At 40.5% G+C, this 115,343-nt stretch carries 115 protein-coding genes (2 of these 115 only partly in view); all 115 read left to right on the top strand.

Annotated elements, in window-relative coordinates:
- Positions 1-596: the 3' portion of a class I SAM-dependent methyltransferase gene (locus MUF05_03310; GenBank protein ID MCU0666105.1), read on the top strand. 364 nt of this gene lie to the left of the window's left edge; the window shows 596 of its 960 coding nt (coding positions 365-960); its start codon lies beyond the left edge, outside the window; it ends in the stop codon at positions 594-596.
- Between the two features lie 20 nt (positions 597-616).
- Complete coding sequence (locus MUF05_03305) at positions 617-1,273, top strand: methyltransferase domain-containing protein (protein MCU0666104.1); 657 nt, start codon at positions 617-619, stop codon at positions 1,271-1,273.
- Positions 1,274-1,454: 181 nt separating this feature from the next.
- A complete protein-coding gene (locus tag MUF05_03300) occupies positions 1,455-3,116 on the top strand; it encodes a hypothetical protein (protein MCU0666103.1) in 1,662 nt (553 codons plus the stop codon).
- A gap of 86 nt (positions 3,117-3,202) precedes the next feature.
- Positions 3,203-3,838 (top strand): polyprenol monophosphomannose synthase, encoded by a 636-nt coding sequence (locus tag MUF05_03295; GenBank protein MCU0666102.1) that lies wholly within the window; start codon positions 3,203-3,205, stop codon positions 3,836-3,838.
- 73 nt (positions 3,839-3,911) lie between these two features.
- Positions 3,912-6,110: a hypothetical protein gene (locus MUF05_03290; protein MCU0666101.1), complete on the top strand. Its 2,199-nt coding sequence runs from the start codon at positions 3,912-3,914 to the stop codon at positions 6,108-6,110.
- A gap of 40 nt (positions 6,111-6,150) precedes the next feature.
- On the top strand, positions 6,151-6,543 hold the full coding sequence (locus MUF05_03285) for a four helix bundle protein (protein ID MCU0666100.1): 393 nt from the start codon (positions 6,151-6,153) through the stop codon (positions 6,541-6,543).
- Positions 6,533-7,339: a hypothetical protein gene (locus MUF05_03280; GenBank protein ID MCU0666099.1), complete on the top strand. Its 807-nt coding sequence runs from the start codon at positions 6,533-6,535 to the stop codon at positions 7,337-7,339. The genes MUF05_03285 and MUF05_03280 overlap by 11 nt, the downstream gene beginning before the upstream one ends.
- A gap of 8 nt (positions 7,340-7,347) precedes the next feature.
- The gene (locus MUF05_03275) at positions 7,348-13,521 is read left to right on the top strand and encodes an FG-GAP-like repeat-containing protein (GenBank protein MCU0666098.1); all 6,174 of its coding nucleotides are present in this window, start codon (positions 7,348-7,350) and stop codon (positions 13,519-13,521) included.
- A gap of 56 nt (positions 13,522-13,577) precedes the next feature.
- Positions 13,578-13,913: a hypothetical protein gene (locus tag MUF05_03270; GenBank protein ID MCU0666097.1), complete on the top strand. Its 336-nt coding sequence runs from the start codon at positions 13,578-13,580 to the stop codon at positions 13,911-13,913.
- Between the two features lie 243 nt (positions 13,914-14,156).
- Positions 14,157-14,438 (top strand): type II toxin-antitoxin system Phd/YefM family antitoxin, encoded by a 282-nt coding sequence (locus MUF05_03265; protein MCU0666096.1) that lies wholly within the window; start codon positions 14,157-14,159, stop codon positions 14,436-14,438.
- On the top strand, positions 14,431-14,691 hold the full coding sequence (locus MUF05_03260) for a type II toxin-antitoxin system RelE/ParE family toxin (protein ID MCU0666095.1): 261 nt from the start codon (positions 14,431-14,433) through the stop codon (positions 14,689-14,691). Before MUF05_03265 ends, MUF05_03260 begins: the two co-directional genes overlap by 8 nt.
- Before the next feature lie 93 nt (positions 14,692-14,784).
- Positions 14,785-15,018, top strand: a complete 234-nt coding sequence (locus MUF05_03255) for a CopG family transcriptional regulator (protein MCU0666094.1) — start codon at positions 14,785-14,787, stop codon at positions 15,016-15,018.
- Positions 15,005-15,217 carry a type II toxin-antitoxin system RelE/ParE family toxin gene (locus MUF05_03250; GenBank protein ID MCU0666093.1) on the top strand — a complete coding sequence of 71 codons (213 nt, stop codon included), beginning with the start codon at positions 15,005-15,007 and terminating at the stop codon, positions 15,215-15,217. The genes MUF05_03255 and MUF05_03250 overlap by 14 nt, the downstream gene beginning before the upstream one ends.
- A gap of 33 nt (positions 15,218-15,250) precedes the next feature.
- Positions 15,251-15,406 carry a hypothetical protein gene (locus MUF05_03245; protein ID MCU0666092.1) on the top strand — a complete coding sequence of 52 codons (156 nt, stop codon included), beginning with the start codon at positions 15,251-15,253 and terminating at the stop codon, positions 15,404-15,406.
- Complete coding sequence (locus MUF05_03240) at positions 15,391-16,350, top strand: permease (protein MCU0666091.1); 960 nt, start codon at positions 15,391-15,393, stop codon at positions 16,348-16,350. The genes MUF05_03245 and MUF05_03240 overlap by 16 nt, the downstream gene beginning before the upstream one ends.
- Positions 16,351-16,485: 135 nt before the next feature.
- Entirely contained in the window at positions 16,486-17,196 is a 711-nt protein-coding gene (locus tag MUF05_03235; GenBank protein ID MCU0666090.1) for a nucleotidyl transferase AbiEii/AbiGii toxin family protein, read from the top strand.
- Positions 17,193-17,693: a helix-turn-helix domain-containing protein gene (locus MUF05_03230; GenBank protein ID MCU0666089.1), complete on the top strand. Its 501-nt coding sequence runs from the start codon at positions 17,193-17,195 to the stop codon at positions 17,691-17,693. Before MUF05_03235 ends, MUF05_03230 begins: the two co-directional genes overlap by 4 nt.
- Positions 17,693-19,510 (top strand): carbamoyltransferase, encoded by a 1,818-nt coding sequence (locus tag MUF05_03225; protein MCU0666088.1) that lies wholly within the window; start codon positions 17,693-17,695, stop codon positions 19,508-19,510. Before MUF05_03230 ends, MUF05_03225 begins: the two co-directional genes overlap by 1 nt.
- A gap of 4 nt (positions 19,511-19,514) precedes the next feature.
- Positions 19,515-19,913: an SxtJ family membrane protein gene (locus tag MUF05_03220; GenBank protein MCU0666087.1), complete on the top strand. Its 399-nt coding sequence runs from the start codon at positions 19,515-19,517 to the stop codon at positions 19,911-19,913.
- Between the two features lie 125 nt (positions 19,914-20,038).
- Positions 20,039-20,197, top strand: a complete 159-nt coding sequence (locus tag MUF05_03215) for a DUF5989 family protein (protein MCU0666086.1) — start codon at positions 20,039-20,041, stop codon at positions 20,195-20,197.
- An 18-nt stretch (positions 20,198-20,215) separates the two neighbouring features.
- Positions 20,216-20,977 (top strand): DUF3108 domain-containing protein, encoded by a 762-nt coding sequence (locus MUF05_03210; GenBank protein ID MCU0666085.1) that lies wholly within the window; start codon positions 20,216-20,218, stop codon positions 20,975-20,977.
- A complete protein-coding gene (locus MUF05_03205; protein MCU0666084.1) occupies positions 20,974-22,980 on the top strand; it encodes a DUF2079 domain-containing protein in 2,007 nt (668 codons plus the stop codon). Before MUF05_03210 ends, MUF05_03205 begins: the two co-directional genes overlap by 4 nt.
- On the top strand, positions 22,977-23,675 hold the full coding sequence (locus MUF05_03200; GenBank protein MCU0666083.1) for a glycosyltransferase: 699 nt from the start codon (positions 22,977-22,979) through the stop codon (positions 23,673-23,675). Before MUF05_03205 ends, MUF05_03200 begins: the two co-directional genes overlap by 4 nt.
- A gap of 3 nt (positions 23,676-23,678) precedes the next feature.
- The gene (locus MUF05_03195) at positions 23,679-24,356 is read left to right on the top strand and encodes a glycosyltransferase family 2 protein (GenBank protein MCU0666082.1); all 678 of its coding nucleotides are present in this window, start codon (positions 23,679-23,681) and stop codon (positions 24,354-24,356) included.
- The gene (locus MUF05_03190) at positions 24,314-25,588 is read left to right on the top strand and encodes an O-antigen ligase family protein (GenBank protein MCU0666081.1); all 1,275 of its coding nucleotides are present in this window, start codon (positions 24,314-24,316) and stop codon (positions 25,586-25,588) included. The genes MUF05_03195 and MUF05_03190 overlap by 43 nt, the downstream gene beginning before the upstream one ends.
- On the top strand, positions 25,581-26,519 hold the full coding sequence (locus MUF05_03185) for a glycosyltransferase family 9 protein (GenBank protein ID MCU0666080.1): 939 nt from the start codon (positions 25,581-25,583) through the stop codon (positions 26,517-26,519). The genes MUF05_03190 and MUF05_03185 overlap by 8 nt, the downstream gene beginning before the upstream one ends.
- On the top strand, positions 26,516-27,910 hold the full coding sequence (locus MUF05_03180) for a mannose-1-phosphate guanylyltransferase/mannose-6-phosphate isomerase (GenBank protein ID MCU0666079.1): 1,395 nt from the start codon (positions 26,516-26,518) through the stop codon (positions 27,908-27,910). The genes MUF05_03185 and MUF05_03180 overlap by 4 nt, the downstream gene beginning before the upstream one ends.
- The gene (gene waaF, locus MUF05_03175) at positions 27,907-28,965 is read left to right on the top strand and encodes a lipopolysaccharide heptosyltransferase II (protein MCU0666078.1); all 1,059 of its coding nucleotides are present in this window, start codon (positions 27,907-27,909) and stop codon (positions 28,963-28,965) included. The genes MUF05_03180 and waaF overlap by 4 nt, the downstream gene beginning before the upstream one ends.
- On the top strand, positions 28,962-30,077 hold the full coding sequence (locus tag MUF05_03170; protein MCU0666077.1) for a DegT/DnrJ/EryC1/StrS family aminotransferase: 1,116 nt from the start codon (positions 28,962-28,964) through the stop codon (positions 30,075-30,077). Before waaF ends, MUF05_03170 begins: the two co-directional genes overlap by 4 nt.
- A 3-nt stretch (positions 30,078-30,080) precedes the next feature.
- Positions 30,081-30,653: an HAD family hydrolase gene (locus MUF05_03165; protein ID MCU0666076.1), complete on the top strand. Its 573-nt coding sequence runs from the start codon at positions 30,081-30,083 to the stop codon at positions 30,651-30,653.
- Positions 30,650-31,744 (top strand): hypothetical protein, encoded by a 1,095-nt coding sequence (locus MUF05_03160; GenBank protein MCU0666075.1) that lies wholly within the window; start codon positions 30,650-30,652, stop codon positions 31,742-31,744. Before MUF05_03165 ends, MUF05_03160 begins: the two co-directional genes overlap by 4 nt.
- The gene (priA, locus tag MUF05_03155; GenBank protein MCU0666074.1) at positions 31,741-33,591 is read left to right on the top strand and encodes a primosomal protein N'; all 1,851 of its coding nucleotides are present in this window, start codon (positions 31,741-31,743) and stop codon (positions 33,589-33,591) included. Before MUF05_03160 ends, priA begins: the two co-directional genes overlap by 4 nt.
- Positions 33,592-33,715: 124 nt before the next feature.
- Entirely contained in the window at positions 33,716-34,660 is a 945-nt protein-coding gene (fmt, locus tag MUF05_03150; protein MCU0666073.1) for a methionyl-tRNA formyltransferase, read from the top strand.
- A 45-nt stretch (positions 34,661-34,705) separates the two neighbouring features.
- Positions 34,706-35,731, top strand: a complete 1,026-nt coding sequence (locus MUF05_03145; protein ID MCU0666072.1) for a DUF4931 domain-containing protein — start codon at positions 34,706-34,708, stop codon at positions 35,729-35,731.
- Positions 35,731-36,726, top strand: a complete 996-nt coding sequence (gene galT / locus MUF05_03140; protein ID MCU0666071.1) for a galactose-1-phosphate uridylyltransferase — start codon at positions 35,731-35,733, stop codon at positions 36,724-36,726. Before MUF05_03145 ends, galT begins: the two co-directional genes overlap by 1 nt.
- Positions 36,727-36,765: 39 nt before the next feature.
- The gene (gene gap / locus MUF05_03135) at positions 36,766-37,815 is read left to right on the top strand and encodes a type I glyceraldehyde-3-phosphate dehydrogenase (GenBank protein ID MCU0666070.1); all 1,050 of its coding nucleotides are present in this window, start codon (positions 36,766-36,768) and stop codon (positions 37,813-37,815) included.
- A gap of 188 nt (positions 37,816-38,003) precedes the next feature.
- Entirely contained in the window at positions 38,004-38,825 is an 822-nt protein-coding gene (locus tag MUF05_03130; GenBank protein ID MCU0666069.1) for a sugar nucleotide-binding protein, read from the top strand.
- Positions 38,815-39,858 carry an undecaprenyl/decaprenyl-phosphate alpha-N-acetylglucosaminyl 1-phosphate transferase gene (locus MUF05_03125; protein MCU0666068.1) on the top strand — a complete coding sequence of 348 codons (1,044 nt, stop codon included), beginning with the start codon at positions 38,815-38,817 and terminating at the stop codon, positions 39,856-39,858. Before MUF05_03130 ends, MUF05_03125 begins: the two co-directional genes overlap by 11 nt.
- A 132-nt stretch (positions 39,859-39,990) precedes the next feature.
- The gene (locus MUF05_03120; protein MCU0666067.1) at positions 39,991-41,172 is read left to right on the top strand and encodes an ATP-binding protein; all 1,182 of its coding nucleotides are present in this window, start codon (positions 39,991-39,993) and stop codon (positions 41,170-41,172) included.
- A 54-nt stretch (positions 41,173-41,226) separates the two neighbouring features.
- Positions 41,227-42,018, top strand: a complete 792-nt coding sequence (locus MUF05_03115) for a C1 family peptidase (protein MCU0666066.1) — start codon at positions 41,227-41,229, stop codon at positions 42,016-42,018.
- 130 nt (positions 42,019-42,148) lie between these two features.
- Positions 42,149-43,294 (top strand): AAA family ATPase, encoded by a 1,146-nt coding sequence (locus MUF05_03110; protein MCU0666065.1) that lies wholly within the window; start codon positions 42,149-42,151, stop codon positions 43,292-43,294.
- A 78-nt stretch (positions 43,295-43,372) separates the two neighbouring features.
- Positions 43,373-43,699: a MarR family EPS-associated transcriptional regulator gene (locus MUF05_03105; protein MCU0666064.1), complete on the top strand. Its 327-nt coding sequence runs from the start codon at positions 43,373-43,375 to the stop codon at positions 43,697-43,699.
- A 101-nt stretch (positions 43,700-43,800) separates the two neighbouring features.
- Positions 43,801-44,811, top strand: coding sequence for a GDP-mannose 4,6-dehydratase (locus MUF05_03100; protein MCU0666063.1), 1,011 nt, complete (start codon positions 43,801-43,803; stop codon positions 44,809-44,811).
- Positions 44,812-44,832: 21 nt separating this feature from the next.
- The gene (locus tag MUF05_03095; GenBank protein MCU0666062.1) at positions 44,833-45,801 is read left to right on the top strand and encodes a thiamine pyrophosphate-dependent dehydrogenase E1 component subunit alpha; all 969 of its coding nucleotides are present in this window, start codon (positions 44,833-44,835) and stop codon (positions 45,799-45,801) included.
- Positions 45,788-46,828 carry a pyruvate dehydrogenase complex E1 component subunit beta gene (locus MUF05_03090; GenBank protein ID MCU0666061.1) on the top strand — a complete coding sequence of 347 codons (1,041 nt, stop codon included), beginning with the start codon at positions 45,788-45,790 and terminating at the stop codon, positions 46,826-46,828. The genes MUF05_03095 and MUF05_03090 overlap by 14 nt, the downstream gene beginning before the upstream one ends.
- 69 nt (positions 46,829-46,897) lie before the next feature.
- Positions 46,898-48,022 (top strand): pyridoxal phosphate-dependent aminotransferase, encoded by a 1,125-nt coding sequence (locus MUF05_03085; protein MCU0666060.1) that lies wholly within the window; start codon positions 46,898-46,900, stop codon positions 48,020-48,022.
- A gap of 46 nt (positions 48,023-48,068) precedes the next feature.
- A complete protein-coding gene (locus MUF05_03080) occupies positions 48,069-49,793 on the top strand; it encodes a thiamine pyrophosphate-binding protein (GenBank protein MCU0666059.1) in 1,725 nt (574 codons plus the stop codon).
- Positions 49,783-50,604, top strand: coding sequence for a transketolase (locus MUF05_03075; protein ID MCU0666058.1), 822 nt, complete (start codon positions 49,783-49,785; stop codon positions 50,602-50,604). The genes MUF05_03080 and MUF05_03075 overlap by 11 nt, the downstream gene beginning before the upstream one ends.
- A gap of 2 nt (positions 50,605-50,606) precedes the next feature.
- Positions 50,607-51,554, top strand: coding sequence for a 1-deoxy-D-xylulose-5-phosphate synthase (locus tag MUF05_03070; GenBank protein ID MCU0666057.1), 948 nt, complete (start codon positions 50,607-50,609; stop codon positions 51,552-51,554).
- Entirely contained in the window at positions 51,542-52,471 is a 930-nt protein-coding gene (locus MUF05_03065) for a class I SAM-dependent methyltransferase (protein ID MCU0666056.1), read from the top strand. Before MUF05_03070 ends, MUF05_03065 begins: the two co-directional genes overlap by 13 nt.
- Positions 52,471-53,253, top strand: coding sequence for an SDR family oxidoreductase (locus MUF05_03060; protein ID MCU0666055.1), 783 nt, complete (start codon positions 52,471-52,473; stop codon positions 53,251-53,253). The genes MUF05_03065 and MUF05_03060 overlap by 1 nt, the downstream gene beginning before the upstream one ends.
- A 3-nt stretch (positions 53,254-53,256) precedes the next feature.
- On the top strand, positions 53,257-54,243 hold the full coding sequence (locus MUF05_03055; protein MCU0666054.1) for an NAD-dependent epimerase/dehydratase family protein: 987 nt from the start codon (positions 53,257-53,259) through the stop codon (positions 54,241-54,243).
- A gap of 3 nt (positions 54,244-54,246) precedes the next feature.
- Positions 54,247-54,768, top strand: a complete 522-nt coding sequence (locus MUF05_03050) for a dTDP-4-dehydrorhamnose 3,5-epimerase family protein (GenBank protein ID MCU0666053.1) — start codon at positions 54,247-54,249, stop codon at positions 54,766-54,768.
- Positions 54,755-55,714 (top strand): NAD-dependent epimerase/dehydratase family protein, encoded by a 960-nt coding sequence (locus MUF05_03045; GenBank protein ID MCU0666052.1) that lies wholly within the window; start codon positions 54,755-54,757, stop codon positions 55,712-55,714. Before MUF05_03050 ends, MUF05_03045 begins: the two co-directional genes overlap by 14 nt.
- Positions 55,711-56,709 carry a kinase gene (locus tag MUF05_03040; protein ID MCU0666051.1) on the top strand — a complete coding sequence of 333 codons (999 nt, stop codon included), beginning with the start codon at positions 55,711-55,713 and terminating at the stop codon, positions 56,707-56,709. Before MUF05_03045 ends, MUF05_03040 begins: the two co-directional genes overlap by 4 nt.
- A 6-nt stretch (positions 56,710-56,715) precedes the next feature.
- Complete coding sequence (locus tag MUF05_03035; protein MCU0666050.1) at positions 56,716-57,417, top strand: sugar phosphate nucleotidyltransferase; 702 nt, start codon at positions 56,716-56,718, stop codon at positions 57,415-57,417.
- On the top strand, positions 57,410-58,237 hold the full coding sequence (locus MUF05_03030) for an ABC transporter permease (protein MCU0666049.1): 828 nt from the start codon (positions 57,410-57,412) through the stop codon (positions 58,235-58,237). The genes MUF05_03035 and MUF05_03030 overlap by 8 nt, the downstream gene beginning before the upstream one ends.
- 22 nt (positions 58,238-58,259) lie before the next feature.
- Complete coding sequence (locus MUF05_03025) at positions 58,260-59,579, top strand: ABC transporter ATP-binding protein (protein MCU0666048.1); 1,320 nt, start codon at positions 58,260-58,262, stop codon at positions 59,577-59,579.
- A gap of 25 nt (positions 59,580-59,604) precedes the next feature.
- On the top strand, positions 59,605-60,468 hold the full coding sequence (locus tag MUF05_03020; protein MCU0666047.1) for a hypothetical protein: 864 nt from the start codon (positions 59,605-59,607) through the stop codon (positions 60,466-60,468).
- A 3-nt stretch (positions 60,469-60,471) separates the two neighbouring features.
- Positions 60,472-61,365, top strand: coding sequence for a hypothetical protein (locus MUF05_03015; GenBank protein ID MCU0666046.1), 894 nt, complete (start codon positions 60,472-60,474; stop codon positions 61,363-61,365).
- A gap of 94 nt (positions 61,366-61,459) precedes the next feature.
- Entirely contained in the window at positions 61,460-62,542 is a 1,083-nt protein-coding gene (locus MUF05_03010) for an FkbM family methyltransferase (GenBank protein MCU0666045.1), read from the top strand.
- Positions 62,543-62,567: 25 nt separating this feature from the next.
- On the top strand, positions 62,568-63,464 hold the full coding sequence (locus MUF05_03005; protein MCU0666044.1) for a glycosyltransferase: 897 nt from the start codon (positions 62,568-62,570) through the stop codon (positions 63,462-63,464).
- Between the two features lie 2 nt (positions 63,465-63,466).
- Complete coding sequence (gmd, locus tag MUF05_03000) at positions 63,467-64,555, top strand: GDP-mannose 4,6-dehydratase (GenBank protein ID MCU0666043.1); 1,089 nt, start codon at positions 63,467-63,469, stop codon at positions 64,553-64,555.
- 2 nt (positions 64,556-64,557) lie between these two features.
- Positions 64,558-65,268: a class I SAM-dependent methyltransferase gene (locus MUF05_02995; GenBank protein MCU0666042.1), complete on the top strand. Its 711-nt coding sequence runs from the start codon at positions 64,558-64,560 to the stop codon at positions 65,266-65,268.
- 6 nt (positions 65,269-65,274) lie between these two features.
- The gene (locus MUF05_02990) at positions 65,275-66,363 is read left to right on the top strand and encodes a glycosyltransferase family 4 protein (protein ID MCU0666041.1); all 1,089 of its coding nucleotides are present in this window, start codon (positions 65,275-65,277) and stop codon (positions 66,361-66,363) included.
- Positions 66,364-66,369: 6 nt separating this feature from the next.
- Positions 66,370-67,329: a GDP-mannose 4,6-dehydratase gene (locus MUF05_02985; GenBank protein MCU0666040.1), complete on the top strand. Its 960-nt coding sequence runs from the start codon at positions 66,370-66,372 to the stop codon at positions 67,327-67,329.
- Positions 67,322-68,563, top strand: coding sequence for a class I SAM-dependent methyltransferase (locus MUF05_02980; GenBank protein MCU0666039.1), 1,242 nt, complete (start codon positions 67,322-67,324; stop codon positions 68,561-68,563). Before MUF05_02985 ends, MUF05_02980 begins: the two co-directional genes overlap by 8 nt.
- 15 nt (positions 68,564-68,578) lie before the next feature.
- Positions 68,579-69,541, top strand: coding sequence for a hypothetical protein (locus MUF05_02975; GenBank protein ID MCU0666038.1), 963 nt, complete (start codon positions 68,579-68,581; stop codon positions 69,539-69,541).
- Between the two features lie 2 nt (positions 69,542-69,543).
- The gene (locus MUF05_02970; protein ID MCU0666037.1) at positions 69,544-70,587 is read left to right on the top strand and encodes a glycosyltransferase family 2 protein; all 1,044 of its coding nucleotides are present in this window, start codon (positions 69,544-69,546) and stop codon (positions 70,585-70,587) included.
- Between the two features lie 545 nt (positions 70,588-71,132).
- A complete protein-coding gene (locus MUF05_02965) occupies positions 71,133-71,861 on the top strand; it encodes a hypothetical protein (protein MCU0666036.1) in 729 nt (242 codons plus the stop codon).
- A gap of 8 nt (positions 71,862-71,869) precedes the next feature.
- On the top strand, positions 71,870-72,985 hold the full coding sequence (locus MUF05_02960) for a glycosyltransferase (protein MCU0666035.1): 1,116 nt from the start codon (positions 71,870-71,872) through the stop codon (positions 72,983-72,985).
- An 18-nt stretch (positions 72,986-73,003) separates the two neighbouring features.
- Positions 73,004-74,047 (top strand): acyltransferase, encoded by a 1,044-nt coding sequence (locus tag MUF05_02955; protein ID MCU0666034.1) that lies wholly within the window; start codon positions 73,004-73,006, stop codon positions 74,045-74,047.
- Between the two features lie 57 nt (positions 74,048-74,104).
- Positions 74,105-75,412 carry a hypothetical protein gene (locus MUF05_02950; protein MCU0666033.1) on the top strand — a complete coding sequence of 436 codons (1,308 nt, stop codon included), beginning with the start codon at positions 74,105-74,107 and terminating at the stop codon, positions 75,410-75,412.
- Positions 75,409-76,713 (top strand): polysaccharide pyruvyl transferase family protein, encoded by a 1,305-nt coding sequence (locus MUF05_02945; GenBank protein ID MCU0666032.1) that lies wholly within the window; start codon positions 75,409-75,411, stop codon positions 76,711-76,713. The genes MUF05_02950 and MUF05_02945 overlap by 4 nt, the downstream gene beginning before the upstream one ends.
- A complete protein-coding gene (locus tag MUF05_02940) occupies positions 76,710-77,942 on the top strand; it encodes a Coenzyme F420 hydrogenase/dehydrogenase, beta subunit C-terminal domain (protein MCU0666031.1) in 1,233 nt (410 codons plus the stop codon). The genes MUF05_02945 and MUF05_02940 overlap by 4 nt, the downstream gene beginning before the upstream one ends.
- 4 nt (positions 77,943-77,946) lie before the next feature.
- Positions 77,947-78,627: a hypothetical protein gene (locus MUF05_02935; GenBank protein MCU0666030.1), complete on the top strand. Its 681-nt coding sequence runs from the start codon at positions 77,947-77,949 to the stop codon at positions 78,625-78,627.
- Between the two features lie 14 nt (positions 78,628-78,641).
- The gene (locus tag MUF05_02930; protein MCU0666029.1) at positions 78,642-79,460 is read left to right on the top strand and encodes a glycosyltransferase family 2 protein; all 819 of its coding nucleotides are present in this window, start codon (positions 78,642-78,644) and stop codon (positions 79,458-79,460) included.
- A gap of 46 nt (positions 79,461-79,506) precedes the next feature.
- Positions 79,507-80,451, top strand: a complete 945-nt coding sequence (locus tag MUF05_02925; protein ID MCU0666028.1) for an undecaprenyl/decaprenyl-phosphate alpha-N-acetylglucosaminyl 1-phosphate transferase — start codon at positions 79,507-79,509, stop codon at positions 80,449-80,451.
- Entirely contained in the window at positions 80,451-81,650 is a 1,200-nt protein-coding gene (locus MUF05_02920) for an O-antigen ligase family protein (protein ID MCU0666027.1), read from the top strand. Before MUF05_02925 ends, MUF05_02920 begins: the two co-directional genes overlap by 1 nt.
- A 106-nt stretch (positions 81,651-81,756) precedes the next feature.
- Entirely contained in the window at positions 81,757-82,374 is a 618-nt protein-coding gene (locus MUF05_02915; GenBank protein ID MCU0666026.1) for a hypothetical protein, read from the top strand.
- Positions 82,367-83,137, top strand: coding sequence for a nucleotidyl transferase AbiEii/AbiGii toxin family protein (locus MUF05_02910; protein ID MCU0666025.1), 771 nt, complete (start codon positions 82,367-82,369; stop codon positions 83,135-83,137). Before MUF05_02915 ends, MUF05_02910 begins: the two co-directional genes overlap by 8 nt.
- Positions 83,138-83,208: 71 nt before the next feature.
- A complete protein-coding gene (locus tag MUF05_02905; GenBank protein MCU0666024.1) occupies positions 83,209-84,393 on the top strand; it encodes a phosphoglycerate kinase in 1,185 nt (394 codons plus the stop codon).
- 1 nt (position 84,394) lies between these two features.
- Positions 84,395-85,168 (top strand): triose-phosphate isomerase, encoded by a 774-nt coding sequence (gene tpiA, locus MUF05_02900; GenBank protein ID MCU0666023.1) that lies wholly within the window; start codon positions 84,395-84,397, stop codon positions 85,166-85,168.
- 21 nt (positions 85,169-85,189) lie between these two features.
- Positions 85,190-85,552 carry a preprotein translocase subunit SecG gene (gene secG, locus MUF05_02895; protein MCU0666022.1) on the top strand — a complete coding sequence of 121 codons (363 nt, stop codon included), beginning with the start codon at positions 85,190-85,192 and terminating at the stop codon, positions 85,550-85,552.
- Positions 85,553-85,614: 62 nt separating this feature from the next.
- Complete coding sequence (locus MUF05_02890; GenBank protein MCU0666021.1) at positions 85,615-86,757, top strand: MFS transporter; 1,143 nt, start codon at positions 85,615-85,617, stop codon at positions 86,755-86,757.
- 49 nt (positions 86,758-86,806) lie between these two features.
- Positions 86,807-88,504: a hypothetical protein gene (locus MUF05_02885; protein ID MCU0666020.1), complete on the top strand. Its 1,698-nt coding sequence runs from the start codon at positions 86,807-86,809 to the stop codon at positions 88,502-88,504.
- A gap of 56 nt (positions 88,505-88,560) precedes the next feature.
- Positions 88,561-89,154 carry a MarC family protein gene (locus MUF05_02880; protein MCU0666019.1) on the top strand — a complete coding sequence of 198 codons (594 nt, stop codon included), beginning with the start codon at positions 88,561-88,563 and terminating at the stop codon, positions 89,152-89,154.
- A complete protein-coding gene (gene glgC, locus MUF05_02875) occupies positions 89,154-90,377 on the top strand; it encodes a glucose-1-phosphate adenylyltransferase (protein ID MCU0666018.1) in 1,224 nt (407 codons plus the stop codon). Before MUF05_02880 ends, glgC begins: the two co-directional genes overlap by 1 nt.
- 8 nt (positions 90,378-90,385) lie before the next feature.
- On the top strand, positions 90,386-90,841 hold the full coding sequence (locus MUF05_02870; protein ID MCU0666017.1) for an N-acetyltransferase: 456 nt from the start codon (positions 90,386-90,388) through the stop codon (positions 90,839-90,841).
- Positions 90,842-90,919: 78 nt separating this feature from the next.
- Positions 90,920-92,071, top strand: a complete 1,152-nt coding sequence (locus MUF05_02865) for an acyl-CoA dehydrogenase family protein (protein ID MCU0666016.1) — start codon at positions 90,920-90,922, stop codon at positions 92,069-92,071.
- On the top strand, positions 92,068-92,850 hold the full coding sequence (locus tag MUF05_02860) for an electron transfer flavoprotein subunit beta/FixA family protein (protein MCU0666015.1): 783 nt from the start codon (positions 92,068-92,070) through the stop codon (positions 92,848-92,850). The genes MUF05_02865 and MUF05_02860 overlap by 4 nt, the downstream gene beginning before the upstream one ends.
- 2 nt (positions 92,851-92,852) lie before the next feature.
- Complete coding sequence (locus tag MUF05_02855; GenBank protein MCU0666014.1) at positions 92,853-94,055, top strand: electron transfer flavoprotein subunit alpha; 1,203 nt, start codon at positions 92,853-92,855, stop codon at positions 94,053-94,055.
- Between the two features lie 143 nt (positions 94,056-94,198).
- Positions 94,199-94,561 (top strand): response regulator, encoded by a 363-nt coding sequence (locus MUF05_02850; protein MCU0666013.1) that lies wholly within the window; start codon positions 94,199-94,201, stop codon positions 94,559-94,561.
- A 2-nt stretch (positions 94,562-94,563) separates the two neighbouring features.
- Entirely contained in the window at positions 94,564-95,727 is a 1,164-nt protein-coding gene (locus tag MUF05_02845) for an HD domain-containing protein (protein ID MCU0666012.1), read from the top strand.
- A 19-nt stretch (positions 95,728-95,746) separates the two neighbouring features.
- A complete protein-coding gene (locus MUF05_02840; protein MCU0666011.1) occupies positions 95,747-96,862 on the top strand; it encodes a hypothetical protein in 1,116 nt (371 codons plus the stop codon).
- Positions 96,862-97,719 (top strand): lysophospholipid acyltransferase family protein, encoded by an 858-nt coding sequence (locus MUF05_02835; GenBank protein MCU0666010.1) that lies wholly within the window; start codon positions 96,862-96,864, stop codon positions 97,717-97,719. The genes MUF05_02840 and MUF05_02835 overlap by 1 nt, the downstream gene beginning before the upstream one ends.
- Positions 97,716-98,390, top strand: coding sequence for a glycosyltransferase family 2 protein (locus MUF05_02830; GenBank protein ID MCU0666009.1), 675 nt, complete (start codon positions 97,716-97,718; stop codon positions 98,388-98,390). The genes MUF05_02835 and MUF05_02830 overlap by 4 nt, the downstream gene beginning before the upstream one ends.
- A gap of 1 nt (position 98,391) precedes the next feature.
- Entirely contained in the window at positions 98,392-99,027 is a 636-nt protein-coding gene (locus MUF05_02825; protein MCU0666008.1) for a protein-L-isoaspartate(D-aspartate) O-methyltransferase, read from the top strand.
- A 66-nt stretch (positions 99,028-99,093) separates the two neighbouring features.
- Entirely contained in the window at positions 99,094-100,806 is a 1,713-nt protein-coding gene (gene tadA / locus MUF05_02820; GenBank protein MCU0666007.1) for a Flp pilus assembly complex ATPase component TadA, read from the top strand.
- A 1-nt stretch (position 100,807) separates the two neighbouring features.
- Entirely contained in the window at positions 100,808-102,016 is a 1,209-nt protein-coding gene (locus MUF05_02815) for a type II secretion system F family protein (protein MCU0666006.1), read from the top strand.
- Positions 102,017-102,039: 23 nt separating this feature from the next.
- Positions 102,040-102,432, top strand: coding sequence for a type II secretion system major pseudopilin GspG (gene gspG / locus MUF05_02810; protein MCU0666005.1), 393 nt, complete (start codon positions 102,040-102,042; stop codon positions 102,430-102,432).
- Entirely contained in the window at positions 102,413-102,889 is a 477-nt protein-coding gene (locus MUF05_02805; GenBank protein MCU0666004.1) for a hypothetical protein, read from the top strand. Before gspG ends, MUF05_02805 begins: the two co-directional genes overlap by 20 nt.
- Positions 102,867-103,235: a prepilin-type N-terminal cleavage/methylation domain-containing protein gene (locus tag MUF05_02800; protein ID MCU0666003.1), complete on the top strand. Its 369-nt coding sequence runs from the start codon at positions 102,867-102,869 to the stop codon at positions 103,233-103,235. The genes MUF05_02805 and MUF05_02800 overlap by 23 nt, the downstream gene beginning before the upstream one ends.
- Positions 103,225-103,851, top strand: coding sequence for a prepilin-type N-terminal cleavage/methylation domain-containing protein (locus MUF05_02795; protein MCU0666002.1), 627 nt, complete (start codon positions 103,225-103,227; stop codon positions 103,849-103,851). The genes MUF05_02800 and MUF05_02795 overlap by 11 nt, the downstream gene beginning before the upstream one ends.
- Positions 103,841-104,854 (top strand): type II secretion system protein GspK, encoded by a 1,014-nt coding sequence (locus MUF05_02790; protein MCU0666001.1) that lies wholly within the window; start codon positions 103,841-103,843, stop codon positions 104,852-104,854. Before MUF05_02795 ends, MUF05_02790 begins: the two co-directional genes overlap by 11 nt.
- Positions 104,844-106,298 (top strand): hypothetical protein, encoded by a 1,455-nt coding sequence (locus tag MUF05_02785; protein ID MCU0666000.1) that lies wholly within the window; start codon positions 104,844-104,846, stop codon positions 106,296-106,298. Before MUF05_02790 ends, MUF05_02785 begins: the two co-directional genes overlap by 11 nt.
- 3 nt (positions 106,299-106,301) lie before the next feature.
- Complete coding sequence (locus tag MUF05_02780) at positions 106,302-106,829, top strand: hypothetical protein (GenBank protein ID MCU0665999.1); 528 nt, start codon at positions 106,302-106,304, stop codon at positions 106,827-106,829.
- A 57-nt stretch (positions 106,830-106,886) separates the two neighbouring features.
- Positions 106,887-107,459 (top strand): hypothetical protein, encoded by a 573-nt coding sequence (locus MUF05_02775; GenBank protein MCU0665998.1) that lies wholly within the window; start codon positions 106,887-106,889, stop codon positions 107,457-107,459.
- 29 nt (positions 107,460-107,488) lie between these two features.
- On the top strand, positions 107,489-109,525 hold the full coding sequence (locus MUF05_02770) for a hypothetical protein (GenBank protein MCU0665997.1): 2,037 nt from the start codon (positions 107,489-107,491) through the stop codon (positions 109,523-109,525).
- Positions 109,526-109,545: 20 nt separating this feature from the next.
- Positions 109,546-110,046, top strand: coding sequence for a cob(I)yrinic acid a,c-diamide adenosyltransferase (locus tag MUF05_02765; protein MCU0665996.1), 501 nt, complete (start codon positions 109,546-109,548; stop codon positions 110,044-110,046).
- A gap of 8 nt (positions 110,047-110,054) precedes the next feature.
- Positions 110,055-110,732, top strand: coding sequence for a TonB family protein (locus MUF05_02760; GenBank protein MCU0665995.1), 678 nt, complete (start codon positions 110,055-110,057; stop codon positions 110,730-110,732).
- Positions 110,733-110,821: 89 nt separating this feature from the next.
- The gene (locus MUF05_02755) at positions 110,822-111,400 is read left to right on the top strand and encodes a CvpA family protein (GenBank protein MCU0665994.1); all 579 of its coding nucleotides are present in this window, start codon (positions 110,822-110,824) and stop codon (positions 111,398-111,400) included.
- Positions 111,397-112,284, top strand: a complete 888-nt coding sequence (locus MUF05_02750; protein MCU0665993.1) for an NGG1p interacting factor NIF3 — start codon at positions 111,397-111,399, stop codon at positions 112,282-112,284. Before MUF05_02755 ends, MUF05_02750 begins: the two co-directional genes overlap by 4 nt.
- Entirely contained in the window at positions 112,268-114,037 is a 1,770-nt protein-coding gene (gene dnaG / locus MUF05_02745; GenBank protein MCU0665992.1) for a DNA primase, read from the top strand. The genes MUF05_02750 and dnaG overlap by 17 nt, the downstream gene beginning before the upstream one ends.
- A 2-nt stretch (positions 114,038-114,039) precedes the next feature.
- On the top strand, positions 114,040-115,343 hold the 5' portion of the coding sequence (gene rpoD / locus MUF05_02740; protein MCU0665991.1) for an RNA polymerase sigma factor RpoD. The gene runs 238 nt beyond the window's last position; only the first 1,304 of its 1,542 coding nucleotides appear in the window; the start codon lies at positions 114,040-114,042; its stop codon lies beyond the right edge, outside the window.

The raw sequence follows: 115,343 nt of genomic DNA, 5'->3' as shown, positions 1-115,343 counted from the left end.
CGCAGTTTTCGGATCCGGCGATTAAGTATGCAAGGGAAAAATTAGGGTTAGAAGTACGAAAGGGGGATTTGCGAGAATTTTTTAAAGAAATTCCTAATAATCTAGACATGATTTCTTTCTGGCATGTTCTTGAGCATATTGATGATGTAGAAGCGTATATTTGTATTAGCTATGAACTGTTGAGGAAAGGTGGCAGGTTATTAATTGAAGTTCCCAACAGTGAGAGTTTCTCCCAAAGGTTAACAGGTAAGTCCTGGATTGGCTGGGATTTGCCAAATCACCTGACTCATTTTACTAATCAGTCTCTGACTAAGTTGTTGACGGAACATGGTTTTACGATAACAAAAAAAAGATATTTTTCATCTGAATACAGCATTTTTATGACTATGCAAAGCTTTTTGAATAAAATCTCTGGTCAGCAGAATTTATTTTATAACTTTCTTTGTGTCGGAGGTGTCGGCCGCAGATCGTTTTCTGAATTTATCGCACATGCTTTATTGGCAATCGTGTTATTGCCTCTTGCTTTTGTTGCAAATGTTATTCTTGGCAATACCAGGCATGGTGAAGTTATTCATTTTATCGCACACAAACCATAAATACAAATTTTGTTTCATATATGCAAATAAACTTCAATAATTTTTTTATCGGTAATCCACATAAAGATGGTAGATATTATCTTTATGATTGGGAGCATTTGAAAGAAAAATATGTTTCCATTGTGAATAAGGAAATGATTGTTGTTGAGATCGGATGTACATATCCTCAAAAAACTTATGATTTAGCTCGGCATTGCAAGATGCTACTAGGGATAGAGATTGATAAAAGCCGGCTGGTGAAGCCGGAAAAGAACATAAAAATAATTAATGCTGACTGGCAGAATTTAGGTAGCGTGCTTAAGGAGAACAGCGTAGATATTGTTGTAAGCTCGCATGTGCTTGAGCACGTTCCTGATGATTTAAAAGTTTTAAATGAAACATATAAGGTTTTAAGAAAAGGCGGCGTTTTATTGCTTATAACTCCCAGTCGGACGCGGTTGACGCGCAGCATTGCTAAACTTGTCTTTATGGAAAGTAAGTTTATCTATCCAGAACATTTAAGGGAATATTCGTATGAAGAGCTTCTGAAGTTAGTTTCAAGATCGGCATTCTCGGAATACCGTATTAACAAGACTGTACTCGGCTTGCATAGCGGTAAATTCATGTGCTATCTTAAGAAAAGTCCCGCAATATTAGACAGATTTACTAATTTCTTCGAAGCAATATTAATAAAATAGTTTCTTAAATCATTTCTACTGTGAAAACATGACGCCATTCACTAAAAAAATAAGTCTATTTTTTGTGTTCTTGGTAGTAATTTTCTTGGTCACCTTCCCATGGCTAATAAATATACTTAATTTTATTCCTGGTTTTCAATCCACTGACGAATCTTTTGCTGTTTTGCAAGGATTTTGGTGGTTGAAGCATTCATTTCTAATCGGCAAACCGCTGACGCTTGAGATTGTTACTGCCTATCCTTTTGGGCTTCAGCACGACGCATTTTCTATTTATCCTCTTTGGCTTCATTTAGCAAAGTGTCTTTCGATAATCGGCAATGAAGTGTTAGCATTTAATTTGGTGTTGTTTCTTAATCTGCTATTATCATTGATCGCGATGTTTTCGCTTTCTTATTATCTGACAAAAGATTATTTTTCCAGTTTTATTTCGGCTATTATATATGCGCTGTGTCCATATCAATTCGCGCGCATCTGGCAGCATTTTGCACTGACTTTTACAGCAGGGATGCCTTTCTATATTCTCTGTATGATAAAGTTATATTCCTCTGGCAAAGTAAAAGATATGTTTCTTTGCGTGCTCTCATTTTTCCTGGTTATTGTTTTTGAGCTTCATTATGCAGTGTTTATGTTTGTAACGACCGCAGCATTTATTACTTATATGCTTATATTTAGGAGGGGTCCGCTAAAACTTAATAAACTTAAAGTTTATTTGAATGCGTTTTTCTTGACAAGCGTACTTTCTATAGTCGCTATATTACCTTTTTTAATAAAGATTTTCTGGACGGTAAAGACTGCTAAGCCTTCCGCGTTTAGTATTGTTCGTCCATTTGAAGATTTGTTTGCTCAATCCGTCCACCCTTTAAGCTATTTTCTGCCATCTGCGGTACATCCTATGTTTGGAAAATTTACCCAGCAATTTGTCGGGACAAGTTTATACGGGGTAAGTTTTACTGAGCATACGCTTTATTTGGGTTGGGTGCCAATTATTTTGGCCTTTGTTGCGTTCAAAAGATACAGGAGTAAACAGCTGTCAGCTGTCAGCTGTCAGCTGTCAGCTGAAGAAAAAAAATATATTGGATTTTTTGTTTGCTTGGCTGTTGTGGCGTGGTTTTTTTCTCAACCTCCATGGTGGAATATATTTGGCCTTAAGTTGTATATGCCGTCTTTTTTTATGTATAAAATCTTACCTATGTTTCGCGCCTATTGCAGGTTTGGGATTGTGGTGATGTTGGCGGTTAGTGTTTTGGCAGGTTTCGGGCTTAAATTTATCCTGGAACGATTTAGATCTAATAAGACAAAAATTGCTGTAGCTATTTTAGCTTGTGGTTTAGTTTTATTTGAATTCTGGAATTGGCCGCCTTACAAGGTAATAGATGTTTCAACTTTTCCTTCAGTTTATGCTTGGCTTAAAGCTCAAACCGATGATATTGTTATAGCCGAATATCCTTTGGATGCCAGTTCTCCTAATGAGCTGTATAAGTTGTATCAGACTAAACATGAGAAGAAAATTATCAATGGGACTATCCCCGGCACTTATGCTAATAAAGTTGCTCAAAAGCTTGTGAAACTCTCAAGCCCAGATACAGTTTCGATGTTGAAATGGATGGGGGTAAAGTATGTTTTGGTGCACCATAAAGGCTATTTAAAAACCGGTTTAGCTGAAGATAGAGATGAATTGTTTTTAATCCCAAGAAATCCGGGGTTAAAGCATATTGGAACATTTCCTCTTGAAAACTGCCCCAATGAAAAGATTATGTGCATTAAAGATCCAGGTCAAATTGATGTATATGAGGCGGTAACAGATAAAGCCATTGATCCGCGTCCGTTGGTAGACGGTAGCTAGAAAACTAAAGGTAAAAAGTGCAGAATGTAAAGTTAGCAGAAAACTCCTTTTCAATTATTATCCCTACCTATAACGAGTCGGAAAACATGCAAGATATTTTGTCCCGCATTAAATCCGCCCTTCCCCAAGACCAATATGACTTTGAAATTCTTATGGTTGACGATAATTCTTCGGATAAAACCGCGGATATCGCTGAAAACGCGCTTGGTAATTGCGGCAGGGTGATTAGAAGGAAAGCTGTCCGCAGCCTTTCCTTATCAGTTCTTGATGGGATAAACCAAAGTAGCAATGATCTTGTCGTTGTAATGGATGCTGATGGCAGTCATCCCCCCGAACTTATTCCTGAAATGATAAAGGCCATAAATCAAGGGCACGATTTGATAGTGGCAAGTAGATATGTAGCGCACGCAGGTTCAAGTGGTTTCCCATTAAGTCGCAAGCTTGTATCGCGTTTTGCCTGTTTTATTGGAAATCTAGTTTGCCCTATACGAGATAATACTTCCGGGTTTTTCTGTATCAAGAAAGAATCCTTGAATGGCGTTATTCTTACTCCCAGAGGGTTTAAAATAGGCTTAGAGGTGTTTGCTAAAGCTAAATATCAAAGCTATAAAGAAATTCCCTATATTTTTGTTAATCGTATCAAGGGGAAAAGTAAACTTGGCATAGGCGCTATTTTTGACTATTTGGTTCAAGTGTTGAGATTGTTAGGTGATAGAAAATAATTAAAAACTTGGATTTCGTGCTTTGTATATGCTATACTCCCTTATCTGCCACGGAGTACAAGAAGGGAAGGGCATGGTAGAAGCTATAAAAAAGTTTTTTGTTCTATACTTAATAGCATTCTTTCTTAGCTTTCCACATTGTTACGCTTTAATAATTTCATCCCCCATAGTAGTTAGCCCTTCTACAATATTATCTATTCCCCCTAACACCGACCGCAATATTTCCTATAACTATACCGCCCCAACCGGAACATACGCAAGCATACAAGAAGCAGGACTTTTTATCGGTAGCAGTTCTACCATAAGAAATAATTCAGTTTATGTTTATTATCATCAAAGCACAAACAAGCTTTACCTGCGCAACGATTCCGACACCCAATGGTTAGGCGGCTTTACGCCAGGCTCAAATAATATAATTGAAAATTCACAAGTCCGCCTTAACTGCGCCTTAACCCGCGTGATCAAAGCTAGCAGCACTCTTAGTGTCAGCTGGTGCCTGAATTTCAAGCTTTCCTTCTCAGGAAAACGATACCTAGCCATGATATCCAAGAAATTAACCTCAAGTCCAACTGTATCATGGGCCCCATGCCCGAATATCCAGATAAATTCCCAGCCCCTAACAGGCCTTATAGCTGCGGCATCCGGAATGAACAAAATCAATGTTCCTGTAACATACCTAACAATATATTCTGATCCCGACGGCTGGCAGAATTTAAACAACGCATGCCTTTTAATCTTAGACGCCACAACTAATGCCTATATCGGCTATTTTTATTACAACCAAAACACCAACCGTATTTACCTGCGCAATGATACAAATTCCGCATGGTTGGGCGGTGTTATCCCAGGGGCAGAAGCAATAATCCAGAACTCTTTTGTTAGCCTGAATTGCGCAAAAACTACCGTAACCGGCTCCGGAACAAGTATCTTTATCCGCTGGCAAATAACCTATAAAGACCAGGCTGTGGGTAATAAAAAACTCTATGTATCATCTACTGATGATCTTTCTGCATCAAGCGCGTTACTGCAAAGAGGATGGTGGAAAGTTACTGACTCCGGAGAAACTATCGGACAAGCCGGAGGAGAAGTAACATCCTCTGACGGGAAAATAAAATTAATCATCCCCTCTGGCGCGTTAACTTATAGCGCTTTCATCTCATTAGAGAATCAAAAAACAACTCTTTCCGGCTCTGCCCCAGAAGGAACCGGGCTCTTAAGCGCGGCAGAATGCTTGCCTTATGGCTTGGTATTCAGTAAGCCTGTGCAATTAATCTACACCTTACCCAAAGCAGAAGTCCCGGGCACTGAAACCGAGCTTGGGCTTTATGACGCAAACCAATTAAAAATTATCCCCACCGGGCAAATCTCCCAAGTTAATGCTGACGGGTACACAGTTAAATTCCTGCTGCAACACTTCTCAACTTATGCCGCGTTAAAAAGTTTAGCTCCCCAAAATACTCCTATTGGTTCAGCAGTGAGAATTCCTTTGCCGGATCTGTTTACCGGAGCTTTTGGACACGCCATTCCCATAACTGTACCCTCGGGAAGAAAAGGGATCCAACCTGCGTTAGGATTAAGTTACCGCTCTTCAAACCCCAATTCCTGGACTGGAGTTGGATTTAGCCTTAATCCCGGCTACATCACCCGCTCAACGCGGCTTGGGCCGCCATCCTACATTGATACCCAAGATACCTTTTATTTTATAACTGATGCCGGAACAACAGAATTGGTGCATTTAATTGACAACCTCTATCAGGCAAAGATAGAATCCGGCTTTAACAAATTCTTTAAAGAATCTGATGACTCTTGGCGCATCTTAGGCAAAGACGGAAGCGTAATTTACTTAGGCCAAAGTTCTGAATCCAAAGAAGGCTCTAGTAAGGGAACATTTAGCTGGTATATTACCAAGGCCATGGATATAAACGGAAATTACCTTACCTATTCCTATACCAAAGACCAGGGTAAGTCTTATCTTAGCCTTATAAATTACACCGGACACACATCAGGGATTTCTCCCACAAACACTGTAGAATTTACATTAGAAGATAGGACTGACATTCCTTCAAGTTATATCTCAAGCGCTAAGATTGCCACAGCTAAGCGCTTAAAAGAAATACTAGTTAAAATTAAAGGAGACTTAGTCTGGCGCTACGAATTGGAATACGCCTACAGCCCAGATACCAACCGCTCGCTGTTAAAGTCAATCAAGCAGGTTGCTGCGGATGGGAAAGCGTTGCCGGAGCAGAAGTTTGGGTATCAGGCGGGGAAGTAGACAGAAGTCAGAAGACGGAAGACAGAAATAAAAAGAAGACATGGATAATCAAGGGATTAAAAAGGCACTGGATTTAAAGGTTTACCAAATGTCTTACAAATTGGCCATGGAAATATTTGAATTAACCAAGAAATTTCGTAAGGAAGAAACTTATTCATTGACTGATCAGATACGAAGATCTTCTCGATCGGTGGCTATAAATATTAGAGAAGGATTTGCCAAAAGAAGGTACGAACAATTGTTTATTAGGCACCTCAATGACGCACTTGGATCAAGCGAAGAAACGCGAGGCTGGTTAGATTTTTCTTTAGATTGCCAGTATATTTCAAAAGAAGATCACGATAATTTGAATATTCAGTATGACCAGCTCAACGCTATGTTGTATAAATTAATGACTAATTGGAAAACTAAGGAGGTCTTAAATGAAAATTAGAACTCGATGCTTTGTTTTTTCTGTCTTCTGTCTTCTGTCTTCTGTCATCTGTCCTTTAACCTACGCAGCTGTTCCTCATCTCTTAAATTACCAAGGCCGGCTCACCGACCCAAGCGGCGCGCCGTTAAACGGCTCCTACGCGATTACCTTTCGTATTTACGACGCGGAAACTGCCGGAAATCTACTCTGGGAGGAAACCCAAGCCGGAGTATTAGTTCAGAAAGGAATCTTTAATATTCTTCTTGGATCAGTGACTAACCTTGGACTTGCTTTTGACAAGCCATATTTCTTAGAAATTAAAGTGGGAAATGAAGTAATGAATCCAAGACAGAGAATTGCTAGTGCTGGGTATGCAATAAGAGCGGAAAAGGCAGAAGACGCAAATACAGTGGGGAATGTAGGCGTAAGTACAGCGCCAGTCGCAAATAAAATATTACCTCTGGATAACAATGGAAAAATTCCTCAATCGGTAATAGGTTTAAAAACTTACGATAGCGGTTGGTTTGCTGTTACTACTGGAACAAAATATGATAGAACTCATAACTTAGGGACAACCAAAGTTATCATCCAGATATATATAGCCCAAAATTCTGACGGTAGTGGATGGTGCACAACAGAAAGGCAGTTGTTTGGTTTTGATCTGCAAAGAGGAATTGTAATGTGCGGGCTAACTAATACTACTATATCCATTAGAACCGGGATACATGGAATAATGGTTAACGTATTAAACGCAGCCGGTAATGAAATCACTGGGAATAATTGTTACGCAAGAATAATAATGTTAGCCCTTGAATAACAATAATTATGCTTAAAAGAATCCTCTCGCTAACTCTAATTTTTCTTCACCTAGCCACCTTTGGCCCGGGAAGAGAGGCGCTGGCATTTATCTCGCAAAGCGCAAGCTACAAACTTACCTCTGGCATTGCTCAAGGAGGGCAAGCGCAATCTTCAATATCTACCAAGCTTCCCTTGGCAACTATCGGCGAGCCAATCTTAGGCAAATCAACAAGCGCCAACTTCACTCTAACAAGCGGTTTTGTGGCTACCTTGCAATCCAATCCGCCTGTCTTAACCCAAAAAATCCCATTTCAAACCTGGCAGAAAAACACCAAAAAAGAATCTGCATTTGATCTAGACAATTATTTCTCCAGTCCTGACGGCAGCAGCTTAACCTATACCGTCTCTGGAAACTCTAATATAAAAATCTCCATAGACCCTGCAACCCACATAGTAAGTTTTGAACAGCCCGAAGGCTACATCGGTTTTGAGAAAGTCTATTTCACTGCCACTGACAGCGAATACAATTCTACCAAAAGCAACAAGGTTGCTCTTCGCGTAGAAGACCCAATTGGCCCAGACAAACCTGCCATCATTGATATGGCAGTTACTCCCTCAATAATCAAAGAAGGCGGCACCATTACGCTTTTTGTTACTGCCCAAGACCCTGACGCAGGGAATTTGGTTTTTACCTACAACAACTTCTTCACCGAAACCCGCCGCTGGCAGGAAAACGGGTTTTGGTATTCTGAAGCCACCTGGCAAACAGGAGCTAATTCCAATGGCCACTATTTAGTAAAGGTAACCGTAACTGATCCCACGGGCCTATCTGACACAGATGAAATAACCATCAACATCGGAAACTCCAATAATCCGCCGGTAATTTCACCAATAGCTGATATTACCGTAAACGAAGGCCAAACCGCGGTAATTAACCCGCAAGCCACAGATGCTGACAGCGACCCAATAGTCTTTTATTTTTCCTCGCCCTTTAACACTCAAGGTTATTGGTTAACAGATTATAAAAGTTCTGGCACATACAATATCATCGTCACTGCTTCAGACGGAATTGACACTACAAGCACCACTTGCAAAGTAACCATCAACAACATAAACGGCCCGCCAGAAGTAAAATTAGAATTGTCCAAATACACAGTAAGCCCTAATGAGCAGTTTGACATAAATATTACCGCCTCTGACCCGGACAATGACACGCTTACCTATATAATCAAAAAAGATACTACAGAACTTGAATCCGGAAATATCACCAATACCCATACTGCCAATACCTCATTTACCAATATCGGCGACCACAAAATAACTGTTATTGTCACTGACATAAACGGCCTATCTACAACCAAAGAGCAAGGTGTAGATGTTGTTGATCCTAATGCCGACAGAAACGCGATTAACCCGATCATGGGAGATTTTAACGGCGATGCCTTAACTGATTTGGGCCTTCATAATTCCGACAGCGGCACTTGGGAAATCTGCCTGTCCGATAAAGGAATTTTTAGAAACGCGGTGGATTGGACAACTGGTTTTGGTAATTCCCGCGACTGGTGGCCCATAGGCGGGGATTTTAATGCTGATGGCAAATCAGATATCGGTGTTTACAATAATGCTACCGGTGAATTAAAAATCGCCTATTCCACAGGCTCAAGCTTTACAACCGGCACAACAGTATTAACTGTGCCTTTCGCTAGCTACTCCTGGCAGCCGGTAACCTCAAACTTTAATGCTGACAAATACACTGATTTTGCCCTCTATAACAAAGACACAGGCGAAATAAAAGTTGCCTTAGGAAGCGCAACTGGCTTTGGAGAATTTGCTACTTGGGCTACTCTTGGCACTGGTTACACTGCCACATCCGGTGACTTCAATGGCGACGGCCTAAGTGATATCTTATTACTCAAGAAACAAGGCGGGGAAGTCCGGGTTGCCTTTTCTAATACCAGCGCCTTTGTAGATGAAACTAACTGGGCGTCTGGTTTTGCCTCAGAGCAAGATATCATTCCAGCTGATTTTAATAATGACGGCCTAACTGATCTTGGCTATTGGGACAAATCCGGTAACTGGTATTACGCTCTCTCAACTGGCAACAAATTCATCCCTCAGGCTGATAAATGGCTGGAATCTTTCGGCTCTTCCAATGATGAATCCGCCACCGTTGGGGATTTTAACGGCGATGGAGTAACTGACGCCGCCTGCTTTGACCGAGATGATCAAGGTATTAACCGCTGGAACACTAAACTATCTACCAACAAGCCAGCAGATCTTTTAACCGACATTGATAACGGTATTGGCGGAAAGACCAAAATCGTGTATACCTACGCCGCAACCGGGGACAATCCGGTTCTGCCATTTCCGGTCTATGTGGCAAATTCCGTATCTTCCATAAATACTATTGGCCTGTCACCTGCAACCTATACTCAAAACTTCATCTTTTCCGGAGGTTATTACGACGCCTTAGAGCGCGAATTCCGCGGCTTTGCCAAAGTTACAGTTAAAGACCCCATAACTAAGAATTATAGCGAAACTTACTTTTATCAAGGAAAAACCCCAGAGCAGGACGGTGCTTTAAAGGGCCAGATAGAAAAAATCATCTCTTATGATGGAAACAATTGCAAAATAAGCGAAAGCATCAATACCTATGAAGTAAAAAAATCCGGCTCATCCACTAATCTCTTAGGCTTTCCCTATGTTAAAGAACAAAATACTACTGTCTGGGAAGAAAATACTACCAGCCTCTCTACAAAGCAAACCTTTGATTATGACAATATTGGAAATGTTATTACGACTCAAGAATACGGCGACTTAGATAAAACTGGCGATGAAAAATCTATTCTTACAAATTACGCCCAAGCCTACACAGTTGGCACTAACGGACAGGGTTTTAACCGACCTACAGAAACTATTCTCAAAGATAAAGATTTAATTACTGTTTCCCGGAAAACTTTTGAATATGACATTAAGGGAAATCTATTTAAAGAAATATTATACATCACTAATCCTATCACAAGCACGCAAACTACAGCTTCCACAACATATTTCTATGATATGTTCGGTAATCTTACTACTACAACCAACGCCAAAGGAAATAGTGTTATTACCGAGTATGAAACCGAATTCTACACTTACCCCAGCAAAGTTAGCAATGCTTTGGATCAAAGTATTGAATATACCTACGACACGCGTTTTGGCGCGGTAAAGACTGTCAAAGACACAAATGGCGTTGTTACCCGGACTTCTTATGATTCCTTGGGAAGAGTAGAATACGTTAAAAACGCTAAAGATGAAATAACTACTAGTTACAGTTATCCAGATTTCAATACCAAGATAACTACCAAGCCCGGCGGATTCTACAGCAAGGAATATATTGACGGTTTAGGCAGAAAATACAAGACTGTTTCACAAGGTGAGGATGGAACAGGCCCAAGAGAAGTAACTAGCGAAGTATATTTTAACAATAGAGGCCTAAACGAAAAGGAATCCTTAGCCCATTACATAGATGAATCCGAAGATAATATTTCTTACATTGTCTATGAATACGATATCCGCGGCAGAGTTAAGAAAACCATATCTGACTTCCCGGGTACCCTAAAGGACGCCGAAGCTAGTGTTAGTTATATTACACCTGTTTACACCGAAACTACTGACCCGCGCGGCAAACGAAAAGGAACCCTCAAAGATATTAACGGTAATCCCATTGAAATTACAGAATTTACTTCCGATGGAATATTTAAAACCAAATACGACTACGATATCCAGAATAACCTTATCAAGACTACTGACCACTACGGAAATATTACCCAGATATTCTATGACTCTTCCGGAAAAAAACTAAAGATGATTGACCCGGATATGGGAACATGGAGTTATGAATATGATGAACTAGGTAACCTTGTCAAACAAACTGATGCCAAAAACCAAGTAATAACTTTTGAATATGATGTTCTTAATAGATTAGTAAACAAGCAGATGTCAGATGTCGGAGGACAGAAGTCAGAAGTTAGCTATATATATGATGATACCTCAAAACCAAATTGCATAGGAAGACTCTCCAAAGTAAATGATGGATACTCTAAAACTGAATTTTTCTATGACATCTTAGGAAGAGAAACCAAATCCACTAAGACCATCAATGACACCGACAGCTTCTCTTATACAGTAGAGCGCGAATACGACATCTTAGACCGCTTAACCAAGCTTACCTATCCTGATGGTGAGGTGGTTAACTATGCCTATGATACAAATTCAGGGCTTTTGGAAAAAGTTTATAATAATACCAACACTTATGTCAAAGATATAACCTACAATGCCAAAGGACAAATTAAAAATATTTCTTACGGAAATAATACCAAAACCGAATATACCTACGGGCAAGATTTACGGCTATCCAGAATCCAGACGACAGAAGTCAGAGGACAGACAAATCTACAAGACCTAAACTACGACTTTGATTCAAACGGTAACATTACTACCTTAACTGATAACCTTACCTCAAATATAAGGCAATATGATTATGATGATTTGGACAGATTAATCCAAGCCCGCAATACCCCAAGCCCACAAGGCGGATACACTGATTTTTATTTCCGCTATGATGCAATCGGAAATATGACCTATAAGTCAGACATAGGTGAAATGCGCTATGAAAGCTCACGGCCGCACGCAGTTACTTCTGCCAACGGCTATTCCTATGATTACGATGCCAATGGCAACATGATCTCTCATAAAGGAAGAAGATTAATCTACGATCTGGAAAATCGCCTCACCCATGTAGTAAATGGCCCCTGGACCGAAGATTACATGTATGACGGCGATGGAGGAAGAGTTCGTAAGTCAACTTATGACAATACCGGAAAAGCAGACCTCACAACTTATATCGGCTCATTGTATGAAGTGCGCTCCACAACCGATAGTCCAAAAGCAATAGTTAAGCATATCTTTGCTGGAGCTAATCGTGTATGCACGGTTACGAAGAATGAGGGAGGAGGGACGAAAGACGTATCCTTCTATCATTCTGACCATTTAGGAAGCTCTAATGTAATTACTGATGCAAATGGGAATTTGGCTGAACATTATGAATACATGCCCTATGGACAAGTTGCTTCGTCCATCGTCTCTCGTCCTTCATCTCTGGTAACCCATAAGTTCACCGGCAAGGAACTGGACGCAAGCGGACTCTACTTCTACGGCGCACGGTATTATGATCCAGAGATCGGCCGCTTCATCACCACCGACACCATCGTCCAAGCTCCCTACGACCCCCAATCGTTGAACAGATACAGCTATTGCAGGAATAATCCGCTGAATTATGTGGATCCTACCGGACATAGCTGGTTTAGTAAGTTCTGGAAGGCAATATTTCAGCCAGTAATTAGTTTTATAGCTGCAGTGGTTACTGTCTTCTTCATGCCGTCTTTTGCTCCATTAATCGCGCAATATGGCTTTATGAACGTAGCAGGCACTGTTGGAGCTTCGGCAGCCGGGGCTTCAGGGATATTAGGCACCGGAGAGGGTAGGAAATTTACTAAATGGCTTGGGAAAGAAGTCTTTGATGATATTTTGGGAATGCCGCCGGGAGTTGCGAACTTCTTTTCGTCATTAGTGTCACATACCGTTCTTGCTTCTGGTATTTTTATGGGATTGTCTTCCATAACGATGCCTGCTAATACTAGCGGCCCCAATTATACTAAGCCAGAAAATCAAGGCGGTGAATTTGCTGACCTTGGAAAAGATATTAAATTAGGAAGAGGAGGTTCTTCTGCGAATTATCTTAAATCGACTGTTGAAGATGGCTCAAGTTTAACGGCAAAATTTGATTACACACAACAAGGTCTCGTTGCTTCTGATATAGCTTTTAAAGGCACGCCAGGCGTAGAACAAGTAATGTCAGCATTGAATATAAGACACACCGCAGCTTTAGTAAATTTTAATGGTAAGCTATGGGATTCAGCAGTTAATACTTCGTTAATATCACCGTTAAAGGGAGCAATTTATGCTATGCCTTGGACTGCAACTTGTCATCAGGCTACATTCAATAGCTTGATGGCAGGGGGCATGAGCGCAGCAGGCGCATTTGGTGCGACTTTATCCCAAGGAACCTCTTCTTATGTTATTTCAACTTCTATATACGGTATTAATGGTGGATTTGGAATGTCTGGAATCGCCAATGCAGAGGTAGATAAAAAATGAGGGAATTATTATTTGTAATTATTTTTTTAACTATTAACCTGGTCCCTTGTTATTCAATGGAAAAGATCGATAAAACATTAACAGATAGGGCAAAAAGGCAGGTAGATGAATCAGTGAAAGAAGCGAATAAGCGAGAACAATTTTGGCGAAACAATATTGAAACAAAAATTTATGTAGGCATGACCATCGATGATTTTAAGAATTTATTCCGCGATTATATTACGAAAGAGGAGGGAAACGTTATATATTTTACTGAGCCAGAAACCGGGGAAAAATCTCGCGTAACTTTTACTGATGGTTTACTTTCGAAATATGAACGTTTCGGAAGATGGTATGGGATTTATGGCACAGGTAGTTATGGAGATATTACCTCTGTATTAAGAGAAAAATAAAAAGATACATACGGTTTCCGTTTTGTTCGGGATACCGTCTCTGAGTCGTTCCTGAAAATGAAAATGCTGAAAAGAGCATTAATTTTTTTTGTGCTTAGGCTTGATTGGATGTGCTACCAGCGGATTTGCAAGAATAAAGGGGACGGTTGTACTAGCTCAATAATTCGGTAACCTTTTGGAGTTTATCAAAAGGTTTTGACAAAGTATACATAATAGTGTATACTTTGTCTGGAGGTGAAAAGTATGGTAAATACGATCAGTTTAAAGAAGCTGCGGCCGGAGTTACCGGCGGTTATCAAGAATATTGACTCCAGACTAGACCGCTATGTTGTGATTAAAAGAGGAAGGCCAGTCGCGGTAATGATAAACCCGGATGATTTCGAAGGTTTACTTGAAACAATTGAAATCCTTTCTGATAAAGATGCGGTAAAACGGATCCGAAAAGCAAAAAAGGAAATAGCCGCGGGTAAAACTATATCAATGGAGCAGTTGCGCCGCAAATTAGAGAAGAAGGCAAATGTATAAAATCGAATTTTCTCATAGCGCATCCAAACAGCTTGAGAAGATTTATACAATTGATAAAAAACTCTATTCCCGCTTGATAACCGCAATAGAAGGCCTCAAAATAAATCCCTTGCAGGGGAAAAGCTTAAAAGGAAGGCTTTTTGGCGCATATTCACTTCGCATAGGAGATTATAGGGTTATTTATATGATTCAGAAAAACAAGCCGGTAATCTACATTATTGACTTGGGCCATAGAAAGGAAATTTATAGATAGCTTGAAGTGTGCCTGCCGGCAGACATGAAACATCTTGACATTATGACATTATGACATTATGATGCTATTCTTTCCTCGTAAGATAAAGGAGGAATGAATATGTTAACAAAACGTTCTACCATATATTTTGACCCGGCAATCCACAGAGTGCTTAAGTTTATGGCCATTGAAACCGACCAGTCTATTTCCGATATTGTTAATGCGGCTATCCGCCATGAACTAGCAGAAGACCAGGAAGATTTGGCTGTATTTGCCAAAAGGGCCAAAGAACCAACCATATCTTACGAAGCACTCTTGAAGAAACTAAAAGCCGATGGGAAGATATAAGGTAGAGATTAAAAAATCCGCGGCTATTGAGTCTCTTTCCGAAAACCCTCGCCCGTACGATTGCAAGAAATTATCCGCTGGGGAAAAATATCGTGTCCGCTGTGGGAATTACCGCATTCTCTATTCTATTGAGGATAAAATCTTGATTGTTTATATCGTTAAGGTGTGGCATCGCAGAGATGTCTATAGGGCTAACTAAGAATAAGGTGCGCATATCTAGAGGAGGAATATGATGGAAAACAAGAATAATGCGGCAAATGTTAAAAAAGGGTTCTGGGCCAGATTAATGCAGAGCTTGGATAAAAAAATGCAGGAGCAGGCCAAGAAACAACCGTGTTGTTGTGCGGGCAAGAAAGAAGAAAAGGATGATTCGTGCTGCAATCCTTAATAGACAGGCTGACCTATTCAGTTTTACGCCTGCCTCCTGAAGCTCTATGGGCGCAAGCAGTAAATTTCTTTCTCTATGATTCGCTGAAGATAATATTTCTTCTTTTTGCCATGATCAGCGTAATCGGAGTCTTGCGCACTTACATCGCGCAAAATACGATTAAACAATGGCTGGCTAAAAGAGGGCTTTTCGGGTATTTCTTTTCCGCTTTATTCGGGGCGGTTACTCCATTTTGCTCTTGTTCGTCAATCCCCATATTTATAAGCTTTATTAAGGCAGGCATTCCGTTGGGGATCACTTTTTCCTTTCTTGTTACTTCGCCCATAATCAATGAATACCTTGTAGTTTTAATGCTTGGATTCTTTGGTTGGAAGATCGCCTTAGCTTATGTTTTAAGCGGCTTGGTTATTGGAATTGTATCTGGTTATGTTCTGGGAAAGATGAAACTGGAGCGCCATTTAGAAAAAGATTTTTCAAGCCAGGAGGATATTAAGCAGGATAAGATTTCTTATTCTAGTTTTAAAAGCCGTCTGGATTTTGGCCTAAGTGAAGCGTTTTCCATTACCAGGAAAATCTGGTTTTGGGTATTGATCGGGGTAGGCATTGGCGCTTTGATACACAATTATATTCCCAAAGAAAATATAGAGCATGTTATCGGGAAGACCGGCTTATTTTCGGTTCCGATAGCTACCTTGATCGGGGTGCCTCTTTATGGCAGCTGCGCCGCGATTGTGCCTGTGGCAGTGGCTTTATTTGAGAAAGGGTTTCCTCTGGGTACCGTGCTTTCTTTTATGATGGCAGTATCCGCGTTAAGCTTTCCTGAAGCTGTAATGTTAAGGCGCGCCATGCGTTTAGAGCTTATCGCTATATTTTTTGCCGTTACCGCCTTGGCAATTATTCTTACCGGATATTTATTCAATTTTCTGCAGAATTTCCTATTATAATCTTTTTATTTCTGTTATAATTAAGTTTCTAAAATTGAGCTTTTTTATGGGGCAGGACAATAGGGGAATTAAAACTTGACAATATGCCTGCTATAGTATATACTCTATATTGAATATAACTTATAAACTATAGAGATGGATAGTCAAATACGGGATTTTCAGAAAAGCATATTAAAAGCATTCTCAACCTGCGCGGGCTGTTTTGCTCTTGCCGGTGGGACGGCATTGGAATTATTTTATCTTAAGCACCGTTTTTCTTTTGACCTTGATTTATTCTCCGTAAAATTTAGCGAAAAGGAAATCCGGGACATAATTTCTGTTTTTAAGAAGCAAACAGGGGTAAAGGTCAAGTTAGTTTCGGAAATGGTTTTACCGTTTAGTGCCAGAGTTAAGTTTTTTTCTCTTTCTGGCGGCGCTGGCAAAAAAGCGTTAAAGATTGATTTTGTTGAAGAGGTTCTCTTAAAGAAACCAAAAATATTGCATTTTGACGGGATACCTGTTTATTCGGCAGAAGATATATATTATCAGAAGATCGCTTCTATCGCGGGAACAGGTTTTGTCCAAGATCAATTAGGCAGAGAAATTTCTACCGGCAGGAATCAGGCTCGGGATGCTTTTGACGTATATTATCTGTCAAACGAAGTTACGCCGCTTCATGTATTCTTAAAGAAAATGCCTGCTAATTTTCAACGGGGCATGGTTAGCTGGTATCAGTCGTTTTCCCGGGGAGACCTTAAAATATCTCTTTTGGATTTAGACATCTATGATAAGAAATTTGACAGCCGTGACATGATATCGCATCTGGACAGTGAAATTAAGAAATTTATCAAAGAGGCCATGGAATGAACATTTCAAAATATTTCTGGAATTTAAACCAGGAAACCTTAAAGCAAGCAGCTGGCGCGTTGAAAGACAAAAATAACCCGAAATTCATACCGCGCGCAGTTGATCTTCTTTCGCGCTGTCAAAAGCCGAAAGAAGTCTTTGCTATTATACATAAACAAGACTTTGTTGATACTTGGCCTAAGATAAATACTTATTGGAGAAAATACGGGCAGAATAGCGACTTTAGGAATTGGTGGCAGGCTGTTTATGAGCAGATTGTGGGGCAAGATGATTCTAAGCGGATGCCAAAAGGGTCTGTACCCTTTTTCTATCTAAAGATAGGCAATCTGATTAGAGAGGCAAGAATATCTGCTGGTTGGAGCCAAAAAATATTGGCCCTTAAAACAGGGATGCGTCAGCCGGATATTTCCAAGATTGAAGAAGGCAGGAAGAATATTACATTATGGACGCTTGCCCGGCTGTGTGCCGTGCTTGGCATTAAAAAAATCGAACTTTAATGAATATATTAGGCATCTCATGTTTTTACCACGATAGCGCCTGCTGTCTTGTGCAGGACGGAAAAATCATTGCCGCCGCGCAGGAAGAGCGTTTTACGCGTAAAAAGCATGATTTTAGTTTCCCTGCCCATGCTTTAGCCTTTTGTTTAAAATACGCCGGTATCTCTATTAAAGACGTGGATTTAATCGTTTTTTATGAGAAGCCCTTCATAAAATTTGAGAGGATTCTTGAAGCTTCGCTTTCTTACGCGCCATTAGGAATAAGTCAATTTGTGCAGGCAATGCCTTTATGGTTAAAACAGAAGCTTTGGATCCCGGAAATTATTCGCCAGAAGCTTGAATATACGGGTAAAATTGCTTTTTGCGGCCATCACGAGGCGCATGCCGCCAGCGCGTTTTATCCCTCGCCCTACCAGAACGCGGCATTTTTGACTATGGACGGGGTTGGGGAGTGGGAGACCGCCAGTTTTGGCACAGGCAAGGGGAATTCTTTAGAGATAAATTCTTATCTTCGTTTTCCGCATTCTTTGGGTTTGTTGTATTCGGCGTTTACTTATTTCTGCGGGTTTAAAGTTAATTCCGGCGAATACAAATTAATGGGGCTGGCCCCATATGGAGAACCCAGGTTTGCCTGTTTAATTAGAGATAAGCTTTTAGATTTAAAAGATGACGGCTCTTTTAAACTGAATATGAAATATTTCGGCTTTGGCTACGGCTTAAGAATGACCAACAGCGCCTTTGATAAGTTATTTGGCATGTTACCGCGAAAGCCCGAAACAAAAATTACCCAAGATTATATGGATATTGCCGCGTCAATCCAGCAGGTTACCGAAGAGATTATGCTTAAAATGGCGCGTCATGTGCGCCAAGTTACCGGGCAAGAGAATCTTTGTTTGGCAGGAGGCGTATCTTTAAATTGTGTCGGTAACGGTAAGATATTACGCGCGGGAATTTTCAAGAATATCTGGATCCAGCCGGCAAGCGGAGACGCTGGGGGCGCATTGGGAGCAGCCTTGGTGGGGTGGCATAATTATTCAGGAAAAACACGTAATCCAGAAAGTGTAAGCGATAGTCAAAAATCGTCTTTATTAGGGACAGAATATGCCCAAGAGGAAGTAGAAAATTTCCTGAAAACTCAAAGTGTGCCTTATCATAAGCTAGATCTTGCGCAAATCCCGGAAAAAACAGCGGATTTAATCATTAACGGCAATATTATTGGCTGGTTTCAGGGCAGGATGGAATATGGGCCAAGGGCCCTTGGCGCAAGAAGCATTATCGGTGATGCCAGAAACACCCAAATGCAGTCTAAAATGAACCTTAAGATTAAATATCGTGAATCTTTTCGTCCATTTGCTCCCACAGTATTAAGTGAAGAGGCGGGAAAGTGGTTTGAAATGGATTGCGAAAGCCCGTATATGCTGCTTGTCGCAGATTTAAAAAAAGAAAAGCGCTCTGGCAATCCGCTGGAATTAGAAAAGGCAAATGGCTTTGATAAATTAAGGATAGAGCGCTCTATTGTTCAGGCGGTAACCCACGTAGATTATTCCGCGCGTGTTCAGACGGTGAAAAGAAGCGATAATCCGCTTTACTATGACACCATAAACGCGTTCTTCAAGAAAACCGGATGCCCGGTAATCATCAATACTTCTTTTAATGTGCGCGGTGAGCCGTTAGTGGAGAGCCCGCAGGATGCCTTCAGGTGTTTTATGCGCACAGAAATGGATTATTTGATCATCGGGCAGTATCTTTTGGATAAAAAAGAGCAAAAACAAATGCCTAAGGATACATCCTGGCAGAAGGAATTTGAACTGGATTAAGCTTATGGATATTGTATTTGATAAGAAGACATTAAAAAATTTCGGCTTAACTATGGCAGTTGCCTTAGCAGTTATTTTTGCCTTGGTTTTTTTCTTTCACAAGCATATCAATTATTGGCTATTAGCGATATCCCTAATTTTTCTTGTTTTAGCGGTAGTTTGCCCTTTTGTTTTAAAGCCGGTTTATATTTTATGGATGAAGCTGGCAAAGATCTTAAGCTGGATAAATACCCGTATCTTGTTGATCATTATGTTTTACCTTATTTTTACACCCATTGGAATAATGATAAGATTGTTGGGCAAGGATTTATTGGAAAGAAAGATTGATAAGAATAGTAAGACTTACTGGAAGAAAAAAGAGAAGGGGGAATTTACCCCTGAAAGTTATTTGCACCAATTTTAATGGTACCTTTGCCTATCGTAACCTTGGCAATAAGGATTGCCAAGTACGCCCCGCGGGGCGGAAGGCAAAGTACGCCCTTACTGGGCGGAGGATCAAGTGTTTAGTTTTCTACTGGAGGAGGGGGTATGGGGAAGTTTACAATATTAAAAGAATTTTGGATGTTTTTAAGAGTACGCAAGAAATGGTGGCTGACCCCGATAGTGGTGATGCTTCTTCTCTTGGGGCTTTTAATCTTTTTCTCGCAATCGTCCGTTGTAGCGCCTTTTATTTATACTTTATTTTAGAAGCGGGGGCAAGTTCCTATGAAGAAAATTATTCTATTAATTTTAGCCTTCGGGTTTGTCATCGCGGTTTTTAATTATCGTGCCAACAGCGATATTCCAGGCATTATTGATAAGCTTAATGCGCCGATTAATAAAGCGCAAAGCAGTGATTTGGCCTATAAAGTGTACTTATTTAATTTAATTCCCATCGCCGAGGCTGTAGTTAAAAGCCCAAAGGCAGAAACATATTCCGGGAAGAAAGCGCTGCATCTTGCGATGGAGGCGGCGACAACGCAAAATATCGCGTTTCTTTTTAAAGGCAATGTGAAACTTGATTCTTATCTTGATCCCAAAACCGGAAATCCGGTTTATTTCCGTCAGGAGTTATTTACCAGCAATCATGGGCAAAAGATCAAAGAGGTTTATTATGACCAGGCCGCAGGGGTTATGGCCTTAAACGGGGTCAGGCGCGTGATTTTTCCTGATACGCAGGATTTTCTTTCGCTTGTTTATGGGATGGGGAAGTTTGATTTTACCAAGAATCCGCGGTGTAAGTTTTATATTAATACCAACCAGAAAAACTACGTTTTTTTGGGTGCCGCAGCGTTAAAGCCTGTCCGGAAGGGAAGAAAAACTTATGATCTGCTAAACCTGCAGGCGCAGATAAGAAGAGAAGACAAAAATAATCCATACCATAGGACAAACCTCGGTGTTTATATGTTTGAAGGCGTGCCAGTTTATATAAGGGTTGTTGCCTCCGGGATATTAATAACCGCAAGACTATATGATATAAGGCAATGATCGCGTTTTTGTTTTCCAATATTGTTGTTTTAACCTGCGCGGTTGTCTTAAGCAAAAACATTTTAAGAATAACCAATGCGCTGGAATGCGGTATCGCGTCTTTTATATTATATAGCGCGCAAATTGTCTTTACTGAAATTCTATTAGGGGTATTTGAGAGGCTTACCTTTTCTAATCTTATCCTTGTCCACAGCGGCATTTTGGTTTTGGTATTAGCTTGCGCGCGCCAAAAAAATAAGCGCATAAGCCGGATAGATTTTCCGCTTAATAAATTAGAGCGCTTCATTTGCGCCTCAATAATAAGTTTCCTTTTAGTGAAAATGGCTGTTGTTCTGTTAAATCCCCCAATGGGCTGGGATGCGATCAATTATCATTTGACTTTTCCGGTGCAGTGGCTGAAAAACGCCAATCTTAATATCCCGGTTGTTGTGGGTGACGACCCCAGCCCCACATATTATCCGATTAACGCAAGTTTGTATTATTTCTGGTTGATCCTTCCTTTTAAAAGCGTTTTTTTGGCAGATGCCGGGCAGTTTCCATTTTGGCTGTTATCTGTGTTGTTGGTATATAAAATTATCCGTTTCTTCAAGGCGGACAGGGAAGTTTCATTTTATGGGGCGTGTTTGTTCGCGGTTATCCCGAATCTTTTCCGTCAAATAAGTATTGCCTATGTTGATTTGATGGTCGCGGGTTTGTTTTTATCCGGGTTGTATTACCTGTTTGTTTTATCCAAGGAATTTAGCTTTAAGAATACAATCTTATTTGCCATAAGTGCCGGGCTTATGATCGGAGTAAAGACAATAGCGCTTCCTTATGCTTTTCTTTTGGCGCTTCCCTACGGCTATATATGCCTGAGAAACCTTAAGAAAATATATTTGCCCGTGATAGCAATTGGCCTGATATTTATTTTTGGCGCTTTTAGTTATCTGCGCAATTTTATAGAAACCGGTAATCCTTTTTATCCATTGAATTTCTCTTTATTTGGTAAAGCTGTTTTTCCCGGGGTAATGGATATGGCGGTTTACCGCGCGCATTTTACTTCCAGTGCCTATAGTTTAAAGAAAATACTTTTCGGCGAGGGGTTAGGCCTTCAGACCGTTATTTTTATTTTGCCGGTGGTATTTCTTGCTCCGGTATTTTTATTATTCAAAGAGAAGAATAAAAATTTTATCCTGGGGTTTTTCTCGGTAATGCCGTTATTATTCTGGTTTGTTTACCGCTATTATATCCCGTTAGCTAACTTAAGATACCTGTATGCATTCTTTGGGATTAGCATGGCCTGGGCATTTTATATTATATGGCAATTGAAGGTGCCTATAAAAATTATACGTTGGGCGGTTTTTGTTTGTTTTTTATGTTCGTTCCCGGAGATGGCAAAGAAAATCGAACTTGTCATTTCGCTTGTTCTTGCCGCGGTTTTATTTTTCGCAAGCTTCAGGCTAAGGCTTAAGAAATCGCATTATCCGCTTATTTTGGTTTTTATATTGTTGAGCCTTGTTTTTGCTCAAAAATATCACCAGAAAAATGAGTTTGCGCGCTACAGAAAGATGGTGAAATCTTCCGGTTTTTGGCCGGATGCCACAGAGGCGTGGGAATGGTTAAACCAGAATACAAAAACTGATAATATTGCTTATACCGGCAGGCCTGTGCCTTTCCCCTTATACGGGGCTAATTTCAAGAATAATGTTTTTTATGTTTCCGTTAATAAGATTGACCCGGTAAAACTGCATTATTTTCCAGAGAGCAGTTATAAATGGGGGATTGACTTTATGGATATGCATTTAAGTTTTCAACAGCCAAACAATTATCGCGGTATGGCAAGTTATGCTGATTGGCTGGGTAACCTTAAGCGAAGAGGCGCCGGTTATCTTTTTGTCTATTCTTTGCATCAGACAAAACAGCTTGTTTTTCCCATAGAGGACCAATGGGCAAAAGCGCACCCGGAAAATTTTACGCTTGTTTTTGACAATAGAGAAACCCGTATTTATAAATTAAATATATGAAGTTATCCATAATTGTCCCAGTTTACAACGAGGAAGAAAATATTTGCGAGGTTATTGCCAAGATTGAAGAAACCGTGAAAATACCGCACGAGCTGTTGATAGTTAACGACCACTCAAGCGATAAAACCGGTGAATTGGCTTTAAGTTTGCTTAAAGATTATCAAAACCTCTCGGTAGTGGATAATATCACGGATAAAGGTTTTGCTAATGCTTTAAGGTTTGGTTTTAAAAGCGCTAAGGGGGATGTGTTTTTGCCGGTGATGGGAGATCTGTGCGATGATTTAAATGATATTGCGCAGTTATATGAAAAAATAAAACAGGGTTTTGATATCGCCTGCGGCTCAAGGTATATCCATTCAGGCGCGCGCAAAGGGGGCTCGGCGTTTAAGGCGTTTTTATCTTCCTTTGCCGGGGTATCCACGCGTTTTCTTATCGGAATTCCCACTTCTGATATAACTAACGCCTTTAAGATGTATAGAAAAGAAGTAATAGACAGCATTACTACTTATTCCCGGGGTTTTGAGATATCCATGGAAATTCCGCTCAAGGCGTATTTTATGGGCTACAAAATCACGCAGATCCCTACAGCCTGGAATGAAAGGACCAAAGGAAAATCAAATTTTAAAGTCTTTAAACTAATGCCTGCGTATTTAAAGCTTTATTTCTGGGCGATCACAAGGAGAATAAAAGGATAAAATATGCCATACCTGTCAGTTATAGTCCCGGTGTATAATGAGTCAGCCACTGTTAGGCAAATCCTGGATAAAATCAATCAACTGCCTATGGATAAGGAAATCATCGCGGTTGATGACGGCTCAACAGACAATACGCACAAGGTGTTAAACGAAATAAAATATCCTGAACTGCAGGTTATTCATCACGCGAATAACCGCGGCAAGGGGCAAGCCGTTTTGACTGGTTTGTCTCACGCGCAGGGAGAATTCGTGATTATCCAGGACGCGGATCTGGAATATGACCCGGCGGATTATTTTAAGCTTATTCAGCAGATAAAACAGACTAACGCTGATATTGTCTTGGGGGCAAGATTTACGCAAGGCCATTCAGGGTTGCATGTGCATCGCCTGGGGAACCGGTTCTTGACCGGACTGCTGAATTTTCTTTTTGGAAGCAATCTTAATGACTATGCCACCTGTTACAAAATCGCCAGAAAAGAAGTATTCAGTTCTTTAAGCTTAAAGGCCACGGGTTTTGATTTTGATGTGGAAATGATCTGCAAGGCGCTTAAGAAGAAACTGAAGATATCGGAAGTGGCGGTACAGTATTTTCCCAGGACATATAAAGAGGGCAAGAAGATACGCTGGCATGATGGATTGTGGGCGATATTTTATTTAATAAAATACAGAATAACGGGGTGAAGCTTATGGACTTGGCAAAGAAAACAGCTTTTTTTATGGTGTATTATTCAATTATCGCTATTCCGTTTTTTATGGCGATAAACCAGGCTCCCACGAATGTGTTTATGGGCATTTTATTATCGGGTTTTTTGCTGAAAAAACTTCTTGATCGGGAAAGTTTTTTCCCGAGGCTTTCGATAAACTTGCCGCTTGCGATTTTCTTCCTGCTAACCTGTGTATCCATATTGCATTCAGTAAGCATTAAAGATACTTTAAGAGGCGGCATCCTGCGGCTTTTAGAATATATTTTAGTTTTATACGCCGTTTATTATTCCGTCCAGGATAAGAAACACTTAAGCCGCATAATTTTATCGTTTTGCGCCGGGATAATTTTGACATGCGCTAATGAGTTTTGGCAGGTTTATTCGGGAAAAGATTTTATTAGGGGCACTGATGTTATACTTAATATCGGGCTTTTGCGCGCGACTTCATCTTTTGGCGACGCGAATACGCTGGGGATTTATCTGAGCGCGCTTGTCCCGGCTGTTTTAGGCGGGGCATTCTTCTATCATAAAGGCCTAAAGAGGGTTTCTTTGGTTATAGTTTCGATTCTAGGCGTCTTAGGCATTGCTTTAACATACTCAAGGCCGACGCTGTTAGCCATATATGTTGTTTTATGGTTTTTTGCTATCGCGAGAAAAAATAAAAAACTTATTATTTTCTTAGCTGTATTTACCGTATTGGCGCCGTTAATGTTACCGCTTTCAGTTAAGAAGTGGGCCAAAGAAGTTGATTACAATCCCTTAAGATTCATGTGCAATGATGATAGGGTCACTATATATAAGCGCTCTATAGAAATGATAAAAGACCATCCGGTTATTGGTTTTGGCGCCAATACATATATGAAAGATTATAAGGGCTATAAATATACTGTACCGGCATACAGAGGGGTTGAGACCATAGATTATATTTACGCGCATAACAATTTTCTGCATATGGCTGTTGAGGTGGGGTTGGCGGGGTTGGCGGTTTTTCTCTGGTTTATATTCGCTGTTTTTAAAGAGGCAAAATCAACTTTTTCTTGCCTCAAAGATGATTACCTGAAAGTTATTTGTTTGTCATTGACCGCATGCGTCATCGCGTTTCTTGTGAATGGCTTGACTGAAAGCAGCCTTTATTATGCCCGTGTAGCGCTTATCTTTTGGTATTTGTGCGGGCTTCTTTTAAGTTTAAGAAGGATTTCTTGTGCCTAATATTATTTGTTTGCGCAATGATCGTTTTGGCGAGTTTCTATTAAGCATCCCGGCGTTTAGGGCGCTAAAACAATTGTTCCCGGGATTTAAGCTTATTTTAGCAGTCGATACTGTTGTTGCGGATATAGCAAGATTTATTCCCGGTGTAGATGAGGTTTTAATCTGGGAGAACAGAAAACATTCTCTGGCCGAAGTTTTGTCTTTCTCAAGAGAATTGCGCCGCAAAAGAATAGGAGTTTTTGCGGTGTTTAATCCTTCAAAGCAGGCGCATCTTATTTCTTTTTTATCCGCAGCAAAGGTTCGTTTGGGTTGGAAGCGTAAGTGGGATTTTTTCTTAACCCATAAGGCTTCTGATCAAAAACACGCTGGCAATAAGCATGAGATTGATTCTAACCTTGAGCTGGTTTCGGTCTTGGGGATAAAAGATTTTGATAAGCGCTTGTCCCTTAATATTGACACAAAACAGGCAGATGGGTTTTTATCCGGAATAGTAGTGCATCCCTGGACAAGCGATCAGGTTAAGCAATGGCCGCTTGAAAATTTTCGTGGACTTATTGAACGGTTGCTTAAGTGTTGTAATTTGCCTATAATTATAGTTGGCGGCAAAGAACAGCTTCAAGAGGCAGAAAGAGTATTTTTTGGGCTTGATAAGCAAAAGGTTTTTGATTACACAGGAAAAACTACCCTGCCGCAGTTAGCCGGGATATTAAAGAAAAGCAGCCTTCTTATATCAGGGGATAGCGGGCCGGTGCATCTTGCTTCCTGTGTGGATACTCCCACAATAGCTATTTTTCGCAATGATATTCCCGGGAAATGCCCGCTTCGTTGGGGCCCCAGAGCAAGCCGCAGCGCTGTGTTGGAGGCGAAATCATTGCAAGATATAAGCGTGGAAGATGTTTTAAACAAGGCAAAGGAGTTTCTAAAAATATGAATTACGCCGTGATACTTGCTGGAGGGGTAGGAAGCCGTTTTTGGCCGTTTAGCCGGCAGCTTGAGCCTAAACAATTTATGCAGATTATAGGCGACAAAAGCCTTATTCAGGCTACGGTTTTACGCCTGAATGGTATTGTTCCGGCGGAAAATATATATATTGTCACTAATAAGGCTTATGGTTATGAGGTTAGACGCCAGCTTGAGAAATTTAAGATGCTCCCGCAGAACATTATTCTTGAGCCGCAAGGAAAGAATACCGCTTCCGCAATAGGATTATGCGCCAAGCTTATTTTGGCAAAGGATAAAAACGCTAATTTGATTGTTTTACCGGCAGATCATTATATATCCGGGATGAATGGATTTAAATTTACCATTAAACAGGCTTTAGAAGCGGCAAGAAAAGACTTTTTGGTTACTATCGGCATTAAGCCTAAATATCCGGCGGCCGGATACGGGTACATAAAGGTCAGCTATCAGCTATCAGCTATCAGCCGTCAGCTTTATAAGGTGGAGAAATTTCTGGAGAAGCCGCCTTTAGATAAAGCGAAAATATATTTTAAGGATAAACGATTCTTTTGGAATAGCGGGATTTTTGTTTGGAAGGCGCAAGTTTTTTATGAACAAATCAAGAGATATTTGCCTGGTTTGCACAAAACACTTGAGAAAATAAATTCTCAAGAAGATATTGCAGTTTATTGGGGAGAAATTCATCCGGTTTCTGTGGATTATGGGATCATGGAGCATGCCAAAAATATCGCTTTAGTTAAGGCTGAATTTTCCTGGACGGATTTAGGCAGTTGGGACGCATTGCAGCAGGTCTTTCAGAAAAATAAAAAAGGCAATATCTATCAGGCTGATTGTATGGATTTTGACAGCCGCGGTATTTGTGTTTTTAGCCGCAGCAACCGCCTGATCTCTACCATAGGCCTGGAGAATTTAATTATCGCCGATACCCCAGATGCGCTTCTTATCTGCGACAGAAATAAGGCTGAAGATGTAAAGAAAGTCGTTGATAGCCTGCAAAAGAAAGGGCGCAACGAGCATATCGCTCATCTGACCGATAAGAGGCCATGGGGAGAGTATACTGTTTTGCATGGCGCCGCCGGTTTTAAGATTAAGCTTATTGAGATCTCTGCTAAAAAACGTTTGAGTTTGCAAAGCCATAAGCACAGGGCAGAGCATTGGGTGGTTGTTTCAGGAGTTGCCAAAGTTACAAGCGATAGCGCCGTGCGCATCGTAAGAAGCAATCAAAGTATTTATATCCCCAAAGGCGTTAAACATCGTTTGGAAAATCCGCAGAACTGCCCGCTTAAAATCGTGGAAGTGCAGACCGGGGCATATCTTGAAGAAGATGATATCAAGCGTTTCCAGGATGATTTTAAAAGATGAAGAATATCTTGATAGTTAACCCTTTCGGGATAGGCGATGTTTTGTTTACCACTGGATTGGCGCGTAATTTACGCTCTGGTTTTCCCGATAGCCGTATTACATATTGGTGCAACCAAAGAGTAAAAGAAATCTTAGAGCTTAATCCCAATATTGATGATATCATTGCTTGCTCCCGGGGAGATTTAAAAAAGATCTTCCACGCTTCTTTTTTGAATGGCATAAAAAGCCTATTTTCTTTATGCCGGCTGATCAGAAAGAAGCATTTTGAATGCGTTTTTGATTTTTCATTGGACTATCGTTACAGCCTGTTGCTTAAAATGTTGGGAGTGCCTAAACGAATCGGGTTTGATTATAAGAATAGAGGCAGGTTTTTAACTGATAAGATTAAAATCCAAGGTTATGATGCTTTGCATGCGGCAGAGTGGTACGCGCAATTATTAAAGTTTGTGGGCGTTAAGCCCGATGACAATCATTTGGATCTATTTGTAAATGACGAAGATACTAAGGTTGCCAAGAAGCTTATTTCTAACGCCGCAAAAGCCCCTCTTGCGGCAATTGCCGTTTCCTCAGGGGCAAGTTGGGGCAAGAGAGCCTATTTAAAGCAATGGCCTGAAGAAAATTTCGCTGAATTAATAGACAGGTTGGTAAGTGGTTTAAAAGCAGAAGTGGTTTTAATCGGTGATGTTTCAGAAGAAAAGGTTGCTGAAAGAATAGAAAAACTTTTATCAAATCCCGTAGTTAATCTTTGCGGCAAGACAACTTTGCGGCAGTTAGCTGCGGTAATCAATCTATCGCGCGCGGTTATCGCGACAGACGGAGGGATCTTGCATATGGCAAGGGCATTAAATATTCCCGCGGTATCAATATTTGGGCCAGTTGACGAGCGTGTTTATGGGCCGTATCCGGCTTCGGAGAAATACCGCGTGGTAAAAGCTCAAGTTCCCTGCCGTCCCTGTTACCGTGATTTTCGCATAGAAGATTGTCAGCACAACTTAAAATGCTTAACGAATATTAAACCAGATGAGGTTTTTGAAAACTTGAGGAGGATTTGGTGAAGATTGCGCTTGTTGATTTAGGCCTGCAGCATAAGAAGCTTAAGAAAGATATCTTAAGATCAGTAGAAAAAGTTATCGCCAGAGGAGATTTTATCTTAGGCGAAGATGTGAAGCTTTTTGAGCAGGAGTTTGCAAAGTTTTGTGGCTCTGATTATTGTGTGGGGGTTAGTTCCGGCACGGCAGCTTTATTTTTGGCGTTAAGCGCTTTGGGCATAAAAGACGGCGATGAGGTGATCGTGCCTGCTTTTACTTATATTGCTACCGCTTTAGCGGTTTCTTACACCGGCGCAAGGCCTGTTTTTGTTGATGTTGACGAAAAAACTTATAATTTAAATCCATCGCTTTTGGAAAAAGCGATTACTCCAAAGACTAAAGCCGTAATCCCGGTGCATTTATACGGCCAACCGGCTTGTATGCCGCAGATTATGCGTATCGCCGGTAAATATAACTTAAAAGTTATTGAGGATACAGCACAAGCGCATGGCGCAAATATGCTTATGCCTGACGGTAAAAAACATCTCTGCGGCAGTATTGGCGATATCGGGTGTTTTAGTTTTTATCCCTCTAAGAATTTAGGGGCCTTAGGAGATGGCGGAGCGATTACTACTAATAGCAAGCAGATTTACGATAAATTGAACATGCTGCGCGATTATGGGCGAGCGTCTAAATATGAGCATGTAATGGTAGGTTACAATTCCCGCTTGGATACTTTGCAGGCCGGAATATTGCGTTACAAGCTAAGAAAGCTGCAAGAGTGGAATAATTGGCGCATCAAAGCGGCAGGCTGGTATAATAAATTGCTTTCCGGCATTGACGGCATAACTACTCCTTTTGCGCAGGAAAACAGCAGGCATGTTTATCATGTTTACGCGGTGCAATCTCATTCCAGAGATAAGCTGAGTAAGTATTTATCCGAAAAGGGGATCGGGGTTATTGTGCATTATCCTATTCCAGTGCATCTTCAGAAAGCATATGAGGGTTTAGGATATAAAAAGGGTGATTTTCCGGTTTCCGAGAAACTATCAGAGAGGGTTTTGTCTTTGCCGCTTTATCCTTACATCACACAAAGCCAAGTTAAAAAAGTTGTAGGCACCATAAAAGAGGTGATTTGATAGATGAAGATAAAGGCGGTATTTCTGGATCGCGACGGAGTGATCAATCAGTATCCGGGAGATTTTAAATATGTTACCTCTCCCGAAGAATTCCATCTTTTACCCGGGGCAGGCCAGGCAATAAACAAATTAAATGCCGCGGGGTTCAAGGTGTTTGTAGTTTCTAATCAGGCCGGAGTAGGAAAAGGGATCTATTCCCAAGGTACATTAGATGCGATCACCTGCGGGATGGAAGAACTTTTGAAAAAAGATGGCGCGGTTATTGATCAGGTTTACTATTGCACGCATACCAATGAAGCCAATTGCAACTGCCGCAAGCCCAAAAACGGGCTTGTGCATATGGCAGTAGCGCGCATGGCTAATTATGGCAAGCAGCTTGATCTATCCAAAAGCTATTTTGTCGGCGATACCATCCGGGATATAGAAACCGGGAAATCCTCCGGGGTAAAAACTATTCTGGTTTTTTCCGGAAAAGAAAAACAAGATAATAAGCCCAACTGGCATATCCAGCCTGATTTTACTGCTTTAGATCTGCCCAAGGCAGTAGAAATTATCCTGAAAGAAGGCGCAAAGTGAAGATCCTGGTATTGCATTCTTCTGCCGGAGGCGGGCATAGGAAAGCCGCGGAAGCCATCTTTAATTATTTGCGCAATAACCATAAAGACGCCCAAGTTAAAATCGTTGATTCTTTGGAATACTGTTCATGGTTATTTAGGTTTTCCTATCATACCGGTTACACTTTTCTAGTTAATCACGCCACAGCTATCTGGGGGTTTCTTTTTGGGGCGACTTCTTCGGCAGTTTCGCGCAAGATCTTGCGCAAGCCGGCGGTGATATTAAATCATATTAATACGGTTAAATTCAGGGAATTTTTGATTAGAGAAAATCCGGATTTGATTATTTCCACGCATTTCTTGTCGTCGGAAGTATCCGGAATCTTAAAATCCAACGGTTTGATCAATTCTAAAGTTGTTACCGTGATTACGGATTTTGGCGTGCATTCGTTTTGGCTGGCCAACGGCATAGATTATTATTGGGTTGCTTCAGAAAAAACAAAGGATATTTTGATTGAAGAGGGCATCCCCGATAAATCGATTTTAGTTTACGGCATTCCGGTTGACGTAAAGTTTGAAGCAAGTTTCAACAAACAGCTTCTGCGCCAGAAAATCGGGCTTGATAAGAATAAATTCACCGTTTTATTGGCAACCGGTTCGTTTGGCATCGGCCCCTTAGAAGAGATAACAACAGCTTTAAAAGATCACGCGCAAATTATTCTTGTCTGCGCCCGAAATAAGAAGCTTTATAAAAGAATGCTTAGGCTTAATTATCCTCAAGTAAAAGTTTACGCTTTTGTGGATAACATGGAAGAATTGATGGCCTCTTCCGATATTATCATAACCAAGCCCGGCGGCTTAAGCGTCTCCGAATTATTGGCGATGGACCTGGCGCCTATTTTTATTTGCGCTATTCCCGGCCAGGAAGAAGCTAACGCCCGCATACTTATGGAGCAGGGAATAGGTTTTTTTGCTAAAACCCCCCAAGAGGCAAAGGAAAAAACTCTTGAGTATATCCAAAACCCGCAAAAATTAGAACAGGTAAGAAGTAATATCCGTTTTTTCAAAAAAACCAACCCCTTGCAAAACATTAACAACCTGATCAATAAGTGAAAAATAATTCTTACGCGAAAATAGTTTTCCCTTTGGCTATTGAAGGCCCGTTTGATTATCTGGTGCCTGAAGATTTGCGCGCGCAAATAAGCATTGGTTCAAGGGTCTGGGTAGAGTTGCGCGGCAAGAAGGCTTTAGGTTATGTTGTGGGCTTGTCTTCAGTTTCCAGCATACCGAATATAAAGCCGATAAAATGCCTACTTGACAAAAAGCCCATTCTAGATCAGGGCGGCCTTCTTTTAGCCCGCAAGATCGCTGATTATTATTGCTGTTCTTGGGGAGAGGCCATTGATACAAGCCTGCCGCAGGAGATAAGAAAAGGAAGAAGCGTTGATTTTGTTGATATTCTGCGTAAACCGCAAAATCCTGATCAGTTTCAGGCAGAACTTTTATTGGATATGACAGGGCAAAAGCGCTGGGAGGTTTATTTCGCAGAGATGAGAAATAAATTACAAGAAGCAAGAGGGGTAATCTTTCTTGTGCCGGATATGCAGGCGTTAGAGCTTGCCGCAAAGCTAATAAAAGCCAATATAAACGATGAATTTGTGGTTTCCTGCCGTAACAAACCCGGCCAGCTTAAGGATTGGATCAGGGTCAAAGAGGGCAAGGTCAAGCTTGTCGTCGGGGTAAGATCCGCGTGTTTTGCCCCGGTTGATAATTTAGGGCTTATTATCGTTGATGAAGAGCAGGATTTTTCCTATAAGCAGGATCAGGTTCCGCATTACCATGCTGTCGGGGTAAGCCTGATGCGCGCGAAGATCCAGGGCGCGAAGGTTATTTTATCAAGCCGGGTGGTTTCTTTAGAAAGTTATTTCTTGTGCCAACAGGGGCAAATAAAATACCGTGTTTTATCAGATCTTTCTTCGGTTAAAACCCAGGTTAAGATATTTGATACGCGCAATCTTTCAGATTACAGCCGTATTAAGCATCCTATTTTTGCCCGTTATATTTTAGATCTTATAGCTAACCATCTTGACAGAAAAGAAAAGGTGCTTATTTTTCTGGATCGCAAAGGTTTTGCTACCTTTGCCTTTTGCCCGAATTGCGGCAGGGTAATCAAGTGCCCTCGTTGCCAGACGAACTTAGTGCTGCATTTTAAAGAAAATATCCTGAAGTGCCATCATTGTGTTTACAAGATCGCTGTTCCGGGAGTCTGTGAAGCCTGCAAATCCAGCTATATCCGATATCGGGGATTTGGCCTTGAAAAGATCGAAAGTGAGCTATCCAGGATATTCCCCAAAGCCAAGATCAGATTATGTGAAAGATTGGATCCCGATGAAAATTTATCCGAAGATATTGTACTTTCTACCGAAGTTATTACGCGCCATTCTGCGGGCAGGTTCGCCTTTACGGTAGCTTTGCAGATGGACAGCATACTTAACCAACTGGATTTTCGTTCTAAAGAAAAGGCCTTTAGGATTTTAGCAGGGCTTCTAACCATGACTGACAAGGATTTAATAGTCCCGACTTCATTGCCGGGAAATTTTTGTTATAAAGCCATCCAGAATAAAGATTTTGGGATGTTCATGGAGCATGAGTTGGCAGAAAGAAAGGATATGGATTTTCCTCCTTACCGGCATTTTGCAGCGGTTAAATTAAGAGGTAAGCTTCAGGATAAGGTTAAACAAGCAGGAGAGGATTTATCTGGCATGCTAAAACAGGCAGGCGAAACAATAGAAGTTGTTTCTTCGACTAATGTGCCCAATATAAAATTGCGGGGCAATTACCATTGGCAGGTATTGTTTAAGGCCGACGACCCTTATAAGGCGACCGCGCTGTTGAAGAAAAATCTTAAAAGTTTCAAGCATTCAGGTATAATAGTAACAGTAGATATGGATATAGCGTAAAGTGTAAAGCGAAAAATGTAAAGCTATAGCTTAAAACTTAAAGCTTTGAATTTTGCACTGTAGTTTTACACTTTACACTTTTATTTTTACGCTAGCAGTACAACATTTAACAGTTAACTTGTATATGCGTATTATTTTTCTAGGAAGCGCTGGATTTGCCGTCCCATCTTTAGAAATGCTTATTGACTCTAAGCATGAAATTTCCTGCGTGGTCACCCAGCCGGACAGAAAAAAAGGCAGAGGACAGAAAATTTCGCCTGTGGCAGTTAAGCAGGCGGCGATAGAGCGCGCAATAGAGGTTTTTTCTCCCGAAGACATCAATGCCGCGGAATCCGTAAGTTTGCTTAAGTCTAAAAAAGCCGATCTTTTTATTGTTATTGCCTACGGCCAAATATTAAGCCAGGAAATACTGGATATCCCTAAGGTAATGCCGATTAATTTACACGCTTCTCTTCTTCCCGCATATCGCGGAGCTGCGCCAATTAACTGGGCGATCATTAACCAGGAGAGAACAACAGGGGTTACAGTGATGAAAATCACCCTTAAAATGGATTCCGGCCCCGTGATCCTTAAGCAAGAAATCAAGATCTTAGATTCAGATAACGCCATGAGTTTAAGTGAAAAGCTTTCCCTGGAAGGCTCAAGGCTTTTGTCGCGCGCGTTAGATTTGATTTCTTCGGGTAAATACGATCTTCTGCCGCAGGATGATAAAAAAGCCAGCTATGCCCCGAAATTAAAAAAAAGCCATGGGCAGATAAATTGGGAGAAATCTGCTGAAGAAATAAGCCATCTGATCCGCGGTTGCCTTCCCTGGCCAACAGCTTTTACTTATCTTAAGGGCCATTTATTGAAAATTGAGCAAGCCCAAGCCGTTCATTGCGTATCTAAAAGAGCGGATTTAGCTTTTGGGGCAGTAGAAGCTATAACCAAAGACGGGATTTTGGTAAAATGCGGCATGGGATGCCTTTTGATCAAGAAGCTTAAGCCAGAAGGCAAGAGGCTTATGAGTTCTGCAGAATTTACAGCTGGGCACAAGCTTATTGTTGGGGATATTTTTAGCGTAACATAAATATTTCGTTGCATTTAGCGATAGCTATGCTATAATAAAAAAACTATGCCAGAACTAAGAAAAGATCCTGTATTAGGAAGATGGGTGATTATTGCCACCGAACGCTCAAGGCGTCCGGATCAGTTTACAAGCACTGTTTCCGATTCTCATCCGGAAGAGCCTTGTCCTTTTTGCGAAGGCCAGGAATCTCACACCCCTGCGGAAATATGCTCTATTCGTTATAAAAACTCAAACCCTAACACCCCGGGATGGGATGTGCGCGTTGTTCCCAGCATCACGCCTTTCTTGCGCATTGAGGGAGATTTAGACCGCCGCGGTAAAGGCATGTATGATTTAATGAATGCCACCGGGGCCCACGAAGTAGTCATAGAAACCAATCAGCATATTGCCAATATCGCTGACCTGCCCGAGGATCAGATTGCTAAAGTTATCCAAACTTATATAAACCGGGTCAATGATCTTGAAAAAGACACCCGCTTGAAATATGTTTTGGTTTTTAAGAATTACGGATGGGTAGCCGGCGCCGGAAGGATAAAACATTCGCGTTCGCAGTTGATCGCTACTCCGGTTAACCCGAAAAGGGTAAAAGAAGAATTGGTCGGGGCAAGGAAGTATTATGATTATCACGAGCGCTGTGTTTTCTGTGATTTAATAAAGCAAGAGCTGGAGGCGAAAGACCGGCTGATCCTTGATTTTGACGGTTTTATCGCGGTTGCGCCTTTTGCCGCGAGGTTTCCTTTTGAGATTTGGATTTTGCCTAAAAAGCATTCCTGTGATTTTGTTAATTTGGATATGCATGAGCGCATTAATTTGGCCAGGATTTTAAAAATAGTCTTATCCAAACTTAAAAAAGGCTTGAACGACCCGCCGTATAACTATGTTATCCATACGGCTCCATTCCGCAGGCAGAAAACCGGGTATTGGAAAAGCATTGATAACGACTATCACTGGCATATTGAAATTATGCCGCGCTTAACGCGTATGGCGGGTTTTGAATGGGGGACAGGTTTTTATATCTGTCCGCTTCCTCCTGAAAACGCTGCCCAATTCTTAAGAGAGGTGCAAGTATAATGCCGCAATTAAGAAGAGATCCGATTGTGGGAAGATGGGTTATTGTGGAGACGGATAAACCGCATAAGCCCGAAGATTACGCCCATGAACAGTATATTCAGAAACCCGGAAATTGCCCGTTTTGCTACGGCAACGAAAATCAGACCCCTGCGGAAATAGAGGCATTTCGTTATCCGGACAGCCAGCCGAATTCTTCAGGTTGGCAGGTAAGGGTTATCCCGAATAAATTCCCGGCGCTGCAGATAGAAGGGGATTTGGATAGAAGAGGAAATGGTATTTATGATCTTTCTAATGGCATTGGGGCGCATGAGGTTTTGATAGAAACACCCTATCACGCTAAGGACCTTTGTGATCTTTCCCAAGAGGAAATAGAGCGGATTATTGCCATGTATTGCCACAGGATTAATGATTTGACTCATGACCACCGCTTCAAGTATATCATGCTTTTTAGAAACTATGGCCCGGCGGCAGGGGCCTCATTAGAGCATCCCCATACGCAGCTCGTAGCTCTTCCTATGGTGCCTAAAAACGTTATGGAGGAGTTGTCAGGGGCGAAGGCATATTATGATTACAGAGAGCGTTGTGTTTTCTGCGATGTTATCCGTCAAGAGCTTGAGGATAAGCAAAGGATTATCCTGGAAAATAAGCATTTTGCTTGCTTTTGCCCGTTTGTTTCACGGTTCCCTTTTGAAATATGGATAACGCCAAAGCACCATAAGGGGCATTTTTGCCAGATGACCCAGGAGGAGTTGCCAGAATTCTGCGCGATATTAAAGGATACAATTACAAAGATTAAGAAAATATTTCCCAATTTATCGTATAACTTTATTGTTCATAGTTCTCCTATTAATGGTGATTCTGAAGTGGAAAGTTATCACTGGCACTTGGAATTTATGCCTAAGTTAACGCGGGTAGCTGGTTTTGAATGGGGCACAGGTTTTTACTACGTAGCAACCTCGCCGGAGACAGCCGCGCAATATTTAAAATCGGTTTAATTTTAAACAATAAATACAACTAATAAGGAGGAAAGCAAAATGGCAGTGAAAGTCGGTATTAATGGTTTCGGAAGGATAGGCCGTTTGGTGGCCCGGGCGATCTTGGAAAAAAAGAATACCAGCCTTGAACTTGTCGCGGTCAATGATTTGACTGATGCCAAATCCAACGCGTATCTTTTTAAATATGATTCAGTCCACGGCCGTTTTAACGGTGATGTCAAAGCGGGCGAGGATTCAATTATAGTGGACGGAAAGGTAATAAAAGTTTTGGCGAAAAAAGACCCGGTAGAGCTTCCTTGGAAGGACTTAGGGGTTGATATCGTAATTGAATCAACCGGACTTTTTACAATTAAAAAAGACGGGGTAAATAAAAAAGGCAAGGAAGTAAGGGGCGCGGAGAGCCATATTACCAAAGGCGGGGCCAAAAAAGTTATAATTTCCGCTCCAGCCGAAGGCGAAGATATTACTATTGTTATGGGGGTTAATGAAGATAAATACGACCCTAAGAATCACAATGTAGTTTCTAATGCTTCCTGCACCACGAATTGCCTTGGGCCTATTGCTAAGGTAATGAATGACAGATGGGGGATTGAAAAGGGTTTGATGACTACGATTCACTCCTATACTAATGACCAAAAGATTCAGGATATGGCGCATTCAGACTTGCGCCGTGCCCGAGCTGCCGCAGTATCCATGATTCCTACTTCAACCGGGGCTGCTAAAGCCATCGGCCTTGTTATTCCGGAATTAAAAGGAAAACTGGACGGATTTGCCATGCGTGTTCCCACGCCTAATGTATCAGTTGTGGATTTAACCTGCTCCATGCTTAAAAAAGTAAGCGCGGAAGAGTTAAATGCCGCGTTTAAAGAGGCTAGTGATGGCGCAATGAAGGGGATTTTAGGCATTACTATGGACCCGGTGGTTTCTGTTGATTTTAACCACTGCTTGCTTTCTTCTATTGTGGACGGCTTAAGCACTAAAGTAATACAGGATAATTTTGTTAAGGTGCTTTCCTGGTATGATAACGAATGGGGTTATTCCAACCGGGTAGTGGACTTAGCAGAATTTATGGTTAAAAAAGGCCTATAAGGCTAAAGGTTTTTAGTATTAAAAAGGGCTGGTTTCTGTAATTAGAAGCCGGCCCTTTTTGCGTTTAGGAAAATAACGCTTAAGATTATGTCCTACAATAGATTAAGTGCGATAAATATAGCTAAAAAAAGCTTGCTTCATGGAGGTTTTAATGCTAACATAAAAATCTATTTATCAAGCCTGAAAATATGAGAAAAAAAGCGCTTATTATCGGTAACGGTTATATCGGAAAAAGGCTTCAAGATGCCCTGGATTGCCCTATTTCAGATAAAAGAATATCTTGTTATCAGGATATTGCGCAAGAGTTGGCCCGCTATAAGCCGGATGTCCTTATTAATTGCATTGGCAAGGTTGGCAGGAATGTTGACCAGTGCGAATTGGATATAGATCAGACGCTTTCAGCAAATACTTTTGTTCCTTTGATTCTAGCGGAGGCTGCAGTAAGACATAAAGTAAAACTGGTGCATATAAGTAGCGGCTGTATTTTTCATTATGATTATAAGAAGAATATTCCTATAACTGAAAATCGTCCTCCTGATTTCCTGGATCTGTTTTACAGCCGCAGTAAGATTTATTCTGAAAACGCGCTTTTTGCGTTAATGAAACAGTTCCCGTTTTTAGTATTAAGAATTAGGGTTCCCTTAGATAATATACCTGATCCGCGTAATCTTTTAACTAAGCTAATAGGTTATCGCAAGGCAATAGACCTGCCCAATTCCGTCACCTATATCCCGGATTTTCTTCAAGCGGTGAAGCATCTAATCATGCGTAAGTGTAATGGCGTTTATAATGTAGTAAATCGGGGCGCGCTTTGTTATCCGGATTTGCTTGATGAATACCGGAAATATTTTCCAGAATTCCAATACGAAAAAGTTAAATTCAAAAGTTTAGGCCTTGTGCGTACAAATCTTGTTTTGTCCTGCCGGAAGCTGGAATCAACGGGCTTTAAAATGCGCCAAATCAAAGCGGTATTGCCGGAATGCGTTAGAGAGTATGTCCATGGCGCTTAGTTTATTACCATATATATTGGTTCCGTTTTTTATCGTTTTGGCTGCTACTGCGCTGGTCCTAAGATTTTCCTTTAGGCTTGGCATTGTGGCTGTGCCCAGGGATGACCGCTGGAATAAAAAGCCTACATCTTTGTTGGGAGGAGCAGGGATTTTCTTAGGTTTCGCAGCTTCCTATTTTATTTTATGCCGGCCGGACTTGTATGATGGTATGCCATTTTTGCTGGGGGCAACAGGTATGTTTTTGACCGGCATATTGGATGATAAATTTTCCCTTAGCGTGCTATTTAAAATTACCCTGCAGTTTATTTCCGTGCTGGCATTTTTTTTCTTTTCCGGGTATTTTAATCTGTCAGGGGCGCATTTTTTTGGGGTAATCTTTTTGGCCCTGCTGTTGTGGGTGGCAGGAGTAACCAATGCCTTGAATTTGCTTGATAATATGGATGGGCTTGCTTGCGGGATTGCGGCTATAGCAGGCATATTCTTTGCGCTTATATTGTGGCAGGCCGCGTATTCCTTTGCGGCGGGTGTTCTTTTTGGGTGGCTTCCGGGCGCGCAAGTTTATATAGCGCTTATCATCTGCGGGTGCGCTTTGGGTTTTCTTTTTTATAATTTTAATCCGGCAAAAATATTCATGGGTAATTCCGGAAGCATGTTTTTAGGGTATTCTTTGGCGGTTCTTGCTTTATCTGCAGCCTTTAGCGCTAAAGATATATTCCAAGTTGTAGCTATCCCTGTGATGGTGTTAATCGTGCCTTTGTTTGATACTTTTTTTGTGGCGATTACCCGCGCGTTAGAGCGCCGCCCGATATATAAAGGCGGGATAGACCATCTTTCGCACCGTTTGGCAAGATTAGGTTTGTCTGATAAAAAAGTAACATTGATTTTTTACGCGATAGCCGTGTTTTTTGGGGCGCTGGCGTTTGGCTATTCTGTCCGCCCAAGTTTTATTATTGTTGCGGTTTCTGGCGCAGGTGTTTTGGCAATGGGATTATCAGGAGTTTTTATTTTTAAAGCAACATCAAGGCTAAGTTAAATGCTCTATTCACTTGGTTGTAAAAAAGACCCCAAAGACGACCGCGATATTCCCATGGGGCTGGAGTAGAAAATTCTTGATAACATTTTCTACTTTGGTATAATTTGTAAGAGAGTATAAAAGGAGACTTTCGTGCTTAAAAGATACTTGGAAGACTGTATTTTTGAGGATTTGAAGGATAAGATGGTTTTTATCTCCGGCCCGCGGCAGGTAGGTAAAGCCACGCTCGCCAAGCAGGTTGGTGATGGTTTTTTTAAAGGTAAGTATGAATATTTAAATTGGGATAACAGGGATGATAAAAAGACTATTCTCCGTGGTGCATATCCTGCGGGGATGCGGCTTTTTATCTTTGATGAAATCCATAAATACAGAAACTGGAAAAATTATTTAAAAGGTGAACACGATAAATATAAAGAAAAGTTCCATATTCTTGTAACCGGCAGCGCCAGGCTTGATATCTATAAGAAAGGCGGGGATTCGTTGCTTGGCCGGTATCATTCTTATAGATTGCATCCATTATCCCTTGGGGAATTATCCGGCGGGGATAAGAAGTATATTCCTTTTAAGGAGATTGATTTTCAGCGGTATAACGACAGCCATGCGGAAATATTTAAGAAATTGCTTAAATTCGGCGGTTTCCCAGAGGTATTCATTAAACAGGATGAGAGGCAACTACGCCGGTGGCATAATGAGAGGATAGATAGACTAGTCAAGGAAGACATCCGCGATGTGGAAAGTATCAGGGACATCTCCGCAATGGACATTCTAACGGAAATTCTGCCCGGGAAGGCAGGTTCTTTGTTTTCCTTAAATTCACTGCGCGAGGACTTAAACGTTACCCACAAGACTATAGCCTCTTGGGTTGATATCCTTGAAAAGTTCTATTATCATTTCAGGGTATATCCTTTCCGCAGTGCCGTGATAAGATCTCTTAGGAAAGAGCCTAAACTGTATCTTTGGGATTGGTCCCAGATTGAAGATGAAGGCGTCAGATTTGAAAATATGGCTGCTTTACACCTGTTAAAGTTTTGCCATTTTCTTTTTGACGTTGAAGGCTATAAAGCCCAGCTTTATTATTTGCGCGATAAAGAACAGCGGGAAGTGGATTTTCTGGTGAGCGTTGAAGGAAAGCCGTGGTTTTGCGTTGAAGTAAAATCTTCGTTTAAGGGCAATATTTCAACTCCGTTGGCATACTTTAGCAAAAAACTCAAAATCCCGTTTAGCTATCAGGTCGTAAAGCAAGAAGGAATTGACCTTATAAAAGACGGCATTCGAGTGATCAGCGCGGATAAATTTCTTGCTTCGTTGGTTTAAGCCGTTATTTCCGAAAAATATAACAAAAAGGTGTCAAATACGCAGATAAATTAAATGACCTATTCACTTGGTTGTAAAAAAGACCCTAAAGACGCCCGTGATATTCCCATGGGAATGATTTTGCCGGATATCAAGGTTTCTTTGCGCGTGGATTATACTTCGGCAATGACTCCGGTGCGCGACCAAAAGGATGAAGGCACCTGCGTGGCGTTTGCTTCGGTTGTGGGAGTTAAGGAATATGAAGATAAAAAGGAATACCGCAAGTTAATTGAATTGTCCCCGCGGTATATTTATTCGCTTTGCAAGAAATTTGACGGCGCGCCTGATGAAGAGGGGACATACCCAAGGGTGGCGATGAAGATGCTCTTAAAATACGGCGTCTGCCCGGAAATTTTTTGGCCGTATTTCCCGCATCAGTCTGATAAGCCCAAGAAAGGGGCTTCTTTATCCGCCAAGAAATACCGCATTAAGGCCTACGCGCGAATAAAGGATACCATTGAAATGAAGCAGAGTTTAATGGTTAACGGCCCATTTTTGGCAGGAGTAGAAGTGTATAAGGGGTGGTTTAACAGGAAAGCAGAAGAAACCGGTTTAATTCCACTGCCTAAGCACGATGAAAAGGCGGTTGGGGGACACGCGATTTGTATTGTTGGTTACGATGAAGCTAAAAAGCTTTTTAAATTCAAGAATTCCTGGAGCGCTAAATGGGCGGATAAAGGCTATGGGTATCTGCCTTACGCGTATTTGGAGAAATATTGTGCAGACGCCTGGAGCGCCACGGATTTAATAGAAAATCCGAAAGAGTTGGTTAAGATCAGAGAAGCCCTGTTGCGGCGATTTACTTGATAAAGTCTAAATACATAATTGACTTGACAAATCATATTTGTATTATATGTTTGTAGAAGCATTACGTAAAACAATTTGACAATATGTTATTTATGCGTGATAAATAACATAAATATGTTATTCTTATATTATGAGTTATCAAAGACTGCTCAATTTAGATAAGATCTCAGGATCCCTGTTTTTGTTTGGGCCTCGTATGACAGGCAAGACTTTCTTATTGCGTCGGCTGCACCCAGCCTTGTTTATTGACTTATTGGATCCTGAGACAGAGCTTTCATTTTCACGAACTCCTGTTATATTCTGGGAAAAGCTGCAGGCTTTATATAAGAACGGCTTGGTAATTATAGATGAAGTCCAACGGGTTCCGGTGTTATTAGATTATGTGCAGAAAGGGATTGAGGAGATTGGCTTAAGATTTATCCTTTCTGGTTCTAGCGCGCGCAAGTTGCGGCGCGGTAGCGCTAACCTTCTAGGTGGAAGGGCGCTTGATTTAAGACTTTATCCTTTGACCAATGTTGAGGTCGGCAAGGGCTTTGATATTAATATGGCGTTGTCTTATGGAACATTGCCTCGCGTGGTAACAACATTCCTTGAGGGCAAGGAAGATGACGTGCGGCGGCAATTAAAGGCATATGGCACGATTTACATCAAAGAAGAGGTTCAGGCTGAAGCATTGACTCGTAATGTGAGCGCGTTTCAGAGATTTTTAAGCGTGGCGGCTCAAATGAACGCGGAGACAATTGAATTTGCTTCTGTGGCGCGCGATTCCTCGGTTCCCATGAGCACAGTAAAAGAATATTTTTCGATACTAGAGGATACGCTTTTGGGTGATTTTCTGTGGCCTTGGGACAGGAGCGAGCGTAAGAAGGCGCGGCCAAAGTTTTATTTCTTTGATTGCGGCGTCGTCCGGGCATTACAGAATCGCTTGGTTGATCCCCCTACTCCACAGGAGAGAGTTTTTTTATTCGAAACCTTTTTCTATAATGAATTAAAGCGTATGCGGGATTACCATGAAAAACCTTATGAGCTTTCGTTTTGGCGAGAGGGAAAAAATGAGGTTGATATACTCGTCAAGGGTTCTCGCGGGCCGATTATGGCTTTTGAGTGTAAAACATCAACGGACACAATGTCAGACGCTACGCGAATAGCTTTTCGTAGACGTTTTCCTAAGTTGCCATTGTTCGTTGTGTCTTTAAAAGATACTCATTCACGCAAGCTTGACAATGGTGTTGTTGTCCTTCCTTGGCGTCAAGCTTTGGATACCCTCCTTGAGTAAAAAACACATCATATTTCCTGACTTTCCTTGACTTTTTTCCCTTGACATTTTCTCTTTAGAGATTATAATAAACGTTCAATGACTGAACAATTATTAAAGGAAGATAACCTTTATATTATCAGAGAGATAGAAACAAATCCCTCTGCCACGCAACGCGCGATTTCCCGCAAATTAGGCATATCTTTAGGCAAGACCAATTACCTCTTTAAGGAGCTTATCAAAAAGGGGTTGATTAAAGCCAAAAACTTCACAAATAACCCCGGAAAACTCAAAAAAATCAATTATCTTCTTACAGAAAAAGGGATAGAAGAAAAACTGCGCCTGCTGCAACATTTCCTGAAAAGAAGAGAAGAAGAATACAACCTGCTAAAGAAGGAGCTTGAAACGGTTAGTCAATCTTCTTAAGAGAAGAGCGCAAAAGGAGGGTAATAATGGAGCAGGGTAATCAGAATTATGGAGAACAGGGAAAAGAGTCTTTAAATTTAAGGCAATATGAAAGGTAACCAATGAAAAAAGCATTAATTACCGGTATTACCGGAATGGTTGGTTCCCATTTGGCTGATTTCTTATTAGAGAATACAGATTGGGATATTTACGGTATGTGCCGTTGGCGCAGTTCTTTGGAAAACGTTGAGCATCTTATTCATCGGGCTAATAAGCAAGACCGCCTGTATTTTATATATGGTGATTTGTGCGATTATATTTCGTTGCAAAATGCTGTTGATGAGAGTCGGCCGGATTATGTATTTCATCTGGCCGCGCAAAGCTATCCAACTACAAGTTTTAGTTCTCCCATTCAAACTTTGGATACAAATATATTGGGGACTGAAAGATTGCTTGAGGTGTTGAGAAAATGTTCTGGTATTAACCCAATTATTCATATATGCTCTTCATCTGAGGTTTTTGGAAGAGTATCCAAAGAAAAATTACCAATAAATGAAGAATGTCCTTTTCATCCCGCGTCACCTTACGCTATTTCAAAAACTGGCACGGATTTGGTGGGCCGGTTTCATGCCGAGGCATATGGCCAAAAAATTATTGTTACCCGGATGTTTACCCATACAGGGCCCCGCCGGGGAGATGTTTTTGCTGAATCTACCTTTGCAAAACAAATCGCTATGATTGAAAAGAAGATGATCCCCCCGATATTAAAAACCGGCAATTTAGATTCTCTGCGCACATGGGCAGATGTCCGGGATGCCGTGAGGGCATATTTTATGTTAGTAACGATAAACCCGATACCGGGAGAATATTACAATATCGGTGGCACATATACTTGCACGATAAGAGAAATGCTTAACTATTTACTTTCTATCTCTATTGTTAAGAATATCAAGGTTCAGACAGAAATATCCAGGCTGAGGCCTTTAGATGCAGATTTGCAGGTTCCTGATACCAAGAAATTTAAAGCTCACACAGGTTGGGAATCTCAGATACCTTTTGAAAAAACTATGCAGGATTTGCTTGATTATTGGAGAGATAGGGTAAAATCAGGAAGGCAGTTTTTAACGCGTTAATAAGTTTAGGGGAAAATTCGAATGCGTAAAGATTTAAATATTCAGTTGTATAAAAAAATGTACTTAATCCGCGTTGCCGAAGAGCAGATTAGAGAATATTATCCTGAAGATGAGATGAAAACCCCTATGCATATGTCGATGGGCGCAGAGGCGATTGCTGCCGGGGTTTGTCACGCCCTAAATAATGCAGACCAGATTTTTACTACTTATAGGTCTCACGCAGGTTTTCTTGCCAAAACCGCAGATGTGGGAGAATTTTTCTCTGAAATGTATGCCAAGGATACATCTTCTGTAAAAGGTAAAGGCGGGTCTATGCATTTATGCCTGCCAAATAAAGGTTTTATGGGCACATCGGCGATTGTTTCGGCTCATATTCCTGTGGCTGTGGGGTGTGCTTGGGCAAATAAGATAAATAAGAATAAAAGAATTGTAGTTGTATTTTTTGGAGATGGGGCCACAGACGAAGGTGGTTTTTGGGAAAGTATCAACCTCGCTAGTTTAATGCGGATACCGGTAATTTTTGTGTGCGAAGACAATGAGCTTGCCGTGCATACCTTTGCAAAAAAGCGCAGAGGATATGATTCAATAACTCAGATTATTGAAAAGTTTCATTGTGGGGTTATTGAAAGTGATACAACAGATGTAGAAGAAATTTATAATCTTGTTTCCAATGCCATTACTTTAGTACGAAAGAAACCCCGGCCGTATTTCATGAATTTTAAATATTATCGTTATCTGGAGCACGTGGGGATTAACTATGATTTTGATGCTGGATATAGAAGCAAGAAGCAGTTTCAGAAATGGTTTAAAAAAGATCCGGTGTTTATGCAACGGTTGAAACTTTTGAGAAATGGTATTGATGAATGCAGCATTCGTAAAATAGAAAGCGAAATGTCAAAAAATATTGTATCAGCAATTGAGAATGCGAAAAAAGCGGCAGTGAGCGGCAGTGATCAGCTGCATAAAGGGGTTTTTAATGAGGATAATTAGCTATTGCGATGCTTTGCGTGAAGCAATGATTCAGGAGATGCAGAGAGATGATAAGGTTTTTGTCTATGGCATCGGAGTTCCTGATCATAAGGCTATTTTTGGGTCTACCGCAGGGCTTGTAGAGCGCTTTGGAGAGAAACGTTGTTTTGATACACCTCTATCCGAAGATGCTATGACTGGTTTTGGTTTGGGATCCGCACTTAACGGTATGCGTCCCGTACATATACATATTAGAATTGATTTTATGCTTTTAGCGTTTAATCAGATTGCGAACATGCTTTCTAGCCACAACTATTCATCCTGTGGATTACTGAAAGTGCCGATGGTAATCCGGGGAATAATTGGGCGCGGATGGGGGCAAGGTTTTCAACATAGTAAGAGCATGTATTCAACCTTTGCGCATATTCCTGGGCTAAAAGTTGTTCTTCCAACTACTGCTTCTGATGCTAAGGGGCTGCTTATCTCTGCTATTCGGGATGATAATCCTGTGATCTTTATTGAGCATCGCTGGCTTTATTGGCAGGAAGAAAACGTGCCTGAGCAATCTTACACTATACCTTTTGGGAAAGGAAATATTCTACGCAAAGGCTCTGATGTTACAATCGTTGCAACTTCATGGATGAACGTAGAAGCCATTTTTGCGGCAGAAATATTAGCAAAATCCGGAGCAAGTGTTGAGATAATTGATCCCCGGACAATCGTTCCATTGGATGAAGATTTAATTATGGCTTCGGTTGAAAAAACCGGCAGATGTATTGTTGTTGATAATGATTGGGAGTTTTGCGGTTTTAGTGCTGAAGTGGCGGCGTTGGTGTCCTCTAAGTGCTTTAATAATCTTAAAGCTCCGGTAAAAAGAATTGGTTTCGCGCGTACTCCTTGCCCTACGGCCAGGCATCTAGAAAACGAATTCTATCCCAATGCTAAAAGTATTATTAGGGAAGTCGAAGATATGCTGGGCCTAAAACCTGTAAGCTTGGAGGGTATAGAATTTTATAGCCATGAGAAAAGATTTAAGGGTCCGTTTTAATTATCATAGACTAATAAAAACATTATGAGGAAATTATCTAAGATAGCAAATAAACTTATTGGACAGCCAATGTTCGCGTTGCTTGCCAAGGCCAGAGAAATGGAAAGGTCCGGGAGCAGAATTGTTCATTTAGAGATTGGTGATCCGGATTTCAGCTCACCGGATAATGTTATTAATGCGGCTAAGAAGGCGCTGGACGGTGGCTTGACTCATTATGTCAACTCTATGGGGATGATGGAATTCAGGCAGGCAATTGTAGAATACATAACAACCAACTACGGATTTACACCAGATGTTAACCAAGTATTGGTTTGTCCGGCAAATGCTATAATTGATTTTACCGTGCGCTGCGTAGCCAATCCTGGGGATGAGATTATTTATCCCGATCCTGGTTTTCCAACTTACCATTCAGTAATTGTTTATAATGGAATGAAGCCAGTAGGTATACAACTTAAGGAAGAAAATCTTTTTCAGATGGACCCTGCCGCGGTGCGGAAGAATATTACGGATAAAACAAGGTTAATTATTATTAATTCACCCCAAAATCCTACCGGTTCGGTTATGTCGCAAGATGAAATTCTGGCAATCGCTAAGATCGCAGCAGAAGAAGATATCTATCTTTTAACCGATGAGGTTTATTCACGATTAATTTATAATGCCCAACATTATTCTCCTTCTGTTGTAGATTGTTGCCGTGAAAGGACAGTTATATTGAATAGCCTGTCAAAAGTCTATTCAATGTCAGGGTGGCGCCTGGGATATGCTGTGGGTCCGGAAAAACTTATAGGGAAAATGGGGTTGCTTTTACAGACTATAATTTCATGCCTGCCTGGGTTTACTCAAAGTGCAGGCATAACCGCATTATCAATAGACCGGGGATTTGTAGAGCAGAGGGTTAAGGTGTTAAAACAACGTCGTGATTTGCTGATTTCAGGATTAAACTCTCTGCCGGGTGTCTCATGTTTGTCTCCAGAGGGGGCATTTTATGCCTTTGCAAATATTAAAAATACCGGAATGACTTCTGAAGAGTATTCAGATAAATTGCTTGCTTGTGCAGGGGTATGTGTTTTGCCTGGTAATTGTTTTGGTAGGTTTGGCGAAGGGTTCATCCGTCTATGTTATGCAAGTTTATCTTTTTCTGCAATCGAAGAAGCGTTGGATAAAATGAAAAGATTCCATGCGGGAATTAGTTAACAAAAATGATTGTCTTGGGAGTAATGATCTTTAAGAGGGCATTCCTATGATTAGAGTAGCAGATTATATAGCAAAGTTCATATACAAACATAAAGTTTCGCATGTATTTATGCTTTCTGGCGGGGGATCAATCTTTCTTGATGATGGGGTGGCCTGTCATAAGAAACTCAAAGCCATTTGCGTTAGAAATGAAGCAAGTGCTCCGATGATGGCAGAGGCTTATGCTAAAATTACCGGCAATATAGGCGTTGTATATGTTACTACCGGCCCCGGAGGAGCCAACGCGGTATCCGGATTAACAGAGGCATGGGTTGATTCTGCCCCTGTTTTGGTTATTTCTGGACAGGTCCAAAGCAACCATGCAACATATAACATCGGTATTGATAATTTAAGGACGTTTGGCACTCAAGAACTAAATATTATCAAAGTGGTTGAGTCAATAACCAAATACGCGGTAATGGTCAATCATCCTGAAGAGATAAGATACCATTTAGAAAAAGCGTTTTATTTGGCAAAAGATGGACGTCCTGGGCCAGTCTGGCTTGATATTCCATTAGATGTGCAGTCAGCACAGGTGGATGAAAATAAACTTGCTGGGTATAAACCACCTAATCTTAAGCAGTGCATTATTGTAGATAATAAAATTGGCCTTTTAGCTGATAAGGTAATCGAGCTTTTACGTTCAGCAAAAAGGCCGCTCATTGTTGCAGGTCAAGGTGTGCGTATTGCCAATGCTGTTAAACATCTGCGAGAATTGCTAGAAACATTAGATGTTCCGATTATTTTCTCTCGTATGGGGCAAGACATTCTTGAGTATTCGCATAAAAATAATTTTGGCCATGGCGGCATAAAGGGATTAAGGTATACGGGTTTTATTATGAAGGAAAGTGATTTTATTTTAAGTTTGGGATGTCGTTTAAGCGTGCAGTTTGTTGGAATCAACTTTGACGCGTTTTCGCCTGAATCTAAAATCGCCGTTGTTGACATAGATGAAGCGGAATTAAGTAAACCCGGAGTACCAATCGATTTGCCTATACTGTCTGATGCAGGCACATTTATTAAAGAGTTGCTCGCTAGAATTAAAGGCAAGAAACTCCCCTTATATAAGGATTGGATGGATAAATGTCAGGGATACAAAGATAGCTATCCTTTGATTAGAGCTGAACATAAGAAAAATCCCATAGATTTATATTATTTTGTTGATCTGCTGGACAAACTGTCCGGAAAGGATGACATATTTGTTAGTGACGCTGGCTCTTCATATTATGTTGCAGGCCAGGCCCTGACTTTCAAAGACGGCCAACGTGAAATTACATCCGGGGCATTTGCTTCTATGGGTTTAGCTATTCCTTTAGCTATAGGATGCAGTGTCGCTGACAATAATAAACAGATTTTGGCAATAACCGGAGATGGCTCCTTAGAATTAAATATACAGGAATTAAAAACAGTTTCTTACTATGGGCTTAACATTAAGTTATTCGTAATTAATAACGGTGGCTATGTTTCTATTCGTAATACCCAGGATAATGTTTGTTCTTCAAGGTATATTGGCTCAGATTCTGCCAGTGGAGTGGAAACTTTGAACCTGAGAAAAGTTGCTGATGCTTTTGGCCTGGCATATTCCCGTATCGATAGGCATCAGGATATTCGCCGGAAATTAAAGTCTATAATGTTAAGGCCTGGACCGATTTTCGTTGAGGTGGTCTGTGATCGAAATCAGAAAATTATTGAATCTATTAAAGACGATATAAGGATGCTTAATGCAAAATAAAATTAATTTTCTTAAAATGAAGGCGAATTGGGTGCGTAAGCAGGTGTTAGAATCGATTATGCTGGCCGGTAAGGGGCATTTGGGCGGCACCTTTTCCTGTATAGATATCTTGGTGGGCCTATATTACGCAGGAATACTACGTGTTGACCCTCAACATCCAAGATGGGAAGACCGGGATAGATTTGTGGTTGGTAAAGGACATGCCTGTTTAGCTTTTTATCATATATGGATTGATTTGGGTTTCCTGGACGCATCTGAATTAGAAAATTTTGCTAAGAATAAAAGTAAATTAGGCGGCCAACTTAACATTAGCACTCCCGGGGTAGAATATAATAGCGGTTCATTGGGGCATGCTGTAGGTATAGCAGCGGGCATGGCATTAGCGGCAAAGATGAACGCAAAAAAGTATAAAACCATTTTTCTTATTGGTGACGGTGAATCTGCTGAAGGCTCCATTTGGGAATCCGCAATGTTTGCCAGTAAGCACAAACTAAATAACCTTATCGGAATTATTGATCGTAACAGATTATCAGTCACTGATGTTATAGAAGAAGATGACGGTTCAGGAAGATTAGACTGCAAATTTGAAGCCTGCGGCTGGAAGGCTATTAATATAGATGGGCATTGCTTCCCCCAGATATTATCCGCTTTTGATCATTTAGAACAACTCCAGCAGCCGTTGATTATTATTGCTGATACGGTTAAGGGTAAGGGAGTTTCTTTTATGGAGAACGGGATTAAATGGCATCATAGCATACCCAGTAGAGAAGAATTTGAACTGGCCAAAAGAGAATTAGAGCGGGAGATTTAGTTATGTCATTAGCTGATATGGACATTAGAGACGCTTTTTTTCAAGAAATATACAACATTGCAATGAAAGATAAGGATGTGATCTTTATCACTGCGGATGCCGATTCCTTTGTTTTAAGGGACTACAAGAAAGATTTTCCTGATCAGTTTATTAATGCCAGCGTAGCTGAGCAGAACATGATTGCTGTTGCCGCGGGGTTAGCATTAAGCGGTAAAAAGGTTTTTATTTTAGCGCTTATTCCCTTTGTCACTTTGCGCTGTCTTGAACATATTAAAGTTAATATCTGTAGTATGAATTTGCCGGTTACTATTATTGGCTTAGGAGCGGGATTTGGTTCTGGTATTGACGGCCCCACACACCATGCTGTTGATGATATTGCGATTATGCGGATATTGCCCGAGATAACAATTTTAAATCCCAGCGATAGTACGTTATCTGCCAGTTGCGCGCAGATTGCATATCAGTCCAATAGTCCAGTCTATGTAAGGCTGGATAAAGGTAAATTCCCGAATTTATATGAGAAGGATTATGATTATTCTACGGGCTTTAAAATAATCAAGCCTCTTAAAGAGGTCAATATTATTAGTACCGGGTTTATTACTAAAGAAGCGGTAAAATTAGCGGAAACGCTGGAGAAAAATAATCTAAGTGTTGGATTAATAGATTTATATAAGTTAAAACCTTTAAACAGAGAAGCGCTGTTGAAATGCTTTGAGGGGGCAAAGTATCTAATTACTATTGAAGAGAATTCTATTGTAGGAGGAATCGGCACTATTATAAGCGAACTTATATCCGATAATCGCAAGGCTATTACTCTGAAACGGATTGCCTTAGAAGATAAGCAGTGTTTTGATTATGGGACAAGAGAGTGGTTAGATCAGCTGTATGGCTTAGATCAAGAAACTGTAAGTAAAATAGTCCTTAAGGAGTTAAGAAAATGCCAAAAGTAGGTTTTGATGATTTTGCTGATTCACTAGGCACTACCTCGGAAGATATCTCGAGAAAATGTGGCCATATAATCAATGGTGTTGATTTTGATTATGAGATCATTGATGGAGACAGTAGGGATCATGTTATATTAGAAGTTTTAATGAAGATCGAGGCCGACAGGCAAACTATTGGTGCTAAAGAACGTCAAGAGACTTGGAATAACGGTTGGGGCGAAAATCTAAAGGATTTTATTGATAGCGGTTATGATTTGAAAATGTTGGTTCCGAGATTTATCAAGCCGAACAAGATAATGCGTTATAAGCAGAATTATATTCGTTCGGTTAACAAAGACTTTGAATTTAATTATTATAATGTTTTTAGGGAATGGATTTTTATGACTTACTTTAAAGATTTCAGGAATATATATGAATTTGGATGCGGAACCGGCTTTAATTTAGTTGCCCTTTCGAAGCTATACCCAGACAAGAATCTATACGGCACGGATTTTGTGCAATCGTCAGTAGATTTAGTTAATAAAATAGGTCAGGCCCATAACCTAAGATTGAAGGGTAATATTTTTGATATGATTAATCCCACAGAAAGTTTTAAGATTCAAGAAAATAGCCTAATTTTCACAATTGGTTCTATTGAGCAATTAGCGGGAAAATTTGAGGATTTTCTACAGTATCTTTTACGAAACCGCCCCGGACTATGCGTACATAGTGAGCCGATTATTGAATTATATGATAACGATAATCTATTAGATTACCTTGCTGTTAAGTTTCATCAAAAACGAGGGTATACCCAGGGTTTTTTATCAAGATTGCAAGAGCTAGAAAAAGAAGGAAGAATTGAAATTATCAAAGTTAAACGTTTATTCTTCGGGAATTTATTTATGGATGGGTATAATCTGCTCGTATGGAGGATATTAAAATAATGAATCTAGGTATAAAGAATAAATATGCTTTAGTTACAGGCGGAACCCATGGGATTGGTGAAGCAATAGCTCTGGGATTAGCTGATGAAGGGTGTAATGTTGCAGTGTGTTCGCGCACAGCCTCGCGTGTACGCGGGATGCGGGAAAAATTAAAATCTAAGGGAGTGGATTATCTGGCTATTGAAGCAGATGTTACAATTAAAAAAGATGTCAATCGGGTGTTTAATAAGATTATAAAGAAATGGGGTACGTTGCATATTTTGGTTAATAATGTTGGTGGAGGAGGCAGATGGGGGCAGGAAGACGCCATTGCTACGGATGAGAAAGTCTGGCAGGAAGTTTATGATAAGAATGTTTTAAGTTCTATCCGCTTTATCAAGCTGGCGGTTCCTTATATGCGAAGGCAGAAATGGGGAAGGGTGATTAATATCACTTCTCTCTATGGTAGGGAAGCTGGCGGCAGGCCATGGTTTAATATTGCCAAGACTTCTCAGACAACATTGATAAAGAATCTTTCGCTAAAAAAGGAGATTGTTAGGGATGGGGTAACTTTTAATAGCGTTGCCCCTGGATGCATAATGATCCCTGATACAGGCTGGGAAGCCCAAAAAAAGAATGATCCTGCTGGATTTAAGATCATGCTGGATGATAAATTTCCTTTAGGCAGGCTGGGAAAACCTGAAGAGGTGGCGGATGTAGTGGTTTTTATTTGTTCAGCGAAATCCAGTTTAGTTAACGGGGCATCTATTGCAGTAGATGGTTCGGAAGGGAGAAGTTTTTAGCTGATGATTAAAGCGGATACTTTAAAAATTTTCAATAAAAAGAATGTCTTGGTCACCGGTGGCACAGGGCTTATCGGCAGGCAGGTAGTTAAGATTTTATGTGACAATGGTTCCAGGGTTAAGATTGTTTCTTTGGATAAGCTAAGAGTTGACGATAGGGCTGAACATGTTTTAGGCGATTTGACAGACTTTAATCTATGTAAAGAGCTTACCAAGGACATGGATTTTGTTTTTCATCTGGCAGGTATAAAAGGGTCAATTGATGTTACTAAGAAGAAGCCGGCTAGCTTTTTTGTTCCGCTTTTGATGTTTAACACTAATGTTTTGGAGGCAGCAAGGCTTAATAAAGTGAAGAAAGTTGTTTATACAAGTTCAATCGGGGCTTACGCTTCAGCAGAAGTTTTTAAGGAAACTGAAAATTTAGATGGTCCGCCCATGGACATGTTCCCGGGATGGGCGAAAAGAATGGCGGAATTACAGGTCCAGGCATATAAGATCCAGTATGGGCTGGATAATTTTTCCGTAGTCAGGCCTTGCAATGTCTATGGTCCGGGAGATAACTTTGACCCTGATAATGCGATGGTAATTCCTTCTTTAATGTATAGAATTTCTAAAAAAGAGGATCCGGTAATTGTCTGGGGGGATGGCTCTGCGATACGTGATTTTGCTTATAGTCTGGATGTGGCAGAGGGAGTAATTTTGGCGCTTCTTTACGGAACTGGCTCTGGTTTTGTAAATCTGGGTAGCGGCAAAGGAGTGTCTATTAAGGAGTTGGTAGAGACGCTGCATACATTTCTTGATTTTAATTATCGTTTTGACATTACGAAATCTTCTGGTTTTCCGATGAGGGTAATGGATATTTCATTGGCGCGGAAATTATTTAATTACTCTCCTGATACATCGTTAAGGGAAGGCCTAAAACAAACTTGGGATTGGTTTATTGATAACCAAGGTGAGTATTTAGCAAAGAAAAACTATTTTAAGGAGTAGACGATGAAGGTTGAGAAAACCAAGATGGATGGTGTTTTGTTAGTGACTCCCCCAACCATATTTGAGGATTTCAGGGGAAGATATATTGAAATCTATAATGATCAACTTTACCGGAAATCCGGAATTGATATTGATTTTATTCAAGATGATATTTCGGTTTCATCAAAGCATGTTTTAAGAGGCATACACGGAGATAATAAAACTTGGAAACTGATTTCTTGTCTTTCGGGAAAGTTCTATCTGGCGGTGGTAAATTGGGATAAGGCGTCTGCTCAATACGGACAGTGGGACGCATTTGTTTTGTCGGAGGATAATCGCTTGCAGGTACTAGTGCCTCCGAAATTTGGCAATGGGCATCTTGTCTTATCCGAGCAGGCGATTTTTCATTATAAACAGTCTACTAATTATGATCGCGCCAGTCAGTTTACCATCAGCTGGAATGATCCCAGGTTGAATATCCCGTGGCCGGTAGAAAAACCAATTTTATCTAAAAGAGATTCGGGAGAGGGCGATGTTTTACAATAAGAAAGTTTTAATAACCGGTGGCGCAGGTTTTGTAGGGGCAAATCTGATCAAAAGGATGATCTCTTTAGGTGCCAAGATAAGGGCAACTATCCACAGAAAAGATCCTGTCGTTTCTGATGATCGGATTGAGTATATCAGATGCGATTTAATGCATATGGAAGATTGCCGGAAAGTTGTTGCGGACATGGAGTACGTCTTTATGTGCGCCGCAAACACCTCTGGGGCTGCAGTCATTGCTTCAACCCCATTGGTGCACGTAACCCCTAACATTATCATGAACTCTCAGGTACTGGAAGCTGCTTATTTCGCGCAGGTAAAAAAGTTTATTTTCTTAAGCAGTAATGCTGCGTATCCTCCCAGCGGCGATAATCCGGTAACCGAGAAAGAAATGTTTGATGCCGATCCGTATGATATTTATTTCGGCGTGGGATGGATGAAGAGGTTTATCGAAATCCTTTGCCGTTTGTATTCGCAGAAACTTAAAAATCCTATGCCTTGCGTAGTGGTGCGGCCGTCTAATATCTATGGGCCATATGATGATTTTGATTTTGCTACTTCTCATATGATGGCAGCTACATTAAGGAAAGTAATCGAACGGCATGACCCGATTAAAATTTGGGGCACAGGACAAGACATCAGGGACCTGATTTATATTGATGATTTTATAGACGGCTTGATTCTGGCTGCGGAAAAAATCTCTACTTTTGACGCGGTGAATATCGCGCAAGGCAAAGCTTATAATTTAAAAGAAATTCTACGCATGGCCCTTGAGATTGAAGGATATCAGAATGCCCGAATAACCTATGATTCAACCAAACCTTCAATGATTCCTGTGCGTTTAATTGATATTAAAAAAGCCCAAGATTCTCTGGGGTTTATTCCTAAAACCGATATTTATAATGGCATAGCTAAAACAATTTCCTGGTATAAGAAGGTTAACACATGATTATTACGCGTACTCCTTTAAGGATTTCTTTCTTTGGAGGAGGCACAGATTATCCTCTATGGTATAAGGAAAATGGTGGGGCTGTCTTAAGCACCACGATTAATAAATATTGTTATATTAATTGCCGGTATCTGCCTCCTTTCTTTAATCATAAGTATCGTATTCGTTACGTGGAGCGCGAGGAAACGCAAGATATCCCTGAGATCCAACATCCATCTGTGCGGGAATGCTTAAAATTCATGAATATTGATCATGGGATCGAGATGGTGCATACTAGCGACATTCCGGCAAGATCCGGAGTTGGCTCAAGTTCAGCTTTTACCGTAGGATTTTTACATGCCTTAAACGCGCTTAAGGGCAAGATGATTACTAAGCGGCAATTAGCGCGTGACGCAATTAATGTGGAGCACAATTTGATTAAGGAAAACGTTGGCGCCCAAGATCAGGTTGCCGTTGCTTTTGGAGGTTTAAATAAAATTGAGTTTGGCGGTGAAAATGAATTTTATGTTAATCCTATAACTATCCCTAAAGAAAAAATTGAGTTATTGCAGAGTCACCTGATGTTATTTTTTACCGGGTTCTCCCGCAATGCTTCGGATATTGCGCAAGAGCAGATTAAGAAGACGCCCGCATTAAAGAATCAGTTGCAAGGAATGCAGGGGATGGTGGATAAGGCAGTAGGTATCCTGAATAGCGGTTCCTGCGATATCCAAGATTTTGGCAAATTACTGCATGAATCCTGGCAAATCAAGCGCAGCCTTACCAGGATGATTTCTACTAGCGAAATCGATGCTATTTATGAAACGGCTCTTAGCGCCGGTGCGCTTGGTGGAAAGCTGTTGGGCGCCGGAGGCGGTGGGTTTATCCTGGTATTCGCCCAGCCGCAGGTCCAGCTTAAGATAAAGGAAAGGTTAAGCAAAATTCTTTATGTGCCTTTTTCTTTTGAAAAACTGGGAAGTCAAGTGATTATGTATTCAACCCAGGATTTTTATTAGAGATACATGAAAAATATAGATGTGGTGATTTTATGCGGCGGCTTAGGCAGGAGGTTGAGGCCGGCGGTAAGTGACCGTCCGAAGCCTATGGCCCAGGTTAATAACAAGCCATTTCTTGATATCCTTATCCAATATTTAGCTGGTTTTGGCTTAAAACGGTTCATTCTCTGTTCAGGATATATGGGCGATGCTATTAGAAAGCATTATAAGCGAATTCCGAAATCGTTAGAAATAGTGCTTTCGCAGGAAAAAAAGCCATTAGGTACAGGCGGAGCGATAAAAAATGCGCAATCATTGATACTATCCAGCTCTTTTTTGGTTTTAAATGGAGATTCATTTTGCAGAGTTAACTTTTCTGATTTCTATAAATTCCATCTTAAGAAGAAAGCATTGCTTTCTATTGTTTTGTCTAGGCCAAAGGATGATCAAAATTCCGGAGTAGTAATTTTGGATCATAGGGAAAGAATTGTGAAGTTTAATGAAAAAGTAAAACCTTTGAAGGGCAGTTTTTGTAGTGTAGGGATATATCTTATGGGGAAGGAAATTTTTCAATTTATGGGTGAGAATAAGATTTTCTCTTTAGAGTATGACCTGTTTCCTGCATTAGCAGGTAAAAATTGTTATGGTTATTACTGTAAAAAAGATTTTGTTGATATCGGAACCCCGCAGAATCTGATGAAAGCCTCAAACTTTCTAAAACATGAATGAAGAAATTATAATTCTTGAGCCCGGCAGAGCCGCGATAAACTACTGGAATGACCTGTGGCGGTATCGCGAACTTTTTATAATTTTAGCTTGGCGAGATGTTTCAGTGCGCTATAAACAAACGATTATCGGAGTGCTTTGGGCGGTCTTGAGGCCATTTTTAACCATGTTAGTGTTAGTGGTAATATTTGGGCATCTGGCAAAATTACCCAGCGATGGAAATGCGCCTTATGCGCTACTTGTTTTTGCGGCAATGCTTCCCTGGTCACTGTTTTCTGTGTCTTTAAGCGAAGCTTCTAATAGTCTTATTGGCAATGAAAAACTGATTAGTAAAGTATATTTCCCCAGGATGATTATTCCTGTATCCACGGTGGTGGCTACGTTTATCGATTTTCTTATAAGCTTTATTATTCTTTTAGGGATGATGGCTTACTATAGGTTTTTGCCGGGCTGGAATTTGGCTTTGCTGCCTATATTTATTATTTTGGCTCTTTTTGCCAGTCTAGGTCCCGGCCTCTGGATTACAGCGCTTAATGTAAAATACAGGGATTTTCGCTATATAATTCCTTTTGTTGTGCAATTCGGACTTTATATTTCTCCGGTTGGATTTAGTAGTAGTATAATTCCGGAAAAATGGCGGCTTCTTTATAGTCTTAATCCTATGGTTGGGGTCATTGATGGTTTTCGGTGGAGCATATTAGGAGGGAAAAGCCAAATTTATTGGCCGGGTTTTGTTTTAAGCATCGGCGTGATTATGTTTTTTCTTTGGTTGGGTATTTGGAGTTTTCGTAAAATGGAAAACTCTTTTGCGGATTTAATTTAATACTAAAAGCAAATCAAGGGAAATGTCTGATATTGTCCTTAAGAGTGAAAACTTATCTAAGAAATATGTTATCGGCCATCAAGTCGAAAGAGGCCGCTATATAGCCTTGCGCGATGTGTTAATGCAGAATGCCAAGGTTTTTCTGGATAAAGCCATGGATTTAACAAAAGGTAAGGCTATTATTCAGGGAAACAGCTTAGAGGAAGTTTGGGCGCTTAAAGATATAAATTTTGAGATTAATCGTGGTGAGGTAGTCGGGATCATTGGCCGCAATGGAGCAGGAAAGAGCACGTTATTAAAAATTCTTTCCCGGATCACCGAACCTTCGGCTGGTCAGGTAACGATTAAAGGCAGGGTAGCTAGCTTATTGGAAGTTGGTACGGGGTTTCATCCGGAGCTTTCCGGCAGGGAGAATATTTATTTAAACGGCGCGATACTCGGGATGAGTCGGGTGGAAATTAAACGTAAATTTGACGCCATTGTTGCTTTTTCCGAAGTAGAGCAGTATTTAGATACTCCGGTTAAGCGTTATTCTTCCGGGATGTATGTGCGCTTGGCTTTTGCGGTTGCAGCGCACCTGGAGCCGGAAATCTTAGTAGTTGATGAGGTATTAGCTGTGGGCGATACGCAGTTTCAGAAAAAATGCCTGGGGAAGATGGATGATGTAGCTCATCAAGGCAGAACTGTTCTTTTTGTAAGTCATAACATGAATGCCATTCAGAGGCTTTGTAAAAGGTGTATTGTGTTACGCTACGGGGCAATGATTTTTGATGGAGAAAGTAGCAGCGCGATTGCAAATTACCTGAAGACCAACGATCTGAATCAACAGGTTAGTTGGCCTCAGAGTTCCTTGGCGCCAGGCAATGATATTATTAGGCTGCGTTCTGTACGTATTGTGGGAGATGACGGGCATGTTCATTCGCAATTCGATGTAAGGGATCCGATAAAGTTGGAAATTGAATTTCAAGTTTTTAAGGATACTCAGGCTGCTATTATTGTCCAGTTTGTGGGAGCTTTAGGTACATATATTATGGCTTCGATGGATAATTATATTAATGGTCCATGGGGAAAACAGTCCCCATACACAGCGGGTATATATAAAACATCTTGTTGCATCCCCGGTGATTTTCTAAATGAAGGTCAGCTTAGTATTAATCTATGGATTTATTCGCCTCCGCTTGCTCCGAGCCAATCCCCTCATGTAAGATTATTTAATGTGGTAAGCGCAGATATTGGTGACCGGCATGATCCGGGTGGCGCGCGAGGACAGTTCCCTTATGAATGGGGCATGGAACCGGCGGTTCGTCCTAAACTTCAATGGTTAACTGAAAAAAATCCGTAGGATAATAGTTTAAAAAGGGCTTAGCATGAATCCTAAAATAAGCATTATTTCTTCTGCGCATCGGCCGCAGAATTGGATGAACCTGCATAAAAGCATTGGTGATAACCAAATTGATTTTGAGCTGGTCTTTGTAGGGCCTAATCCGCCTAGCTTCAACTTGCCAAGAAATTTTCGTTTTATAAAATCTTTAGTAAAACCAACGCAATGTCTGGAGATAGCTTTTAGAAGCACCATGTCGGATTTAGTGATGTGCATGGCTGATGATTGTATATTTAAAACACCCAAGCCTTTAGATGTGCTCTATGAAAAATATCAAAGCTATCATAGTGATAAAATAATAGTATCATGCAGATATATGATGGACGGAGAAGAGCAGCCATCCAGTTGTTCCCATTTTTTTGCTAACGATATAAACTCTCCTATTGTGCCGCTTTCCGGGTTAATGTCTAGGAAGCTTTGGATTAAAGTAGGCGGCATTGACAGGAATTTTATTGGAATAATGTGGGATTTAGATATTGCGATGAGGGTTCATGCGTTGGGTGGAAGTGTCATTCTTAGCGATGTATTTCTTGATGAAGACAAGGGCAAGAGGACTGCTGGGAGCGCTCTTTGTGAGGAATTTTGGAGGCATGATAGAGGATTACTTGAGGATCTTTGGGTTAAAAATGGCAAGGTTAATTTTAACCGGGCAAACCCAGTAGTAGAATCTTTCCATGATCTGAATATACTTACTGAATCCCAAGGGCCTCGTGGTCGCTGGCGCGGGAAAGGTCCAGTTGTTCTTGAAAAAATAGAAGATAACCTGCCGAGATTGGTTCGAGGCATTAAAAAACCAAAAATGTATTTTAATTATGCAAAGCGGATATTTCTTGCGATTAAAGGGAAATAAGCTATGAAGCCTAAAATTGGCATTGTTGCTACGGCTCACCGTCCGAAGAATTGGATGACTTTATATAAAAGCATAGGCGATAACGATATAGACTTTGAATTAGTCTTTGTAGGGCCTAATCCACCGGATTATGAATTGCCAAATAATTTTCGCTTTATCCATTCGCTAGTAAAACCAGCCCAATGCGCAGAAATAGCCTTTAGGAATATTAACACTGAATTAGTTATGGTTCTTGCTGATGATTGTACGTTTAATATGCCCAGGCCTTTGGATAGGCTCTATGAAACATATAAAAGCTATCATAATGAGAAATTGCTATTATCTTGCAGGTCAAGCACAAACGGTAAAGATGAATCGCATTTTGCGCATCGTTTTGACGTTAATGACCCCAATTCTATTGTTTTACCGCTTGCTCCTTTAATGTCTAAAAAATTTTTTAATGATTTGGGAGGTATCGATAGGAATTTCATAGCAATAATTTGGGATAATGACCTTGCGATGAGGGCTTATGAAAAAGGCGGCACTATTATCTTAAGCGATGTATTTCTTAATGAAGATAAAAGTAAGAGTGCTGGAAGTATTTTATGCCAGGAATTCTGGCGCCATGACCGAAAGTTGTTGGAGAATTTATGGACGAAAGATGGTAAGGTGCGATTGATTCGTAATAGGCCGGTTGAGACTTTTTCTGATTTTAAGATACTCAAGAATTCCCAAGGACCCAGAGGTAGATGGCGCGGCAATGGTCCAATTTTTATTGAGAAAATTGCGGATAGACTAAATATCAACAGACATTTATTAAAGTGTGGATTTTGGATTAGTGTAGTTTTTCGGGCTATTAGCAGGCCTGCGTCGTATCCTAAATATGCAAAGAAAATTTTTTCTATGTTTTTCAGGTAATGCAATATTTTCTGGTATAGAATAGATAGCATTTTTATTTAGCCTAGCATTGACAATAAAGTATTTAACTTCTTTGAGAGAGGAGCAAAAGAAGATGCGTCAAGATAAAGTTGCTTTCAACGATATTGTGATCTGGCATGTTGGTGGTTCTGGGGATTGCGGCCCGGTTGAAAAGATATTGTGTTCTCCTTTCCGCGATAAAGTGAAGTTGATTATTTTTGAACCGCGTGAAGCAAGCAATGACGCAAAGTATATTCAAGAGCTTTCACTTAGGGGGATTAAGGGGTTACTTGTAAACACCTGTGTCCTTGATAAGGTAGGTAAACAAACTTTATATATAAATAAACATCCGCAAAGCAGCAGTTTACTAAGGCCGGCACAAAAAGCTAAGCTTGAGCATATACCCTGGGGTGATTGGTTGACATGGGCGGAGGATACGGCTCTTGACAGGACCGTTACTGTTGAAACTACAACCATAGATAGGTTGGTCCAGGGTAATAATTTGCCTCTTCCTGATGTAGTCAGTATAGATGCCCAAGGGTCTGAGTTGCCTGTGCTGCTTGGAGGCGCACAGTCAATTAGCAAAAATACATTATGTGTGGTTAGCGAGGTAGAATTCTTTGAAATTTACGAAGGGCAAGGATTGTTTCAAGATCAGTATCAGTTCCTCTATAAGCTAGATTTTCGTCTCGCAGATATATTAAATCAGCAATATTGGCATCCTTCTTTCAGGCTTGGAGAAGGATTTCTATCTGTCGGAGAAGCGCTATTTTTGCGTAACCCGGGAACTTGGGGAGATTATGCGTCTTATGATGATGAAAGAAAAGTGATTAGCTTGCTGAAATTAGCTGTAATTTCATATTGTTTTGAGAGGTATTCTAATGTCTATCGGATTATCGAAACCATCAAAAAGCAGTTTGCTGATGCTTCTAAAGTTATTTTAAGCGCTACTGCGGATTATAATAAGTTGATTGAGGTCTATAATTTTATAAACCAGAATATGGATAAGTACAAAACTGATAAATTCTATTTGCAAAATAAGCCAGACTATAGCATTCTTTCGAGAAAACCTTTTAGGAGAAATCAGTTTAAATGGATTACCAAGCAAATATTGCCTCCTTTTGCTCTTGGTGTTATCAGGAAGCTTAGAAATAAGCTAAAAGATGGTAAACAGTAATACTTTCAGGCGAAGCCCAAAGCATATGATAAGAGTCCCTACGATTGAAGATTATTTAACAAGAGAAGCGCATCCTCTGCGCCAAACAGGAGGCTGTCGTAGACCTGGCAGGGGCAAAGACAATCTTCAAATGCCTCTTATAACCGTTGTAACAATTGTACGCAACCGGCAGGAAACATTGCAGCAAACAATAACGTCTGTATTGGATCAAAGCTATAAAAATATTGAATATATTATCGTAGATGGAGCGTCTACAGATGGCACTCTGGAAGTAATTAAGAAATTTGATGATAAAATAGATTTGTGGGTTAGCGAGCCTGATTCCGGTACATCTGATGCTTTTAATAAAGCAATCAGTATGGCTGAAGGTGATTTTATATTTGGCCTATCATCTGATGACTGGATTGAGCCATCTTTTATTGAAGCGGCAGCGGAAATAATTTCAAATACGGGTGCAGATTTTATTTTTGGGGATATGCTTATGCATGACGGTCAGAATTCAGGTAAAGTATATAAAGGTAACCCTGATTATGCCAAAGCTATTATGTCTGGGTGGGCATATTGTTTTTTCCCAACAATGGTGATAAGGAGAAAATGTTTTCAAGAAATTGGTTTAATAGATTTGGCTTATAAATTTGTGAATGATTATGATTTGGTGTTGAGGTTGCATCTGAATGGTGCAATTGGTTGCTATAATAATCTTCTATTTGTGCATAGAAGAGTTGGGGGCATTGGTGAATGTTATCCTGTTCAAAGCATGCTTGAACATTTAAGGTTGTTAAGGAAATATAGATTGCCGAAGTCTAAGGCTATGTGTGCGTATTTATACTTTTTTGTGCGCCGAGGATTAGGAAAACTTGCTAAATTAATTATGCCCAGGGCTATTTATAAAACACTCAAGCGGGTTGCGTCAGGAGGTTAGATATGAGAAAAAGGATGGGGCGCCGAAAAGTTGCTTTAATTACAGGGATTACTGGTCAAGACGGGGCATATCTGGCTGAATTTCTCTTAGGTAAGGGATATGTAGTTCATGGCTTAAGGCGGCGCTCGTCTCTTTTTAATACGGCTCGCATTGATCATCTTTTGCGTGATGTTCATGAAAAGGGTGTGCATTTTTTTCTGCACCATGGCGATATGACAGATTCATCTAGCTTAATACGCGTAATTCACCAAACGCAGCCAGATGAGATATATAACCTGGCGGCTCAAAGTCATGTCGCGGTATCATTTGAGGAGCCTGAGTATACCGCGGATTCCGATGCGTTAGGGGCCTTACGAGTCCTTGAGGCAATACGTATATTGGGTTTAGAAAATAAAACTCGCTATTACCAAGCTTCTACTTCGGAACTTTTTGGGTTGGCTCAAGAGACTCCCCAAAAAGAGACAACTCCATTTTATCCTCGCTCGCCATATGCGGTTGCCAAACTGTACGCTTACTGGATTACCGTTAACTATCGTGAGGCGTATGGCATTTACGCGTGCAACGGGATACTGTTTAATCATGAGTCTCCGGTGCGAGGTGAGCTTTTCGTAAGCCGCAAGATCACTCAAGCACTGGCCCGTATAAAGCTGGGATTACAGGAATGTTTGTATCTTGGTAATCTAAACGCAAAACGCGACTGGGGGCATGCTAAAGATTATGTTGAAGCTCAATGGCTTATGTTGCAGCAACCACAACCGCAAGACCTCGTAATTGCTACCGGAAAGCAGCATAGCGTGCGTGAATTCGTGGAATTGGCTGCAGCCGAACTTGATATTAAGATCACTTGGAAGGGGTCTGGAATTAACGAGAAAGGTTATACAAAAGATGGCCGCTGTATTATTGCTGTGGATTCCCGTTATTTCCGGCCAACAGAGGTAGATGCTCTTATTGGTGATGCAGGCAAGGCAAAGGCCAAGCTTGGATGGGTTCCGAAAGTTACTTTTCATCAATTAGTTTCCGAAATGATACATCGGGATCTTAGCAGTGCTAAACGCCAAGAATCGCTCAAAAAACATACTCAAGAAAGATAGTAATGGCTTTAAAAATTTTACAGAATAAAATTGAAATACTCCAAGCCCGCCAAAAGTTGCTGGCTAAAAGGGTTTCTTTTATTGATTTACCCGTTCATTGCTTATTGAGGAAATTAAAGCTTAAGCCTGGAATGGCAATAGGGGGAAGAGTGAAGAGTTGGGATGTGCTTTCTGTTATAGATTTTCTTGATAGCCATGTACAAAAAAATGAGCCGATACTTGATATTGGTTGCTATGCTTCAGAGACGATTGTCGCTTTGCATAAACTAGGTTATTCCAACTTAACAGGCGTGGATTTAAATTCAAACTTGCTAAAAATGCCCTACCGGAATTTCATACATTATGAAATCGGCGATTTTATGCACACAAAATTTGATGATGGCGCGTTTCGGGCAATTACGTCAATTTCAGTAATAGAGCATGGTTTTAATGGCCCGTTGTTGCTAAAAGAGGTATCTCGTCTTTTGAATAAAGGTGGATACTTTATCGCGACATTTGATTATTGGCCGGAGAAAATTGATACCAAAGGGGTAAAATTATTTGGGTTAGATTGGCAGATTTTCTCAAGAGATGAGATTAAGGATTTAATTATTAAAGCGGGATGTTACGGTTTAGTGCCTTCCGGTAAAATGTTGTATGAAGCTAAAGATGCGCCTATTGATTGGCAAGGGAAAAAATATACCTTTGCGTGGTTAGCGCTAAGAAAGGTTTAGTCTAAAATGAGAGTTTTGTTAGTTACGGGTTCTTATCCGCCGATGAAGTGTGGAGTTGGTGATTATACCTACAATTTGGCGCAAGCGCTTGCTGTCAATCATGAAATCCAAGTTGGTGTTCTTACTAGCGCAATAAACGGCACGATTAATAAAGTAGCAGGGGTAGAGATTTTTCCCATTATAAAAAAATGGGGCATTGCCGAAACATTGAAAGTTATAAAGGTTATCAAGCGCTGGTCTCCGGATATTGTGCATATTCAATATCCGACTCAGGGTTATGGGAATGTTTTGTTGCCGTGGCTGTTGCCGGTTATTTCATTCTTGATGGGGAAAAAAGTTGTACAGACCTGGCATGAAATATATGTTTTGCGAAATGCTCCAAAAGTTTTCCTAAAATCAATTATTCCTGGCGGACTGGTATTTGTGCGCCCAAGATACATAGAAAGCCTGCACTTTATAATGCGTTGGGCTTTATGGGGAAAGAAAACCGCAACTATACAAAATGCATCTAGTATCCCTTGTGTTAATCTTGATGAAACAGAAAAGAGCCAACTTAAGAAGCAATACTTAAAAACACAAAAACGCTTGGTTGTTTTTTCGGGGTTCATATATCCTCATAAGGGTATTGAATTGTTATTTGAGATTGCTAACCCTGCGACAGACCAGATTGTGATAGCCGGAGAAGATGTTAAAGAAACAGGCTATTTGCCCGAGATTATTAAGCGTGTTTCGCTTGGGTTATGGTCAGAAAAGGTGACTTTTACCGGTTTTCTTCCTGCGCAGGGCTTGGCCGCGTTATTAGCGGTTGCTGATGCGGTGATTTTGCCTTTTAGAAATGGCGCCGGAGAATGGAATACTTCTATTCATGCTGCCGTATTAAACAGGGCGTTTGTAATAACTACATCTTTGACCCAAAGAGGTTATGATAGGAAACGAAATATATATTTTACAAAAGTGGATGATATTCAAGAAATGAAGTCAGCTCTTGCTAATTACGCTGGCAAGCGCAGAGATTATGATCATGATATTGATCGTGATCAATGGCAGGAAATCGCAGACAGGCATTGTTTATTATATGAGGACATTTGCGGATAATATTTGATGAAAACTGCCTTAATTACCGGGATCGCTGGTCAGGATGGTTCATATTTGACGGAATTTCTCCTTGCTAAAGGCTATAAGGTTATCGGCATTGAGCAAAACCGCGATAATATCCCGGACTATTTTTCATCTTCCTTGATTAATAAGGTCGATTTGCTTCAGTTAGATATCGTAAACTATTCCGGAATTAAGGAAGTATTTTTACGGTATAAGCCGGACGAAGTTTATAATTACGCTGCCTATTCATCAGGCTCCGGGATGTTTGATAATCCTGCTAAAATAGCAGAGGTAAATGGGCTGGCGGTTGTGCATATGCTGGAAATTATCCGTCAGGCTAAGATAAGCTCGCGTTTTTGTCAGGCGTCCTCTAGCGAGATGTTTGGCGGCACAACTGGGTCACCTCAATCTGAAAAAACACCTTTTAATCCGCGTTCACCTTATGGCGCCGCGAAACTTTACGCCCACTCTATGGTAGGGATATACCGCAAACATTATGGTTTATTTGCGTCTTCGGCAATACTTTTCAATCATGAGAGCCCGCGTCGGGGCCTGGGTTTTGTCACAAAAAAGATTGTCCATGAAGCAGTAAGGATCAAACTGGGTTTGGCTGGCGAACTGCATTTGGGTAATCTTGATGCGCGCAGGGATTGGGGGTTTGCAGGCGATTATGTGCAGGCAATGTGGCTTATGTTACAGCAGCCTGAGGCTTCGGATTATGTAGTGGCTACCGGACAGACCCATTCAGTACGGGAAATTTGTGAGATAGTCTTTGGGTATCTTAACCTTGATTATAAATCTTATGTCCGTAATGATCCGGCTGAATATCGTATGTTTGAGGAAGCGCAATTAGTGGGCGACTGGACAAAAGCCAGAACGCAATTGGGATGGAGCCCCAAGGTGGGATTTCGTGAAATGATTACCTTGATGGTCGATGCCGAGATGGAGATGAAGAGTGTATAAAAAGATCGAAAGCTGCAGGATATGCGGTAACACAAAGTTGGAGAAGATACTTGATTTGGGAGAGCAGATGCTCACAGGGGTATTCCCCGGTAAAAAAGGCGCGCAAGTTACAACCGGGCCGTTACGCTTAGTAAAATGCGCTGGGGATCAAGATATTTGCGGGCTTCTGCAGCTTGAACATTCCTATGATTTGGGTCAGATGTATGGCCAAAATTATGGTTATCGTTCAGGATTAAATCCAAGCATGGTCAGGCATCTTCATGCGAAAGTGGCAAAGATTCTTAAACAGGTTAACTTGCAAAAAGGAGATTTAATAGTTGATATCGGTAGTAATGATGGTACAACGCTTGCGGCTTATCCAGCCTCAGGGTATAACCTAGTAGGTATCGATCCTACGGGGGTTAAATTCCATCAGTATTATTTACCGCATATTCAATTAATACCTGATTTCTTTTCTTCTGCTTTATTGAAAGAGTGGTTTCCCGGTAAAAAAGCAAAGATAGTCACATCTTTTTCCATGTTTTATGACCTGGAGGATCCATTGGGTTTTATGCGTCAAATATATGATGTCCTCGCGGATGACGGAGCGTGGGTTTTTGAGCAAAGCTACATGCCAACTATGCTTGTGAATAATTCATATGATACCGTTTGCCACGAACATCTTGAGTTCTACGCATTAAGTCAGATTAAATGGATGGCAGATAGGGTAGGTTTTAGGATTGCTGATGTTGAGTTTAACGATATTAATGGCGGGAGTTTTTCCGTAATGGTGGTAAAGTCAAGTGGTAATTCGACTGTTGCCGCATCAGTGCAGAAAATCCTTGGAATGGAAAGAGATAGCGGTTTGGGTACACTTGAGCCTTATTTGGAATTCGCTAAGCGCGTCAAAAAAACAAAGATAGATTTACTGGGGTTTTTAAAAACAACCCAATTACAAGGGGAAAACGTAGCTGCGCTTGGAGCTTCGACTAAGGGGAACGTATTGCTGCAGTACTGTCAATTAACAAATAAAGATATAGCGTTTGTTGCAGAGGTGAATTCCGAGAAGTTTGGATGCTATACTCCGGGTTCCTGGATACCGATTATTTCAGAAGATCAGTTATCTATCAGGAAGCCTGATTATCTGATTGTTTTGCCTTGGCATTTTAAGAATTTTTTTCAGGCGCAAGAGAAATATAAACAATTTAAGCTGGTTTTTCCTTTACCTAATCTAGAGATTGCAGCAGCGAAGTGAAAGGGGAAATATTTTATGCAACACCATGATATCTTTAGGAAATTTAAGCCGTATTCTGGTTATGGAAGAAAGGGTTATGCGGTAAATTTCTTAGGTGTTTTTACCGATGTTTCGCATATTTGTCCTATTGGCCCTGAGCTTCAGAAGCGACACAACGTTGAAACTGATGAGAGAATATGGCTAGAGACTCAATATCCTGATTTTCAAGAAGAGTACTTTGAATGGATTAGTCTGCTTGAATCAGTTGTGCAAGCGAAACAGGACTTTACGGCAATAGAGCTGGGGGCTGGTATTGCTCCGCATTTAATAAACGCTGCCGCAGCCATCAAAAAGTATCACGGCGATTCTTTTGTGTTCAAGCTGATTGGAGTGGAAGGAGAGCCGACTTCTTATAAATGGATGCGAAAACATTTTATTGATAATGGCATAAATCCCGATGATCATACTCTCATAGAAGCTGTTGTCAGCAGAAAAGACGGGTATGCCATTTTCGAAGTTGGTTTTCCGCAAGGCTATGGCAGTTACATTGTGACATCATGGCAATTGCTCTTAAGGCCACTGAAGGAGACTTATCGTTTTATAAAAAGAAGCTATAAACGAATCAAGGGGCAGCCATGCGATGCTAAAGATTACTGGACAGGGAAGAAAGGCTTAGGGCTATATACCAAAAAGATAAGGTGTATAGGATTAGATAAAATACTTGCGGGCTTAAAAAAAGTTGATCTTATACATTTGGACATAAAGGGTGAGGAATATCGGGTTTTAAGCGCTGTCAAAGAACAGCTTTCTGAAAAGGTTAAAAGAATTCATATCGGCACGCATAGCCATGATGTTGAGAGCAGATTACGTAAATTATTTAAGAGCATGGGTTGGGAATGTATTTTTGATTTTCCTGGCAACGATAAGAGGATTACTCCTTTTGGGCAGATTAAGTTTCTGGATGGTGTCCAATATTGGCGCAATACCAAAGTATATTAAATATGGAAAATTCATCAGCTCAAATAAAGCTGTCATTTTGCATTCCTACCTATAATCGCGCAGGATTTATTGGTCAGACTTTGGATAGTATTATTTCTCAAGCTAGTGATAACATTGAGATTGTTATTGTGGATGGGGCATCTACCGATAATACTTCTGAAGTCGTGGATATGTATCGTAAGAAATTTAAGAATTTGGTTTATTTCTGCTCTGGGAAGAATATGGGTGTGGACCGGGATATGGCTAAGACAATCGAACTGGCACGAGGCCAATATTGCTGGATGTTTTCAGACGATGATTTGCTAAAGCCGAGGGCAATCAAAACAATCTTAAAAGAGATTGAGTCCGGGTGTGAAATATATCTATGTAATATAACCGCCTGCAACTTAAATATGCATGCCTATAAACAAATGTCTTGGCTGTCTGTTAAGATAGAAGACAGGATTTTTAACCTCGATAACGCGGAAGAGTTTAAGTTTTACTGTAATAATGCGAATTCAATTGGTGCTCTTTTTAGTTATATGAGTTCAATTATTTTACGCCGCGAACAATGGAATATCTCAGGATTTGATCAGGATTTTCAGTCTACAGCATATGCGCTTGCTTCATCATTGATTTCTTTTACTGCCAGAAAATGTAGGCTCAAGTATATAAAGGATTCGTTAGTGCTTTGGCGTAACGATAATGAAAGTTTTCAGTATTCCGGTGGGTTAGTGAAAAGATTTCTACTTGATTTTGACGGCTATTTAAAACTAGCGGATAAGTATTTTCTTAGTAATCCGGATTTAAGAATGTCGTTTCTTAAAGTGATGACTCGTGAGCATCCTTGGTATACGATTTTGCACGTCGTATCATTAATTCGCGATCAACAATTATGGCTGCAATTCAAAAATTATTTGTTAGCTTTTGGATATAGTCGTGGAATGATTAGGATATGCCGTTTTTGTTCTATGAATCAGGCAATGGTGGGATCCGCGGTTAGGTTAAAAAGGGCAGTAGTGCGCAGCGGTTTTTATTTATGGCTAGATAGAAATAGTCGCAGATAATATAAATTAACCCTCAGGGCAAGTTATTCTAAATGATAAAATTTTTTAACTACTTATTAATTTCTAATATTTTTACCGGGGCCTTTGTTTTTAATAAAGGCTTCTTCGATTTCTATGTCAGCTATTTATTCTTAACAAGCTTCCTATTATTTTATATCTTTTCATATCGGAAGATACATATATCTCCGAATTCGATTTATATTTTATTAGCCGTTTTTGCTTTCTCCTTGATAAATTTATTCCAGAAAAATAACTCACTTCCCTTGTTACTAAAAATACTGTTTGGATTTGTTCTTAACGGCCTTGCGTATTACCTGCTAATCCGCTTAAATAACAACAAGGTCGAAGGTCTGTTTCGCGTATACTTACAGATTGCTTGTGTGGTATCCTTAATTGGTATTTTTCAGGAAATTAGTTATTGGATCGGATTTCAGAAAGGTTATGACTTCCGCTATTTTATTCCCAGAACGGTAGGTCCTTACGCTCCGCTAGGCATCCTTAGAATTACATCAATAATGCAGGAACCTGCGCATCTGGGGGCGGCGATGGCGCCGGCTTTATTCATTTCCATCTTGAATATCATGCAAAAGACAAAGTATTTTATCGGTAAGAAGGCAAGTCTTCTTATAATTGCAACTGTTTTGTTATCGTTTTCATTGATTTCTTATATAGGGATAATTGTTTCTTTGATCTTGATCAGTGTTAATCATAAAAAGTTAAAGTTGGTTGCCGTCTGCGCATTAATCTTGATTGTTTTGAGTTTTGGTGCTTATAAGATTTTACCCGAGATCAGGGTGAGGATTAATGATACTATAGCTATCCTTAGCGGTAAAAAACCTATAGACAAGGTTAATTTGAGTACTTTTGCTTTCTATAGCAATGGTTTCGTAGCCTGTAAGAGTTTTATGCGTAACCCTTTGTTTGGTTCCGGGTTAGGCAGCCACCCTTTGTCCTATGATCGCTATATCTCTGAGGTGATTAACCCAGATAACATTACCTATGCTTTGAACAAAGAGGATGCCTCCGGATTATTTTTAAGGCTTGTTTCTGAAACCGGACTGTTGGGGATTTTTATTTTCAGTTATTTTATTTTCAGGTTTTATGTTTCTCGGGCAAGGGACGGTTATCTGTGGGCTATGAGTAATGCGATAATTTGTTTATTTGTTTTAAATCTGTTAAGGCAGGGCAATTATTTTTATAATGGTTTCTTGCTTTTTATTTGGTTATATTATTTTACGCATAGGAATGCTCAAAACAAGCCAGTGCCCTTATAATTTATATTATGAGTGATGCAAAGCCAAAACAAAGAATAGTTGTTTCCGCAGTTAATTTAACTGAAGGCGGGCCGTTATCAATTCTAACAGAATGCTTGAGTTATCTCTCTAGTGATTTAGCTAGTAGCTATGAGGTTATAGTTTTAGTTAATAACCAGCGCATTTTCAATTACCCTAACATAAGGTTTTATTCATTTCCCCTCTCAAAGAAATCATGGTTTATACGTTTGTACTATGAATATATATATTTTTGGGTGCTATCTAAAAAGATTCGTCCTCATCTTTGGTTGTCTTTGCATGATACAACTCCTAATGTGCAAGCAGATATACGGGCTGTTTACTGCCATAACCCTTCTCCTTTTCCGCCACTGACACTAAAAGATATATTTTTGGGAGGGTATAAGTTTATATTGTTTAAATTGTTCTATCGTTATTTATACGCAATTAATATTAAGAAAAATGATTTCGTGATATTGCAGCAGGATAGTTTAAGGGATAAATTTATTCAGTTAACCGGAGCCAAGAAAATAATTGTTGCCTATCCGAATATAAGATCTATAGAGAAGCCCGACCCTGTATTAATCAAAGGGAATGTTTTTTTATATCCTTCTTTCCCCAGAGTTTTTAAAAATTTTGAGGTTATCTGCAGAGCAGCCGCAGAATTATTGAAACAAAAGGTGGAGGATTTCCAGGTTATTTTCACCATTTCCGGCAGTGAGAATCGTTATGCTCGGCATATTTTTAATTCCTTTAAGCATGTAAGAAACATAAAATTTATCGGCCTTCAAACCCGGAAAAAAGTATTCGATCTTTATAATAGCGCTACATGCCTTATCTTTCCGTCATTGTTGGAAACCTGGGGATTGCCCATAACAGAGGCCAAGTTGTTCTCAAAACCCATTCTCTTGGCAGATTTAGAATACGCTCATGAAACTGTAGGAGCTTACGATAAGGTTAAATTTTTTAGTCCGGAAGATTATCTGCAATTGGCAGGTTTGATGAAAGCAGTAATAGATAAAACAATCGTTTTTGATAAAACGCAGGAACGCAAGATCTTGTCTTTATTCTCACGCGGCTGGAAGGAATTATTCCATATTTTGTTGTCAAGTAACCAAATTACCTGAACTACATAATGGTGAAATTTGAATACTAATCATTTGATTGCTGCGCAAACCTACAAGAGGGAAAATAATTTCGGCTTGCTAAGGCTTATATTAGCGTTTATGGTTGTGTCTTTTCATATAAATATGCTGTACGGGGTTAACCCGGGAAGATTAATTTCTTATCTTGTGGGTTTCGCGGTGAGCTCTTTTTTCGTCATCAGCGGCTTGTTGGTTACTTGGAGTTTTGATAAAGATCAAGAGTTGATTGCATATTCAATAAAGCGATTTTTTAGGATTTATCCTTTGTATTTTATAATGATACTGATTCAAATGTGCGCGCTTTTAGCCTTATTTCCGGGTGTTTTTAACATGAAGCTGGCAATATATAGTTTGAAATATTTTGTTTACAATGCCATATTCCTGAATTTTTTGCAGCCGACTATCCCCGGAGTCTTTGAAAATTTGAAATACAATGCTATTAATGGCAGCCTTTGGACTATCAAAATCGAAGTTTTGTTTTATGTCCTGTTGCCGTTAATCTACTATGCATTTAAGAAATTTAGGATTAAATTTCTAATCCTGATTTATTTCTTATCCGCTTTATTCTTTATTGTTTCTACTATGAACCCTGCTTGGAATACTTTTGTTGATCAATTTCCAGCCTATTTAAGATTCTTTATCGTAGGTATTATTCTTTACTTGTATGGATATAAAATAAGGTTTTCTTCTTTTTATGCGCTTTTGATCTCAGTTATTCTTTTTTTCACCAGTTATTATGCTATCGGTAATGTCTTTTATAAGGCTTTTGTTTATCCTGTATGTTTAGGGATTATTGTATATCTAGTCGGGTTTTCTAAGCCAGTATTTGATTTAAAATATGACATTTCTTACGGGGTTTATATTATCCATTTTCCGGTAATTCAAATTTTCTTATTTTTTGGTTATTTTACCAGTAGTTTTTATTTGTTTATTCCTGTTGTGTTGACAGTAATTATTCTGATGGCTTCTTTAAGTTATATATTAGTAGAGAAAAGATTTATAGAATTAGGGCATCGTTTGCCAAAGAAACTGATAGGTTTATAGGCGGTTTTGTTTTTCTAGGCGCCAGTTCCTTCAGCTGCAAGTAAGAGGGTAAATATTATGTTAGTAAGAATCAAAAAATTAAGCATAGAAATGGCTTGGATTTGTTTAGGGCAATTTTTAGTAGTATCTGGTGGAGTTTTTGGCGTTCGCTTGCTCACTTATAAGCTTAGTCCATCAATATACGGCGATCTGGCTATTGGTATGACAGTAGCGATCGTGGCGCAGCAGGCAATTCTTTTGCCTCTAGGATTGTGTTCTTTAAGGTTTTTCCCGGTGGCCCATGAAGATGGGCAACTTTATGTTTTTATTAAAGCAGTTAAGCTTTTATTGACTAAGGCGACTACTTTAATTGTAGCTGTTTCTGTTGTTTTGCTTATAATTCTGTTCTCGTTTGGTTATACAAAGTGGTTATGGCTTTTTACGTTAGCTTCTCTGTATTCCATTTTTGCAGGTTATAATATTGTGCTAGATCACATTCAAAATGCTGCCAGACAAAGAAAAGTTGTGGCATTGCATCAGGGGATAGGACAATGGCTGCATTTTTTTATCCCGATTGGCCTAATTAGCCTATGGGGTGCGCGTAGCAGCATTGTTATGTTTGGTTACATTATTGCCTCTTTGGTAGTTTTAAGTTCTCAGCTTGTTTTTTTTAGAAATAGAATATTAAGATTGATTCCTGCGGCAGAAAAGATAGAAGTGCCGACGGATATCTTAAATAAATATAACAGACAGTTGTTTCATTACGCCTGGCCGTTTGCTACATGGGGGTTGTTTACCTGGGCGCAGATTGCTTCCAGCAGATGGGCGCTATTTTATTTCACTGATAGCAGGAATGTGGGGCTTTATTCTGTACTTTATCAATTCGGATGCTATCCGATTGTTATTTTCTCAGGCATGGTCTTGCAGATGGTAAGTCCTGTATTTTTCAGCCAGGCTGGAGCAGGTAATGATTCCTACAGGGTGACGACTACGTTAAAGTGGAACAATCTATTGATAATAATGGCGGTTATGTCTACTTTGGTATCCATAGCGTTTTCTTGGATATTCCACAATGAAATCTTTTCATTGTTAGTCGCTCCGGAATATCGCTCGGTATCCCGATTGCTGCCGCTATTAGTTTTGTCGGGAGGATTATTCGCTATCGGTCAGGTTATTAATATGACTTTCTTCGTTAAGGCTGATACTAAAGTTTTAATTTATCCTAAAATCTTAAGCGCAGTTTTTGGCGTCTTATTAAATTATTTGGGAGCTTATTTCTATGGTTTAAACGGGGTTGTGATCGCTGGGATATGTTTCCCGCTTATGTATTTAAGTTGGATTTTGATTATCTACGCTTTTAGCAGGAATCGAACCGTGGATCAATGAATATATTACTTATTGATGCTTATTCAGCTCAACATATCGGAAACTTGGCTTTAGTGGATAGTGCGCTCGAGCAGCTAAAGATTAAATTTCCAGAAGCCGAATTTACTATTTTATCTTTTGATCCTGTTTCGATAGCAAAATACTCAAGGTGCAGGACATTGGAGACTTTATGGGCGGAGCAATTCTCCGGTTATTCGTTCATAGAAAAGGTTGCTTGGATTGTTAGGGAGAGTTTATGGGTATTTGCCAATGTTTTTAATCTATCGGTACTAAAACGTTTAGGGCTTATGGTAAAATTTGACAAATATACTTTTTCTAAAAAGAAATTAGCTGCACTTAAAGCATATTCAGACGCAGATATCGTTGTCAGCATTAGCGGAGAAGCATTGCAGGATAGTGAATGGAAAAGGGTGCCGCTTTTTCTCTTTGGATACTGGCTGGCTTATAAATTAGAAAAAGTTGTAGCAATCTTCCCTCAAAGCATCGGGCCGCTTAAGAAAGGTTTTATTAGGGTATTGGTAGGTTATGTGTTGAATTTGTGCGATTTAGTTCTTCCCAGGGACGAATTTTCTTTTCAGACGGTTCGGAATATGAAAATTAACCCTCGAAAAACATATTTGGTTCCGGATTTGGCAGTAAAACAACCATATATTCCTTTAGATCAGGCCCGCAGGCTCTTAGAATCTCAGGGGGTTAAACTTGACAAGCGGCCGCTTATAGGCATGGCGATATCCAAATGGGAAGATATAAAGTATGAAGGATATTTCTTAACCATGCAGCAACTCTGCCGTTTTATTCTTGATCAGCTTAACGGTTCGGTTGTATTCTTTCTGGCTAATAGGAGACTGCAAAAAGACCTTGGCGATTGGGATTTAACTCAGAAGTTATATGAGTTATTTTCCAGCCGGAATAATGTAACATTGCTTTCTAAAGAATATACTCCTCGTGAATGTAAAGGGATGCTGGGGCAATTGGACTTATTTATCAGTACTAGGATGCATGTTGCGATTTTTGCTACCATGGCTGGTACGCCAACAATTACGGTGAATACACAACTTAAGCTGCAGGGGTATATGAATTTAATTCATCAGGGTAATAGGTCTTGCGATGTTAATGATTTTACAATTCTAAAGGCCATAGAGTTGCTTAAGGATAGCCTGGCGCATAGTGAAGAAATCAGGGCGGCTCTTAAAAATTCACGCATAGAGCTGGAGAAGCAAACCGGTATGGCTTCCGAGCTTCTTAGGATTATTTATGATCAAAAAAATAAGTTATCCCGCGATCTTAGAGGCAAGAGATGATAAATATTAAGAGTGTATATATGGATGGGTTATGTACTGGCTGCGGAACATGCGTGGGAATGTGTCCAGTAAACGCTATCAATATGGTGGTTGATCGCGATAAAGGAGTATATCGTACGGTGGTTGATAGTAAAAAATGCGTTGGTTGTGGGGTTTGTTATAAAGTCTGCCCGGGGCATTCTGTAGATTTTGAAGAGTTAAATAAGGTTTTATTTGACCGGCAGGCACAGAGCAGCGTTTTGGGTAGTTATCTTAGTTGTTTCAGTGGTTATTCTACAGATAATAATCTTCGTTATGATTCGTCATCGGGCGGTCTGGTTACGCAGTTATTAATTTCTGCGCTTGAAAGAGGAATTATTGATGGGGCATTGATTACGGTGATGGATGATGGTAACCCATTGCGGCCACACTCATTTATCGCCAGAACTCAAGAAGAAATTATTTCATCCGTCGGCGCAAAATATTGCCCTGTCCCTGTTAACATAATGTTGAAAGAAATCCTGAATACTCAAGAAGGGCAAAAGTTTGCAATTGTGGGCATGCCTTGCCAGATTCAGGGCATTAGAAAAGCCGAGCTAGTCAATAAATACCTTAAGAAAAAAATAGTTTTACACCTTGGGCTTTTTTGCACACATGGGATTAGTTTCTTAGGTACGCTTGCGGCGCTTAAGGAAAGAGGCATAAAGGAAGATCAAGTTCAATCTATAAAATACCGCTTTGGTGATTTTCCTCCGGGCAAAACATTGATCAGATCAAATAACGAAGACAGGATAATCAATCATTTAGAATTCTGGAACGCTCTTTTATCCATAGGCATCGATGCTATCCCTGCTCGTTGCCGGATGTGTATTGATCAGACATCAGAGTTAGCAGATATTTCTATCGGTAGCGGATGGTTTGCCTATAAGATAAACAACCAGATAAATTATTCAGTAGGCGTCATAAGAAACACAGTCGGTAAGGCATTTATACAGGAAATAAAATCAGCAAATAAAATTGATATTTTTCCAGTTGATCCAGGAGCGTTGGCATTATTTGAAAAGACACAGCGAGGGGATAAAAAAAATAAGTATCAATATTTGTTGTTCTTTCTTAAGCTGTTTGCTAAGAAATATCCTGTTTATCGTTCAAAATTATTAAAATCTGAAATTAAAATGAATCTTAAGTTGTGGCTTAAAGCTTTAAACTTTTATCTGATGGGATGCGTCAATATTAAGGAAAAGGAGTAGATTTGTGGAAGTCTTAATGTTCTCTATCGCAACAAATAATTATGACCGAATCTACAAAGATAATATCCTAAGCCATAGGAAATATGCTGATAAATACGGATACCGGTATATTTTATTTGATCATCCCAAGAAAAGGATAAGTGCCTCGGATTCCGCTTGGATGAAAATCCCTTTAATTCTGCATGGATTGCAGAGAGGGTATAACTGGTTATTTTTCGTGGATGCCGATTGTAGGATTAGCCTTGGTGCTCCTGGGATTCTCACTCTTGAGAGGCCAGGTAAATATATTTATATGACCTTAGGCAGATCTAACCGAATAAATTCCGGCATGTTTATTATTAAAAACTGCAATCAAGCAAAAGAAGCCTTCAAAACTATTATGGACCATGTTGATGAAGATGCTATACCCAAACAAGACGTGGCGCTTTATGAAAACGGCCATGTAATCCATTATTTGAAAGAAAATAAATATTTGGAAGTTTTAGATAGAAAATGGAATGACAACACGGGTAATTGCTCTAATATTTATATTCTCCATCAAAGAAAAAAAGAGGCCTTTTTCTTCACGCTGGTTAAGAAGTTTTATTCTAGGGTTTTTTCTCGCATCCTATATATTGCTCCAAAAGAGAAGCGCAGTATAAGGTTAAGCCGTTTCCTGGAGCATTATAAAAGATTATACTTTTAGAGGGGCGAATTAGAATGTATGATATTATTTGCTCTATTGTTGTTTACAAAACAGAAGGCGCGCAGCTGAAGAAAGCGGTACAAAGTTTTTTAAATTCTTCACTGAATCTAAAATTGTATATTATTGACAATTCTCCGTCTGACAAGTTAAGAGATATATTAGTTGATTTTAACGCCGAGTATATTTTTAACAATAAGAATTTAGGTTTTGGTGCTGCTCATAATATAGCGATACGCAATTCAGCGGGGCTGTCAAAATATCACTTAGTATTAAACCCCGACATTTCCTTTGAGAGTGGGGTATTGGAAGCAATCTTTAATTTCATGGAGAAGAATATAAACGTTGGGCTTCTGATGCCAAAAGTTTGTTATCCTGATGGATCAATTCAGTATCTTTGTAAGTTATTGCCGAATCCGCTTGATTTATTTCTCAGAAGGAGCAATATAGCTATAGTAAACAGATTATTTAGGAAAAGTCTTGAGAATTACGAATTAAGATTTACTGGATATAGAATGATTATGGATGTGCCGTGTCTATCAGGCTGTTTTATGTTTTTGCGCAGGGAGATTCTTGCGAAAGTCGGGATCTTTGACCAGAGGTTTTTCATGTACTTAGAAGATGTTGATTTCTCAAGAAGAATCCATAAACATTATCGGACAGTTTTTTATCCGCAGGTTTCTGTAATTCACCATTACTCCAGAGGTTCTTATAGTAATTACTATTTATTTTGGTGTCATATTGTTTCTGCTGTCAAATATTTCTTTAAGTGGGGGTGGTTTTTTGACCAGGAAAGAAAGCTGGTAAATCGCAGGGCGATGGATAAGTTATCTTAAGTTTGCCAAGTATGAACTTTTTAACTGCTAAATAAGAGAAGGTGATATGGCATATTTCTTTGTAGTGGCAATATCCTTTATAATCGTTTTTCTAATTACCCCTACTATCCGCTATATTGCTTTAAAATTTTACGCCATTGATAAAACAAACCATCGTAAAATCCATAAGAAGATCGTAACCAAGCTTGGGGGGTTGGCGATTTACTTAGGGGTTTTGGGAGGGTTATCGGTAATTTCCCTTTTTGATTTTTCTTTCTTTAGAGTAAATTTTTCTTTGTTTTTTAGTCTGTTAATCGGGATAACTCTTATTTTAATGTTAGGCATATACGATGATTTTCAAGGCAGTAGCGCGCGATTAAAATTTATAATTCAAATAATAATTTCCTTTATGATTATTAAGTCAGGGTTTCTTTTAGAAAATGTTACTATCGGCAAATTTATCAATATTAACCTCGGAATGTTTAGTATCCCGATAACTTTGTTATGGCTTGTTGGCATAACAAACGCTATTAATCTTTTGGATGGTTTAGACGGGCTTGCCTCTGGGGTTGTTGGCGTAACATCATTATTTATTTTTATCTTTAGTTTAATCTTGCAAGATGTGTTTGTTTCTTGCGTGGCATTGGCATTGTTTGGGGCAATACTTGCGTTTTTAAGGTATAATTTCTACCCGGCAAAAATATTCATGGGGGATACGGGCAGCCTATTCTTAGGTTTATCTGTAGGATGTTTGGGAGTATATAAACCTATGGGCAGCGTTCAAAATCATTATTTTGTCCCTGTGGTGCTGCTGCTTTTTTTGCCGATATTGGATACGGTACTGGCGATAATGAGGAGGGTTTTGAGGCGGCAAAATATTTTTACCGGAGATTCTTCCCATATCCATCATTATTTTATGAAATTAGGTTTTAGCCAGCCGGAAACAGTGATAAGGTTTTATATAATAACTTTTATCCTGGGGCTTTTTTCACTATTTATTATAATAGCCTAATGGAACAGCAAAAACTCATTAATTTCGCAGATCGTTTTTTATTAGTTGCATTGTGCCTGTTTTTAGTTTTAGCGCCTTTCTTAAAAATAGCGGTTAAGGTTATTTTAGGATTATCAGTTGCGGTTTTATTTGTTGCTAGTTTTTTAAAGTATAAATATGCATATAATAAGGGTTTATTGCATGTAAGCCCCGTGCTTAAAGCCATATTAATTTTCTTGGGAGCAGCTATTTTGTCAACTTTATTTAGCGCGTTACCTAAGCATAGCTATGGGATATTAATGGATCGGTATATCCCTTATGTTTTATTCTTTATCCTCGGGCTTGTTGTTGTCAAAAATAATATCAGGAATTTCTTTATTATTTGCACGATTGTCGTTTCTTTGAATATAGTAATAGGGATTGGGGGAATGAAAGATTATTTAGCGTTTCATCCGGAACGGCTTTTTACAGCTTTTAAAATGGATGTAACCCTGACTAATTTCTTGATTATTTTTGCCCCGTTGTGCGCATGTGGGGCTATTTTAGCCGGGGCAAGGTTATGGCATGTATTGAATTTTGTGGGGCTAATTTTTATACTGCCAGTTTTTGTTTGGGTTGGTTCGCGTTCTACATGGTTTTCAGTAGCTGTAGCAGTATTTACTGTGCTTCTACTTAAGAAAACCAGAAGGTTATTCTTATGGGCGTTATTGCTTATTTTTGCGGTTATTCTTATGCCTACCTTTTTTCAAAACAGGCTGCATAATACTTTTAATACTAATACTTGGGGAGATAGGATGTTATTATACCAGACAGCTGGTAAGATATTTTTGCACTATCCGCTTTTGGGGTCCGGCACCGGGACTTTTGAGAAGTTGCTTTATGAGTTTGGTCCTGTTGGAGGTTATCCTGAAGGGCGTATTCATTTGCACGCCCACAACACATTTTTAGAAGTTTTATCGGAAATGGGCATTATTGGTTTTTTTGCTTTTTGCGGGATATTCTTTTGTTTTTTTAGAATGGTATCTAAATTTAAAGCCCTTTGGCAGGGTGATTCAGTTCCCGGGCAGGGGATGATTTTAGGGGGAATTGCTGGCATTGTGGCAGTCTTGATTTTTGCTAACGCATCCACGTTGATCATTGTGGGAATGCGGGATGCTCCGGTTTTCTGGTTTTTCTTAGGGGCTATAAGCGGTTTGTGCGATCAGAAAATTGTTAATTAAGTGGCTATTTTCGGCGATAATGGAAACCACATATTTAATCTTGACAGTTTGATTGTCTTGTGATACATTTCTTATAGATGTTATAAATAGCACTTTGGAGAAATGTATGACTTATATCGAATTTCAAAAGATCTTAGGGCCATTTACGGTGTTTTCGCTCGCTGACATACGGCAAGCTGTCCCTGCGTTTCATCGTAGGCGGCTTAACGAATGGCAGGAAAAGGGCTATATTCGTAAGGTAATTAAGGGGTATTACCTTTTTGCCGATAGGGCTCTTAATGAGAAGGTTCTTTTTGAGATCGCCAACCGAATTTACGCGCCTTCGTATGTTTCGTTTGAAATGGCGCTTGCTTATTATGGATTGATTCCGGAAAGTGTCTATGGAATTACTTCCGCGTCAACCCGCAAAACCAGCAATTTTAAAACTCCAATAGGGTCATTTATTTACCGGACTATTCAGCCAAAGCTGTATTTCGGCTTTGACTTTCTAAAGAATAATGAAAAGTTATTTAAGTTGGCTTCTCCGGAAAAGGCATTTCTGGATCTTTTTTATATGAAGACTGAACTTCGCGATGCCGTAAGCTTTGAAGGACTGCGTATTAATCGCGAGGTATTTCTTAAGCTGATGAATCATAGTAAGATAAATAGCTATCTGGGTGTTTATAGGCAGGTATCTTTGAAGCGTAGAGTAAATAATTTTTGGGAGTATATTAGGCATGCTTGAGCTTAAACAGATAGAATCATTTTTTCCTGAACAGTTACGGCATTTTAAACGTAATCTTTTGCGAGAGTATTTCCAGTATAAGATACTGGAAGCGGTGTTTGCCAATCGATATGGGCAAAAGCTGGTGTTTATGGGAGGTACGGCAATCCATATTGCGCATGGACTGCCTAGATTTTCCGAGGACCTGGATTTTGATAATCGGGGCCTGGATAAGAATGATTTTAGCGTTTTAACTCAAACAGTATCAAAGAAACTTACCCTTGAGGGATATGTTATTCAAACCGGCACTTCATTTAAGGGGGCTTTTAGCGCTGATATCAAGATTATGGGGGTTTTGTTTAACGAAGGGCTTTCTGGGCATAAGGATGAAAAAATTTTAATTAAGCTGGATGCCCAGCCGCAAAATTTTAAATATTTAGCGCAGAGTGTAATCATTAATAAGTTTGATATTTTTAAGAGTATTAACGTTGTTCCTGTTGATATTTTGCTGGCGCAGAAATTTTATGCTATTCTTGCCCGTAAAAGGGCGATAGGCAGGGATTTCTATGATGCTATATTTTTGGCTGGTAAAGCAAAACCAGATTTTATATATTTAAAAGATCGCGCTGGCATTAAGAATAAAGAAATGCTTAAAGCAGCGCTACTTGAACGTTGCGAGAAGCTTGATTTTAAGCTTTTATCCAGAGATGTAGAGCAATTTGTATTTTCTCCGGAAGATGCAAAGAAAGTGCTGCTTTTTATGGAGTATGTTCAGGGATGGTAAAAAGCAAAAACCTTTGACAAATAGCGTCGTTTAGGATATATTCTTATACCTTAAATATAACGGAGGGCAATATGGCGAAAATGACGGTTAAAGACCTGGAGCTTAAAAATAAGAACGTCTTGATGCGCGCGGATTTTAACGTGCCGCTTGACGCTAATCTTAATATTACTGATGATATCCGTATCCGCTCTACAATTCCGACCATAAAGTTTATTCTGGAGAAATCGCCTAAAAAGTTGATTCTTGTAAGCCATTTGGGGCGTCCTGATGGCAAGGTTGTAGCAAAATACAGCCTTAAGCCGGTTGCCGCGCGCTTAAGAGAGCTTTTGGGAGTGCCGGTTAAGTTTATAGAAGAGTGCGCAGGCGATTCAGTTAAAAAAGAAATAGACGCAAGCCAGGAAAAAGTTGTTTTACTTGAGAATTTAAGGTTTCATGCCGAAGAAGAAGCTAATGATGCCGGTTTTGCCAAGCAGCTGGCCTCTTTAGCAGATTGTTTTGTTAATGACGCCTTTGGCACCGCCCACAGGGCGCATGCTTCAACTGAAGGGGTGACTAAATATTTGCCTTCGGTTTCTGGATTCTTGCTTGCCAAGGAGATAGAATATTTAGGAAGCGCCGTAGAGAATCCCCAAAGGCCGTTTATAGTTATTTTAGGAGGCGCCAAGGTTTCGGATAAAATCGCGGTTATTGAAAATTTGCTTCCTAAATGTGATGCGATTATTATTGGCGGAGGCATGGCCTATACTTTCTTAAAAGCGCAAGGAAAACAGATCGGTAATTCAAAGTTAGAAAAAGACAAACTTGATATCGCCAAGAGCATCCTGGATAAAGCGAAATCTTTAAACAAGGAAATACTTTTACCAGTTGATAACGTAATAGTGGATAATGTTGATGCTAATGCCAAGGCCGAAATTGTCGGCGATGCCATTCCAGATGGAAGGATCGCCGTAGATATTGGCCCTAAAACAATAGAATTATTTAAAAAGAAATTGTCCAGCGTTAAAACCATTGTTTGGAATGGGCCATTGGGAATTTTTGAGATGGATGCTTTTGCCAACGGGACAAAGCAAGTCGCAGAGTATATCTGCACATTAAAAGCGGTTTCTATTATTGGCGGAGGAGATACTGCCGCGGCGGTGGCGAAATTCAAGCTGGAAGATAAAATGACGCATATCTCAACTGGCGGTGGCGCCAGTCTTGAATACCTGGAAGGTAAAATGCTTCCCGGAGTTGCGGCATTAACGCAGAAGAAATAATATGAGAAAGACAATTATTGCCGGAAATTGGAAGATGTATAAGACCGTTACCGAGGCCCTGGAGCTGGCCAATGGTTTGAAGCGAGAATTATATAAATTAGAAAACACAGATATAGATATTGTAGTTTGTCCGCCTTTTACGTCTCTTATGGAGGTTTCTGAAGTTTTAGAGCAATCCAATATTATGGTTGGTTCGCAAAACGCGCATTGGCAGGAAGAAGGGGCTTTTACCGCAGAAATATCCTGCAAGATGCTTAAGGAAATAGGGGTTAAATATGCGATTATTGGCCATTCCGAGCGCCGGCAGTTTTTTGGAGAAACTAACTCCGGGGTTAACAAAAGAGTACAGGCGGTATTAAAGAATGGATTGACCCCGATAATGTGCGTGGGTGAATCTTTAGAAGAAAGAGAAAAGAATTTAACCTTTAAGGTTTTAGATGACCATGTTTTAAGCGGCTTAAAAGATATTACTGCCCAAGATGCCGTACGGGTTGTCATTGCTTATGAACCGGTCTGGGCAATTGGCACCGGAAAAACCGCGACTACCCAACAGGCGCAGGAAGCGCATAAATATATCCGCGATCTATTAGCTAAAATGTATGGCCGGGAAACTTCCCGGGAAATACGCATTCAATACGGCGGAAGCGTTAAACCGGAAAATATCGCAGAATTAATGCGCCAGCCGGATGTCGATGGCGCGTTGGTGGGAGGAGCCAGTTTAAAAATAGATTCTTTTTCGCAGATTGTTATTCAGGCAAATACAGTTAAGAAATAATTAAACAAAAGGAATCCGGTTATGATGATATTTATGCTTGTAATCCACGTTATTGTTTGTATTTTGCTGTTGGTGATTGTTTTGATCCAATCCGGAAGAGGCGGAGGCCTGGTAGAAGGTGTCGCGGGAGTGGAGTCCATCTTAGGGACTAAGACCAGCGCCTTTTTGACCAAGTCCACAACTGTTCTTTCCACGATGTTTTTTATTACTTGTTTAACCTTGGCGTTTTTATCAGCGCAGCAGGGAAAATCATTGATAAGAGATAACCTTAAGGTTGATAAAAAGCAAGCGGCTGCGGCAACAGATACCAAAAATACAGCTTTACCCGTTGCTCAAACTGCGCCTAAAGACGCGAATGCACAAGAAAATCCCAAAACTCAATAAACATTTATTAAAAATTCCAAAAAAGGCCGCTTCTTATAAAGAAGTGGCTTTTTTTTAAAATTATGGATAAAAAACTTTTCTGGCTTTTTGCTTTAAGCTCGGGCGTATATTTCGCCCAGGGGATAGAGGGGCTCCCCTCCCAAAGCCTTTTTTACTATTTCAAGGAAACACTCGGATTCTCTCCGGAAAAAATAATGCTGATCACCAGTTTTACCATAAGCGCCTGGCTTATCAAGCCGATGATCGGCTATGTCATTGACAGTTGGTTGAGCAAAAAAGCCTGGATATTTATTGCGCTTTCTTTAGATATCATCTGCGTATTATGCATCGGATTATTCAGCCTGCCGGTATTTTTCCTAGTTGTTGTTTTATTGTTTAATGCCACTAATGCCGCTTTTCGCGATGTAAGCGTGGACGGCATGATGTGCGTGCAGGGTAAAGAATTCGGTATAACCGGAAAAATTCAAAGCATCCAATGGATAGCTATTACTATATCAGGGCTTATGACCGGAATCTGCGGAGGCTATATTGCGGAAAAATTAAATTACCGCGCCGGGTATATGCTTTTAATCCCGTTTTATCTTTTGGTAGGCCTTACCGCGTTTTTCTACAAGCCGCTTATCGCGGAAACAAGGCCTAAGTCCAGTTTTCTAACGGACATGAAAAAAGTTTTAGGCGATAAGCGCCTGATTTTAGTAGGAGTATTTATTTTTCTTTATAAATATTCGCCTTCGTTTGGCACCCCGCTTTTCTTTGTTCAACGCGACCAGTTTAAGTGGGATAAGATTTGGATCGGCTATTTTAGCGCTATAGGAGCTGTTTTTGAGGTAACTGGCGCTCTTATCTATTTTAAGCTAAGCAAAAGAATAAATATCAAGAAATGGCTTTATATCTCCATATTCTTGGGGGCGGTAACGACTTTAAGTTACCTATATTATACTCCGGTGACCGCGGTAATTTATAATATCCTTTATGGCGTTTTGGGGATGTTTATCTTTCTGATGGTTATGGATTTTATGGCCAGAAATACTGCTAAGGGCTTAGAGGCGACGTCTTTCGCGCTTTTATGCAGTTTTAGCAACTTAGCGCTTGTGGCAAGCAACCTTTCCGGAGCGTTCTTACTGCCTATTTTAGGCCTAAAACCTTTAATTGTCATCTCTGCGCTTACAAGTTTTTTGTGTCTGCCGTTAATTAAAAAGATATAGTTAGCTAAAGCGTCTACCATGTATTATAATAGAGGCAAAGGAGAGATGTATGGAGCAGATGCCGGATAATAAGAAGCCTGCGACAGTAACCCCCGAGGAAAAAAAGAAAATTTCCGATATGGTCAAATACCTCGCGCGAGCTGTGTCGCAGTCACACGATTTTGGGATTACCCATCCTTTGGCATTGCAACCCATTGAAGATTCATTTAAAATTCTAAGTGCCCTGATGCAGGAGCACAACCATGTGGCGCTTTATATTGCCGAGAAGAAAATAAGATATATTGACACTGCCATTGAGGAGAGAAATCCGGTAGTGGATAAATTAGTTACGCTTTTTACCGCGGCTAAAGTGGTAAGCGTTGAGTTTGATAAAGGCTTTAGCCGCGAGGATTTTATAAGTTTCTTGGGTGTTTTTGCCATGCGCTCTCAGGATATTATTGCGCAAGGTGGCGCCGAGGCCTTATTTAAGCAGAAAAACATCACTCATTTTAAGTTGAATCCCATTAAATATGAATTGATCGGGATGGATAAGCGTGTTATTTCCGGAAAATCGGATATGAGCGATGAAGACTTAACCCGTGAACTGGATAAAATATTCGGCAAGCCTAATGATGGAAGCGCTTTGGCAGAGCCGGAAAAGCCGAAAGAATCCCCCGAAGAAAATCCCGAAGATAAGCTTATCGCGTTAATTGATACAGCGCTTCAAGAAAATACCCAGCAGTCAGCGTTTGTGGAGAAGCTAAACCAGGACCCGCTGGAAGAGGTACATTCTATTACTGAAGCCGTGCACATTTTAAATAAAGTAGGCGGCGAGAAGGCAAAAACGATTATTTCCGGGGTAACTAAGAAGTTGGATTTACTCCGGGATAATCTCTACGCAAACCTGATTGAGAATAAAGACGACGAAGCGGCAAAGCTTCTTTATAGATCCTGCGCGGTTTTAGGAAAAGAGCTTTCAAAGCAGATTAAAACTATTCAGGTAAAAGAAGAGCTTAAAGGCGCGCTTGAAGGCATGGAAAGCGTATTGAATATGATTATGGACCAGACCGAGGCGAATAAAATGCTTTCCGGTTTTCTAAAGGGGCCGATGTCCTTGAAGAAAAAGGCAAGTTTTCTAAAAAGCCTCTCCGCGCGTGTTAAATTGTCTGTTGATTTTGAATCTATGATCAAGAAATTACTTATTCTAAAAGGCATGCCTGAAGATGAAGTGCGGATTCTGCTGGAACAGAAAGCGGAAATCTTAGAGCAGGCAGATAAGGAAAAGCAAGTAGATCTATCACAGGAATTTAAGCCTTTATTGCAGGCAATAAGCCAAGACCAGGGAAATGTGGAAAGTGTAACTGCCCAGCTTAATGAAATTGTTTCCAAGACGCTGGACGCCCAGCTTAAAACCGCAACCAAGAAAATCCGCGCGGAAAATGAAAAGCTGACCAGCCACGCCAAAGCCCTTAGCGCGGCTTTTGCTGATGTCGCGCAAGGTATCATCATTTTTCAAGAGGACGGAAGGGTTGTTTTTTCAAATAAAGCCTGCGCGAATATTCTTCAGGCAGAGGTGAATAAAAAATTGGATGCCACGCTTATTAGTCTATTGGATAAATGGCTTGCGGATGCCTCATGGGAGCAAATTTCTCAAGGCATTCAGATTAATGAAGCGCAAAAAGAAAACTTAAGCAAAATTATTTCTTGCGTCAAAGCCGTCCAGCGCGACGAAAAAGGTAAATTAAGCGCCGTAATTTTTAATAAATAGAATCCCGCCTATAATTGTATTTGCATTTTAATAAACGTTAACTATAATACTACTATATGTTTGAGCGCTTAGAGCCCTATATATTAAGCTTTATACCATTGTTTGTGGCGGTAGATGCCATAGGCAATATTCCCATATTTGTGTCTTTGATCGAAGGCGCCAATAAGAAGCAAAAGCAAAAGGCTATCGCTGAATCCGTGACTACTGCGGCAGCTATGGCGATTTTGTTTATGCTCTTGGGTAAACTTATTCTTAGGGTATTAGGCATAACTATCCCGGATTTTCAAATAGCCGGAGGGGCGCTGTTATTTATTATATCGGTGCGGCTTCTTTTGCCGGGAGCAAAGAAAAGCTTTTCTTCCGAAGGAAGCGATAAAGATGTGGGGGTATTTCCTTTGGGGACACCTCTTATTACCGGCCCGGCAGTTTTAACTACCACCTTAATGATGTTGGACAGCCATGGCTTTTGGCCGACACTTGTTTGTTTGGTTATAAATATGCTTTTTGTCTGGCTGACATTAGCTAAATCAGAGGTGATAATCAAGTCTATCGGCATAAATGGGGCAAGGGCTTTTTCTAAGATAATGTATATTTTACTTGCCGCAATTGGGGTAATGATGGTACGCAAAGGATTCGGGGTTATATTATGATGAAGAAAGTTTTAACTTTTATTATGGCTGGAGGAAAAGGCGAGCGGCTTTGGCCTTTGACTAAAGACAGAACTAAGCCGGCAGTGCCTTTTGGCGGCATATACAGGATCATAGATTTTACTTTAAGCAATTGCATAAATTCCGGCCTGCGCAGGATCTATGTCTTAACTCAATATAAATCAGCTTCTTTGCAAAGGCATATCCGCTTGGGATGGAATATCCTTCCATCAGAATTAGACCAGTTTATTGAGTTATTGCCCGCGCAGCAAAGAGTAGGGAATACTTGGTATTTGGGAACAGCCGATGCCATTTATCAAAATCTTTATGCCTTGGATATGGATAGTCCCGATGAGGTTTTGATCCTGGCCGGCGATCATGTTTACAAGATGAACTATTATACTCTGATAGATTATCACCGCGAGGTGGACGCGGATTTAACTATCGGGGTGGTGGAGGTGGATAAAGAAAAATCTTTGCATTTCGGGGTAATTGAAGTTGATGCTATGGGCAGAGTCAGAAGTTTTGAAGAAAAGCCCCATAAGCCAAGGACTTTGCCGGCAGATAATGATAAGATCTATGCTTCTATGGGAATTTACGTTTTTAAAAACCAGGTATTGCGCGATGAGCTGGTGGAAGACGCCAAAAAAAATGCTTCAGGCCATGATTTCGGGAAAGAGATCATTCCGGCAATGATCAAGAAAGGATACCGCATTGCCGCCTATAATTTTATTGACGAAAATAAAAAAGAGGCAAAATACTGGAGAGATATCGGAACCCTGGATGCTTATTTTGAAGCCAATATGGACTTAATCCAGGTAGACCCGGTTTTTAACCTTTACGACAAGGATTGGCCGATAAGGACCTTTCAGGAGCAATTTCCTCCGGCAAAGACGGTTTTTTCCGGAGATGAAATTACCGGCAGGATCGGTTTATCCCTTGATTCGCTTGTTTCCGGAGGATGTATTATAAGCGGCGGCAAGGTACAGCGCTCTATCCTGTCTCCGAATGTGCGCATTAACAGCTATTCGCAGGTAATTGATTCTATACTTATGGAAGGGGTTAATGTGGGTAGATACGCCAAGATCAAGCGCGCGATTATTGATAAAGATGTCACCATTCCATCCGGGATGGTCATTGGTTATGACCCGGAAGAAGATAAAAAACGTTTTACTATTACTGATTCAGGCCTGGTGGTTGTGGCCAAGAAAACAGAAATAAAATAGAGGGGTATATGATCCGCAAGGCCGTAATTAAGGATATAAAACAAATCCAAGCGCTTATTAATTCTTTTGCCGCTAAAGATCTTATGCTTGCCCGGTCGCTTAATGAGTTATATGAGAATATCCGTGATTTTTGGGTTTGTGAAGAGTCTAGAAAGATTATCGGGTGCGCGGCTTTGCATATTTCATGGGACAATTTAGCTGAAATCAAGTGCCTTGCGGTAGATGCAAAGTTTCAGGGCAAAGGCATTGGCAGGCTTTTAATTCAGTCGTGCATCAAAGAGGCCGCAGGATTAGGCTCTAAAAAAGTATTTGTGCTTACTTATCGCGCCGGGTATTTTAAGAAACTTGGGTTTAAGCAGATTAAACACAGCCTTCTTCCGCATAAAATCTGGGCGGAGTGTATTAACTGCCCGAAATTCCCCAATTGTCAGGAAACAGCCCTTATAAAAAATATTGCAAAATAGGCGTATTTATAGTAATATACTCGCCTTTGGAAGCTTTTAACCCTGCCTGCCGGCAGGCAAGTTTAGGGAGGTAATTACATGGATTATTTGTTTTCTGAAGAGCAAAATATGGTGCAGGAACTGGCAAGAAAAATCGCCCAGGAGAGAATTAAGCCTGTAGCCGCAAAATATGACCAATCCGAAGAATACCCGTGGGAGGTCATTAAAGTTATTGGCGAGGGCGGGTTATTCGGTTTATTTATCCCGGAGCAATACGGCGGCATGGGCATTAGCGTAACTAATCTATGCCTTGCCACAGAAGAGTTGTCCCGCGCCTGCGGGGGTATCGCGGTTTGCTACGCGGCATCAGCCCTGGGGACTTTTCCAATCGTTCTTTTCGGAAATGACGCGCAAAAGCAAAAATACCTTCCAGATCTAGCATCAGGCAAGAAAGTGGCAGCGTTTGCTGTAACCGAGCCTGAAGCCGGGTCAGACGCCTCGGCGATTAAAACTACCGCTAAAAAAGAGGGTGATTACTATATTCTTAACGGCTTAAAGCATTTTATCACCAACGGCGGGGACGCGGAAACCTATGTAGTTATTGCCATGACCGATAAAAATAAAGGGGCAAGGGGCGCGTCCGCATTTATAGTAGAAAAGGGCATGAAAGGCTTTAGCTTTGGCAAAAAAGAAGACAAATTCGGTATTCGCGCTTCTTCAACCCGCGAGCTTGTTTTTACCGATTGCAAGCTGCCAAAGGAGAATTTATTATCCCGCGAAGGCATGGGTTTTATTGTAACCATGAAAACCTTTGATATGTCGCGTCCGGGCGTAGCAGCCCAGGCCTTAGGCATAGCCCAAGGGTCTTTGGATTTAGCGGTTAAATACGCCAAGCAGCGCCATCAATTTGGTAAATCCATATCTTCTTTTCAAGGGATTCAATGGATGATTGCCGACATGGCTACTGAGATTGAAGCCGCGCGCGCATTAATTTATGCCTGCGCCCGGATGGTTGATGCCGGAAAGACTGATGTTTCCAAGGAATCAGCTATGGCCAAGATGTACGCGTCAGACGTGGCAATGAAGGTATCATTAGATGCCATGCAGATCTTTGGCGGCTATGGCTATATGAAAGATTATCCGATTGAGAAATATGTTAGGGATGCTAAGATTACCCAGATCTATGAAGGAACAAACCAGATCCAAAGAAATATCATAGGCCTGCAGATAATTAAGGAATTAGGTAAATGAACATAATTGTCTGCATAAAACAGGTTCCGGAGACAACTGAAGTCAGGATCAATCCGGAAACCAATACTTTAATTCGCGAGGGGGTTAAGTCTATAATTAACCCCTTTGATATGTACGCTATTGAAGAAGCGATCCGCTTAAAAGAAAAAACAAACGGCAAAGTCTTAGTCCTTACTATGGGGCCTGCTCAGGCAGAAAGCGCGCTTAAAGAGGCTATTTCTTTGGGCGCGGATGAGGGTTATTTGATTTGTGACCGTGCCTTTGCCGGAAGCGATACCTGGGCAACAAGCTATACCTTGGCCGGGGCAATAAAGAAAATGGGGGAGTTTGATCTTATTATTTGCGGCAAGCAGGCATCTGATGGGGATACCGCGCAGGTCGGCCCCGGAATAGCCGCGCACTTAAATATTCCGCAGGTAACCTATGTTAAGAAAATTGAGGAAATAAAAGATAAATCCCTGCGGGTGGAAAGAATGATGGAAGAGGGTTATGAAGTAATTCAAACTCCGCTTCCAGCGTTAATTACCGTAGTCAAAGAAATCAACCAGCCCAGGCTTGCTTCTCTAAAAGGGATGATGAGGGCAAAAAGCGCTAAAATTAATCTGTTAACTCAAAAAGAATTAGCCCTTGATGCGCAAAATATCGGCTTGTGCGGCTCTCCTACGCAGGTTGTAAAAATATTCACGCCCACGCCAAGAGCAGGCGGACAGATACTGCAGGGAGAAACCCCGGAAATTGCAAAAGAGTTAGTAATGCTCATCAAAGATGAGGTCAAATAACCATGTCAATTCATCTTATTAAGGAAAAATGCACTGGTTGCACGTTATGCGTTAAGGTTTGCCCTTTTGGGGCCATAACGGTTACGGATAAAAAGGCAGTTATTGATTTTAATAAGTGCAATATCTGCGGCGCCTGTGTTGATGCCTGTAAATTTAAGGCTATTGAAATTAAAAAATCTGCCCCTGTCTGCGTATTGCCGGATATCAAAGATTATAAAGGGGTATGGGTTTTCATTGAGCAGAAAAAAGGCAAAGTCCAGTCCATTGCCTTTGAATTATTGGGAAAGGCTTCTGAATTAGCAAAAAAATTAGACTGTCAGGTGGGGGCGGTTTTTATTGGGGATAAGCTGGAGGGTGAAATAGATGAGGTTATTGCGCGCGGCGCAGATGTTGTTTATTTGGTAGAGGCCCCTGAAATCGCTAATTTTCAGGATGAACCTTATACCAATATTTTGGTAAAATTAATTCAAAAATATAAACCAGAAATACTTTTGTGCGGGGCTACCGCCATAGGAAGGTCGCTAATAGCAAGAGTTGCCATTAATATCAAGGCCGGACTTACTGCTGATTGCACCGGGCTTGATATTGACCCGGATAAAAAAATCCTTTTACAGACTCGCCCCGCTTTTGGCGGGAACATTATGGCTACGATTATTTCGCCTAACTATCGCCCGCAAATGGCCACGGTCAGGCATAAAGTCATGCAGCCTATTCCCGCGGACAAACATAGAAAAGGAAAGATCATCCGCGAGAAATTTGAAATAAGCGATTATTTTTCCCGCACAAATCTTCTTGATATAGTTGAAGAAGTAGAGTCTTTGGTGAATATAGCCGAAGCCGATATTATTGTTTCAGGCGGCAGAGGCATGGGTTCAAAAGAAAATTTTAAGATTTTAGAAGATTTGGCCCACGTAATAGGCGCGGCAGTCGGCTCTTCACGTGCCGCGGTTGATTCTGAATGGATGCCTTATTCTCATCAGGTCGGGCAAACAGGGCGGACAGTCGCCCCTAAGATTTACTTTGCCTGCGGGATTTCCGGGCAGATCCAGCATTTGGTCGGCATGCAATCATCAAAGATAATTATCGCTATAAACAAAGACCCGGATGCGCCGATTTTTAAGGTTGCCACTTACGGGATTCTTGGCGATGTCTTGCAGGTGGTTCCGGCTTTAACAAAAGAGTTTAAACAGATTTTAGGTAAATAACAGGCTAAGAGGCATTTTAAAAAGGGGCGTATCTTTATATTAAGATGCGCCCCTTTTAATTATTGATTAGCCTTAATTCCGTGGTATAATTATTTTAATTTATTATAGAACATAAGGATCATACAACGCTGGGGGATAAAAAATTGGCTAATTTATTGATCGTGGATGATGAGGATGATGTCAGAGAGTTCGCGGCTAATTTCTTTCGCAGGAGGAAAATCAATGTTACTACCGCTTCAAGCGGAGAAGAGACGCTTAAGCTTTTGGATAATGCCGCTCCGGATTTGATACTTCTTGATATAAAAATGTCAGGCATTGACGGCATTGAAACCTTAAGACAGATCCGCCAAAAGAACACGCGAATAAAAGTAATAATGGTTACCGGCAAGAAACCAGAAGAGGACGGTTCCATAGAGAAGTGCCGTGAATATGGGGTGCATGATTACATCCATAAGCCTCTTGAGCTGGATGAGCTTGAAAGGTTAGTCATGAAAGAGCTCGGATAAAGATGCGCATCGATTATAAACGCGAACTTGAGATCGCCGCGAAAAATATGATCCTGGTGCATCATCCGGATACGCTGATTAAGATGATCGCGCGGATGCTGGTGCAAAAAGTAAAGATTACGCACACGGCGATACTTCTGCATAACACGGATACCGATTCTTACGTTTTAACAGTGTCCCGGGGAAGCTTAGGGTTAAAAATCCCGGCTGGGTTCGCCCGGATCGACGCAGACAATTCCATTATTAAATTCTTCCGCAATTTAAGCCATCGCAGGCTTTTTAAAACCGAAGCCATCGCCTGCCACCAGATAAAGAATAAAATCAGAATCGTTAAAAATAGGACTTTGAATAAACTGCTCCGGGATGTTTCTTACCAAATGCAGATGTTTCAGGCAGAGGTATGCCTTCCGACTTATTTCCGGGATGAGCTTACGGCTTTGGTATTTTTGGGCAGAAAAAAGAATAAGAAAAAGTTTTTAGCTGAAGAATTGGATTTCTTTTTAGCGCTTGCTTCCGACATGGCTATGGCCATAAGAAACGCCAAGCTATTTCAAGACCTGGAAAATCAAGTTAATAAAAACTACCGGCTGTTTATCAATACCGTTATGGCGCTTGCCGCGGCAATAGACGCTAAAGACCATTATACGCACGGGCACACCGAAAGGGTAACTTCTTTAAGCAATCAAATTGCCTGTGAAATGGCGCAAGAAAACTCTGCGGTTGCTTCGAGCAAATTTTTAGAGCAATTAAGGGTGGCAAGCCTTCTGCATGATATCGGGAAAATAGGCGTTCCGGAAAGTATCCTTAATAAAAACGGGTTTCTTACCCCGGAAGAAAGAACGGTGGTCCAAGAGCATCCCAAGGTGGGCTCATCAATTCTTGCCCCCATTACTGAATTGGAAAATGCCATTGAAGCGGTCAAATGCCACCATGAGCATTATGACGGCAATGGATATCCGGGAAAATTAAAAGAAGATCAGATACCGCTTATGGCTTCTATAATCTCTGTGGCTGATGCCTTTGACGCGATGATTACCCATCGTCCCTACCGCCGGGCGTTAAGCAAAGATGAAGCCTTTCAGGAAATCAAGCGTTGTTCTGGAAGCCAATTTGACCCCAAAGTAGTTCAAGCCTTTACGACAATCTACCATAAAGGAGGAATCTAAAAGGCAGCTTAGAATAAAAATGGGCAAGCGTATAATTTTAATGTACATTTCAGAAATATCCGGGCATCATAGCGCTACCATCGCTATAGAAAAAGCCATAAAAACCCTTTCACCAGAAACTCAGGTGATGAATTTAAATGCTTTTAACTATACAAATCCCATATCAGAGAAAGTAGTTAACCGTTTGTACATGACGGTCATCAAAAGGATCCCTCGGATATGGGATTATCTTTATGATAACCCGAAGGTGGTAAAAAGTTTAGGCAGCATAAAAGAGCTGCTGCATAAGCAAAATTCTATAAAATTCAAGCGCCTTTTCGATCAATTCCAGCCTGATGTGGTAGCTTGCTCCCAGGCTTTCCCCTGCGGGATGGTGGCGGATTTTAAGCAAATCTACCGCTCTAACATGCCGCTAGTGGCGGTATTAACGGATTATGTGCCGCATCTCTATTGGATCTATAATCAGGTAAATTATTATGTTGTCCCATCAAGCGAAGTGGGAGATAAGCTTTCGCAAAGAGGAGTGCCTATTCAGAAGATCAAACCCTTTGGCATACCTTGCGACCCGAAATTCAGCTATTCGCTTGATAAAGATAAAATATGCCGTGACTTAGGATTAAACCCCAAAGTCTTTACGATATTGATCATGGGTGGAGGGCAAGGACTGGGGCCCATAAAAACCATAATTTCTTCGTTGGAAAAGCTTGATCTCCCTGTGCAAAGTATTGTTATAGCCGGAAGCAATACGAAACTTTATAAAAGTTTAAGGAAAAAGTCCGCAAAATCAAAACACAAGATGCTTGTTTTTGGGTATGCAAACAATATCCACGAGTTTATGACGGTTTCGGATATTATTATTACCAAGCCCGGGGGGATCACCACATCAGAGGCGCTATCCAAGTCCCTGCCGATGATTATTATTAAACCTATACCCGGGCAAGAAGCCAACAATTCCGCCTATCTTGTGCATTCTAAAGCAGCGATAAGGCTTGATGATTTCAAGAATATAAATTTCTACATCAAAGATTTCATAAATAAACCTTTAAAAATAGATGCCATGCGCCAGGCTGCAAATGCTATTAGCAGGCCTAATTCAAGCCTTGATACCGCAAGGCTTCTTCTTGACTTAAGCTGATGGCCACTTATTGGTTATATCAAATAGGAAAGACTATTGCTTTAAACCTGCCGTTAAATTTTGCGTATAAATTCGCCGCATTTGTTTCAGATATCCACTGTTTATTTAATAAAGAAGACCGTAAAGCGGTAACCTGCAATCTTAAAATAATTTTCCCGCAAAAAACAAATAAGGAAATAGCCGGGATAAGAAAGGCGATTTTCAGGAATTTCGCCAAATACCTGGTAGATTTTTTTAGATACGATAAGCTGGATAAAAAATTTATAGATAAGAATGTTTTCTTCCAAAATAAACAATATTTCGACCAGGCGCGGGCAAGCGGCAAAGGGGTAATTATTGTTACCGCGCATTTGGGCAATTGGGAATTAGGCGGAGCGGTAATGGGCGTTCTGGGGCATGCACTTTCTGCGGTGGCTTTAGTGCATCAGGATAAAAAAGTTAATGATTTTTTTAACCGCCAAAGGCAAAGTAAAGGTTTGACAGTTATACCTTTTGGGAAGGCGGTCAGGCAATGCCTGCGTGTTTTGGAAGAAAAAGGCATCCTTGCTTTAGTCGGCGACAGGGATTTTGGCGAAAGAGGACAGTTAATAGATTTTTTTGGCAAGAAAACATTATTTCCTGAAGGCCCGGCAGCCTTTGGCCTTAAGACCGGCGCCTTGATTGTCCCTATTTTTATGGTGCGCAACAATGACGATACTTTCACATTGCATTTTAACCGGCCGATTGAATGCAAGAATTCTGGCGATAAGAAAAATGATTTAATCCGGACTATCTTTGAATACAAGGAAATATTTGAGCGATATATAAAACAGTACCCTGAACAGTGGTATATGTTTCGCAAATTCTATAAACAATGAAAACTTGCGTGGTAATCCCAGCTTATAACGAAGAAAAGACGATCTCCGGAATTACCGCGCGCGTGAGAAATCAAGGCCTTGAAGCCGTTGTTATTAATGACGGTTCATCTGACCAAACTGCGCGCTTAGCTAAAGAGCAGGGCGCTATAGTAATATCTTCTTTGAAAAATAAAGGCAAGGGCGCCTCGCTTTCTCTGGGATTTGATTACGCGATGAATAACGGATATGACCCTGTTGTTACCATGGATGCCGATGGCCAGCATCTGCCTGAAGAAATACCCTTATTGCTTGATCTTGCCCAAGGCAAAAGCAATGCGTTTATTATCGGCAATAGAATGCGGGATACCCGCAATATGCCCTGGGAAAGAGTGATGACAAATAGCGTGATGTCCGCTTTTATTTCTTTTCTTGCGCATCAGCATATTCCTGATACCCAGTGCGGTTTTCGCCTGATCTCAACGCCGCTTCTTAAAAAGCTTTATCTTAAAACTTCCGGGTATGAAACCGAATCAGAAATAATTATTAAGGCCTCGCGCTTGGGCGTTAAAATACAATCTGTGCCTATTCAGACTATTTATTCACGCGAAAAAAGTAAGATAAACCCGTTTGTAGATACCATTAAATTCGTAGCGATGATTTTTAAGGAATTAGCCCCGCACAAGAGGAAATAGCATGGATTTTCTGTCTTTGCGCAAGGATATGGTGCAGTCCCAATTGGTATCCAGGGGCATAAAATGTGCCCGTGTCTTAGAAGCGTTTATGAAGATTGAACGGCATCTTTTTGTCCCTGCATCCAGAATTGAGCAGGCGTATGCTGACCATCCCGTGCAAATAGGGCAGGCACAAACTATTTCTCAACCTTATATTACAGCGTTGATGGTTGAGCTTTTAGAGATCAACAAGGATGATTGCGTGCTTGAGATAGGCACCGGTTCCGGATACCAAAGCGCGATACTGGCGCAATTGGCCAAAGAGGTTTTTACTATTGAGCGCATAGAAAGCATAGCAACTAATGCCAAAGACCTGTTAAACAAGTTAGGGTATTCAAATGTAACCGTGATCACTGGCGACGGGACAATGGGATATAAAGAAAAGGGATGTTTTGATAAAATAATCGTATCCGCAGCCAGCCCCGAAATACCGCAGCCGCTCTTGGACCAGTTGAAACAAGGCGGGCGTATGGTCATACCTTTGGGAGATAAGGCAATACAGACAATCAATGTGGTTATAAAAAACTTGAAAATCGAATGTAGGCCTTCTTGCGCCTGCGTGTTTGTGCCTTTGGTGGGCAGATTTGGTTTTAATTAAAAAAAGAATATAACTTTACAATTTGAGGCTTTAAATATATTATATTGGTAACTAAGGGAGGTTGATTTGTCTACTAAAAATAGTATTCTTATCGGGCAGCTTCTCATTGAGCAGGGAATAATCACTTCCGAGCAGCTTCAGGTGGGGCTTAAGGAGCGCGAAAAAACCGGAGAATTTATTTGCGCCACTTTAATTAAGCTGGGCTTTGCCACAGAAGAAAAAGTTTTCCAGCTTCTATCCCATCAGTTAAACATTCCGTATTTAAAATTAAAAGACAAAAAAATTGACCCTTCGGTAATCCGCAAGGTATCCGCTAAATTCGCCAGCCACTATAAAATAATCCCTCTGGATTTTAAGGATAACGTCATGACCATAGCCATGACCGATCCTTTAGACGTGCGCACAGTTGATGATTTAAACCTTATCTTAGGCTTTGATGTTAAAGGTGTTTTGGCAAGCGAAGCGGAAATTCAAGATGCTATCCGTAAATATTACGGGGTAGGGGCGGAAACATTAGAAAAAATGATCTCCAAGGATCAGCCCATCCATGAGATACCCGGGCATTTGGATAAAACCGAAGACCTGGAAGTCTTAGCCGAAGACGCCTCTATTATAAAATTCGTTAATCAGATCTTATCCGAAGCAATCAAAGACCGCGCCACCGATATCCATCTTGAGCCGTTTCAGGATGAATTGCGCACCCGCTTTAGAATAGACGGTATCTTGTATAATATCAACATCCCTGAGACGATTAAGTATTTTCATCCTGCCATTGTTTCGCGTATTAAGATCATGGGGCATATGAATATCGCCGAGCATCGTATCCCGCAGGATGGAAGGATTAAGATCAAAATTGATAATCAGGAATTAGACCTAAGAGTTTCTACGATCCCTACAGCTTTTGGGGAAGCGGTGCACATTAGGATATTAAGTTCTCAATTCTTCTTGGAACTTGAGAAGATAGGCTTATTGCCGGATAACTTGCGCATAATTGAGCAGATGATCAAAAAACCGCACGGGGTTATCTTTTTGAACGGGCCTACCGGTTCTGGCAAATCCACTACCCTTTATGCTTCATTGGCCAAGATCAATTCTCAAGCGGTAAAAATCATTACCATGGAAGATCCGATTGAATATCAGCTAAAAGGGATAAATCAGATCCAGGTAAATTCCCGCATTGGCCTTGATTTTGCTTTGGGCCTAAGGCATATGTTAAGGCACGACCCGGACATTATGATGGTGGGAGAAGTCCGAGATTATGAAACCGCCGAAACTGCTATCCGCGCGGCGTTAACCGGGCATTTGGTTTTTTCAACGCTTCATACTAACGACGCGGCCGGGGCAGTAACCCGCCTCTTGGATATGGGCATTGAGCCGTTTTTGGTTTCTTCTTCATTAGAATGCCTGATCGCGCAAAGATTGGTCAGGCTTATTTGCCCTAATTGCAAATTTCAGGCCAAGACAAGCGAGCAGATCATAAAACAAATAAAAAGCAGTATGCCCGACGCAGATAATATTACCGTATATGAAGGAAAGGGCTGTGACCAGTGCCGTTTTACCGGTTATCGCGGCAGGACCGGTATTCATGAAATATTAGTTGTGGATGAGGTTATCCGCGAAATGATCATTAACCGAGCTTCCAGCCAGCAGATCAAACAAAAAGCTGTTGAAAAAGGCATGCGCACCTTGCGTGATGACGGCCTAAAGAAGGTTTTAATGGGGATCACTACTTACAGTGAAATTATCCGCGTGACCCAGCAAGAAGGGTTAAACGAATAACATGCCACGTTATAAGTATAGCGCCAAATCTGGCCCCGGGAAAGCCGCAAGCGGAATTGTCGACGCCCAATCCCAGCAAGACGCGATAGACAAGCTTGCCCAAAAAGGCCTCTACCCTATAAGCATCATCCCCGAAGAAACGTTCTTCATTAAAGATAATTTCCTGAAGGTGTCCCGTATTTCAAAAAAAGATATCGTGCAATTTACCACGCAATTATCCAGCCTGGTTGGTTCCGGGGTAAACATTATTAACGGGATAAGCATCATAGGCGATCAGAGCCCGAACCAGCATTTTAAGATTGTCTTAAGGGATATCGCAAGCAAAATAAAAGACGGGATCCCGCTTTCCGAGGCCCTGTCTAAGCATAAAGAATTATTCCCGGCCATATATGTTTCCATGGTGCATTCCGGGGAAGTTGGCGGAACATTGGATAAAACTTTAAGCCGATTAGCGACATTCCTGGAGAAAGAAGAAGAATTTAAAAGTTCCATAAAAGGGGCCCTGATTTACCCGGCGTTTGTGTTTTGCGTGGGGGTATTGACCATAGGCGTTTTAATGGGATTTGTTATCCCCAGGTTAGTGGTGATGTTTGATGATATGGGGCAAGCCTTGCCGGTTCCCACCAGAATCCTCATAGATTCATCCCAGATGCTCAGGCAATATTGGTGGATGGCTTTAGGTTTTATTGCCCTGGTTGGATTTGTGCTATATCGATACTATCAAAGCGATGAAGGAAGGATGCATTGCGATAAATTAAAACTTAAAGTTTTTATTTTTGGCGACATCATCCTTAAAAGCGAGATAAGCAGGATGATGCGCACGTTATCGCTTTTGATTTCAAGCGGAGTCACTATCGTGCCGGCGCTTGATATCTCAGCTTCACTATTGGATAATAAAATCATTAAAGCGGAGATCTTAAAGGTTAAGGACGATATAAGCGAAGGCAAAAGCCTTTCCAATAGTATCAAGGATTCAAAATTATTTCCGCCTCTTATTATGAATGTTATTACCGTGGGCGAAGAAAGCGGGACCTTGGAAAAGGCGTTGGTGCGTATTTCGGATGACTATGAAAAAGAGGTGGATTCTTTCTTAAAGACAATAAGCAAACTTGTAGAGCCGGCGGTAATTCTTTTTATGGGCCTGGTCGTAGGTTTTATTGTAATTTCCATGTTGTTGCCGATATTCCAGATTAATTTAATTGTGCGGTAATTGCCATATTCCAGGAGGAAAAAGTGAAAAAAACAGCCTTTACTTTAATTGAGCTTATGTTGGTAGTTATCATTATAGGGGTTTTGGCCGCGATGGTTATGCCCAGGCTTGTGGGCCGCTCTGAAGAAGCGCGCATTACTGTGGCCAGGTCCGCGGTCCAGGCGAATATACCGGTTGCCTTGGACATGTTTGAAATAGATATGGGGCATTATCCCGGCAAGTTGGATGACCTTTTGACAAATCCTGACTCCAGCACCCAATGGAAAGGCCCTTATATCAAAAAGGACAGAGACCTGAAAGACCCCTGGGGTAGGGCCTACAAATATGAGCTTTTAAGCGATGACAATAAAGACTATAAGCTTTGCTCTCCAGGCCCCGACGAAAATAAATCCGAAGATGACATCTGCAACAATTAAAGATAGGGCTTTCACGTTCATAGAATTAATCATAATCACGGTTGTATTGGGCGTTTTTATCGCCCTGTCATTTCCGAAAATAAAACACATACAGCAGAAAATTGAATTAGAAAGTTTTGTCAGGGATATTTATTATCTGAGCATGTATTTGCGGGATTTATCCGGCTCGGAGCAAAAGGTATATTGTTTGGAATATAACGCCCAAGAGCGCTATTTCGTGCCGCTTTATATTGATCCCCAAACCCAGGAATCCAATCCTATTGCCGGACGGCTCTCTGGACTGCAAAAAGTCCCTCGATTTGTTGAAGTATCTTTCCAGCCCGATGAAGAAAGCGCGGCATATTTTTATCCTGACGGAAGCGCCGCGGAAATAAAGATTTCTTTTAAGAATCCCGCAGGAGAGACTCTTAACCTTGAAATAAAAGGATTAAAAAGTGAGATTTCCAAGGAAGAATAAAGCCTTTACGCTTCTGGAAGTATTGATTACTATCGCGATAATCTCGGTAGCGGTAGTTTTTATTTACAAAGGATTTTCTGTGATTATCGCGGCTACCAGTAAATCCCAGGATATACTTCTTGCCTGTTACTTAGCTGAAGAAAAATTTTGGGAGGCTTCCCGCAACCCTTCAGTAACTACGGCAGAAGGCCAGGAAGATATGCAGAACCGGGTTTTTAAGTGGCAGTATGTTTTAGAAAAAGACCCGCAGGCCTTAGATTTAAATGAGCTTTTCTTAACTGTAAACTGGCAAACTAGAAAATCAACTAATAGTTTAAACCTTGATTTCTTTTCTTATGTTAAATAATAAAAAGGCTTTTACCTTAGTAGAAGTTTTATTGGCAAGTGCTATTTTTGCGATCTTAGCGGTGGGCCTATATTCATTATTCTATTCAGCAATCCGTAATTATCAGAAAATAGAAGACTCTTCAGAAATATACAATACCCAAAGGTTAGTTTTTAGCCAGATACAGAGAGACTTAAGAAATGCTTTTATTTATAAAACAGGGGATTCTGGTTTTATCGGCTCAAGCAATAAGCTTGATTTTTACACAATAACAAACGCCTATAAGAATTCAACCTTATACCGGGAAGCTGCTCAAATAGAGTATGCTTTTAATAATAACGCTTTAACCCGGCAGATCTTAACTAAAGAAAATGCGCAAAGTAGTTTCTCAAGCCAGGTTAAGGATCTTTCTTTTGAGTATGCCAGGAAGAGTGACGACCCTAAAGCAAGCTCGGCTTATGTGTGGCAAGAGGTTTGGCCGGTGGAAGCACCCCAGGATATTTCCCTGCAACAAAAAGCCAGGTTACCTTTGGCACTAAGGGTCAAGATTTTTATCTCCTTGGATAAAGCTAAAAATACAGATACTGTAGCATTCACAAAAGTCATCCCTTTATTTTGCGATGTTAATGAAAAATAAAAGAAATACCGGTTCTATACTTATCTTCAGCCTTTGGCTACTTTTTATCTTGGTTGTTTTTTCTTTGACTTTAGGCAGAAGAGCTTATTTTAATCTAAAGGCTTCACAGACCTATTATCAAAGGCTGAAGGCATACTTAATGGCGCAGGCAGGAGTAAATAAGGCGGTAAAGTGGTTAAAAGATTACGATGCGAAAAACTACGACGGCCTTGATGAAACCTGGTCTACGGGGATAGATGCCAAGACCAATTCGGATATTTTCAGTAATATAAGAATACGCGATGATGATCCGTATTCTTTTAGCGTGCACATAGAAGATGAAGAAAGGCGTTTCAATATAAACACCGTTGACAGGGAAATAATAAAATCAATCGTTACGGAGAAAATTGACGGGATTACTGATCCTGATGCCTTAGTTGAGGATATCTGCATACAAAGAAAGAAGGATAATCAGGCTAGTGATGAAGATTTAAAAGCGGATAAATACGCTGGGTTTAAAAAAGCATCTTTAACAGTAATAGAGGAGTTAGTTTATCCTCTGCAATACTATTTTAAAAATATAAATCAGGAAACCTATCTGGAAGAAGGTTTTAAGGCTTACGCTATTCTGCAGGATTATTTTGTTTGTTCAGGAGATAAAATTAATATTAATACTGTTGGGGAAGATGTTTTAAGAATACTAGTCCTAAGTTGTGTTAAAGCCGCAAGCTTATCTGATGAGGCAACAGGAGAAATAACCAATGCCATACTTAGCAAGCGTAACGAAATCGGGCACTTTGAAAATACAAAAGTTCTTTCGCCGACATTTCTTAGTCTAGATATCAAATATCAAACAGTGCTTGCTGCGCTAGGCAATAAAATGAGCGCCAGTTCAGACTATTTCAAGATTTCTTCTGAAGCAGTTTTAGAAAATAAAAACTTAAAACGAAAAATTAATTGTATTTATTACAGAAATCATGATAAAATAGAAGAAAGTAAAATTATATCCTGGTATGAACAATAGAGATAACCTTATCCCGAAATCAGCGAGCATTAAATATAAAACTAAAGATTCTGCTTTTATCTTCCAGATAACAGATGAAATCTTAAGTATTGCTCATTGCGCTGTTGATAAAAGAAGCAAATATTTCGTTGATTTAAAAACCTATTCTCTTGCCGCTGAACAGGCCGGATCTGCTACTAAGATCCACGATATCTTCCGGCAGCTTGGGTATAAAAATAATTACATCATAGTTTCTGTGCCCAGAAATCTTGTAACCTGCCGCTATTTAAAGATCCCCACGCGTTTTGTCCCGGAAATCGAAAGAATATTGTCTTTTCAGGTTTCCAGATACCTGCCGTATCCTCCGGAAGAATTAATAAGCGGTTATGAAATCGTCAATGTTGATAAAGACGGCTATTCTCATGTTAACCTGATCATTGTCTTGCGCAACGTCATAGAGAAACATCTTAAAATAGTGGAAGAGTTAAGGCCGCGCAGGTTTAATATTGTTTTAGGCTCCTATGGTTTAAGCAATTTTTATTCCTATGTAAAGCCGCAAGACAAAGACACTCTTCTTTTGGTGAATTTTAACCCCAAGGCAGTGGAGGTGGCGGTAGTAAACAACCAAAAACTTCTCTATAGCCGCTATTTTAAGGTTAACCGAAACTCTCCACAATGGGAAAATGTTTTAGCCGAAGAGGTGCGCAAGACCCGCGACGCGTATTTAAAGGAAATATCCCAGCAAAAACCCAAGAAGATAATCTTTATATCCAAAGAGGAAATTCCCGCTTCAGCCATAGAAGCCACTTCAGAAGAAGTAGAAGTGCCGGTAGAAGTCTGCCCCATAGACATGAATTGGCCGGTGATTAAGAACGTGGCGGAAAAGATAGAGCAGGATAAAGATCTTTATACTAACCTTATTGGATTTGGTTTAGTTAAACTTAATGATTCGCTAAACCTTTTGGCTGAAGATTATAAGGAACGCTTAAGAAAAGCCTATCTTTGGCGTGAGCGCATGAAGTTACTGGCTATCTTTATAGGCGCCTGCGCTTTATTGGTAGTAGGAGTATTAAAACACATTGATAATAAAAAGCTTTATTTGGGGAAATTAAAAGACGAACTTGTATATATGTCATCAGAGGCCAAGCAGCTGGAAGAAATAGAGAAGAGGTTTGATTTCTTTGAAAAAAGGCATTCGCAAAGAGTGGCTCTTTTTGATAAGATGTATGAGTTATATAAAGTAGCCCCGGACAATATATCGCTTCTTTCTTTTGATTATGAAGCAGAGAAACAGATACTTATGCGCGCGCAAACTGATTCCCTGGAAAATGTTTTTTCTTTCATGTCAAAACTACAAAACGCTAGCGGCTTTAAAAAGATCCCGGCAAAGCTGCGTTATGTCACAAAAAAGAAAAGTAAAGGTACCGAGATAGTTGAATTTGAAATAATCTGCCAGTTAAATTAGAATATGATAAAAATCATATCCCAGAGAGAGAAATCGTTTTTTATTATAGCGGCGCTTGTGATTATTTTGGCTATGGCGTTTAATTACATAGTTGCCCCTTTGCTTAAGACAAATGATACTTATAGCAAGGAAATAAGCGTTTCTCGCAGCAGAATCCTTAAATATATGCACTTGGTGGATAAAAAATCCGGGATCCAAAAGAAATATTCTAAATTGTTGCCCGGGTTAAATACCCGCGGCCAGGCCACAGACAGCATGCTTCTGGCGCTTACTACCATAGAAAGAGACGCTAAAGCATCAGGGGTAAAGATCATTGACCTTCGTCCGCGCCAGACCAAGCGTTCAACTATCTATAAGGAAAATATTGTGGATTTAAAGACTTCAGGCGATATTGTGTCTCAAACTAAGTTTATTTACGGGTTAGAAAACTCCCTTTTATATTTTGAGGTTAGAAGACTGCAGATTATCCAAAAAGTTAATTCCGGTGAATTAGAAGCTAATTTTTCATTAAGCCAGATTTCTGTAGAGTAAAGGCATTACAAAATAAACTTGACAAACAGGGTTAAGAGGTATTAAATAATTATAAATATGGCAGAACTTTCAAAAGCGGCAAATAGCTCTTCACCCGCAGTCAATCCTACAGGGAAAAAAAACCCATTAAAATTCCCCATCTCTTATATTCTCAATGATTTTATTAATTTTGAACGGTTAAAGAATATAATTTCCATTATTTTCATTCTGGAAGCTATTTATTTTATTTCTGCCTTGCTTTATCCCTATTATGGGCTTAAGAAAATTAAGCTGCCGGAATCAGACGCCGCTTTCACAAGCAAGCTTTTAGAGGAAAGTAAAGATGTTTTATCAAACTATGAAGGTTTTGAACAGATTTTTAAAAGTAAGAAGCTTTTTATTTCCCAGAGCGCAGGATCCGGGACAATTGACCCGGTTGCCGCTGATATAGCGGGAGAACTTTTCAAAAATATAAACCTTGTAGGTATCATGCTTGAACCTACTCCGCAAGCGGTTATTGAAGACAAAAAAAATCAACGCACTTATTATTTGACTGTGGGCCAATCTTTTGGCGACATGACTGTAGAAGAAATCCACGACGGTAAAATTATCATTGATTATAAGGGGCAGAAAATGGAGTTATCCATATGATTCTCTTAGAAAGGAGACACATAAAAGCAATGAAAAAATTGCTGGCATTTTTACTATTTACTTTAACAGGTGTTTTGATTTTATTAAAACAGGACGCTTTCTCTCAAACAACTGTTCCGGAAGCCAGCACCGCGCCGATTGTCAGTTCATCAGCTGACCCCAGAAAAATCACCCTGGATATTAAGGGCATGGATATAGTTGATGTGATAAAAATGCTTTCTGGAAAAGTAGGGTTGAATGTTATCGTGGGCAAGAACGTATCCGGCAAAGTCACGCTTTTTATTAAAGACGTTGATGCCTGGGAGGCGTTTGAGTTTGTGCTTGTTTCAAATGACTTGGCTTATGATAGAAGGGGAGACATGGTCAATGTCATGAGTCAAAGAGATTATGAGTTGTTATACGGTGAGCGTTTTCAAGATAAGAAAAGAGCCAAAATCATACAACTTAAATATGCCAAGGCCGCTGACATCTCACGGGCGCTTACCCAGATGAAAACTAATATCGGCAAGGTAATAGCGGATGATGTTTCTAATACCTTGGTTATTATAGATACCCCGATTAAATTAATAGAAATGGCGGAGTTCGTCAAGAATGCCGATGTGCCGATAGAAACCCGCATTTTTAACCTTAATTACGCCCAGGCTGAAAAAATAAGCTCTAAATTACAGGATTCCCTTACAAAAGGGCTTGGCGTGGTGAAGATTGACGAAAGGACCAATAAGATTGCCGTTACCGATACCGTGCAAAAGCTTGATGAGATAGCCAAGGTAATAGCCGCGTTCGATGAAAAGACCCAGCAGGTATTGATTGATGCTCAAATAATAGAAGTAAAGCCTTCAGATAAATTGGAAGTAGGTTTTGATTGGGATTACTGGTTTCAGAAATACATGGACATTAAAGCAGCGCTTCCAATAAATACTACAGGGGCGCTTCTGGTAGGCACGGCATCTACAGTAACTAAGCCAGGCGACTACAAAGCCACCATGGATATTATCCGCACCATCGGAGATGTTAAGATCCTTTCCAGCCCCAGGATCATGGCTTTAAATAATCAAGAGGCAAAGATACTGGTTGGCACAAAAGACGCTTATATTACTTCTACGACTGTGCAGTCCTCTGGAAGCCCAAGCTCAATATCGCAAACAGTAAATTTTGTGGATGTGGGGATCAAACTTTTTGTAACTCCCACAATAAGCAGGGATGGTTTTATTACCATGAAAATACGCCCGGAGATAAGCTCTGCAATTAGGACAGATATCACCTCTGAAGGGACAATCACCCAAGTTCCCATTGTCAGCACTTCGGAATCCGAAACAACAGTTATGATCCGCGATGGCGTAACTATCGTCATTGGGGGATTGCGCAAGGATTCCCGCGATAAAACGGTTAAAAAGATACCTTTATTTGGCGACATACCGCTTATCGGGCATTTCTTCCGAAGAATATCGGATGATTCAACTACTTCGGATCTGATCATACTTCTTACCCCTCATATAATGAGCGGAGAATCATCGTTTACTGAATTCAAAGAAATTGCTCCCAAGCAAGGCGCGGTAGCGAGCATGAAAAACGGGAACATTGTTATTGAGAAAATACCTGCGGATATAAAAGAGGACCCGCGGGCGTTGAAAATTAAACAGCTGCAGGCTAAAAAAGAAGCCCGCCTAAAGCAGATGCAAGAGGCGCGCGATAAAAAAACTCAAGAACTGAGCGGCCAGCAAGAACGCGATAAACAGGCTAAGCTTAAAGAGCAGAAAAAGCAGATTTTAGATAATCAGGCAGCCCAGGAAGCAGAGAAGGCGACGTATTATCAAAATCTGATTAACCGCATTCAGGGATTTGCCAAGCGCAATTCTCCTGTCGGAGTGAATGGAAATGTGGTGGTGAATTTTCTTCTTTCTTCTAACGGCCAGCTTTTAGCTGAGCCTAATATTATAAGCTCAAGCGAGGACAGCCTTGTGCCTTATGCTTTAAAGGTTATCAAAGATGCCATTCCATTTCCGGTATTCCCGACGGGAATTAATAAAACGGAAGAAAGATTCACGGTAACTATTTCCTATAAATAAGCCTGTTTTATTTTTCTAATATGATCCAAGTATATACGGGATGCGGTAAAGGAAAAACTACCGCAAGCCTGGGGTTAGCGTTGCGCGCAAGCGGCGCCGGTTTAAAGGTATATATCCTTCAATTCCTTAAGAAAAATCCCACAAGCGAATTAAAGGCCATTTCCTTTTTATCAGGGATAACCGTTGAACAATGCGGAAGATCTGATTTTGTGCGTGCCCCTGGAAGATTAGATAAGTTATCCGCGCGCAAAGGCCTCAAGAGACTAAGGGAAGTTCTAGAAAACAATAGCTACGACCTGATTATCCTGGATGAAATAAATCTCGCCTTGCATTTTAACCTTATTAAACAGGAAGACTTGATGCGGATTATAAAAACATCCCGCCATAATACAGAATGGGTTTTAACCGGAAGGAACGCTCCGCAGGCTATAATAAATAAAGCGGACTTAGTCAGTTACATCAAATGCGTTAAGCACTATTTTAATAAAGGCCGCTTAGCCCGTAAGGGATTTGAGTTTTAAAAAGATAAATGAACTCTCCAAAGGTATTTTTTGCCACATTCATCATATCCGCAGCTGTTCACGGGATAATCTTATTAAATTCGTATCATCTGAATTTATTCTCTAAGGCTGCTGCAGAACAAAAAGTAGAACTGCGTTATCTAAAAAGCCCCGGCATACCTAAAACTCTTCCCAGGGAACAGCTGGATAAACGCGTTGATCCTTATGATGTTAATGCTAAAATACGCATGAACGTTAAATCCGCGCCTGCCTTTAAACAATTTAACAATGGCTCTAAGGCTGGCGATATCCCGCAAGCAGCCGACACTATGATAAAGCCAAACTTTATAAAGCCAGAAATATCCAGTATCAAAATGAAGGTTTCTTTGCCGCCGCTTGATCAGGACAAAATAAAAAACCCCTCTTATATAAACTATTACCAGTTAGTCAGGGAGAAAATACGCCGCGCGGCCTATCACAATTATGTGCGCACAGAAACAGGAGAAGTTTATACTTCTTTTATTGTGGCGAACAATGGGCAAATAAATGATGTGCATGTGATCAGCGAAAAATCATCAGCAAGCGCTTATCTTGGCCAGATTGCTATCAAAAGCGTGCGGGAGGCAGGGCCTTTTCCATCTTTCCCCAAAGAATTGGATTATCCGCAATTATCCTTTAATGTTATTATTTCCTTTGAATTAGAATAGCCCTGGGAAAAAGAAAGCGCTTTCCTTGACACTTAAAGCAGTATGTGCTATACTTTAACATACTTGCTTAATTAAATTTACCTAACCCTATGATATTAAATACTTTAAAGCAATTTAACTGGTTGGATATCGTAATAATTTTAATTTTAGTGCGCATATGTTTTGTGGCGCTAAAGACGGGATTCCCTATAGAAATATTTAAACTCTTGGGAAGTATTTTCGCTATTCTTGTCGCTCTGCATTATTACAGCCGTATTTCGGAATTCATCACCGGCAGATTTTCTATCACGGTTGCGCCTATTGAATTTATGGATTTTCTGATTTTTATATTATTGGTCGCTTCGGCATATTCGTTATTTATTCTTTTAAGGATCTCCATCCTTAATATGGTTAAGATAGAAGCGGTTTCTTTATTGAACAAATGGGGAGGCTTGGCATTAGGGATATTAAGAGCCGTGTTGACCGCCAGTTTATTATGCTATATCCTTGCAATCTGCAGTGTTTCTTATTTCCCCAAAAGCATAAAAAACTCTTATTTTGGCTATAGCCTGTTTAAAGTCTCCCCGGGCATTTATAACGCTATATGGGGCAGTGTAGTTTCCAAGTTCTCATCAACGGACCGTCTTAATCCGCAGGTAAAACAAACGCAAGAAGCAATCAGCCGATGAAATTAGAAGTTTTATTCAAAGAAGCCATTAACTTTGGCATTTTAAACGACCCTCGGCCAAAAGAGAAGGTAAAATCTTTTCCGGACAGCGCTATTTTATACGCAAAAGGCTCTGTTAATGTAAAGAAAATTCTTGTGGGCATTGATATTGAATCCGCGGAGATTATTTTAGCGGACGCGATAAGGAAAAAAAGCGGTCTGGACCTGGTGCTGTCGCATCACCCCGAAGGTTATGCCTTGGCAAATTTGGCTGAAGTAATGTCTGTCCAGGTTGATCTCTTGCGCCAAAAAGGCATAAAAGATAGCGTGGCATTAAAATTCTTGCAGGAAAGGCAGAACGAGGTAGAGCGCAGGCTTTCACCGGCAAATCATACCCGCTGTGTTGATACCGCAAGAATCTTGGATATTCCTTTTATCTGTTTGCACACTGTGGCGGACAATCATGTCTTCAGCTTTTTGGATAAGCTTTTAAATGCCAAAAAAAAGCAAAAGCTTTCTGATATTATGGACATTTTAATGCGCATCCCGGAATACAGGATTGCTTCGGGTAGAAAACTCGGGCCCAGCATTCTTTTGGGAGACCGTAATCGTCCAGCCGGCAAGATAATGATAGAGATGACTGGCGGCACTGAAGGGCCGAAGGATATTTATCCCGAATTATATAAAAAAGGCGTGCGCACTTTAGTCTGCATGCATTTGGGCGAGGATCATTTTAAGAAAGTAAGAGATTTAAACATGAACGTGATTATCGCTGGGCATATTGCTTCGGATGTTTTGGGGCTTAATCTATTGTTGGATAATATCGAAAGAAAGGCCAAAGAGCACTTTGAGATTATTCAATGTTCTGGCTTCTATAGGGTGAAGAGAAATGCCGCGCATCGCTGATCAAATATTAGACGATATTTTAAGCCGCACAGACATAGTGGAGCTTATTTCCGGCTACATCCCTTTAAAAAAGGCGGGGAGGAATTTTAAGGCGAATTGCCCGTTCCACCACGAAAAAACACCTTCTTTTGTAGTTTCGCCTGATAAGCAGATATATCATTGTTTTGGCTGCGGAGAATCCGGCAATGCCTTTAAATTTCTTATGCAGCATGAAAGAATTGATTTTATCGAGGCGGTAGAGGCTTTAGCGCGTAAAGCCGGGGTAGTGCTTCCTGAGCCCAAAGACAACGATAAAACATATAGTATTTCCGGATTGATCTACAAGGCGAATGAATTAGCGGCGCAATTTTATCACGATCATCTTGATTCCCAGGCCTTGGCCCAGGAGGCCAGGAACTATCTTTCTAAAAGAATGGTCAAAAGAGAAACCGCTAAGCTTTTTAAATTGGGTTTTTCTTCCGACAAATGGGACGGGCTTTTAAATTATTTGCGTCAAAAAGACATAAGCATATCCACTATAGAAAAAGCGGGATTGATTATAAAGCGCAGTAACGGCGGGTACTATGACCGTTTCAGGAGCCGCATCATCTTTCCGGTGTTTGACACGCGTTCGCGGATCATTGCTTTTGGTGGCAGGGCGTTTGAGAATACCGAGAAAGAATCTGCTAAATATATCAATTCTCCGGAAACACCCGTATACACCAAAGGAAACCACCTTTACGGGCTTAATTTCACAAAAGACGCTATCTGTGAAACCAATTACGCTATCGTGGTAGAGGGGTACTTGGACCTTATAATCCCATACCAAGAAGGCATTCGCAATATTGTAGCTTCTTTAGGAACGGCTTTTACCGCTAATCAGGCCAGCCTTCTTAAAAGATACACCCAGAATGTGGTCATGGTTTATGACGCGGATAAAGCAGGGCAAATGGCTACTTTGAGGAATTTGGATATCTTTATCGAAGAAGGCATGAACGTGCGGGTAGCCTCTCTGGAGCAAGGATCAGACCCGGATTCCTTTGTGCGCAAATACGGCCCAGGTAAATTTCTGGAAGCTATAAATTCGGCTAAAAATTTATTTGACTATAAATTGAATGCCTTAGAATTGCAATATGGCGAAGATACCCCGGAAGCAAAAACAAAGGTTATAAATGAAATATTCCCGACATTAAAGAAGTTTAAGAACAGCATACTTTGCGCGGAATACCTTAAGAAACTTGCTGAACATTTCAATATCAATGAACAGCATTTATATGAAGAATTCAAGAAAAGTAAAGCTGTCCTTGATGATAGGCAGGCCGCTGTAAGCCATACAGCAAAAACTATGACAGAAGTGCACCCAACAGAGAAAATGCTTCTTAAGCTAATGCTGCAGGAAACCGCTTTGATTGAGAATATATGCAATCATATCGGCCCGGATGATTTCATGGACAAGCGTGTCTCCCGGATCGTAGAAATACTTTTTGAGGCTTTTAAACAGGGCAAGGAAATTCACCCCAACAGGCTTTTTAAGAATTTAGAAGATAAACAGATGCTGGAGTTTGTGTGTTCTTGCGCGCTGGCTGATGAAGCGGGGCCTGATAATAGAAACGAGATCGTGGATGGCTGTATTCAAATGCTAAAAAGCAAACGGAAAATGCAATTGATGCGCCACCTGCAGGAAGAAATGCAGCAGGCGGAGAAAAATAACGACGATAATAAGTTAAATATCCTGAAATTAGAGTATTGCAGGCTTACTAAAAAAGGTAGGTAAAAATGTCTAAGAAAATAAGCGCTAAGAATAAAGATGTTGAGAAGATAATAGCCTTGGGCCGCCAAAAAGGATTCTTAACTTACGATGAGGTAAATAACCTTTTGCCTGAAGATATGTCTTCCTCTGACGCGATCGATGAAGTATTTGAGATATTGGGCAATGAAGATATCCAGCTTGTGGATAATGCTTCCGAAGGGAAACCCAGCGAAAAGCATATCCCGGCGATGAAAGATGAATCCATCCTTTCTGAGCAGCCGGCGATTACCGAAGACAGATTTATCCCTTTGGATGACCCGGTAAAAATGTACCTAAAACAGATGGGCTCGATATCGCTTCTTTCCCGCGAGAATGAAATTGCGTTGGCTAAGAAAATAGAGGAAGCGGAGAATAATTTTAAATTAGCTGTTATGGCTACCCGTTTTGCCCGCAAGGGAATGGTACATATCGCCGACGAGGTAATTGACGGGACGCTTAATCTGGATGAAATAGTCAAAGAGGAAATCAAGACTAACCGCAATCAGGTAATCAATAAGATCAAAAAGCTTTGTTTGGCTATAAGCCAGGCGCGCTGCGAGAAAAAGGCCTCAGATTTTCTTTGGAAGCTTAATTTCACTACCGCGGTATTAGAGAACCTGGTAAAAAAGCTTTTTGCCTTAATTAAAGAGTATGACGCGTTAAAGCCAAAGAACAAGAAAAAAGACGCCTTGCGCAAAAAAGAGATCCTCAGGCGGCTGATCCAGCCTTATGGTAAGGTTAAAGAACAGGTTAAGCTTATTCGCTCAACTCAGCTTAAATTTAACCGCGCAAAAAAGAAATTAGTTGAAGCTAACTTAAGGCTGGTGGTAAGTATTGCCAAAAAATACACCAATCGCGGTTTGTCTTTTCTTGATTTGATCCAAGAGGGCAATATCGGCTTAATGCGCGCGGTTGAGAAATTTGAATACAGAAGAGGATATAAATTCTCCACTTATGCCACCTGGTGGATACGCCAGGCAATTACCCGCTCTATCGCGGATCAGGCGCGCACCATCAGGATCCCGGTGCACATGACCGAAACCATAAACAAGATCATGCGTTTCTCAAGATTGTTTGTGCAGCAGCATGGAAGAGAGCCAACGCCCGAAGAGATAGCCCATAAAATACGCCTGCCCCAGGATAAAATAAAATCTATCCTTAAGATCGCGCAGGAACCAATATCGCTTCAGATGCCTATCGGAGATGAGGGGGATACGCATTTTGGGGATTTTATCCAGGACAAAAAAGCAATTTCTCCGGCAAACGCCACAGTAAGATCCATGCTTAAGGA

The sequence above is a fragment of the Candidatus Omnitrophota bacterium genome (assembly GCA_025453395.1).
Taxonomy (GTDB): Bacteria; Omnitrophota; Gorgyraeia; order Gygaellales; family Profunditerraquicolaceae; genus JAlOQK01.
This window is presented reverse-complemented; position numbering and strand designations above follow the sequence as displayed.

Bases quoted from the DNA above. Each gene is read 5' to 3' on its own strand.
- MUF05_02830 (MCU0666009.1), top strand. From the start codon at position 97,716: ATGAAAACTTGCGTGGTAATCCCAGCTTATAACGAAGAAAAGACGATC.
- MUF05_03225 (MCU0666088.1), top strand. From the start codon at position 17,693: ATGAATATATTAGGCATCTCATGTTTTTACCACGATAGCGCCTGCTGT.
- MUF05_02845 (MCU0666012.1), top strand. From the start codon at position 94,564: ATGCGCATCGATTATAAACGCGAACTTGAGATCGCCGCGAAAAATATG.
- MUF05_03180 (MCU0666079.1), top strand. From the start codon at position 26,516: ATGAATTACGCCGTGATACTTGCTGGAGGGGTAGGAAGCCGTTTTTGG.
- MUF05_02750 (MCU0665993.1), top strand. From the start codon at position 111,397: ATGAAATTAGAAGTTTTATTCAAAGAAGCCATTAACTTTGGCATTTTA.
- MUF05_03195 (MCU0666082.1), top strand. From the start codon at position 23,679: ATGCCATACCTGTCAGTTATAGTCCCGGTGTATAATGAGTCAGCCACT.
- MUF05_02970 (MCU0666037.1), top strand. From the start codon at position 69,544: ATGGAAAATTCATCAGCTCAAATAAAGCTGTCATTTTGCATTCCTACC.
- MUF05_02975 (MCU0666038.1), top strand. From the start codon at position 68,579: ATGCAACACCATGATATCTTTAGGAAATTTAAGCCGTATTCTGGTTAT.
- MUF05_02855 (MCU0666014.1), top strand. From the start codon at position 92,853: ATGTCAATTCATCTTATTAAGGAAAAATGCACTGGTTGCACGTTATGC.
- MUF05_03040 (MCU0666051.1), top strand. From the start codon at position 55,711: ATGATTATTACGCGTACTCCTTTAAGGATTTCTTTCTTTGGAGGAGGC.
- MUF05_02865 (MCU0666016.1), top strand. From the start codon at position 90,920: ATGGATTATTTGTTTTCTGAAGAGCAAAATATGGTGCAGGAACTGGCA.
- MUF05_02925 (MCU0666028.1), top strand. From the start codon at position 79,507: ATGGCATATTTCTTTGTAGTGGCAATATCCTTTATAATCGTTTTTCTA.
- MUF05_03110 (MCU0666065.1), top strand. From the start codon at position 42,149: ATGAGTTATCAAAGACTGCTCAATTTAGATAAGATCTCAGGATCCCTG.
- MUF05_03250 (MCU0666093.1), top strand. From the start codon at position 15,005: ATGGGAAGATATAAGGTAGAGATTAAAAAATCCGCGGCTATTGAGTCT.
- MUF05_03200 (MCU0666083.1), top strand. From the start codon at position 22,977: ATGAAGTTATCCATAATTGTCCCAGTTTACAACGAGGAAGAAAATATT.
- MUF05_02805 (MCU0666004.1), top strand. From the start codon at position 102,413: ATGACATCTGCAACAATTAAAGATAGGGCTTTCACGTTCATAGAATTA.
- MUF05_02910 (MCU0666025.1), top strand. From the start codon at position 82,367: ATGCTTGAGCTTAAACAGATAGAATCATTTTTTCCTGAACAGTTACGG.
- MUF05_02790 (MCU0666001.1), top strand. From the start codon at position 103,841: ATGAAAAATAAAAGAAATACCGGTTCTATACTTATCTTCAGCCTTTGG.
- MUF05_03145 (MCU0666072.1), top strand. From the start codon at position 34,706: ATGCCAGAACTAAGAAAAGATCCTGTATTAGGAAGATGGGTGATTATT.
- MUF05_03295 (MCU0666102.1), top strand. From the start codon at position 3,203: ATGCAAGATATTTTGTCCCGCATTAAATCCGCCCTTCCCCAAGACCAA.
- MUF05_02825 (MCU0666008.1), top strand. From the start codon at position 98,392: ATGGATTTTCTGTCTTTGCGCAAGGATATGGTGCAGTCCCAATTGGTA.
- MUF05_03050 (MCU0666053.1), top strand. From the start codon at position 54,247: ATGAAGGTTGAGAAAACCAAGATGGATGGTGTTTTGTTAGTGACTCCC.
- secG (MCU0666022.1), top strand. From the start codon at position 85,190: ATGATGATATTTATGCTTGTAATCCACGTTATTGTTTGTATTTTGCTG.
- MUF05_02940 (MCU0666031.1), top strand. From the start codon at position 76,710: ATGATAAATATTAAGAGTGTATATATGGATGGGTTATGTACTGGCTGC.
- MUF05_03015 (MCU0666046.1), top strand. From the start codon at position 60,472: ATGAAGCCTAAAATTGGCATTGTTGCTACGGCTCACCGTCCGAAGAAT.
- MUF05_02885 (MCU0666020.1), top strand. From the start codon at position 86,807: ATGGAGCAGATGCCGGATAATAAGAAGCCTGCGACAGTAACCCCCGAG.
- MUF05_03270 (MCU0666097.1), top strand. From the start codon at position 13,578: ATGGAAAAGATCGATAAAACATTAACAGATAGGGCAAAAAGGCAGGTA.
- MUF05_03065 (MCU0666056.1), top strand. From the start codon at position 51,542: ATGCCAAAAGTAGGTTTTGATGATTTTGCTGATTCACTAGGCACTACC.
- MUF05_03060 (MCU0666055.1), top strand. From the start codon at position 52,471: ATGAATCTAGGTATAAAGAATAAATATGCTTTAGTTACAGGCGGAACC.
- MUF05_03275 (MCU0666098.1), top strand. From the start codon at position 7,348: ATGCTTAAAAGAATCCTCTCGCTAACTCTAATTTTTCTTCACCTAGCC.
- dnaG (MCU0665992.1), top strand. From the start codon at position 112,268: ATGCCGCGCATCGCTGATCAAATATTAGACGATATTTTAAGCCGCACA.
- MUF05_03010 (MCU0666045.1), top strand. From the start codon at position 61,460: ATGCGTCAAGATAAAGTTGCTTTCAACGATATTGTGATCTGGCATGTT.
- fmt (MCU0666073.1), top strand. From the start codon at position 33,716: ATGCGTATTATTTTTCTAGGAAGCGCTGGATTTGCCGTCCCATCTTTA.
- MUF05_02945 (MCU0666032.1), top strand. From the start codon at position 75,409: ATGAATATATTACTTATTGATGCTTATTCAGCTCAACATATCGGAAAC.
- MUF05_02770 (MCU0665997.1), top strand. From the start codon at position 107,489: ATGAAAAAATTGCTGGCATTTTTACTATTTACTTTAACAGGTGTTTTG.
- MUF05_03230 (MCU0666089.1), top strand. From the start codon at position 17,193: ATGAACATTTCAAAATATTTCTGGAATTTAAACCAGGAAACCTTAAAG.
- MUF05_03030 (MCU0666049.1), top strand. From the start codon at position 57,410: ATGAATGAAGAAATTATAATTCTTGAGCCCGGCAGAGCCGCGATAAAC.
- MUF05_03090 (MCU0666061.1), top strand. From the start codon at position 45,788: ATGAGGATAATTAGCTATTGCGATGCTTTGCGTGAAGCAATGATTCAG.
- MUF05_03165 (MCU0666076.1), top strand. From the start codon at position 30,081: ATGAAGATAAAGGCGGTATTTCTGGATCGCGACGGAGTGATCAATCAG.
- MUF05_03115 (MCU0666066.1), top strand. From the start codon at position 41,227: ATGACCTATTCACTTGGTTGTAAAAAAGACCCTAAAGACGCCCGTGAT.
- MUF05_02795 (MCU0666002.1), top strand. From the start codon at position 103,225: ATGTTAAATAATAAAAAGGCTTTTACCTTAGTAGAAGTTTTATTGGCA.
- MUF05_02965 (MCU0666036.1), top strand. From the start codon at position 71,133: ATGGCGCCGGCTTTATTCATTTCCATCTTGAATATCATGCAAAAGACA.
- MUF05_03255 (MCU0666094.1), top strand. From the start codon at position 14,785: ATGAATATGTTAACAAAACGTTCTACCATATATTTTGACCCGGCAATC.
- MUF05_03280 (MCU0666099.1), top strand. From the start codon at position 6,533: ATGAAAATTAGAACTCGATGCTTTGTTTTTTCTGTCTTCTGTCTTCTG.
- MUF05_03220 (MCU0666087.1), top strand. From the start codon at position 19,515: ATGGATATTGTATTTGATAAGAAGACATTAAAAAATTTCGGCTTAACT.
- MUF05_02870 (MCU0666017.1), top strand. From the start codon at position 90,386: ATGATCCGCAAGGCCGTAATTAAGGATATAAAACAAATCCAAGCGCTT.
- MUF05_02815 (MCU0666006.1), top strand. From the start codon at position 100,808: ATGCCACGTTATAAGTATAGCGCCAAATCTGGCCCCGGGAAAGCCGCA.
- MUF05_03305 (MCU0666104.1), top strand. From the start codon at position 617: ATGCAAATAAACTTCAATAATTTTTTTATCGGTAATCCACATAAAGAT.
- gap (MCU0666070.1), top strand. From the start codon at position 36,766: ATGGCAGTGAAAGTCGGTATTAATGGTTTCGGAAGGATAGGCCGTTTG.
- MUF05_03070 (MCU0666057.1), top strand. From the start codon at position 50,607: ATGTCATTAGCTGATATGGACATTAGAGACGCTTTTTTTCAAGAAATA.
- MUF05_02950 (MCU0666033.1), top strand. From the start codon at position 74,105: ATGTTAGTAAGAATCAAAAAATTAAGCATAGAAATGGCTTGGATTTGT.
- MUF05_02760 (MCU0665995.1), top strand. From the start codon at position 110,055: ATGAACTCTCCAAAGGTATTTTTTGCCACATTCATCATATCCGCAGCT.
- MUF05_02765 (MCU0665996.1), top strand. From the start codon at position 109,546: ATGATCCAAGTATATACGGGATGCGGTAAAGGAAAAACTACCGCAAGC.
- MUF05_03130 (MCU0666069.1), top strand. From the start codon at position 38,004: ATGAGAAAAAAAGCGCTTATTATCGGTAACGGTTATATCGGAAAAAGG.
- tpiA (MCU0666023.1), top strand. From the start codon at position 84,395: ATGAGAAAGACAATTATTGCCGGAAATTGGAAGATGTATAAGACCGTT.
- MUF05_03265 (MCU0666096.1), top strand. From the start codon at position 14,157: ATGGTAAATACGATCAGTTTAAAGAAGCTGCGGCCGGAGTTACCGGCG.
- waaF (MCU0666078.1), top strand. From the start codon at position 27,907: ATGAAGAATATCTTGATAGTTAACCCTTTCGGGATAGGCGATGTTTTG.
- MUF05_03055 (MCU0666054.1), top strand. From the start codon at position 53,257: ATGATTAAAGCGGATACTTTAAAAATTTTCAATAAAAAGAATGTCTTG.
- MUF05_03100 (MCU0666063.1), top strand. From the start codon at position 43,801: ATGAAAAAAGCATTAATTACCGGTATTACCGGAATGGTTGGTTCCCAT.
- MUF05_03210 (MCU0666085.1), top strand. From the start codon at position 20,216: ATGAAGAAAATTATTCTATTAATTTTAGCCTTCGGGTTTGTCATCGCG.
- MUF05_03045 (MCU0666052.1), top strand. From the start codon at position 54,755: ATGTTTTACAATAAGAAAGTTTTAATAACCGGTGGCGCAGGTTTTGTA.
- MUF05_02960 (MCU0666035.1), top strand. From the start codon at position 71,870: ATGAGTGATGCAAAGCCAAAACAAAGAATAGTTGTTTCCGCAGTTAAT.
- gmd (MCU0666043.1), top strand. From the start codon at position 63,467: ATGAGAAAAAGGATGGGGCGCCGAAAAGTTGCTTTAATTACAGGGATT.
- MUF05_02890 (MCU0666021.1), top strand. From the start codon at position 85,615: ATGGATAAAAAACTTTTCTGGCTTTTTGCTTTAAGCTCGGGCGTATAT.
- MUF05_03035 (MCU0666050.1), top strand. From the start codon at position 56,716: ATGAAAAATATAGATGTGGTGATTTTATGCGGCGGCTTAGGCAGGAGG.
- MUF05_03285 (MCU0666100.1), top strand. From the start codon at position 6,151: ATGGATAATCAAGGGATTAAAAAGGCACTGGATTTAAAGGTTTACCAA.
- MUF05_03290 (MCU0666101.1), top strand. From the start codon at position 3,912: ATGGTAGAAGCTATAAAAAAGTTTTTTGTTCTATACTTAATAGCATTC.
- MUF05_03080 (MCU0666059.1), top strand. From the start codon at position 48,069: ATGATTAGAGTAGCAGATTATATAGCAAAGTTCATATACAAACATAAA.
- MUF05_02990 (MCU0666041.1), top strand. From the start codon at position 65,275: ATGAGAGTTTTGTTAGTTACGGGTTCTTATCCGCCGATGAAGTGTGGA.
- galT (MCU0666071.1), top strand. From the start codon at position 35,731: ATGCCGCAATTAAGAAGAGATCCGATTGTGGGAAGATGGGTTATTGTG.
- MUF05_02880 (MCU0666019.1), top strand. From the start codon at position 88,561: ATGTTTGAGCGCTTAGAGCCCTATATATTAAGCTTTATACCATTGTTT.
- MUF05_02785 (MCU0666000.1), top strand. From the start codon at position 104,844: ATGAACAATAGAGATAACCTTATCCCGAAATCAGCGAGCATTAAATAT.
- MUF05_03020 (MCU0666047.1), top strand. From the start codon at position 59,605: ATGAATCCTAAAATAAGCATTATTTCTTCTGCGCATCGGCCGCAGAAT.
- MUF05_02920 (MCU0666027.1), top strand. From the start codon at position 80,451: ATGGAACAGCAAAAACTCATTAATTTCGCAGATCGTTTTTTATTAGTT.
- MUF05_02775 (MCU0665998.1), top strand. From the start codon at position 106,887: ATGGCAGAACTTTCAAAAGCGGCAAATAGCTCTTCACCCGCAGTCAAT.
- MUF05_02985 (MCU0666040.1), top strand. From the start codon at position 66,370: ATGAAAACTGCCTTAATTACCGGGATCGCTGGTCAGGATGGTTCATAT.
- MUF05_02995 (MCU0666042.1), top strand. From the start codon at position 64,558: ATGGCTTTAAAAATTTTACAGAATAAAATTGAAATACTCCAAGCCCGC.
- MUF05_02840 (MCU0666011.1), top strand. From the start codon at position 95,747: ATGGGCAAGCGTATAATTTTAATGTACATTTCAGAAATATCCGGGCAT.
- MUF05_02930 (MCU0666029.1), top strand. From the start codon at position 78,642: ATGTATGATATTATTTGCTCTATTGTTGTTTACAAAACAGAAGGCGCG.
- MUF05_02755 (MCU0665994.1), top strand. From the start codon at position 110,822: ATGATATTAAATACTTTAAAGCAATTTAACTGGTTGGATATCGTAATA.
- MUF05_03235 (MCU0666090.1), top strand. From the start codon at position 16,486: ATGGATAGTCAAATACGGGATTTTCAGAAAAGCATATTAAAAGCATTC.
- glgC (MCU0666018.1), top strand. From the start codon at position 89,154: ATGAAGAAAGTTTTAACTTTTATTATGGCTGGAGGAAAAGGCGAGCGG.
- MUF05_03260 (MCU0666095.1), top strand. From the start codon at position 14,431: ATGTATAAAATCGAATTTTCTCATAGCGCATCCAAACAGCTTGAGAAG.
- MUF05_03005 (MCU0666044.1), top strand. From the start codon at position 62,568: ATGATAAGAGTCCCTACGATTGAAGATTATTTAACAAGAGAAGCGCAT.
- MUF05_03085 (MCU0666060.1), top strand. From the start codon at position 46,898: ATGTTCGCGTTGCTTGCCAAGGCCAGAGAAATGGAAAGGTCCGGGAGC.
- MUF05_03245 (MCU0666092.1), top strand. From the start codon at position 15,251: ATGGAAAACAAGAATAATGCGGCAAATGTTAAAAAAGGGTTCTGGGCC.
- MUF05_02780 (MCU0665999.1), top strand. From the start codon at position 106,302: ATGATAAAAATCATATCCCAGAGAGAGAAATCGTTTTTTATTATAGCG.
- MUF05_03075 (MCU0666058.1), top strand. From the start codon at position 49,783: ATGCAAAATAAAATTAATTTTCTTAAAATGAAGGCGAATTGGGTGCGT.
- MUF05_02905 (MCU0666024.1), top strand. From the start codon at position 83,209: ATGGCGAAAATGACGGTTAAAGACCTGGAGCTTAAAAATAAGAACGTC.
- MUF05_03105 (MCU0666064.1), top strand. From the start codon at position 43,373: ATGACTGAACAATTATTAAAGGAAGATAACCTTTATATTATCAGAGAG.
- MUF05_03125 (MCU0666068.1), top strand. From the start codon at position 38,815: ATGGCGCTTAGTTTATTACCATATATATTGGTTCCGTTTTTTATCGTT.
- MUF05_02860 (MCU0666015.1), top strand. From the start codon at position 92,068: ATGAACATAATTGTCTGCATAAAACAGGTTCCGGAGACAACTGAAGTC.
- MUF05_03095 (MCU0666062.1), top strand. From the start codon at position 44,833: ATGCGTAAAGATTTAAATATTCAGTTGTATAAAAAAATGTACTTAATC.
- MUF05_03025 (MCU0666048.1), top strand. From the start codon at position 58,260: ATGTCTGATATTGTCCTTAAGAGTGAAAACTTATCTAAGAAATATGTT.
- MUF05_03215 (MCU0666086.1), top strand. From the start codon at position 20,039: ATGGGGAAGTTTACAATATTAAAAGAATTTTGGATGTTTTTAAGAGTA.
- MUF05_02835 (MCU0666010.1), top strand. From the start codon at position 96,862: ATGGCCACTTATTGGTTATATCAAATAGGAAAGACTATTGCTTTAAAC.
- MUF05_03205 (MCU0666084.1), top strand. From the start codon at position 20,974: ATGATCGCGTTTTTGTTTTCCAATATTGTTGTTTTAACCTGCGCGGTT.
- MUF05_02915 (MCU0666026.1), top strand. From the start codon at position 81,757: ATGACTTATATCGAATTTCAAAAGATCTTAGGGCCATTTACGGTGTTT.